The sequence below is a fragment of the Pseudoalteromonas carrageenovora IAM 12662 genome, assembly GCF_900239935.1.
Taxonomy (GTDB): Bacteria; Pseudomonadota; Gammaproteobacteria; order Enterobacterales; family Alteromonadaceae; genus Pseudoalteromonas; species Pseudoalteromonas carrageenovora.
In genome coordinates, this window is record NZ_LT965928.1 from 585,301 (window position 1) to 700,643 (window position 115,343).

A 115,343-nucleotide genomic window follows, 5' to 3' on the forward strand; every position below is an offset into this window, starting at 1 on the left:
TTTATTAAAAAGCAAACACAGAAAAGCCGCTTTATATATTGAATGTGACAACATCCCCACTGATGAACAACTTCAGTTTGCCGAGATATTTCTAACCAATGTAAGTGTCGCACTTGATAATGTAAGGCTTTTTGTGAAGCTAAGAGATGCGGCTTATAAAGATGTACTTACTGGAATTTCTAATAGAACAAATTTTATAGAACGCGTAGCACACTTTCAAAACCCTCACGTAAATGACTATGTTTTTGTATTAATTGATGTTGTAAATTTTGCAGACATTAATAATGGGCTTGGCCAAGAAGTTGGTAATAAGCTTTTAATAGGTATTGTGCAGCGCTTGAAAGAAAACTACCCAAAAGCGAAAGAGTTATCGCGTATTGGTGCTGATGTTTTTGGCTTTCTTGTTAGGCGAGATGAATTTGATTTAAAAGCGTTAAATGAATACTTAAGTAAACCATTTAATGCCGAAGATAACGTATTACCTATCGACTTTAGAATAGCCTTATGTGAACAACAAGATTTTCAAAGTACTGGCATTGATACTTTAAAGGTGGCTTATATAGCCCTAAACCAAGCTAAAAAAATAAAGCATAAGGAGGGGGTATATTACACCATCGAAATGCAGGACAAAATGGCTTGGCGCTTAGGAATTATTAGACAATTACGCCATGATTTTTCACGTAATAAATTAGAGGTATGGTATCAGCCACAATTAGCACTAGATGACTTATCATTAATAGGCTGTGAAGCATTACTTAGATGGCCTGCTGAAAACGGAACCTACATATCACCAGCTGAATTTGTTCCTTTAGCTGAGGATGCAGGCTTAATTGTAGATATAGGCCAGTGGGTGCTTGAGCAAGCTTGCCAACAGCAAAAGCGCCTTGAAAAAATGGGTGAAGAAATAGGCATTGCTGTGAATGTATCTGTACCTCAGTTTAAAGTTAAAGGTTACGCTCAAAATGTAAAAGCGACTTTAGAAAAGTATGGTGTTAAACCTAAAAATATTGAATTAGAAGTAACTGAAAGCGTAGTAATGGATGAACTTGATACTGTTGTAAATACATTAAGAGAGCTAAAAGAGCTGGGGATAGAAGTCGCTATTGATGATTTTGGCACTGGCTTTTCATCATTAAGTTATATACAAAGCTTACCATTGGATAGACTTAAAATAGACAGGGCATTTATTAAAGACTTACCTGATAAAGACACTGGTGCTATAGCGTCGTTAGTTATTTCATTAGGTGCAAAGTTAGGTTTAAAAACAATTGCTGAAGGCGTCGAAACACAGCAACAAGCTCAATTTTTAAAGGATTTAGGTTGTGATGAGGTACAGGGTTTTATGTACGCTAAACCTATGCCAGAGCACGAGCTTGTTGAGTTTATTAATAAACGAAATAATAAAATTTAATTAAATTAATAATTTATAGTTAAAGGCGCTGATACTTGTAATGTTGTATAAATACACAATGCTATGAGGTATAATTCGCGCCTTTTGTTATTCTACGGCCACATTTATGAGCACACTCAAAGCTAAGCGCGCCTTATTCTCTTACCCAAAATACTGGGCAGAGTGTTACGGCACTGCACCATTTTTACCAACATCACGCGAAGAAATGGATGCACTTGGCTGGGACAGCTGTGACGTAATAATCATCAGTGGCGATGCGTATGTCGATCACCCTAGTTTTGGTATGGCTGTAATTGGCCGAGTACTTGAAGCACAAGGCTTTAGGGTCGGTATTATTGCTCAACCAGACTGGAATTCAAAAGATGCCTTTATGGGGCTAGGTAAACCCAATTTATTTTTTGGTGTAACTGCCGGTAATATGGACTCGATGATCAACCGTTATACGGCTGAAAAACGTATGCGCCATGATGATGCCTACACCCCAGGAAATGTTGGTGGCAAACGCCCAGACCGAGCTGTAATGATTTACTCTCAGCGCCTACGAGAAGCCTACAAAGGTGTGCCTATTGTTATTGGTGGTATTGAAGCAAGCTTACGCCGTATTGCTCATTACGATTATTGGCAAGAAAAAGTACGTCGTAGTATTTTATTTGATGCCAAAGCAGACATACTTATTTACGGAAATGCTGAACGCCCATTAGTTGAAGTTGCTCACAGGATTGCTGCAGGTGAAACAATGGATACAATTCAAGATATTCGCGGTACAGCCGTTATTCGTAAAGAGCCTTTACCTGGTTGGCGTGGTAGTGATTCAACCGCAATCGATAAAATAGGTAAAATAGACCCTATTCCTAATCCATATGGGGCTGATGATGTTGGCTGTAGTAAGTCAGAGTTTAAACAAGCCGGAATTGATTTAAAAGCAGAAGCTGCAAAGCCAATAACTATTCAACCTGCTCGTCCTAAACCGTGGGAAAAAACATACGTAAAACTCCCTGCATTTGAGCAAGTGAGTGTTAATAAACCCCTATACGCTCATGCATCACGTATTTTGCATCAAGAAACAAACCCAGGTTGTGCCCGTGCGCTTTTTCAGCGCCATGGAGATCGCTCTATTTGGGTAAATCCGCCTGCTTATCCGCTTGAAACGCATGAAATGGATGATGTATTTGGTTTGCCGTATCAACGTATTCCGCACCCAAGTTATGGTGATGCTAAAATACCTGCTTACGACATGATTAAAACATCGGTTAATATTATGCGTGGCTGTTTTGGTGGTTGTTCGTTCTGCTCAATTACAGAGCACGAAGGGCGAATTATTCAAAGTCGCTCACAAGAATCAATAATTGAAGAAATTGAACAAATTAGAGATAAAGTACCAGGCTTTACTGGGGTTATCTCTGATTTAGGTGGGCCTACGGCTAACATGTATAAACTTCGATGCACGAGTAAAAAAGCAGAGAGTACGTGTCGTCGTTTATCGTGTGTTTATCCCGATATTTGTAAACACATGGATACTGACCACACACCAACAATCGATTTGTATAAAAAAGCCCGTGAAGTAAAAGGCATTAAGAAAATTTTAATCGCTTCGGGCGTACGTTACGACTTAGCTGTACGCGATCCTCGATACGTTAAAGAATTAGTAACGCATCATGTTGGCGGTTATTTAAAAATTGCACCTGAGCACACTGAAGACGGCCCTTTATCTAAAATGATGAAGCCGGGCATGGGCGCGTACGATCAATTTAAAGAATTATTTGATAAGTACTCAAAAGAAGCTGGTAAAAAACAGTATTTAATTCCGTACTTTATATCTGCTCACCCAGGGACAAAAGACGAAGACATGGTAAATATGGCTTTATGGCTTAAAACGAATGACTTTAAGCTAGACCAAGTGCAAAACTTTTACCCTTCACCAATGGCAAATGCGACGACTATCTATCACACTGAAATGAACTCGCTTCGTAACATCAAAAATAACGCTGAGGTGGTGCCTGTTCCTAAAGGGGCTCGCCAACGTCGATTACATAAAGCGATTTTGCGCTATCATGATGCATCAGGCTGGCCTATGATCCGTGAAGCATTGCGTAAAATGGGTAAAGCTAATTTAATAGGTAAAGGTCCTAATTGCTTAGTGCCAGAAGAAGGCCGAGATGAAAAAGCAGGTAAAGGCGGAAAAGGTCGTCCAGCTTTAACGCGCCATACCGGTTTTAGCCAATTTAAAAAGGCGAATACAAAACCCAAAGTGGGCGGTAATCGTCAGCGAGCAAGGTAATAGCCACGCAAGCATAAAATTTATAAGCTCTTTATTGTCAAATTAGCATGGGCAATAAAGAGTTTTTACTAAAAAGCGTCAGATAACCATAAGCGTAATTTAAGCGACCATAAAGGCTGGATGCCTGTAAGCCCTTGCGTCATTTTGCTATCTTTTAAAATAATGTAGGAAGGCGTTACTTGTCCTTGCCAATCGGCAAATATCTCACCATTTTGATCGTTTATTGTTGTAAAGGTGTAGCTTTTTTCATTGAGATAGCTATGAAGATCTTGATCCGAACCCGACTTTATCGCAATGGTCACTACCGAGTAACTATTGTCAGTTGCAAGCTCGTTTATAGCTTCAGAGGTAATACTACAAATAGGGCACCAAGTACCCCAAAAATAAATAAGCGTTGGTTTGCTTTGGCTAATTTTACTTAGGTTTATGGACTTGTCTTGGTAGTCTATTAACTGCAATTGCGGATTAGCTGGCATCACAGGTTGTCGCCACCAATTGATAGCCGTATAAATTATGGAAAATATAAAACCATACACCAACACACTCTTTAGTGTTGAAAGCCCTTTATGTTTGAGTGATTTTTTAGGTTTGCTTTTATTACTAGCTGCCATGAGAATACTTATTTAAATCACTTTTATAAAACGGTTTAAATTTATACCAGCAACCAGGTAGCAGTACCTAAAAAGGCAAATATACCAACAATATCTGTTACGGTCGTGAGCACAACACTGCCTGCTAATGCAGGGTCAATATTCATTTTTTTCAATATAATAGGAATACTTGCACCAGCCACACCCGCGACGACTAAGTTCATAAACATAGCAAAAGCGAGTACGCCACCAAGCATAAAATCCCACTGCCAAAGTGCTATTACACCAGCAATTAAAAGAGACCACAAAATACCGTTTAACGCGCCAATGGCAAGCTCTTTCATCATTAAGAAGCGTTGGTTTGTTTGATTTATATGACCTACAGCAATACCTCGAATAACGAGTGTTAAAGATTGACTGCCAGCAACGCCCCCCATAGAAGGCACAATACCGTTTAGCACCGCCAAAATAGGCAATACATCTAAAGTACCTTCGAAAAAGCTTGCTACAAAGGCTGCTGCAAGAGCGGTTAATAAGTTTACACCTAACCAAACTGAGCGTTTTTTTGAGCTTTTTAAAACGGGTGCAAAGGTATCTTCTTCGTCATCAAGGCCCGCTAAGCTCAAAAGGCTATGCTCAGCGTCTTCGCGTATTACATCAACAATGTCATCAATGGTTACACGGCCTAAAAGGTGTGCGTTATCATCAACTACCGGTGCAGATATCCAGTTATGACGCTCAAAAAGTTGTGCAACTTCACTTTCATCCATAGAGATTGGAATAGATTCACAATCTTCGTCCATTAAATCAAGAACGATTTTTTCTGGTGGGTTAGTGAGTAAGGTGCTGAGTGATAATGCACCTAAAAAACAGTTATGCTTATCAACTACATATAAGTCATCAGTGCCTTCAGGTAGCTCGCCTCTAAGTCTAATATAACGAAGCACTACATCAAGAGTAACATCAGGGCGAATGGTTACCGTATCGGTGTTCATTAACGCGCCAGCAGAGCGCTCTTGATATGATAGGGCTTGAGTTGCCCGCTCTCTGTCTTGAATATCCATTGCGCTAACAACGTCTTTATAGACGGTGTCAGGTAGGCTTCGTAGAACTTCACCTAAATCATCATGCCCCATGTCTTCAGTAGCGGCGGCAATGTGTTCAGGCTCCATTTGAGCAATAATGCCTAAACGTACATCTTCAGAGAGTTCTTCAAGAACGTCACCCTGTACGTCAGGGTCAACTAATTGCCAAAGTAAGCGACGGATTTTGTGAGGTGATGATTCTAGTAAAAGTGCGGTGTCACAAGGAGCTGTTTTTGCAAGCATGCGCCTAACTTGAACAAATTGACCACTATTGAGTGACTTGGTCACCTGTTTTAATTGTTGTAGTGGATAATCTTGTTCAAAAGCTTCAGGCATTGGCGTCCTTTATAAATTTTTATATTACTTTAGGGGAGGCGGTGAGTGTACAGACGCACTAACCTTATTTATAAGCTTAACCGGGTAAAATTTTTTATTACTAAAAGTTAAGCCTAATTATTCTTGTTCATTAAATCGTTGTGCTATTAGTTGTCCAACAGCATGTAAGGCTTGCTCAGAATCGGGGCCTTCACACACTACTTTAACTTCTTTACCTTGGCTGCTTTCTAGTAGCATTAATGCAAGTACGCTATCGCCAGCTGCTTCTTTATCATCTTGAAATAGTGTAATGGTGGCATCAAACTGCACGGCTAATTGCGCAAGTACAGTGGCAGCTCTGGCGTGTAAGCCAAGTTTGTTTTTTATTAAAAAAGCGTCTTCACAATGCATAAGTTACTCTATGTAAGCTGAACTGGTGATTATTCGGCTGTATTATTTTTCTTGTTCGCGGTGTCTAATTTTTACGTTAGGGTGTGTCATCGCAAAGCTCTCACCAATTGTTTGTGCTAAATACACCGAACGGTGTTGCCCGCCCGTACAGCCAATGGCAATCGTTAAGTAACTACGATTATTACGCTCTAGGTGTGGTAGCCATGTTTGTACAAATGTTTGAATTTGCCAAGTGAATTTTTGTACTATGCTGTGACTCGCTAAGTAATCTTTAACAGGTTGGTCTAAACCATTTAAAGGCTTAAGCTCTGGCTCCCAATGCGGATTTGGCAAAAATCGAGCATCAAATACGTAGTCAGCTTCTTTAGGAATACCGTGTTTAAAGCCAAACGATTCAAAGGTTACAATAAGTTGCTTATCTTTTTTACCGAGAATTTTTTCACGAATAGACTCAGCTAACTGATGAACACTTAAGTCGGTTGTATCGAGCATAAAATCTGCGCGGGTTACTAATACATCTAGCAGTTGTTTTTCTTTTTTTATCGCTAAATCAAGTGGTAACGAGTCAATAGAAAGCGGGTGTAATCGGCGTGTTTCAGAAAAGCGTTTGATCAGAGTTTGATCGTCACTATCTAAATAAAATAAAGTGGGATTTGCAAAGCCCGGGAGGTATTCAAGAATATCGTTAAACTCATCTTGCTCTTTAGGGATGTTACGCACATCTATGCTTACAGCAATTTTATCGTAGGTATCCGATACGCTTCGCACTAAAGAAGGCAGTAGGTTTACTGGAATGTTATCTACGCAATAATAACCTAAATCTTCTACAACGCGTAAAGCAACCGACTTCCCAGAACCAGAGCGGCCACTTATGATAATTAACTCCATTTATCACCCTTTTAAACTACGATTGATTAACAATAACTTGGTAAAGCTCAGCATCGGATTTTGCACAGCGTAACTGTTTACAAAATTCTTTGTCATTTAGTTTATCAGCTATGGTTGCGAGAGTCTTTAGGTGCTGTTGGTTATCACCATCTGGTACGATGAGTGCAACAAATATATCAACAGGGCGGTTATCAATCGCATCAAAATTTATGGCTGTCTCGCTTACAAGCACTATTGCTAATGGCTCTTCTGCGCCACTCATTCTTCCATGAGGAATTGCAATACCACGGCCTATGCCTGTGCTACCAAGCTTCTCTCTATTCATTAGAGCACACAAAATATCTTGCTGAGAAAGATAAGGAAGCTTTTCATGAGCGAGTTCGCTAATAAACTCTAAAATTCTTTTTTTGCTATTAAAAAGGACCGCAGCTTTGCTGCAGTCCTGGCATATAAGTGAGCTTAATTTCATCATATTAGTGTCGAGCAAGCTTCTCTTTGTGTTTAATAACTTGACGATCGAGCTTGTCAATCAACGAGTCTATGGCAGCATACATGTCTTGATGTTCGGTAGATGCAAATAACTCTGCACCACTTACATGGATTGTAGCTTCAGCTTTTTGGTTAAGTTTTTCTACATCGAGAATGACATGAACATTGTTTATATGATCAGAATGCCTTTCTAGCTTTGCAAATTTATTATTTACGTAGTCTCTTAATGAATCAGTAACATCTACATGACGACCAGTTAAGTTTAGTTGCATAAGCGTTTTCCTCTTTGTTTTGCGTCTTATATCAAACTCTTTCGTTGATTAGACGGTGGAATAGCCAGAGATTCGCGGTATTTTGCGATTGTGCGTCTAGCTACTTTAATTCCTTGCTCAGCCAATATATCCGCAATTTTACTATCACTCAATGGTTTTGCTGAGTTTTCTGCGGCAATCAGTTTTTTAATCAAAGCGCGTATTGCTGTAGATGAACACTCACCACCATTTTCGGTGCTTACGTGGCTTGAGAAAAAGTATTTAAGCTCAAATATACCACGTGGCGTGTGCATATACTTTTGAGTAGTTACACGCGAAATAGTCGACTCGTGCATCTCTACCATTTCAGCAACATCGTTTAAAACCATAGGTTTCATGGCTTCTGGACCGTGTTCAAAAAAGCCCTGTTGTTGCTTAACAATACAATTAGTTACTTTTAGTAGTGTGTCGTTTCTACTCTCTAGGCTCTTTATAAACCATTTAGCTTCTTGTAAATGAGAGCGAATAAATTGACTATCACCACTAGATTTAACTGTTCGTGACATAGCTGCATATTGGCTATTAACACGTATCTTAGGCATGCTATCTGGGTTTAGCTCAACTACCCAACGGCCTTTTATTTTTTTAACTGATACATCGGGGATCACATACTCTGATTCTTCCCTTACAATAGTATCTGCTGGCTTAGGGTTTAGAGTGTGAATTAACGTCATTACTTCTTTAAGCTCGTCTTCTTTGAGCTTAGTTTTCTTCATTAATGTACGATAGTCGCGAGCCGCTAATAGATCAATATGATCGGTTAAAATCATCTTTGTTTCATTGATAAAAGGCGTATCTTTATCAAACTGATTTAGCTGAATACACAAACACTCTTGTAAGCTACGAGCTGCTATACCCACCGGATCAAACAACTGAATACGTTTTAAAACGGCTTCTATTTCATCAAGTTCAACTTCGCCCTCGTCGTCGTTCTCTTGATTAAAGCTTTCTAAAATATCTTCACAGCTTAGCGTTAATATACCTGAGTCATCGACTGCTTCAACAATCGCTATTGCAATTGCTTCATCAGTAGGGCTAAACGGCGTGAGCTGTAATTGCCACATTAGGTATTCGTGAAGAGTTTCGGTTGAAGCACCTTGGTAAATAGACTCATCTTCTGGCATAGGGCCTGATGATGAAGCAGGAGCTGCGCTCATGTACTCATCCCAGCTTACATCCATAGCCATTTCGTCACTTACTGTGTCTTTAGTAAGTGCTTCACCACTGTCTTGCTCGTACTCGCTTGGTTTTTCGTCGGCATTAGCACTTACGGTTAATTCATCGTTATCTGCTTTTTGCTCGTTTTTGCCAGCTGATTCTTCCGTGTAATCTTGTTCATCTACTTCTAGAAGCGGATTGCTATCAAGCGCTTCTTGTATTTCTTGCTGGAGATCCAATGTACTGAGTTGCAACAAACGAATTGCTTGTTGCAGTTGTGGAGTCATTGTAAGTTGCTGGCCCATGCGCAGCTGTAATGATTGCCTCATGTATCTCTAACAATCCTTTTATGTTGTTATAATTAATACTAGCAGATGCTTAAAGACATGGCGTAAATGTTACAGCCTAAATTGCTCGCCTAAATAAACATCGCGTACCGTTTTATCATTTAATACGTGCTCTGGTGTACCAGAAGCGATTAACTCTCCATGAGAAACAATGTAGGCTTTTTCACAAACATCAAGGGTTTCTCTTACGTTATGATCGGTAATTAATACACCAATCCCACGATTTTTAAGATGTTCTATTATTTTCTTTATATCTAACACCGATATAGGGTCTACACCTGCAAAGGGTTCGTCGAGCAATATAAATTTAGGATTAGCAGCTAGTGCGCGTGCAATTTCTACGCGGCGTCGCTCACCACCCGATAAAGCCATACCTTGGCTGTCTCGAATATGTTGAATACTAAATTCATCTAACAAGTTGTTAAGCGTATCTTCTCTTGCTTTTTTGTTAAGCTCTTTCCGCGTTTCTAAAATAGCCATTAAATTTTGATAAACGGTAAGTTTTCTAAAAATTGATGACTCTTGTGGTAAGTAGCCTATGCCTAATCTAGCACGACTATGCATAGGTAAAAGAGTAATATCGTTCTCATCAATAGAAATTTTGCCTTTATCACTCGGTACAAGGCCCACTATCATATAAAATGTAGTGGTTTTACCTGCGCCGTTAGGCCCAAGCAATCCAACAATACTGCCAGCTTTGACTTCTAGACCAACATTTTTTACTACTTCACGGCCTTTATAGCTTTTTGCTAATAGCTCTGCTTTTAATGTACTCATGGCTGGCCTTTGTCACTTTTTTTTACTTTTTTAGGCTCAACAGGCACTAAAATAGTGTGAACGCGATCGGTAGAGTTTTCATCTTTTTCGGCGCTAATTAATTGCTGTTGCATGTCGTATGTAATACTTTTTGCATTGATTTTTTGCCCCGCTTGAGCGACCTCAGCATCGCCAACTAGCGTTAAAAATCGCTTAGCAACATCGTAGCGTACTTCGTTTGCACTGGCGCTCATTACTGTGCCGTCAGCTTGTTTTTCTTCAAAATAAGCTGGGCTACCTGTTGCTATTAGTAATTGCTTGTTATCACCTAAATCTTCGCGTTTGTGTACTTCTAATCGGTCAGCTGTAATACGACGATTACCGTGAATAATCTCTACGTTTTTTTCAAAAATCCCTACATTAGCTTTTAACTGGCCTTCTTGTTTGTCAGCGCTAATTGAAATTTGATTGGCAGCAGGAGAAGCTTCTTGTTCTGCTGCATAGCCATTAAAAGCAAGTAGAAGAGTTGGAATTATAAGTATTTTAGAAATTTTATTGGTCATAGTATATGGTTCGCGTATGGTTAATTAGTTTAATCACTTCAGTTTTTAAGTCGGCTTCAAGGCCTTTACCGGTGATTTTTAAATTGGGTCCAGTGATGACAACAGGTTGCTCCGAGCGCATTGTTAATAGTTCTATATCAACCTGAATATTATCAGCGTTGATTTTGTCTATCATGGCGTTATCGGTTAAGTTTTTGGCAACTACATTACCTTCTAATATCAACTGTTTGTCTTCGTATAATGTTGCTTCGTCAGCGTTTATTTGCCACGTTTGCTTTTCGTTATATAAAGTAAATATAGGCTTTTCAAAAAATGTAAAACCTAGCTGCTGGTATAGCTCCATTTTAGCCGCTGTTACTTTGTGGCTAATTTTACCCTGTTCATCATAAGCTGTTTGCTTAAGTTCTATGGCGATGTAATCAGGCTTAGCAATCACTTCAGGTTCTGCCTGAGGAGCTGTATTTGTTTGGGTAAAATAAGGGTACCAAAGCCAAACCATACAGCTAATGAATAAAATGCTAAGTATTATGCGCGCCGCATTCATGAACTAGTGCCTTGTGTGGTAAGTGCCTTACCATTTTCAAGCATGAGTAAATCGGTAAGCTCTCTTACTGCCCCAAAACCACCTGGCATTTGGGTAACGTAGTGCGATAAGCGTTTAATAAGTGGGTGAGCATCGCTTACAGCAACGGCAAAACCAACTTGCTCCATTACTGGCATATCGGGGCCATCATCGCCAATATAGGCAATTTGGTCATCGCTTAGGTTGAGCTTGTTTTTTAGCTCTTGGTAAGCAATTAGCTTGTCTTCTTGACCTTGATAAATATGTTGCACTGTTAAACTGCTCATACGGGTTTGCACTATTTGAGAGTGACGCCCAGTAATAACGGCTACTTCAAAGCCACTATTTATTAATGCTTTTATGCCAAAGCCATCTTTGGTGTTAAACGCTTTTAGCTCTTCGCCTTGGTTGCCAAGGTAAATTCGCCCATCAGAAAAAACACCATCAATATCGCATATAAGTAGCTTTACTTTTTTAGCGCGCGCTTTTGCATCAGCACTTAGCGGTTGATAGAGATCTTCAAATTGCATTTATAACACTCCTGCTTTTAATAGGTCTTGCATGTTTAGTGCGCCAATTGGTTGGTTTTTTTCATTAACCACAATTAACCCATTTATACGTTTGTTTTCCATTATATTGAGCGCTTCAGCTGCAAGTATATCTTGGGTAGCTGTTGTACATGACTTAGTCATTACCACACTGATTAAAGTGGTGTGAATATCAATACGTTGCTCTAAAATACGGCGTAAATCGCCATCGGTAAATAATCCCGCGAGCTCTTTGTTGTCATTAACTATCGCTGTCATGCCTAATCCTTTGGCTGACATTTCAATTAACGCATCTTTTATAGTTTGTGAAATATTAATACTAGGTGTGTTTTCACCGCTGTGCATTACGTCCTTTAGCGTTAGTAGTAAACGCTTACCTAGGCTGCCCCCTGGGTGCGATAGAGCAAAGTCATCTGCGGTAAAACCTCTAGCCTCTAAAAGTGCTACAGCCATAGCATCTCCCATAGCTAAAGTGGCTGTGGTACTTGCTGTTGGCGCAAGACCTAATGAGCAGGCTTCTTTTTCTACTTTTATGCACACATGTACATTAGCAAGTGTTGCCATGGTTGATTGCATATTACCCGTCATGGCTATCATTTTTGCACCAAGTCTTTTTAAGACTGGGATGATATTTAAAACTTCGCTGGTTTCACCAGAGTTTGAAATAAGCATAACCACATCATTTTTTGTGATCATGCCTAAGTCGCCATGGCTCGCTTCACCTGGGTGAACAAAAAAGGCTGGGCTACCCGTACTTGCAAGTGTGGCGGCTATTTTATTGCCTATATGGCCTGATTTTCCCATACCAATGACAATAATACGGCCCTGGCAGTCGTACATTAATTGACATGCATGATGAAAGTTTTCATCAACATATTGAGAAATATCACTCAATGCTTGGCGTTCTATATCAAGAACGCGAAGGCCTTGTTCAATAAAGTTTAACTGCGCCATGTTTACCCTATTTGACTGAAAATATAACCTTGGTAGCCTAAAAATGCTAATAGCAATAAGCCGCCTTCTACTCTATTGATACGCTGAGAACCTCTAAAGTTCAACGACATAATAATAAGAGCAAGTGTTGCACCTATCATTATTAATACATCTCGACTCACTAATGATGGATCAATTACTGAAGGGTTAATAATACCGGCTAGTGGTAATACGGCTAAAATATTAAATATGTTTGAGCCCACAATATTACCAAGAGCAAGGTCATCTTCATTTTTTAATACACCTGCAATAGAGGCTGCAAGCTCAGGTAAGCTCGTACCTATGGCAATAATAGTTAAACCGATGACTAAATCGCTCAAGCCAAAGTATTTTGCAATATCAACCGCCGAGCCCACTAAAAAATGTGAACTAACAGGAAGTAAAATCATGCCAATAACTAGCCAAAATACAGCTTTTTTTGTTGGAACGTCATTAGGTACTTCATCGCATGCTTCTGACACAAACGGATCATCTTCATTTTTTGCGCGCATAGAAACAATAATCAGCCCACCAATAAAAACGATAAAGCCAATTAAAAGTGCTATGCCTTCACCAAACGAAAAGTAGTTATCTGAAAACACATACCAAGTAGCCAATGATACGAGCATCACTAATGGCATTTCGCGTTTTAATGTACTTGAAGATACTGCAAGAGGGCGAAAAAGGGCGGTAATACCTAACACAAGTAAAATGTTTGTAATGTTTGAACCCACAGCATTACCAACAGCTGTATCGGTTTTATTAGCTAAAGCTGCTGAGGCCGAAACCATCATTTCAGGCGCTGATGAACCCATAGCTACAACGGTTAAACCAACAATAAGCGTGGGAACGCCAAAGTTTTTAGCAAGGGCTGCTGCCCCATAAACAAACCTGTCTGCACTCCAAACTAGAGCTGCAAAACCAAGAATCAAAATAACAAACGAGGTAACCATTGTGATAAGCCAGTTATTCAAAATAGAGATGGCGCGAATAGTAACAAAAGCCAACATGAAAGTATAAATAAAAGAGTCAGGTCTGCTCTAATGGGCCCAGTGCTTTTAGTTTATATTTAGAAACTTAAGCATGCGTTAAGGGAAAATCCCTCAGCCTTAGAGCACTTTTTATAGGTGTATTACAAAATCTTACGAATTGTTTTTTCCATCTTTGATAAAAAACCCTTAAAATAGGATCACTAGTGAACATTGTTATGGAGAGCGACTTGTCGCAATCAATAGTAGAAGTCAAGGATGTGAGCTTTTCGCGTGGCGATAGAACCATATATAAAAATATGAGTTTCAGCGTACCTAAAGGTAAAATCACTGCCATTATGGGGCCAAGCGGAATTGGCAAAACCACCATGCTGCGTTTAATCGGCGGTCAGCTTAAGCCTGACTCAGGCGATATTTTATTTGAAGGTGGCAGCATTCCAAATATGTCGCGTAAAGAGCTGTATGCGGCACGAACAAAAATGAGCATGCTTTTTCAAAGTGGTGCTTTATTTACCGACATGTCGGTATTTGACAATATTGCGTTTCCAATTAGGGAGCATACAGATTTAAGCGAAGATATTATTCGATTAATAGTCTTAATGAAGCTTCAAGCGGTTGGTTTGCGTGGTGCTAAAGACTTAATGCCCTCTGAGTTATCAGGTGGTATGGCAAGACGTGCCGCATTAGCGCGCTCTATTGCTCTGGACCCCGAACTCATTATGTATGATGAACCATTTGCAGGACAGGACCCTATTTCTATGGGGGTATTGGTTAAGCTAATAAAGTCTTTAAATGAAGTACTTGGTTTATCTTCATTAATTGTAACTCACGATGTTACAGAGGTTATGAGTATTGCCGATCACGTCATTATTATTGCTGATCAAGGCGTAATAGGCACAGGCACTCCCGATGAAATGCGCAATCATGAATCTCCATTAGTGCAGCAGTTTTTAAATGGTTTGTCGGATGGGCCTGTACCATTTCACTTTCCTGCGCAAACGTATGCCGAAGAGTTACTTGGAGAAAAAGCATAATGTTGGATTTATTTCAAAGGCTAGGGCGAAAAACGCTAGGGCGTTTTGCTGCGCTTGGCCGTTCAGCACACATGCTGTTTAGTGCGCTTGCACATGTTCCTAATTTTAAAAAAGGTACCCCTTTACTTGTACGCCAACTATACATGGTGGGCTCGCAATCATTGCTTATCATAATGGTATCTGGCTTATTTATAGGCATGGTTTTAGCGCTACAAGGGTATACAGTTTTAGTTGGCTATGGCGCGGAAGATAGCCTTGGTCCCTTAGTGGCATTGAGCTTATTACGAGAGCTAGGGCCTGTTGTTACTGCGCTATTATTTGCAGGGCGAGCAGGGAGTGCGCTCACTGCCGAAATCGGCTTAATGAAAGCCACAGAGCAACTGTCATCACTTGAAATGATGGCAATCGATCCGCTAAAACGCATAATAGCGCCGCGCTTTTGGGCTGGCTTTATTAGTATGCCTTTACTTGCATTAATATTTTCAGCTGTAGCAATCATCGGTGCTCATTTAGTGGGGGTTGATTGGTTAGGTGTTGATACAGGTAGTTTTTGGTCAATCATGCAGTCGCAAGTATCGTTTCAGCAAGACATACTAAATGGCTTAATTAAAAGCTTTGTGTTTGCAATTGTAGTAACTTGGATTGCCCTTTATAAAGGGTATGACTGTGTGCCAACCTCTGAAGGTATTAGTAAGGCAACCACCGAAACGGTTGTTCATTCTTCATTGGCAGTTTTAGGTTTTGACTTTATTTTGACAGCGGTAATGTTTACCAGCTAATAGGGTATAGATAATGAATTCACGGAAATTAGAAATTTTAGTTGGTTTTTTTGTAGCGTTAGGCATTTTAGCGTTTGCGATGCTGGCATTGAAAGTAGCCAACTCCGGCATTAGTGGCTCAGGCGAAACATATACGCTAAATGCTAAATTTGAAAACATAGGCTCACTTAAAGCGCGCGCCCCAGTAAAAGTGGGTGGTGTAGTGATTGGTCGTGTTGAGTCTATTTATGTTCACCCGCAAGAATTTTTACCTGTAGTGAATATGACAATAGATGCGCAGTACTTATGTCGTTTTTCAGATACGAGCTCTATCTCAATTTTAACATCGGGTATTTTAGGTGAGCAGTACTTAGGTATTCACCCTGTTATAGCTCCAAGTTCGGCAGAGCAGCGCTGTTTAGGCGAAACAGTCACAGAGAATAAACAAGACGAAGCCATAGATGATTTATTTGGCGTAGAAAGCAAAGCGTTAGGTGATGGTGACTCAATGACTGATACCAAGTCTGCCATAGTACTTGAAGAGTTAATTGGGCAGTTTTTATTCAACCAAGGTAGTGAGTAATTATTATGTTGAAAAAGTTTTTAGCGATTGTAGCCATAGGCGCAATAACATTAACGCAGAGCGTTAGTGCAGCAGAAGTTAAATTAAATGATCCTAATAAAATGGTACGCCAAGTATCTGAGTATACATTTGATCGTATCAAAAAAGATCAGCCGCTTATTAGTAAAGACAAAGAGCATCTTCGCGTTATTGTTGAAGAAGAGCTTATGCCTTACATTGATTACAAATACGCAGCGCTTCGTGTATTAGGTAGTGAAGTATCTAAAGTACGTGCAATTACAGACGAAGCAGAAAAAGCTAAAGCAATTAAAGAAATTCAACGCTTTATTAGCGTATTCAGAGAGTACTTAGTTGCCACTTACGCGGGTGTATTTACTCAATATACCGATCAGCATGTAGAATTTGGTGCAGAGCAGCCGTTTAAAGGCAAAGACGTGGTTGTTGTAAAAACCAAAATCACCGAAGATGGTAAACCGGATATTAAAATTGATTTTAAAGTACGCGAAGATCGCAGCGGTGAGTGGCGTGCATACGACATGATTGCTGAAGGTATAAGCTTACTAGATGCTAAACAAAGCGAATTACAAGGTATTTTACGCCAGCAAGGTATTGATAACGTAAGTAACCTTTTAGAGCAAAAGAGCCAACTGCCAGTTCAGTTTAGAGGCAACAATTCAAATGACTAAATTGGCAATAAGCCAAGTTGATGAACAGCACTTTCGGGTAAGTGGAGAACTTACTCGAAATTCAATTGGCAATGAACAGCTTCTGAACGATAAGTTATTAACTAAGCATAAAACCACCTATTTTGACCTTAGTGAGGTATCTAGGGTTGACACAGCGGGCTTAGCTTGGTTAATTCACTCTTTTGCAGAATTTAAGCAACAAGGTATCCGCCTTGAATTGCAAAATCCACCTGAGCAATTGCAAAATTTAATGCAATTGGGTCAAGTTACAACCCTATTTGAGTGAGAGTTATGGAAACTAGCCAAGTCGAAACATTATTACGCGACGAACTTCAATTATCTGAAGTACATGTAAAAGCCAATGGTAGCCATTATGAAGTGATTGCCGTAGGTGAATGCTTTGACGGTTTAAGCCGAGTTAAAAAGCAACAGCTAGTTTATGGCCCATTAATGAATACTATTTCTGATGGCACAATTCACGCTGTATCAATTCGTGCTTTTACTCCTACCGAGTGGAAACGTGAACAAAAATTTATTTTACCTCAATAGTTAAGGCCTCCTAATGGATCAATTTGTAATTCAAGGTGGCACTTCACTTGCGGGTGAAGTTACTATTTCTGGCGCTAAAAACGCTGCATTGCCTATTTTATTTGCTTCACTACTTGCTGACGGTGTAAGTACATTTACTAATGTGCCTCGCCTTCGTGACATAGTAACAACAGAAGCATTATTACAAACATTGGGTGCAGAGGTTAATTGGCAGGGCGATACGCTAATAATCGACGGTTCTAGCGTTAATAAAACCCTTGCTCCGTATGAGTTAGTAAAACAAATGCGTGCATCTGTTTTAACGCTCGGCCCTTTAGTCGCTCGTTTTGGTGAGGCACAAGTGTCTTTACCTGGCGGCTGTGCTATTGGTGCTCGCCCAGTAGATATACATATTCAGGGTTTAGAGCGCATGGGCGCTATAATCAACGTTGAAAATGGTTACATTAATGCCAAGGTTGATGGCCGCTTAAAAGGCGCCGAAATTTTTATGGAAATGGTGAGTGTAGGCGCTACCGAGAACCTATTAATGGCGGCCGCCTTAGCTGATGGTAAAACAATTTTAGACAATGCTGCTCGTGAGCCTGAAATTACTGACTTAGCAAATTGCTTAATCGCAATGGGAGCTAAAATTAGTGGTGCTGGTACTAGCCGCATTGAAGTTGAAGGTGTTGAGCGATTAGCTGGTTGTGAGCACAGTATTTTACCTGATCGTATTGAAACTGGAACGTTTTTAGTTGCTGCAGCAATGGCTGGCGGTGAAGTGCTTTGTAAAAATACAGACTTTCATTCACTTGAGCCAGTTATTGAAAAACTGCGTGCTGCTAATGCACTCGTTGAAGTAAAAGAAGGTAGCATATATTTAGATATGCGTAAGCGTGAGCTTAAAGCTGTAAATATTAAAACGATGCCGCATCCGGGTTTTCCTACTGATATGCAAGCACAGTTTACTGCTTTAAACGTAGTGGCTAATGGTAGTGCAACTATTACTGAAACCATTTTTGAAAACCGTTTTATGCATGTACCTGAGCTACAACGTATGGGCGCTAATATTCGTTTAGAAGGTCATACTGCTATTTGTGGTGATACCGAAAGTTTAACGGGTGCGCAAGTAATGGCGACTGATTTACGCGCCTCAGCGAGCCTAATTTTAACGGGTATAGTTGCTCAAGGTGAAACGGTTGTAGATCGTATTTACCACGTTGATAGAGGTTATCAACGTATTGAAGATAAGCTAAGTGCGCTAGGTGCAAATATTAAACGTAGAAGTAGTTAAGTAATACTAATTTGCTTAATTAACTATTAGGGTCAGTTGGCCGTCCAAGGTTAAATTTGCAGGTTGGTATTAACCAAATATAAAAAAGGCCGGATAAGCCATAAAGCTATCCGGCCTTTTTTTAAAGTTTAGTTTCAAGCTCGGCAACCGTTACCATAATCTTTTCTATTTTACCGTTACGATAAAGTTCAAATTCAATTTCTTTACCTGGCTCTGTATTACCTATTCTTTCGAGTACTTTTTGTGGATTAGCCACAGACAGCCCTGCAATTTTAATAACAATATCTTGCTCTTCAATGCCAGCTTGCCACGCCGGACCTAATGGGTCTAAGTTAGTAATACGCATTCCTGCAACCTCGGTAAGGCTGTCGTTTACTTCTTTGCCTGTACTATCAACTGCGGTGCCCTCAAAGCCTAAATAGCCACGTACAACGCGGCCATGGCGTATTAGTTTTCCCATCACTTCTTTTGCGAGCGAGTAGGGAACTGCAAAAAATATTCCTTGAATATTAAGGTTTTCACGGGTTTTAAACTGCGCCGAAGTGATACCCACTAAGTCACCATTTGAGTTCACCAACGCCCCACCTGAGTTACCAACATTTATAGCTGCATCCATTTGCAGTAAGTTGTTATAAGGGCTGTCGGTAATTTTTTGTTTACCCGTTGCACTAATAATACCTTGTGTGATGGTTTGCCCTAAATTAAGAGGGTTACCAATTGCAAGCACGACATCGCCAACACTTGATGAGTAGTCGTCGTTAACAGGGATTACAGGTAAGTGATCTGCATTTATTTTCAATAGCGCTAAATCAGTAATAGTATCAAAACCGATTAACTGCACGTCAAAAAATCGCCTACCGTCGGTAAGAATAACCATGATCTGGTCTGCATTATTAATAACGTGATAGTTAGTTAATATATAGCCGTCTTGCGCCATAATAACGCCAGATCCTAACTCTTGTACGGTATTTTGTCGTTTATAGCGTGGCTCTTTAGAAATGCTTTCTGAGAAAATAGTCACTACAGATGGCGCAGCTCGTTTTACTGCATCCGAAAAGCTTAAATGGCTTGAGCTCATCGCACTTGGGATTGGTACATTAGGTAATAGGGCTGCTCTCATATTTGGGCTAAAGAAAACCACTAGAAAAGCAATACCTAAGCCTGCAAACAACGGGGGAAGAACAAATTTTAGTAGTTTCAGCACGAGTTTCTTATTATTTGTGAGCAATCTCTTTATGATGGCATAAAAAAAATAACAGCGGCAAGTGCCACTGTTACTTTTATTACATTTATACTGCGATTAATTATTGAATGAGTATAAATATCGACTCTCGGCCGCGTTTTACGCCCAGGACAATATTGCCTTGCGTACTCTCGATGATTTTATTCATATCGCGAATCGTTTCTACGCGTTGACGGTTCACCTGCATGATCACATCTCCTTCTTCTAGGCCTACACGAGCCGAAGGTGAGCGCGGATCAACAGAGGTTACTTCAACACCCTTATTACTATTTTTTTGCACGTTTTCAAGCTCTGCACCTTGAAAAGCAGGATGAAGCTCTTCGCCTGTAGCGGTAACGCCTGATGCACCATCAAGTGTTACTTCTACTGTTTTAACTTTACCGTCGCGGTAAATGCCTAGTTTAACTTCACGGCCTTCACCTAAGGTTGCAATTTTACTACGTAGCTCATGAAAACCACTTATGTCGCTGCCATTAATACTAGTAATTACGTCACCAGCTTTAATGCCTGCTTTACTTGCTGCGGTATCATCCATTACTTGCATTACATAAGCACCTTGCTTCACATCAAGTTGCTGGGCTTTTGCTAGTCCTGCATCTAATGGGCGGCCAGAAATACCCAGTGAACCTCGGCGTACTTCGCCATGTTCAATAATTTGATCAACTAAGTTTTTCATCATGTTTGATGGTATAGCAAAGCCAATACCTACATTACCGCCTGATGCACCTAAAATTGCGGTATTAATACCAATCAACTCACCATTTAAATTAACTAATGCGCCACCAGAGTTACCCTGGTTAATAGCCGCATCCGTTTGGATAAAGTCTTCATAACCTTCTATATTTAAACCACTGCGGCCCAGTGCACTTACAATTCCTGATGTTACTGTATGGCTCAAACCAAATGGATTGCCAATTGCCACAGCAAAATCGCCAACGCGCAAGCTATCTGAATTAGCCAGCTTAACTTCAACTAGGTCGTCAGCCTCAATTTGTAGTAACGCAATGTCAGACTCAGTATCGCTACCAATTTTTGTAGCTTCGTATTCGCGCCCATCTTCGAGTGTAACAACCATTTTTTCAGCGTCTTGAATAACATGATTATTGGTTACTACATAACCTTCATCAGCATCAATAATAACACCTGAGCCTAAACCACTAAATTGGCGTTTTTGGCTACGAGGTTGAGGGTTGCCAAAAAAGTACTCAAGTGGATCGGCGCGGCGGCGTACTTCTTTCGAACCAGAAACTTGGATACTAACTACACCTGGGGTAATTTGCTCAAGCATTGGTGCGAGTGTTGGTAATTGTTGACCATTTACTGCTACCGGTAATTTTGCATATGAGGCGACCGGGCTTAATAACAGGCTAGTAGAAAGAATAGCTGCGCTGATAAGTGATAATTTCATTTTCATAGTCAGGGTTTACTCCACTTAGGAAAAGCAAAAATTAAAAAAGGCTGCACAAGCAGCCTTTTTTAGTTTGTCAGTAATAAAACAACAAAGCTGTTATATCTAAAGACTATGGGGTCAAAAAAAAGTTCATCAAGATGCTTTAGAATGTTCTGAAACTTTATTCTGTCCAGCAAATAAACCTGACTCTCCAGATACATAATCGGCTGGTTGTGCTTGTGCATTTGAGCGATCGCACTGGCGTTCTTTTAAAGAAGCCTGCAATTGTTCTGTTGTTTCTTTAGAGAAAAACGGTTCCGCAGGGGCTTTATTTCTATCTTCTAATAATAGTTGGTTGGTTTCTTCCACGTGACTAAGAAGCTGATCGTAGTTTTCTTTCATTTTATTGACGAGCTTGCCTGTGTTCGCTAAATGATCGGCTACATCTTGGCGATATTGCTCAAGCGCGTTCTCTGCTTGTTCAGCCTGCTCTTTTAATTCATCTTGCTTAAATTGCTTTTTAGTAACAAATGCACCAATAAAAAACGCTACTACAGCAGTAATAACAACTAAACCTACCCACATAACTGTGCCCATAATTCTACCCCTTTGGGAAAATAACTAATGAATGCCTGATTCAATTACAAATCATACTAAGTGCAATATACCCCGACTGATGATGCGTGTTAATATGCTTTACAAATTAAACTGCGTTTTAAATGTAAATAGATATGACTCCTTGGCAAACATACCAGCAAGACCTCAAGCGTGATGACTTTGTACATGACTCAGCACAAGAAAATGCAGTACGTCATTTACAGCGTTTATACGATGACCTAACCCAAGCAAAACCTAAAAAATCGGGCTTTTTTGCTAAGTTATTTAATAGTCACGAACCAGAGCCTATTAAAGGTTTGTATTTTTGGGGTGGTGTAGGGCGTGGTAAAACCTATTTAGTTGATACATTCTATGAGGCATTGCCTGGCACCCGTAAAATGCGAGTGCATTTTCATCGTTTTATGCATCGTGTTCACGATGAGCTTAAAAAATTAAATAACACAGCCAATCCGCTTGAAAAAGTTGCTGATATTTTTAAAGCCGAGACCGACATAATTTGTTTTGATGAGTTTTTTGTTCAAGATATTACCGACGCCATGTTACTTGGTGGCTTAATGCAGGCATTGTTTGCTCGCAACATTGTACTTGTGGCTACTTCAAACATTATCCCTGATGACTTATACCGAAATGGCTTACAGCGCGCACGTTTTGTACCGGCTATTGAGCTGGTAAAAGCAAACACAGAAATAGTCAATGTAGATTCTGGGATTGATTATAGATTACGTACCCTTGAGCAAGCTGAAATATTCCATAGCCCATTAGATGAACAAGCTGATAAAAACTTATTTGAATATTTCGACAAGTTATCGCCAGAAGCCGGAAAGCATGATGAGCCAATCGAAATTGAAGGGCGTTTAATTAACACTCGTAAAGTGGCTAAATGTGTAGCTATGTTTGAATTTAGCGAGTTATGCGAAACTGCACGTAGCCAAGTAGACTATATGGAAATTAGTCGCTTGTTTAACACTGTAATAATTTCTAATGTTAAACAGCTTGGTCAAACTAATGACGATGCAGCGAGACGTTTTATTGCGTTAGTTGATGAATTTTATGAGCGCCATGTCACATTAATTATATCTGCTGAAAAACCTATCACGGAGCTTTATACCCAAGGTAATTTAAATTTTGAATTTAAACGTTGTATAAGCCGCCTGCAAGAAATGCAATCTTTAGAGTATTTAGCAAAAGAGCATTTAGCCTAAGGTTTATACCTTTACATAAGTTTTCTAATTTTATTAAATTTCTTGCGGAAAAAACAAGCGCTCGGTAGCAATGTGATTTAAGTGCTGGTATACTCCCGCGTCTGCCACGTTGCGTTCTATGTCCTCATATAGTTTAGCCACTTGTGAGCGGCGCAAAAGTCTAAAACTCGAAGGGGTTATAGCATACTTAGAGCGGTAGTTAATATTAACTGCCTGTGGTTTTAATTGAAAAACATTGGATTTTTATAAATGAAAACGTTTGTTGCTAAACCAGAAACAGTAAAACGTGACTGGTACGTAGTTGACGCTGAAGGTAAAACTTTAGGTCGCATCGCTACTGAAATCGCTCATCGCCTACGCGGTAAGCACAAAGCTGAATACACTCCACACGTAGATACTGGTGATTACATCATCGTTATCAACGCTGAAAAAGTTACTGTAACTGGTAACAAATTCAAAGATAAAGTGTACTACGCTCACTCTGGTTTCCCAGGTGGTCTTAAGTCTACTACTTTTGATAAACTTCAAGCTGCAAAGCCTGAAATGATCATCGAGAAAGCTGTAAAAGGCATGTTGCCACGTGGTCCTTTAGGCCGCGCTATGTACCGTAAACTTAAAGTTTACGCAGGTACTGAGCACAATCATGCTGCACAACAGCCTCAGGTTCTAGACATTTAAGGAGCACTATCATGGCAAATCAATACTACGGTACAGGTCGTCGTAAAAGTTCAAGTGCTCGCGTATTCTTACGCCCAGGCACTGGTAACATCGTAATCAACAAGCGCTCTTTAGAAGAGTACTTTGGTCGCGAAACAGCACGCATGGTTGTTCGTCAAGCTCTTGAGCTTGTTGACATGACTGAAAAATTTGACCTTCACATCACCGTTGCCGGTGGTGGTACAACTGGTCAAGCTGGTGCTATCCGTCACGGTATCACTCGTGCACTTATGGAGTTTGACGAGTCATTACGTCCACAACTTCGTAAAGCAGGTTTTGTTACACGTGATGCACGTAAAGTTGAACGTAAGAAAGTGGGTCTTAAGAAAGCGCGTAAGCGTCCACAGTTCTCAAAACGTTAATCTATACGTTATCAAGAATTCAAAAACCCAGCTTATGCTGGGTTTTTTGTTATCAAAAATTAGTGATTATTACTTACAAATTAACAACTAAATTTTAAATACTTACCTCTCAAACCCCGCTTCTTCGCGACCTAAGCACTGATCATATTTATATAAACACGCGTATTAAATGTACGAAAGTTAAAAAATACCCAGATAGCTGCAAAAAAGTTAAATAATTATCGTAATTAGTTTAAATCCATCAGTTAATTGGTGGAATTTTTTGCTACAATTGGCTGGCAAGTAAAATGAGTGAGTTTAACCACACTATGTGCAGTTTTTACTGTTTCCTCTTAGTGGTGTTGATCTTGGTCAGTATATTGTTTTTACAGAAGCGCTATTATAGTCGTTCGGCTTTATTCTCGAGCTAACTTAATCAAATGTTTGATCAAGTCAGGTTTATTCGAGCATGGGGCTGTGAATAACCTTGTTTTAATCAAGGGTTTTAATTATGATCGCTTCTATTTTAAAAATTTCGAATAATTAACCTGCTGTAACTGATGTTCTCAATATAGCAAGTGTTGAGAATCATAGTGGAGATAAGTGGATGAGCAATGCGCCTGTAGACAATGGCCGACGTCGCTTTTTAACCATAGCTACCTCTGTTGTAGGTGGTGTTGGTGCGGCTGGGGCTGCTGTTCCTTTTATTGCGTCTTGGAATCCAAGTGAGCGAGCTAAATCTGCGGGTGCGCCTGTAGAAGTAGATATCAGCAAACTTGAGCCAGGACAATTAATACGTGTCGAGTGGCGTGGTAAACCTGTATGGGTTGTATCACGGACCCCTAAAATGCTTGAGCAGATGAAAGAACATGAAGGTCAACTTCGTGATCCGCAATCGCAAGAGCCACAACAATTAGAATCATCAACAAATGATTACCGTTCATTACGCCCAGAGATTTTTGTCGCTGTTGGTATTTGTACGCATTTAGGTTGTTCTCCAGGCTTTTTCAAAGGTAACTTTGGTGAAAAAGTTGAAGGGACTGATGATGGTTTTTACTGTCCATGTCACGGTTCTAAATTTGATATGGCTGGCCGAGTATTTCAATCGGTTCCTGCACCATTGAACTTAGAAATACCACCTTATACTTTTCTTGATGAGACCACTATTTTAGTGGGCGAAGAAAAAGGGGTAGCCTAATGTTTGGTAAAATTGTTAGTTGGATCGACGATCGTATCCCAATGACACGTGTTTGGAACATGCATATTGCACAGTATCCAGCACCTAAAAACTTTAACTTCTGGTACTTTTTTGGCTCTTTAGCCATGTTAGTACTAGTAAACCAAATCCTAACGGGTATTTGGTTAACGATGAACTTTGTTCCGTCTTCTGAAGGCGCATTTGCTTCAGTAGAGTACATCATGCGTGATGTAGAATACGGCTGGTTATTACGTTACTTGCACTCAACAGGTGCCTCAGCGTTCTTCATCGTTGTATATATGCATATGTTCCGTGGCATGATCTACGGTTCTTATCAAAAACCACGTGAGCTATTGTGGTTGTTTGGTATGTTTATTTTCTTAGCGCTAATGGCTGAAGCATTCATGGGTTACTTATTACCATGGGGTCAAATGTCATTTTGGGGTGCACAGGTAATCATTTCATTATTCGGGGCTATTCCGGTTATTGGTGATGACTTAACACTTTGGATCCGTGGTGACTACGTAATATCGGGTGCAACGCTTAACCGCTTCTTTGCATTACACGTTATTGCACTACCATTGGTTATTGTAATCTTAGTATTTTTACACATTGTTGCTCTGCACGAAGTGGGTTCAAACAACCCTGAAGGCATTGAAATTAAACGTAAGAAAGGCTCTGTTGCAGAAGAAGATAAGCCTAAATTTAAATTCCATGAGTATTACACTGACAAAAAAGACATTGTTGATGCGATACCGTTCCACCCGTACTACACAGTAAAAGATATTGTGGGTGTGGTTGGTTTCTTAATCTTGTTCTGTTGGGTTGTATTCTTTATGCCTGCGATGAATGGTTTCTTCCTAGAAGCGCCAAACTTCGAAGCGGCGAATCCACTTAAAACACCAGAGCATATTTTCCCGGTTTGGTACTTTACGCCATTCTATGCAATCTTACGTGCAATCCCTGATAAGCTTATCGGTGTTGCAGCAATGGGTGCATCAATTGTGGTATTAGCATTATTACCATGGATTGACCGTGGTCGTGTTAAATCGGTTCGTTACCGTTGTGGTTTCCACAAATGGAACATTGCAGGTTTTGTTGTAACTTTCGTTCTTTTAGGCTGGGTGGGTGCAACTCCACAAACTGATATGAAAACGATAATTTCTCAAATCTGTACTGTGACTTACTTTATGTTCTTCGTACTGTTATTTGTATACAGTAAGAATGAAAAAACTAAGCCATTGCCTGAGAGGTTAACGAAATGATGAAAAAGCTAATTATCGGTTTATTTGCTTTATCAGTTAACTTGTTGCCTAACATGGTTATGGCGGCAAGTGGGTCGGTTCCTTTAATGGAAGCGAATAACGATATATCTGATCAGCCTTCTTTGCAGCGCGGCGCAAAGTTGTTCATGAACTACTGTCTTGGTTGTCACCAAATGCAGTACCAACGTTATGAACGTACTTTCCGTGATATTGGTATTCCAACTGAAGTTGGTCAAGAGCAATTGATTTTTGATGGTTCTAAAGTAGGTAGCCATATCAAAAACGCGATTGGCAAAGAAGATGCTGCGAAATGGTTTGGTGCGGCTCCGCCGGATCTAACAAATGTTGCGCGTGTGCGTGGCAGTGATTGGATTTACACCTATTTAAAATCATTTTACAAAGATGAATCTCGCCCATTTGGCGTAAATAATACGTTATTTCCATCAGTAGGTATGCCACATGTTCTACAAGAACTTCAAGGTTTACCTACAGCTATCACTGAAGAAGTAACTGTAGATGGTGTAACAACTGTTCACATCACAGGTACTGAAACAGACGGTACGGGTGAAATGAGTGAAGGCGAATATGATGATGCAGTTCGTGATTTAACGAACTTCCTTGAGTATGTAGGTGAGCCTACACGCCTTGAATCAGAAGCGTTAGGTATTAAGGTAATTGGATTTTTAATTATCCTATTTATCTTGGCATTTATGCTTAAGAAAGAATACTGGAGAGATGTTCATTAATTTGAGCATTTTACAAGGTAATTTTGCAATAGGGGCTTAAGCCCCTATTGCTGTTTTAGTTATTTAATGGAGGTATAGGCATGGCCGTAGCTGCCAATAAGCGCCCTGTAATGACCCTTTTTTCTGGTGCTAACTGTATGTATAGCCACCAAGTACGTATTGTACTTGCGGAAAAGGGTGTAAGTGTAGATATTCATTTGGCTGAAAAGGATAACCTGCCAGAGGCACTTCACGAAATTAACCCTTACGGTACAGTGCCAACACTGATTGACCGTGAGCTTGGTTTATACCAGGCAAACATCATCATGGAATACCTTGATGAACGTTTTCCTCATCCTCCACTAATGCCTGTTTACCCGGTAATGCGTGGTCGTAGCCGTTTAATGATGCACCGTATTGATACTGATTGGTACAGCCTAGCTGACAAAATCAGCAATAATGCATCAGATGCTGCGCAAGCTCGTAAAGAGTTAACAGAAGCATTGCTTGCAATCGCACCTATTTTTAACGAAGCACCTTACTTTATGAGTGAAGAGTTTAGCTTAGTAGATTGTTACTTAGCACCACTATTATGGCGTTTACCTGAGTTTGGTATTGAACTTAATGGTGCAGGTTCTAAAGAGCTTAAAGAATATATGATCCGTTTATTTGAACGTGAGTCATTCCAAGCCTCTTTAACTGAAGCTGAGCGTGAGATCCGTTTATAATGACGCCTAATCGTCCTTATTTATTACGTGCTTTTTTTGATTGGATTGTCGATAACGACTGTACGCCACATTTAGTGGTAGACGCTGATTACCCTGCAGTACAAGTGCCAACGCAATTTGTACAAGATGGACAAATTGTTTTAAACATAAGTCCTTCTGCAGTTACTCAGTTTTCGTTAGACAAAAACCAACTTAGCTTCGATGCGCGCTTTGGTGGCCAACCAATGCAAGTTTACGTACCAATAGGTGCTGTACTTGCAATATATGCGCGTGAAAATGGCGAAGGAACAGTCTTTACTACAGATGAGTTTTTAGAGGACGAAGACGAATTTGTACCAGAGCTTGAAAGTGTTGATTCATCAGATGAAGTAATCGATGAAACTCCGCCAGAAAAGCCTCAGAAGAAAAAAGGCTCACATTTACGTGTTGTAAAATAATACGTAAATACAAAAAAACCGCTTTTAAGCGGTTTTTTTATATCTGTATTTTATGTTTACAAGTATTCAAACACTTTAATTACACGCTCTACACCTGATACATTACGGGCAATATTTACAGCCTGGGTAGATTCAGAGTCAGACACTAAACCCATTAAAAATACTTCAGCGTTTTCAGTCACTACTTTAATGTTATTGCTGCTGATGTCTTTTGCTGTTAGTAACTGGGCTTTTACTTTAGAAGTAAGCCAAGAGTCATGTGTTTGCGTAGTAATGCCAATATTTGAACCAATACGAATTTGATTGTGTATTTTACGAATGCCTGCAACGCTCTCTATGGTGCGCTGAGCTTCGTTTTTCATTTCTTCGTTTGCTACTTGGCCTACAAGTAAAACAATGCCATTGACGCTTACAGCGTCTACATTCGCAAATTTTTCGATTCTTTCTACTTCGCTAAGTGCAATGCTGGCTTTTATTTCAATATTATTGTCATCAATTTGAGAGCCTATAGTGCGGCGATCATTCGCTGCAGTTACTGCACTGGCTGTACCTGCAACAACAGCGGCTGCGCAACCTTGCAGTAATACCACAGTACCTAAGACAATAAGAGAGCGTTTAAACATAATTTTCATCCTGAGGGAAAAGCGTTAAATCAACCAGTTCGCTTAAACAGTGTAAGTTAACTAGGTGAGATTCAATAATGCGACTTGGGCGCTTAGAAGGTGTTCTAATTTCTACGTCGTTAGGGCCAAGTAAACCCACGAGTTCGCCGCCATCGTCGCCAACCATAACTATGACCTTCATATCTTTAGTTAGTGCGGCTTCAACAGCAGAAATAACATGTTTTTCGTTGCCGTTAATAGCCAACGCGAGTAGTAAATCACCTTGCTGAGCAAAAGCACGTACTTGACGTGCAAACGTATCATGGTCGTCTACTTGCGTACTTTGCCCTAAGTTAATGTTCTCTTGCGATAAGGCAATAGCGGGTAGGCAAGGACGCTCTGTTTCATAATGATTTACTAATACGCCGGCCATGTGTTGGGCAAGCATGTGGCAATTTGCAGTGCCACAACAAATGAGTTTATTACCGTTGATCAGGCTTTGTGCAATTGTGAATGCAGCTGATTCGAGTGCGCTAGGTAAAACTTCACCTGCGGCTATTTGTACTTGGATACTTTCTGTAAAAATTTCTTTAATTGTATCTTGCATAGAATACCAACAATTTATACCTAATCTTTATAATCAATCTAAGCTTGCTTAGAGCCAGCTTTAAAATACGTTTTTAAGCCAATTTATATTCGGGGATGACTCACCGGTTATGGCTACATAATCAATTCTTAGCGCTTGATTAGTTAAATTTTTAGCGGCTAAGTAATGATAGATACTGCGTTTTAATCGCGCTTGTTTTTGAGGGCTTAGAGCGTAATTAGCACCACCGCGAGCATTATTTTTCCTAAACTTAACTTCGACAAATACAAGCGTATCACCTTCTTTCATAATGACATCTAGTTCACCAAAGGGGCAGTAATAATTACGCTCAATAGGGGTTAACCCCTGAGTAACTAAATATTTTTGCGCTTGCAGCTCGTAATATTGGCCTTTTTCGCGACTATTTTGCCACAGCTCTTTAAACCACGACATGCCGCCCCCTTAATAACGTTAATTGATAGTTTGTATTCCACTGGCCGATTGCATAAATAATGGCACAGGACGCTGCGTTTTTAACTGCACAGTTTTGATACGTCGATTAATGTACTGCGCCCAGTCCAAAGTGCGTTCAATATGGCCGCTGGTATTTACCGATAACTTACCGCTTAAGCCGCTATATTGATTACCAGGCATAACACTTAGTTGCCTAATGTCGTGCAATATAGATACTGCATCGTAAGCCATTGCAAACAAGCGTTGGCTGATATCTACTTGCTCAGGCCAAAGAGCATCGTATTTCTCGCGAAGGTTATGCTGCTTAATTTGTGAGTCGAGCATCCACGGTAACTCCGTAAAGTATAGGCCATCTAAATCGCCTTTATCTGTACGGTCAATTTGCTTACTGTGGCTTTTTGAGCTGGCGTATAATGGAATACGCTCTGCAAAGGTGCTTACATTCACATCTAGGTAAGGCTTAATTAGGCGTGTTTCTATTGCATCGCCCAAAATGTAAATAACGTCAATGTCACTACGAGAACGCGTTTCGTTTTCTACTTCTTGCTTAAATAATGCTTTAACCGCTGTAATACGCTGTTTAGATTTATCTACTTCAAGCAAGCTGGTAATTGTATTTGGCATATCTTTTTTGTCGTTATAAAAGCCAATTTGCGGCTTTGTCTCGCTATAGCGTTGCCACTGCAAGTTAAAGTAGTCGACTAAACGCTGGCCATTTGCATTATTTGGCGCAAGTAGCATTGGTTTTTGATAGCCCTTAGTTAAAAAGTGCTCTAAAGCTTGCTGCACTTCATGCTCTGGATTTAAAGCAAAGTAATAATGTTGTAGCGAAATTCGCTCACCATCGAACGTATTTAAATGCAATGTTGGCGTATCAATCAGCGTTTTTGCATTGGCAAGCTTATCTATATTGGCTTTTAACAGCGGGCCAATTACAAAGTTTGGTTTTATTTGCTCAAGCTGTGCGGCAATTTCTTGTGTACTTAAGTTTTCATCAATAAAAATAGTTTCATTAATATTTTGTGTATCTAATGCCGCTAAGGCGCCTGCTTTTAATGCATCACCTAATCTTTCATTTGGGCCTGATTGCGGAAATAAAACCACTAAGCGTTCAATATTAATAGGCGCAAGTTGTGCAAGAGATTCATCTTGCTCTGGCAAAATGGTAAACGCCGGGTGTCCAACATAACGTCTGCGCCAATTATTAATTGCCTGATCAAGCTCTACAGTGCTGCTTGCATAAACCTGATGATATAAAGCTAAGTTAATCCAGCCTTGTTGAATAACAGAGCCACGATTAAAGCGCTCAAGCGCATAAGAAGAAAGCTTTGTTAAGTTATCCCATAGGTCTTGATTGAGCTGAGGGATTTCGATGTTATTTTTTGTTGCCGTTTCAGAGGCTCTAAAAAAGTAAGGTGCAGCTCGTTTTGGAAAGTTTTGTGAAGTATAAATACTGGCAGTTAAAAACTGATGCCACGCAAAATGCTCAGGCTGTGTAAGTTGCCCGTCTAACGATTGCAAAATAACGAGTGCTTTATCATTTTTGTTTTGTTGTTTTTGTGCAAAAGCAATATAAAGGCGATTTTGAATTTGATCAACGCTTGCAGTTAATTCAAGGTCACTACCAATTTGCTCTAATAAAGGCCAATTTTGTTCACTAATGGCCGCATCACGGGCACTGTAAAGTAATTGTATTTTATCGGCACCTTGGCGGTTTTGTGCTAATTGATAGATAGATTGCGCACTGGTTGCTTGATTTTGCAGTGCATTAGCGCGGTTACTTACGTTATCGCTGTTTTTAGTTGGTTTTTCGGTTGTGCTACACGCCGATAACCCTGACAATATAATTAATAGACTAACTAGTTTAAGTCGCACAAATGATTTCCCAATACGTTAACGCGATTTGCTTATATTACTGACTGACGCAGGAGACCTCAATGTTAAATGAGGAGAATTCACAGAAAATTGGCACTCTTTACATTGTTGCCACCCCAATTGGCAATTATGACGACTTAAGTCACCGTGCCATCGCGACATTATCGCAGGTTGACTTAATAGCTGCTGAAGACACTCGCCACACAGGCAAGCTACTTAGCCACTTTGGTATTAAGGCTAAAACGTTCGCATTACATGACCACAATGAGAAACAAAAAGCCCAGCAAATTATTGAGCAGCTTAATCAAGGTTTAAATATTGCGTTAGTATCAGACGCTGGTACACCGCTTATTAGCGATCCAGGTTATGCGGTTGTAAATTTATGTCGCGAACAAGGTGCACATGTAACACCTGTTCCCGGTGCGTGTGCAGCAATTACTGCGGTATGTTGCTCTGGATTACCCACAGATCGCTTTCAATTTATTGGTTTTACACCTGCTAAAAGTAAAGCAAGGCAAGACTTTTTTATCGAAGCAGTTAATTCGGGCATAACCAGCATAATGTACGAAAGTACGCACCGTATTATGGCAAGCCTAGATGATTTGGCGCAAGCACTTGGCGATGAGCAACAAGTGGTGTTTGCTAAAGAGCTTACCAAAACCTTTGAAACCTTTTTTAATGGTAGCGTAAGCGAGTTAAAGCAGTTTTTAACCGATGATCCTACTAAGCAACGCGGCGAAATTGTATTAATGTTGCCGGGCAAACCAAAGTTAGTAGACGATATACCGCCTGAAGCGCGCAAAATGCTGGCACTTCTTGAGAGCGAAATGCCAATGAAAAAAGCCTGTGGTGTAGTGGCTGAGTTCTTTGGGATGAAAAAAAATGCACTATACAAAACAATTATTGAAGAAAAAGAGTAAATATTACTGCGCTTGGCTTTAGCGTCATGTATACTGCGCGCCGAGTCAGCCAAGATGATCGCTGCCTGTGACGAAAATGATCAGGGGGAGGAAAGTCCGGGCTCCACAGGGCAGAGTGCCAGCTAACGGCTGGGGGGCGTGAGCCCACGACAAGTGCAGCAGAGAGAAGACCGCCAACCCCTCGGTTGGTAAGGGTGAAAGGGTGCGGTAAGAGCGCACCGGGCCGCTAGTAATAGTCGGTTGCAAGGTAAACTCCACTCGGAGCAAGACCAAATAGGGTTCCTTATGGCGTGGCCCACGTTGGAACCGGGTAGGTTGCTTGAGCCATAGAGCGATTTATGGCCTAGACGAATGATTATCACTTTCTTCGGAAAGGACAAAACCCGGCTTATAGGCTGACTCACTCATTCAATAAAAAGCCCGCAGTTAACGCTGCGGGCTTTTTTGTGTTTAAATTTTGCATTGAAGTTATACCAACCTGCATAAATCTTTGATCAATTTAACGAATTAAATTGCACTATAACGTCGTTAAAAATTTTTTATTTAGAATAACTAGATACAAAAATTTCTGCCTAGTTCTAGCGTAATTTTCTTAACGTTAAATAGACCTCATATATAAGCATATTGGTATTACTGCATGTTTTTCAAACGTTTACTTAATGCCGGTTGAGATATCCCTAGTAATTGCGCTGCTAACGACTGGTTTGAGTTTGCTCGCTTCATGGCTTCTTTAACTAGTAGATCTGCCGCTTTTTTTAGAGTGGGCAAGGTGCTCGAGGCTTCAAATAAAGGCTTTTCTGGTTGAGCATGTATGTTTACATCAGGCATTGAGTCGATAATGCCTTTAAATGCCTTCATTGAAAGCTCCCCTGATTGATGCGTGCTCATTGCATCAAACGCCATTGCGCGCAGTTCTCTAATATTTCCGGGAAAGCTGTAGTTTTCTAGCAAAACAAGTAAACCTGCAGGAATTGATGCTAGCTCTTTATCAAACTCATCAGCGGCGAGTGTTAAAAAGTGCTCAAGTAGCAGTGCGATGTCTTCTTTTCGTTCTCTAAGCGGTGGAATATTTACATGATGAATTTTTAAACGATAGTACAAGTCGTTTCTAAATTGGCCATCTTCTTTTTTGCTGTGTAAGTCTTGATGGGTTGCAGCAATAATACGGGCATTTATTCTTTTTGGGGTATCGCTGCCAACCGGATAGTACTCACCTTCTTGTAATAAGCGTAAAAGTTTTACTTGCGAGGCAAGGCTCAAATCGCCAATTTCATCTAACAATAATATACCGCCAGAGGCTTTCTCAATCATGCCTTTGCGGGCTTGATCGGCGCCAGTAAAAGCGCCTTTTTTATGTCCAAATAATGTATCTGAAAATAAGTTGTCATCAAGGCCTGCTACATTTACACACACGAGTTCGCCACTACAACTGCTCGTTTCATGTATGGCTCTGGCTATGAGTTCTTTGCCGACTCCGCTTTCGCCTGTAATTAAAATAGGCTGTTGGCTATTTGAAATAGATTCTATGTAATTAAATGCCGAATGCATCTGATGATTAATACTAATAATTTTAGCAAAAGCAGGGTGCAAGGCGCTTTGATTCTCAAGCATATAACCGCGCATAGCTTGGTTTTCTAAATTTAGCTCTTGGTAGCGAATAACCTGCATTATGCTGTTGCTAAGTCTTTCTGGCTCTTCGGTTTTCACGTGGTAGTCGTATGCGCCAAGCTTAATGCATTGCACCGCCGACTCAACCTGGTTAATACCGCTAATAATTACTACAGAAATATACGGGTATGGCTCTATTATTTTTGGAAGTAGTTCATCGCCGCTTATATGTGGCATGTTTAAATCAAGCAATACAACACGTATATTGCCCGATGCTAAATGGCTCATTACATCTGTGCTATCGCTACATTGAACAACATTATTAATGCCACAATAACGCTCAATAGCAAAAGAAATGCTGCGCAAAAAACTTGTGTCATCGTCACAAATTAAAACTTGAAACCCGGGATATAAGTTTGTGTTCATAACTCATTCTCTTTTTGTATTAGTGGTAGTGAGAGTTTTGATTTTGTGCCTTCGCCAAGGGTTGATTTAAAGGTTATTTGCCCCTGATGATCACGTACGATCCCAGCAGATACAGATAGCCCTAAGCCTGTTCCACCTGATTGGCGTTTAGTTGTATAAAATGGGTCGGTTAACTTTCTTAAGTCTTTGGCGTTGATCCCAATACCCTGATCTTCTACTGTAAGCACTACACTGTCGTATTTGGAATGAAAATAAGTGGTAATGGTGATTTTTTGGCTTTTATTTTCAAGTGCTTGGCAGGCATTTAAAATTAGATTAACTATCACTTGCTCTATTCTACTCCCCGAGCCATAAAATGTAGGTAGTTTATTAGCAAGATTAACTTCTACATTGCTGGTTGAGTTTTTAAGTTGATTATTAACAAGACGTAAAGATCGCTTTGTTAATTCGTTTAAATCAAGGCGTTCATTTTTTTGATGGGCAGTTTCGCCTTTTACAGCAAAACTCTTTAAATCCTCAACAATGCCTTTAACTTTATTGCTTGCAACGTGCATGTCGTCGAGTGTTTCTGGGAGCATATGTTTAAGGCGGTTATAGCTAACACCTGCGATTAAAAAGTCGCCGTGTTCTACTTGATGCTCATCGAGGATCTCTATAGCTTGTTCAAAGGCTTCTTTAACAAACGGAAAGTTAAGCGTTAATATACTGCACGGGTTATTTATTTCATGCGCAACGCCAGAAACAAGTACACCTAAAGATGCCATTTTATCTGCATGAAGCAGTTGTAGTTGTTGTGCTTGAAGCTCTTTGGTACGGCTTTCTACTTTTTTACGCAGTGCTTTATTCCAAATAAGTACAACTGTACTTATAAATAACAGCACGACTACAAATAAACCCGCCGCTATGCCAGCTTTTGACCAAATAGAGACCTCTAACGGGCCAAACCATTTATCATATATTTCTTGCTGTCGGCCGGTATTTTTTAAAATAGCTAAGCCTTGGGTAAATTGCGAGAGCAGGGCTTTATCGGCTGTTTTGGTTGCATAGCCATATAAGCGGTTTCGTTCTAGGCTAGAGATCGCTTTAATGTTAGAAAGCCCTAACTTTTGGCTTAAATATAAACCCGGTAAGTTAGATGCCACTGCAAAGTCGTATCTACCTGAAGCGAGCAAACGCAGTGCATCGGCATGGGTTTCAACCGGAATTAATACAATATTTAATTTAGCTTCGTTTAGCATATCAAACGCTGAGCCGTTGGCTTGTACAATAACGCGATAGCCTTCAAGCTCTGTGTAGTTAGTTATTTTAGGACTATCGTCTCGTGCAAATATAGAGTGATTTACATAGGTGTGAGGGCTAAAGTTATAAAGATCGGTGCGCTCTGGTGTGGCAGCCATTCCTTGTAAAATATCTATTTCACCTTGATCAAATAAAGCGCGGGTATTTTCCCACGTATCTAATTTTATTTTGATATTTAAGCCCATTACGGTAGCAATTTCACGGCTCAACTCAACATTGTAACCTGTATACTTCCCTTTGCTATCAATAAACTCATAGGGCGGGTAGTTGTAGTCGCCACCAATAACTATTTGCTTAGTTTGCGGCTCTGCAGCGGGTTGTAGGTAATCTTCAGCGTGGCATATCGATACACTACAACCTAAAAAAGTAATAAGTAGTATGGTAAATGCAAAGTAATGTGTTTTAAAAAGTGAAACCAATTAGTTAAACCCCTTCCCTAGTTTTAATAGACTAAATATTTATGCAGGTGGACTATAATCCCTATTTTCATTTTATAGAAATTAGGTACTTATAGATATTTTTTTGCTGTTATTAAATAAATTTATGAAGTGGATATTTATTAGTAGATAAAATAGCTAGCTGAGTGATTAACTGGACATGTTTATAGTGATTTTTTAATGGTTTTAAAAAATTAATAGATTAATTTTTATTGAAATAAAAGCGATTTAAATTAAAAAATCAAATCGCTTTGTTAAAAATATATTAAAATTTCATATTCAAATTTACTTGTAGCCTGTCGCGGCCTTCGTTGTTGGTCGCAATATCTTTATTAAGGTTATCTACGCTGTACCATCTTAAATCGGCATTTAAGTTATCAGCTATTTTATAATCGAGCTGAACACGCGTGCCTTTAATATTAGTATACGAACCCGGTGTATTAGTTTGTGTAAACGCACCATTCATAGGTAATGCATAAGCTTCTGTGTGTAATATATAAAAGCGCACACCAAACTCTTTATTGATTTGATAGCGGGCGTGTACAGTGTAAGCGGTATTGTCACTTTGTGCTTCACTTGTATAGTAGTCGGCAGCTAAGCGAAATGGCCCCATTCTTAAATCGGCATTGTAAGTCATCACATTACCAGCTTGGTCGTCATCAAGCCCTGACTCAGCACTTGCGTAAGCGGTGTCTGAGGCACTTACAAAAATACCACCAATACCCGCTTTAAATTTTATATCATTAAACTGCGCTGCATAAACACCTTGCAGTTGCTGCCAGCTAGCATCGCGTTTACCTTCGCCATTATCTACGTTTTCTTCAAGAATTATATGCCCTGCGTTTACGCTAAATGTATTGTTTGTCCAATTAGCTTGCACACCTTCAAGGGCAATATCATCACGAAATAGTAATTCAGATGAATGCATATAAACTGCGGCGGCTTTACCAATATATACACGAGTATTATTAATGCCCGTGTACTTCATAAAGGCTCTGTCTAAGCCAAAGTCGTCGTTGTCGGTTGTATTTGTTATGCCAAATGTTTGATGAGTTGAATCGTGCTGGCTAGAGGTGGTTCTAAATCGCATTTGCGCAGACCAGTTTTCTGTTGCCGCATATTTAATACCAAAACGTGCACGTAATCTGGCGCGGCTAGTTGTATCAATTGTATCGCCATCAGTGCGTTCAAAGCGCATACGCATATCACCAAATAATTTAACTGCTTCTAAGCCATTTAAACCTTCAATAGTTACATCTGCATGAGCTGGTTTAACTAGCGCCATTACGCTTAATGCAATTGGTAAATATATAAATTTAGTCGTCATTTTTATTCTCTATAAAATTGGTAATTAAACAGGGTCTATTGTTTAGCTGTTTGTGGAGCAGTGCTTTCTTTGTTGTAAACAGCGATATCAAGCTCACCTTCGCTTTTACCAATTAATAAAGTCACCATTAAATCACCCGTTACATTAATTGTGGTGCGTGCCATATCTAAAATACGGTCAATACCTGCAACAATTGCAATACCTTCAAGGGGTAAACCAACAGTGGTTAATACCAATGACAACATAATTAAGCCTGCGCCAGGTACACCGGCTGTACCTACAGAAGCAAGTGTGGCTGTAGCAATAATTGTGAGGTAATCGGTAGTAGAAAGGTCAACACCAAAGGCTTGAGCAATAAATAATGCTAATACACCTTGATATAGCGCGGTGCCATCCATGTTGATTGTTGCGCCTACGGGTAAAACAAAGCTTGAAACAGTGCGAGATACACCTAGGTTTTGGGTAGCGCATTTTATACTTGCAGGTAAGGTTCCTGAGCTACTTGTGGTTGTAAAAGCAATAACTTGCGCTTCAATAATCCCTTTATAAAAACGCTGTGGGTTAAGTTTGCCTAGCAAGCCAACAAAGCCACCACCCAAGACTAAAATGTGAATTATGCAGCCTAGGTAAACTAAACCAATCACTTTAATAAGTGGTAATAGTACGTCTAATCCATACTTACCTGATACCCATGCCATTAATGCAAATACACCATATGGCGCAAGTCGCATTACCAGCTCTGTTAGTTTGTACATAGCGTCTGCTAGGCTTTCAAATACTTTAGCTGCTGGTTCTCCTTTTTCACCAATGAGGTTCAAAGCAATACCTAAGCTCAGTGCAAATACAATAATTTGTAAAATATTACCTGATGCTAACGATCCCACTGGATTTTTTGGCACTAGACCTACAATAGTATTCATTAAGCTAGTACTTGGTTTAGCATCGGCAACTGTTGTGGCAACCATATTTAAGCCTGCACCTGGCTCAAAAAAGATACCGAGGCCTAGGCCAATTGAAATAGCAACAGCGGTTGTTGCTAAATAAAATACGATTGATTTAATACCAATACGGCCCATTTTTGTGGTGTCTTTCATTGAGGTAACGCCCACAATTAGTGAGCAAAATATAAGCGGTACAATTAACATTTTAATCGCACTAATAAATAGCTGGCCAATGGGTTTTATATATTCAGCATTACAGCCTAAAAGCATGCCAGCAAAAATACCCGCTATCATACCTATAAGTATTTTTAGCCAGAGCGACATTTTTTTAGGCTCACTATTTTTCATACTTGTTGTATTAGTCATTTTTATTTCCAATTATTAATGGGAGTTATTTAATTTTTGGGTTGTTTAAGTTTTTAATACTGTTGATTTTCAATCGATAATTTCGCTCAATAGCTCTTCTTTATGGGCTATTTTGAGCACGGTTCGAGGGCAGCAAATTGCATTTCGGGTTTATTGATAGCTTGCTGTATTTGCATCCCATCTAAAGCATCAGTAGGGGCGTCGGTATTACCGAGTAAATTTTTTTCTTGGCGAGTTTTATTATGTAAGTGCATGGTTAAGCTCTAATGTTGTTAGATTATTGTTATTGCATTAATAATGCCAAGCAATATAGTGTTAATAAGTTATTGATGTTGTTGGTTTTATTAGGGGTTTAGATGTTTTTTATTAATATAACTTTATGCATAATTCTATGGGTCATGTTTGTACTAAGCACGTTTTTAAAGTGTGTGGGAGAGTTTTATTAAATATTATCAAGGGGTTATATATTGTTATAACTTTTACTATGGATATAACAAAAGTTATTAGATGTTTGGCTATATTATTTAAATTTAAGGTGTAAATTAGAATAAATGCATTAAAAATCTAACTCGTGGTGTTTTTGTGCTTTTATTTACTATTTATATACAAATGACGTTCGTTATAAGAGGGAGCGTTTGGGGTTGAACATTCGCCGCTACCAGTACCGTTAGGCAGTAATGGCAGCGCCGCGATTAAATAGCCTTTAGGGTCGAGGTTTTTAAACCTTAAAAGTATACATATTCTGGCTTAAATAATGTTTTTACCTTGCTCTGGATCTCTGGAGTGTTCTGCTTGCTCACGTATTTCATCTGTATCGCTACTTACATCGTCAAGTGTTTCATTTTGTTCTGAGGTTTCACTGTTATTTTTATGCGCGGGTAGCGGCTGGGTAAGGTTTTTATCAACGTCGTTACTTTGTGAAGCGCCATTTAATAAAATTCTTTCTCGTGCATCATCAGGCATGCTGATATTTTGTTTTGTGAACTCATTTACTAGCTCACGCATTAGCTGAGAGGCCACTTTCAATGGGCTATGTTGCTCACTATTAACCCAAAAAAACAGGTTGAAATTAATAGTAGAAGCCCCTAAGTTTTTAATAAGTACCTGAGCTGGTGGGTCGCTAAGTACAGCACCTTGCTGAGTGATAATTTTAAGTGCGAGAGTTTGGGCGCTGCGAATATCGTTATCGTAACCAATACCTATTTCGACTTTACCGCGCATTTTTGGGTTAGCCGTCAGGTTTTTAATAATATTTTTGTAAACTGTCGCATTAGGGATTTGTATATGGTTTCCATCGTAATCAACAAGCGTTGTAGCTCTTGCCGTTACTTTTTTAACAACCCCTAAACGTCCATCAACTTCAATTACGTCGTCTATTTTAAAAGGGCGTTGTACACTTAATAATAAACTCGCTATAAAATTTTCAGCTATATCTCTAAAAGCAAAACCCAATATTAAACCAATAAGTCCGGTGCCACTCATTATGGCAACCGCAAACTCAGTTAGCCCTGCAAGTCGTAAAAATAAATACACGCCTAATAATAAAATTAAAATACTTATGCCGCGCCTAACAACTAAGTGAACTAATTTGCTATCGGTCATGTAATCAATGGGTTTTATGAGTATTTTAGAAAGTGGTGAGGCAATAAAATAACTTATTGCGAGTAATATGAATCCTAATAAAAGAGTGGGCAATATTTGCGCTGTAGTATGTAGTAATTGCACGCTTTGATCGTAAAAATACTGCCAACTAAATATATTTGATTTAGTGACTAATGTATTTGCAGCTTCGTTATTTAGGCTTGTTAGCAGGTTTAACTGACTGAGCATGCGTACCTTCCTTGAATATTGATTACTATTAACAGAGCAAGTTTAGTACCAAATTAATTATCAAACCATGTATCTGCTGATGTTTAAGTATTGGCAAACATATTGCTGTGTATAGGTTATAAAAATTAAGGATTTTAGTATGAATAAATCAACACGTGGGCAGCAAGCAGAGCAACCAGTTCATATTCCAATGCGAGGATGGTGGGATATAACGAAGCGTATTTTTAAGCAAATGAGTGAAGATAACTTATCAATAGTGGCCGCTGGTGTGGCGTTTTATGCCTTACTTGCTATTTTTCCGGCTATTGCGGCAACAGTGTCGGTGTATGCTTATTTTTCATCGCCCACAGATATTAGTGATCATTTAAGTAAAATTGTTACCTTACTTCCACAAAGTACTAGTGATCTTATTTTATCGCAGGTATCAAGCCTTGCCCAAACATCTAATGCAAGCCTCAGCTTAAGTGCAATAGGTACTTTAATTCTCACTATTTGGAGTAGCTCAAAGGGCAGTCAGGCGCTTATTACAGCGTGTAATATTAGTTATAGAGAATACGAGAAGCGATCATTTTTTCAGGCGCAAATAGTGCGTTTTTTATTTTCTGTTGGCGCTATTGTAGTCGCCATTTTTGCGCTACTTATTATTGGTATTTTACCTATAGTACTTAATTTAGTGGGATTAAAAGAAAGTATAGATTTACTTATTAAGCTTATATCGTGGCCACTACTTGCGTTTACTTTTAACTTTGCGTTAGTTCTTTTGTACCGTTATGCGCCGCACCGTAAACCCGCTAAATGGCGATGGATCACGCTAGGATCGTCTATTGCTACTATATTATGGATATTAGCCTCTATTGGTTTTTCGTTTTACGTATCACGTTTTTCTAGTTATAACGAAACGTATGGATCGCTCGGTGGTGTGGTTATCATGCTAATGTGGTTGTATATCAGTGCGTACATAATCACTTTAGGTGCTGTAATTAATGCTGCAACAGAGCAACAAACTGGTAAAGACAGTACAATAGGTCCGCCTAAAAAGCGTGGTAAAAGAGGTGCCTACGTAGCAGATCACCTCGATGTAGAAAACGAGTAACGGCTTAATAAAACTAGTTAATTAACCAAAGCTTAGGTTAATAGTTTAGGTGGTAAGTGCAATGATCTGTTCTTTAAACTCTTGCGCTGCTGGCCCGAGTCTATCTGTATCGTTGCACATTAAATATAGGTTTAAAGCGCGGGTCGTACCTTGCTCTAAGTTAAGTGCTATTAAGGTCTGGTTTTCGATTAAAGCGCTTATTTTAGATTTTGGCAGCCACGCATAGCCTAAATTTTGGCTTACCATATCAATAGAGTTTTGTAAGTGACTCACAGTCCATCGCATATCTGCACCTAGCCAGCCTTCGTTATGGCTGGTTTGTGTTGCAGAGTCGCGCACTACTATTTGCCGGTGGAGTTTTAAATCGCGAAAATTGAGCTGCTCTATTTGCTGATGCAATGGATGATCTTTATGGGCAACAGCAATAAACTCCACATCACACAGCATACTACAGCTAATGCCATATATAGGAATCGACGAAATAGCTAAATCAACAATACCGTTGCTTAAAAGCTCATTAGCCCCCGTTAATACACTTTGTACTAGCTCTATTTTTAAAAGAGGATAAAGCTCGCTGATTTTAACCAATGCTTGGTATAAAGTGGAATTAGGGAATACTTCGTCAACCGCTATTTTTAATGTGCTTTCTACGCCTTCGCTTAACGTGCTGGCAACCGACTCTATTTTACCGGCTTCTTCTATTAAAAATTCTGCACGGCGTAAAATAAGTTTACCGCTGTCGGTTAAAAATGCTTTTCGGCCTTTCACTTCAAGTAGCTTTATTTGCAGTGCAGCCTCTAGCTTTTGTACTGCATGATGCACCGTCGATTGGCTTTTATGCACGGCTGCACTTGCTCCTGCAAATCCACCGTGTTCAACAACGGCTTTAAACATTCTCCATTGTTCTAGTGTTGCTTTTGCCATATTCAAATCCTGTTACTACTTTTATCGATTGAATAACTTGACCGCACACCGCACATATTTATTGCGTAATAGCTCATTTATTATTAGAAATAACAACTTTATTGCTGCTCAGCAGTGTCATAAACTCTTTTTTAGGCATAGGTTTAGCAAATAAATAACCTTGTCCATAGTCACAACCCGCTTTTAATAAAAGCTCCATTTGTAGAGGTGTTTCAATTCCTTCTGCAATTACTTTAAGGCCAAGCTGATGCGCCATTACGATAATTGCTTCGCATAAAGCCAGCTCTTGGCTATCTGCTTTAATGTTATCTACAAAACGTTTATCTATTTTTAGGTAATCCGTATCCATTTCTTGAAGGTATGCAAGCGATGAATAGCCTGTGCCGAAGTCATCAAGAGCGAGTTCCATACCCGATTGAACCAACCTTTTTAAACGACTCTGTGTAAGCGCTTCAGGGTTGACCATTAAGCCTTCTGTAATTTCTGCAACAATAGACGATGCGGGTAGTTGTGCAGCAGCTAACATATCGCACCAATCATCTATTCCACTATCGGCAGTAGATAGTTGTACTGGAGATACGTTAACGCTAATTTGAAATTGCTGACCGCTTGCTGCTTTTATCTCTGTTAGTGTTTGTATAGCCTGAGCAAATACAAATTGGCCTAATACATTTATTTGCCTTGTTTCTTCAGCTAATGGAATAAAAGAATCAGGAGATACCAAACCATTTACAGGATGATGCCAGCGTATTAATCCTTCGGCTTTGTGTATATGTAAATCATTTAGGGCAACGATAGGCTGATAAAATAACTCAAACTGATGAAGGTCTATTGCGCTTCGTAAATCTTTTAATAATTGCATACGGGCTTGTGCACGAATACGCATATCGGCAGAGAAAAATTCAAACCCATTACGGCCATTGCTTTTAGCTTTATACATAGCTTGGTCAGCGGCTTTTAAAAGCTGTTCGGTGCTTTGCCCGTCACTAGGGGCACACGCTATTCCCATGCTTGCACTTATAAATATTTCTTCGTTTTCAAGCATAAGGCCTGATGAAAGGCTTTGTAATATATTGCTCGCTATTTGGTTTATATGGCGAGTGCTTTTTATATGATTAAAAACAATTACAAATTCATCACCACCAATGCGAGCTACAAACTCGGCATTTTTGGCTGAGTGCACAATACGTTGAGAAACCAATTTAAGCAGGTTATCACCATAGTGATGGCCTAGCGTGTCGTTAATATCTTTAAAGCGATCTATATCTAGCAGCATAACAACGAGGTTATTATCTTCATTTTGAATAGCGTTAAAGCGCTGGTTTAAACGCTCTTTTAGCTCTAATCGATTAGGCAGGTCGGTTAGATGATCAAAATGAGTTCGTCGCCAAATAGTTTCATCTGCTTGTTTCTTATCTGTTAGATCAGTAAAAATAGCAACGCGACGAGTGGGTATTTTTTTATCGTCGTAAACGGTATCTATTTTTAGCCACTCAGTATAAATATCGCCGTTCTTTTTACGGTTTATTATTTCGCCTTGCCAACGACCTGTACTTCTAAGCTCTGCCCACATTAGTTGATAAAACTCTTTTGGGTGCTTACCCGATGATAAAATATGGCTAGTTTTGCCTATTACTTCTTCTTTACTGTATTGAGTGGTTTTACAAAATGCAGGGTTAACATCATAAATAATGCCGTTAGGGTCGGTGATAGCCATGCCTTCGCTACTATTGCTATACACAAGAGAGGCTAAATGAAGTGCTTTTTCGTTAATTCTTTTTTGACTAATATCCCTTAAAACGACTATAAACTCATTATTATTTTCAAGAGCATTTATACGAGCTTCAAAAAAGTGCTCGGTGGTACTCACCCTTAATTTAAACTCAATTGCTTGTGAGCTATCTGCATTATCTAAGTGTGATAACAACAATTGCGCATTTTCTTTTGGTAATACATTAACCAAATTTAACGCCGTTTCAGAATTTACCGTAAGCAGTGAGCTAATGTGCCCTCCAATATAAAGAACATCTCCAAATGCATTTATACGCATATAGGTATCGGGTAGAGCGTTTAATAAACTCATTAATTCGTTGTGTTTATTTTCTAATTTAGCTTCTGCTGAGAGGCGAGTTTGGGCCATTACTTCAAAACGATTATAAAGAGCGCGCAGTTCAGGGCTATTTGGCTTTTTGATGTATTTTGGCATTGTGCCATTTGCTAGTTCATCGGTTGCATTTGATAAATTGTCAATGGGGTTAAATATACTGGCTTTAATAAGGCGCCTAGCAAGTAGTACAAGCAATGCAATCGCTGCTAAAAAAACAAATATGGTTTTTAAAAAGCTAGCATTAACTTCGTTTATAAAATCTTCTACAGATACCGCTATATATATATCTAAATTATTATTATGCGCGTCTTTATAAATAACAGAGCGATGAAAAACTTGGTTTTCTCCATCAGTATTTTTAAACACAGTAAAAGAGCTCTTATCATGGAGTAAGTCTGTGTCTGTTATTTTTTTACCTAATTTGTTAGGGCGGCTTGGATAATTAGCAAGGATTAACCCATTAGGGTCGGCAATAACGGCTTTAGCGTTATCAGGTAACTCAGCTTCATTTAATGCAATATTCCACCAGTTCAATGCAATTACAGTAACTAAAGTCCCTTTCAATTTATTATTAGTATCAATTATCGGATATGCAAAGTTAACACTTTGAGCTTGAATACTTCTATCGTATTGAAAATACCCAACAGAAAAGTCTCTATTACTAATCGTATTTTGAAAGTAAGCCCTATCACTAATATTAATGTTATTACTGCGGCCATTTGTTACACATTGCAGCTCACCATCGGCGTTAACAATGCCTATATTTGCAATATTGCTGTAAAGGGCTTTTATTTCGAAAAAGTAATCGGGGCAGGTTGTTGGTAACTTTTCGGTAGTTGCGGCTTTGTTTGCTAAAAATACAGTTAGACGTTTAACATCGTCTACCATATTTTTTTGATGCAGGGTTAATTGCTTAGCTATGCTAACTATTCTTTCTTCACTTTTTTCAATGGCAGCATCACGCTCAAACCAAAGCGTAAACACAGTGACAGCTGCCCCGGGGATGCTTAGTAAGATTAGTAACCTGTAAAGCTGGCTTTTAAGCGATGAAGTAAAAATAGGTTTTCCTTAAACTCAATTTCCTAAAAAATGATTGTAGACACAAAAGCTAAAAATAACCATACAAAATATAGGGTTGTATTAAATAATCGTTAAAATATAAGTGCTTAATAACTAAGTAGGTATTTTTAAAGCGGGTAATTATTTGTACCGAATATATATATCAGCAAGTTACTTGGTTTTAATTCTAAAAAATAGAATGTTTTACACTATTTAAAGACATAGTTGTTTTGTTTATTGAATGCTTTAATAAACCCATCCTAATAGTGTTTATCGTGGACTTAAAATGAAAATATCTAAAGTATTGACCGCTTACGCAACTCAAGATGGAGACGGTGTAAATATTCGTCGAATACCAGGATTTGATGGCAAATATTTAGATCCTTTTTTAATGATTGATGAACTTAAATCTGATGATAAAAGCGATTACATGGGCGGGTTTCCAGCGCACCCGCATAGAGGTATTGAAACATTCACCTATATTTTAAAAGGTGGGTTTGTACACCAAGATCAAATGGGAAATAAAGAAGCCATAAGAGCCGGTGATGTTCAATGGATGAGTACAGGTAAAGGTGTAATGCACAGTGAAATGCCTTTAGCCGATGAGATTGATGGTTTGCATGGATTTCAAATATGGATCAACATGCCAAGCGATGAAAAAATGCGTGAACCCCGCTATCAAGACACCACTAAAAACCCTGTGCCAAGCTTTACAAATGATCAAGGTGTTACGCTAAAAGCGCTTGCAGGAAATTGGCAATTTGCAGATCAATTATTAAAGGCTGGTTTACAAAGCTTAGCGGCCAGTGCTGCGTTAGCTGATGTACATATACCCACTGAAAAAAGTATTCAGTTAGCGCCATTAGCACAACAAAAAGTGATGATCTATGTGCACAGTGGTTCAATAAGCACGAGTGATGGGCAAAGTTTTACTACAGGAAAGCTGATTACTTTAGAGCCCAATAGCGATATAAGCCTAAAATCAAAAGAGGGCGCTGGTGTATTAATACTTGCTGGGCAGCCATTAAATCAGCCAATAGCGCATATGGGGCCGTTTGTAATGAGCACGCAAGATGAAATTAAACAAGCTGTTAGTGATTTTCAAAATGGCGAATTTGGCAAAATTTAAGGAGAAACCTATGGGTTTATTAGTAGATGGCCAGTGGCAAGATAAGTGGTACGACACCGATTCAAGTAACGGAAAGTTTAAACGTGAAGATGCACAACTTCGTAACTGGGTAACGAGCGATGGTAATGCAGGCGCAACAGGTGAAGGCGGCTTTAAAGCACAGTCAAATCGTTACCATTTATATGTATCACTCGCATGTCCATGGGCTCACAGAGCGCTAATTTTTAGAGTACTAAAACAGCTTGAAGATATTATTTCTGTATCGGTTGTTAGTCCCGATATGTTAAATAATGGTTGGAGTTTTGATAAAAACAATCACAGCACAGGTGATGATTTATTTGACAGTGAATACTTACATCAAATTTATACAAAAAATAATTCCAGCTATACAGGGCGGGTAACAGTTCCGGTTCTTTGGGATAAACAGCAAAATAAAATAGTGAGTAACGAGTCGGCTGATATTATCCGTATGTTCAATAGCGCCTTTAATGAGATTACAGGTAATTTTGATGATTATTATCCAAAAGAGCTACGTAATTCAATAGATGAAATAAATGCACTCGTATATCCAAATATAAATAATGGCGTGTATAAAACGGGGTTTGCAACAACTCAAGCAGCCTATGAAGAATCATTTGATGCGCTATTTATTGCGCTGGATAAAGTTGAGGAGATTTTAAGTACTAATCGTTATTTAACGGGTCGTAAATTGACCGAAGCAGATTGGCGTTTATTTACCACTTTAATACGTTTTGACAGTGTTTATGTAGGGCACTTTAAATGTAACTTGCGCACAATTGAAAGTTATCCCTTAATACGAGAGTACCTGCGAGAGCTTTATCAATTTGAAGGCATCGATAAAACAACTGATTTTTATCATATTAAACGCCACTACTATTTTAGCCACGCTATGATAAACCCAACGCAAGTAGTGCCCAAAGGGCCACAAATTAACTATAAAAGGGCCCATAACAGGGAAGGGTTCAAATAATTACTTTATGCTAATAGCTTTGCAAGCCAACCATATTTCCTTACGAAACTTGTATCGCTCTTGCCTGCTTGTACGGTAACTCCCGCCATAAAGGCTGATGTTAGTCCTACCTTAGTGGCGGCAAACCGTTTAATACGATACTTGAAGGCTGCGAGATGCTGACGTTTTAGTTCATCGCGCATATCCATCTGCTTTGAAAGAGCATCAACATTATCATTGGGTGCTTTAATTAAGTAGTTAACTAGCATTGTAATTTCCTTATAAGTTAAACAGTTGCTTTAAGCTTTTAATTGTTTTGCTAAAGCCAATTTTATTACTTAAATATACTGTGTTTTTCCAAAGCCAGACTAGGCAAATAACCTGCGCCAAGGCAGCTGTTGCAATACTTAACCACACTGAGCCAAACAAGTCGTACATACCATAGCCAAGTGCCCCTAACAAACCAGCCCATAACAAAATCAAACCGCTGGCAAAACAGCCTAGAAATATAGTGATCAAAGCCATTGATCTAAGCGATAATCTCCACTCAGCTTTTGCAAGTTGGTGGGTGATCTTTCCTTGAGTGTGATAATCCTCCTTGAGTTGCTTAGAGTATTCAATGATTTTTGCTATATGATCCTGCCAATCGTCCTTTTGGCTTTGCTCGTCAGTGGTTTGGTTTTGAGCAGCCTCATCCTTGCGGGCTGCTGCTGTTTGTGAGCTGATCATTGTCAATTACTTACGACGTAGTAATGAAGTAAGTAACATACCTGCTGCAAATGCGATCCCAGCAGTTGCTAATGGGTTTTCTGAAGCAAATGCACGTGTTTTAGTAGTACATTCAGAAAGCTTTTCTCGAGCAATAAGTTGCTTTTCACTTAGTGCTTCCGCTGAGCTTGAAGCGCCTTTGCGTACGCTTGATTCAGCTACTGATGCTTTGCTAGAAAGTGCATCTACTGCATCATGTGCTACAGAGGTTGCTTTGTCTGTAAATGGTGCTTCGCTCTCAGTTTGCTTAATTTCAGGTTTAATATTTGTTTCAGTGTTTGCTTTAGTATTTGTTGCAGTAGCCATAATCAATCCTTAATAAATAAAATAAAAAAATTTAACTGGTAATTTTACTAATGCAACGATTAAACCAACCCTTCAATAAATCTTAACTATCTGATTATAATGATTTATTTTTATTTTTATCTATGGCTTAAATCAGCTTGATGATAAAATGAAGTAACAATTTCTCCCCCTTTAAGTAAATTTTACATACTCATAACTAAGGCTTAATTTTTTGTAATTATTCATTGGTTATTCAGTAATCAAAGCGTGTAAACAAAAAGTTATTAAATACCTAAAAAATAATTTTTACCTTTTAAGTCCGCTTTTTCCCACTTAATTCAACCGCTTTGCTTGAACCCTTATTTTTATTAGCTTTGAGAGTCGTTAAAGCTGGTCAGCTTACTTGACAAAATAGCTTGTCAAGCCCTAAACTGGAGCACTGTGGTAAAAAGTGGTTTTTAGTGGATCTAACTGGATCAAATTAATCGAAAGTCGATTAAAACAATTCAAAAGTAGGCTTTTCATGTTTCGTGGCGCGAGTTCACTGAGTTTGGACGATAAAGGACGTTTTGCGGTACCTACCAAGTACCGAGACACTCTGCTATCTGAAGATCAGGGAACGGTTATATGTACCGTCGCATTAAATGAGCCGTGCTTATGGTTGTATCCGCTTGCTGAGTGGCTTGAAATAGAAAGCCGTTTAGCCAAAATTTCTAATATGAATCCTCGCGCTCGTCGCATGCAACGTATGTTGCTCGGTAACGCCACAGAGTATCAACTTGATAAAAATGGTCGAATTTTGCTAGCGCCGTCACTACGGTCGCATGCATCACTTGGCAAAAAAATAATGCTAGTTGGTTTGATGAATAAATTTGAAATTTGGGATGAGGCGCGTTGGCACGAGCAAATGCAGCAAGACACTGAGCTTGAAAGGCTTGGTGATTTTGAACCTAACCAAGATTTAGATAATTTCACACTCTAACGGCACAAAAAAAGGCAAACAATAGCTAATGACAGCGCAATTTGAACACGTATCCGTACTTATGGACGAAACCATCGATGCCCTTGCAATTAAGCCAGACGGTATATACATGGATGGTACTTTTGGACGTGGCGGCCACTCTGGACAAATTTTAGCACGCCTTGGCGATGAAGGCCGCCTACAAGCAATAGATCAAGATCCACAAGCTATTAAATCAGCTGAAAAATTTGCAGACGACTCTCGCTTTGCAATTGCACACACCCGTTTTTCAAATCTATTCGACGTAGCAGAGCAAAACGATCTGTTAGGTAAAGTAGATGGCATTTTGCTTGATATTGGTGTGTCGTCGCCACAGCTTGATGATGCAGAACGCGGTTTTAGCTTTATGAAAGATGGTCCGCTGGATATGCGCATGGACCCAACAAGTGGTCGAAGTGCAGCGCAGTGGCTGGCTGAAGCTGAACTTGAAGACATTACTCACGTAATTAAAACCTACGGCGAAGAAAAGTTTGGTAAACGTATCGCCCACAAAGTACTTGAGGTTCGTGAACATACGCCAATTACTACAACTAAGCAGCTTGCTGATTTAGTTGATGAAGCCGTACCGGTAAAAGATAAATATAAGCACCCAGCTACACGGACCTTTCAAGCAATTAGAATTTATATAAACAGTGAACTTGAAGAGATTCAAACTGCATTACAGTCTGCCGTTAAAGTGCTTAAACCTGGCGGGCGTTTAGTGGTGATTTCGTTTCATTCTCTTGAGGACAGAATTGTTAAACAATTTATTAGAAAACAGAGTAAGGGAGAAGCGTTACCCAGAGGTCTGCCTTTAACCGATGCACAAATAAATAAAAACCTGACGTTAAAAGCAGTGGGTAAAGCTATTAAACCAAGTGCTGCAGAAATAGAGCGTAATCCTCGTTCACGTAGCTCAGTACTTAGGATTGCACAGAGGTTGGGATGAGTAAAAAAGCGAACTATCGCCAACCTAATTTATTTTTAGAAATATTAAAAGGCCTAGGAGCTAACAAGCTAACCTCGGCCTTGTTGGTTGTGATATTCGCATCAAGTTTAGCCGTTGTACAGGTAACTCACCTAGCACGTGGTCAGCTTATTGAGCAAGATACGCTATTGCAAGAACGTGATGAACTTGATTTAGAGTGGCGCTATTTACTTGTAGAAGAAGAGTTTTATTCGCAGCATGCGCGCATTGAAGAAGTGGCTACATCGCAATTAAAAATGAAACGACCTACCAGTCAAGATGAGCAGGTAATAATAGTACAATGAGAACAAGTAGAGGCAAAAAACCAGCAGCAAACTTAATCACATGGCGCTTTATGCTGGTGTGTGGTGTGGTGTTTATGGTGTTTGTTACACTGGTGTCTCGTGCTGCTTATTTGCAAGTAATTGAGCCAGATAAAGCGCGATCAGAAAGCGATAAACGTACTGTACGAGTAGAAAAACTGCATGTGCAACGTGGGATGATATTTGATCGGCACGGTAAAGAGCTTGCTGTAAGTGTACCTGTGGTGAGTGTGTATGCAGATCCAAAAGCGCTGCATAAATCACTTGTTGCTAAAGTAGTTAAACAAGCACGTAAAGACGGTGAAGATCACTTAGCACTCACTGAAAACGCAGCTGAACTAGATAAACGTACCAGCTTATATTATAAAAACGATTTACGCTGGCGCGAGCTTGCTGATGTACTGCGTATTGACCCTAAAAAGATCAATTCTCGGCTTTTAAACGATCCTAGCCGCCGCTTTGTGTATTTAAAGCGCCAAGTTACTCCTGCAGTTGCAAATTATATTGGCGACTTACGCTTGCCAGGCATTCATTTACTTGATGAATCTAAACGTTATTACCCTGCAGGTGAAGTGACAGCTCATATCATTGGCTTTACAAACATTGATGGTAAAGGCATTGAGGGCATAGAAAAGCTCTACGAAAATGCACTTACAGGCGAAGAAGGGCGACGTACTATTCGTAAAGATGCTCAAGGTCGTGAAGTTGAAGTACTTGATGAACGTGAACGCGTAGAGCCAGAAAGCATTCAACTAAGTATTGACCAACGTATTCAAGCCATAGCTTATAAAGCAGTAAAATCTGCAGTGCTCACCTATAAAGCAACATCGGGGTCGGCCATGGTGGTTGATGTTAAAACCGGTGAAGTTCTTGCCATGGTGAACAGCCCTTCATTTAATCCAAATAACTTAAATGATGCAGCCCCGCATAAGCGTCGTAACCGTGCTATTACCGATTTGTTTGAACCTGGCTCAACCGTTAAGCCACTAGCCATTTTGGCTGGGCTAGACTACGGCGCAATTAAGGCTGACGACACGATTGATACCTACCCAGGTTGGATGCGTTTAGGTGGTAGCTTAGTAAGAGATACCCGTAATCACGGTGAAATGACACTTCGCGAAATCCTAAAATATTCATCAAACATGGGCGTAGCCAAAGTAACGCAACAAGTGCCAAAAGATTACCTAGTAGGGTTATACCAAAAAGTAGGCTTTGGCAGCGACACAGGCACGGGCATGGTGGGCGAAAGCAGTGGATTATTTTACCCAAACCGCCGTTGGTCAGATTTTGAAATTGCAACGCTGTCGTTTGGCTATGCGATTTCGGTAAGTACCGCACAAATGGCGCGTTTTTATACCATGTTAGGGGCAGGTGGCGTAAATCGTCCTCTTACTATTTTAAAGCAAGATAATGTACCTGAAGGCGAGCGTATTTTTAAGCAAAAAGATGTGGAAGCCGTAGTACACATGATGGAAAGCGTGTTTGAAAAAGATGGCACCGCGCGAAACGTAAAAGTTGATGGATACCGTGCTGCTGGTAAAACAGGGACTTCTAAAAAGGCTGTTGCTGGTGGTTATGGTGATGAATACGTAGGTTATTTTGCAGGTGTTGCACCAGCAAGTAACCCACGCTTGGCTGTGGTAGTTATGATTAACGAGCCTGGTGGTGATGTGTACTATGGAGGTGCCACTGCTGGCCCTGCATTTGCAGAAATCATCTCTAACGCATTAAGAATATTAAACGTTGCACCAGATAAGGAAGAGGTTGCGTACGTGAAAGGTAAAGATAACGATGCGTGATTTAAAGGCTATTTTAAAATACATCGATATAGATGCACCTTCGCAGGTAGTTAAACATTTACGACTCGATAGCCGTGATGTTACACCCGGAGATGTGTTTGTTGCTATAAAAGGTCATCAATTAGATGGCGGGCAGTTTATTGATAAAGCAATTGAGAACGGCGCTACAGCTATTATTGCAGATAGATTATGTGAATTTGATGTAAGCTTTGAACCTCTTTATTTAGTAACAGAGCTAGATAAAAAATTGCCTGAGCTGGCAAGTCGTTTTTATGCCCAACCGAGTCATAATTTAGATTTGATTGGTGTAACGGGCACTAACGGCAAATCAACCACAACAGCAATGATTGCTCATTTAGCGCAATTTTGTAGTATAGATTCGGCCATTATTGGCACGCTAGGGTATGGTCACCCAGACACACTCACGCCACTTATTAATACCACGCCTTCGACTGTTGATTTACAACATATATTGAGTGATTTGCACCAACAGCATAAAAAACTAATTGCTATGGAAGTATCATCGCACGGTTTAGTGCAGCACCGTGTAGCACAGTGCCAATTTAAAGCGGCGGTATTTACTAATTTATCGCGTGATCACTTAGATTATCATGGTGATATGGTAAGTTATGGGGATGCAAAGCTAATGCTGTTTCGCGATTTTGAACCACAGCATGTAGTGCTCAATCAAGATGACGGACAAGCAGAGCAGTGGTTAGAAAAATACAGCTTTAATAACTTAGTTTGTTATGGGCGTAAAAATTTAGCCCCTGATAATGTGAAATTTGTGTATTTTTCTGACGTTGAATATTCTAACAATGGTATTTCGGCGCAATTAATCACAAGTTGGGGTGACGTTAAGATAAAATCGCCGCTGTTTGGCGAATTTAATTTGTATAATTTAACTGCTGCACTCGCTACATTACTTAGCTTAGGTTATCCGCTGGAGCAACTTATTGATGGTTGCGCACATTTACAACCTGTTGCAGGGCGTATGCAAGCATTTAGCGAAGCAGACAAGCCAACATGTGTTGTTGATTATGCACATACACCTGAGGCGTTAGCACTTGCATTACAAGCGCTGCAAAAACATGTGCCAGGCGGTGTAAGCTGTGTATTTGGCTGTGGTGGCGATAGAGATAAAGGCAAGCGTGCTCTAATGGCGCAAGCTGCTGAGCAAAATGCTAATAAGGTTATTATTACTAGCGATAACCCACGCTCAGAAAACCCAGACGCCATTATTGCAGATGTAGCAGCAGGTTTAACGCATCCTGAAAAGGCCCATTTAGAGGCCGACCGAGCAACCGCAATTAGTTATGCAATAAATAATGCCGCAGCCGGCGACGTTATTTTAATTGCTGGTAAAGGGCATGAAGATTATCAAATAATTGGCGATACGCGCATAGACTTTTGCGATCGCCGCTATGTACAAGAACAACTAAAAAAAGCAGTAAGAGGGATAACTCAATGATCCCAATGGATTTTGATTGGCTGGCTAATGTGCTAGCAACCGATTATCAAGGTGATAATCAAAAAGTGATTAATATAAACACTGATACCCGTAGCATTTGCGAGGGTGAAGTGTTTTTAGCACTTAAAGGTCCTAATTTTGATGGCCATAAATTTATAGAACAAGCAAAACAAAAAGGTGCTATTGGTGTCATTGTTCAACACAAAGTAGCTGTTGATATTGCACAATTTGTTGTTGGCGATACGCGTATTGCGTTAGGTGATATTGGTGCAGCGGTAATGGCGCAAGTTGCTCCTAAAACAATTGCTATTACCGGCAGCGTGGGTAAAACCACTGTAAAAGAAATGTGCGCTGCTATTTTATCTGTGCAGGGTGATGTACTTGCCACTAAAGGCAATTTTAATAACGACATTGGTGTACCACTTACTTTATTACGTTTAGAGCCACAGCATCGCTTTGCTGTAATAGAGCTTGGAGCAAATCATTTAGGTGAAATTGCTTACACAACAGCAATGGCAAAACCCGATGTAGCTGTTGTATGTAATGTGGCGGCTGCACATTTAGAAGGTTTTGGCAGCTTAATGGGTGTAGCTAAAGCAAAAGGTGAGATTTTTGATGGCCTAAAAGATGATGGCGTTGCCATTGTTAATTGCGATAGCGAATTTAGCCAATATTGGCTTGATAAGTTAACAGATAAAAACGTTAAGCGCTTATCAAGTACAGAAAAACTCGATATTTGGGCTGAAAATATTAGCCTAGACGAAAACGCCAGAGCAAGCTTTACCCTTTGTACCAACAACAAGCAAGTACCTGTAACTCTGGCGCTTCCGGGTAAACATAATATTAGTAACGCACTCATAGCCGCAGCACTTACCAGCGAATTTGACATATCTCTTGAAGAAATTGCTAATGCGCTTGCCACTATGGGCGATGTTAAAGGCCGCGTAAATCTAATTAATGTCAGTGACACATTAACGGTAATAGATGATACCTATAACGCAAACGTTAAGTCGGTAAAAGCCGCTATTGATTTGCTTGGTAATATTAAAGGTCACCGTATTTTAGCGCTTGGCGATATGGGAGAGCTTGGTGAAGATGCCCGTATGTATCACCAAGAAGTTGGCGAGTATGCATTAGAGCAAGGGATTGATGAGCTATTTACCCTCGGTGTGCTTAGCAAGTCAGCCAGTGATGTATTTGAAAAGCCTAATCGTCATTTTTCAAATCGTGATGAGATGCTCAAACAAATTCAATTAAGTCTTAGTAAAGTAGATAGTAAAATCACAATAGTAGTGAAAGGATCTCGCAGTTCTCGTATGGAATTATTAGTAACCGATTTAGTAAATGGCCAGCAACATGCCATCAATGGAGTATCATCATGTTAGTTTGGCTGGCAGAGTATTTAACTCAATATTTTAGTGGTTTTCATGTTTTTTCGTATTTAACGCTGCGTGCCATTTTAGGTATTTTGACTGCGTTAATGATGTCGTTATATTTCGGTCCAAAGCTGATTCGTGCATTACAGCGTATGCAAATAGGCCAAGTTGTTCGCCACGATGGCCCTGAATCGCACTTGTCTAAAAGAGGCACGCCTACTATGGGCGGTATATTAATTTTAGGCGCTATTTTTACAAGTACCTTGCTGTGGGCTGATTTATCAAACAAATATGTGTGGGCTACTTTATTTGTAATTGGCTCGCTAGGTGTGGTGGGCTTTATAGATGATTACCGTAAGGTTATTCGTAAAGATCCAAAAGGTCTAATTGCTAAATGGAAGTATTTTTGGCAATCGGTAATTGCTTTAGTGGTTGCCACAGCACTTTACGCAACCAGCACACAAGCGGCTGAAACCTCTCTCGTTGTGCCATTTTTTAAAGATGTATTACCGCAGTTAGGCTTGTTTTACATTGTAATTACCTACTTTGCATTAGTCGGTACCTCAAACGCCGTAAACTTAACCGATGGCCTAGATGGCTTAGCTATAGTACCTACTATTTTAGTCGCGGCAGCACTTGCCATAATTGCTTACTTAACGGGTAACATTAACTTTTCGGCTTACTTACATATTCCGCATTTACCACTTGCTAGTGAGCTTGTAGTGGTGTGTACCGCTATTGTAGGCGCAGGATTAGGCTTCTTATGGTTTAACACTTATCCGGCACAAGTATTTATGGGCGATGTAGGTTCGCTTGCACTCGGTGGTGCGCTGGGCATTATTGCTATTTTAGTTCGCCAGGAGTTGCTGCTTATTATTATGGGTGGCGTGTTTGTAATGGAAGCTTTGTCGGTAATATTACAAGTGGGCTCATACAAATTACGTGGACAACGAATTTTCAGAATGGCACCCATCCATCATCATTACGAATTAAAAGGTTGGCCTGAGCCACGCGTTATTGTGCGCTTTTGGATTATTTCTATTGTGCTTGTGCTTGCAGGCCTAGCGACATTAAAGATTCGATAAATGCAGTATTTAAACGAGATAAAAAACAAACAAATAACAGTGCTCGGACTCGGTGTTACCGGTCTGGGCATTGTGCGTTTTTTATTATCTCATGGCTTCTCGCCAAAGGTTGTTGATAGCCGCAAAAATCCTCCCGGGATTGATTGGCTAAAAGAACATGCGCCACAGCTAAGTACTCACTATGGTAACTTGGATGATGCTGCACTTTGTAAAAGTGACATGATTATTATAAGTCCTGGGCTTAGCTTAAAAATACCTGCTATCGCAAAGGCTATTGAGTCAGGCGTTGAAGTAATTGGTGACGTTGAGCTATTTGCTCGCATAAATACTAAACCGGTTGTAGCGGTAACGGGTTCAAATGGTAAATCAACCGTTGTAACCCTTGCCTATGAAGTACTAAAAGCGGCAGGTTATAAAGTCGCGCTTGGCGGTAATATTGGTACTGCGGTATTAGATTTACTAAGCGATGATTTTGACGTGTATGTGCTGGAGCTTTCAAGTTTTCAGCTTGATACCAGCTCGAGCTTAAAACCTATTAGCGCGACGGTATTAAATGTATCTGAAGATCATCTAGATCGTTACGACAGCTACCAAGCTTATATCGATTCTAAATTAAGCATTTATAACAATGCTGAGCTCATAGTAATAAACGAAGATGATATTCAAACTAAGCCTATTAGCCGCTCTTTAGCGCCGCAAATGAGTTTTGGCACCGACCAAGGTGATTATCACTTAGCTGAGCATAATAATGAGCTGCACTTTATAGCGAAGGGCGAGGCGTTTTTACCTGTTAGTACACTTGCGGTAGTAGGTAAACACAATTACTTAAATACCCTGTCCGTTATGGCGTTATTGAGCCCGTTTAATATTACTAAAGAGCAGTACACAACAGCACTTAGCCAATTTCATGGTTTAGCGCACCGCTGTCAATTTGTAAGCGATAAAAATGGCGTTAAGTACTTTAACGATTCTAAAGCCACTAATGTTGGCGCAACTATAGCGGCAATAGATAGCTTAGCCTCAGAGTACGAAAACCTGATTGTAATAGCTGGTGGCGATGCTAAAGGCGCTGATTTAAATGCGCTGAAACCATATATAAAAAATCATGTAAAAGCGCTCGTTTGCTTTGGTAAAGATGCAAACGCACTTGCGGCACTTACTAGTAAATCGCATTTAGTAAATAATATGCAAGAAGCCGTGGCACTTGCACAAGTACTTAGCAAACGTGGTGATATTGTTTTGCTTGCTCCTGCGTGTGCCAGCATTGATATGTATAACAATTATATGCAACGTGGCGATGACTTTGTGCAATGTGTAATGGAAGGGCAATTATGATTGCTTTTGCTGATTTAAAAGAAGCACTAACGCCTAAACCATCAGCACAGCTTTATGATGTGCCTTTGCTTTATTGCATGTTAATGCTTATTGGGGTGGGTTTTGTAATGGTGACCAGCGCCTCAATGCCTACTGCAGATAGGCTGTTTGGTGATATTTACCATTTTACAATTCGACACGGTATTTTTTTAGCGTTGTCGTTTTGTTTATTTTGGATAACCACGTTAGTGCCTATGAGTTGGTGGAAAAAAGCCAACCCTTATTTATTGCTAATAGGTTTAGTGCTGCTACTTGTAGTGCTAATTGTTGGCCGTGAGGTAAATGGTTCAACGCGTTGGATACCTGTAGGGCCTTTTAATATACAAGCATCTGAGCTAGCTAAGTTATTCTTTTTTAGTTATATAGCCGGTTATTTGGTACGTAAGCGAGAAGAAGTACAAGAAAATATTAAAGGTTTTGCAAAGCCAATAGCAGTGTTTGCTGTATACGCATTACTTATTTTATTACAGCCCGATTTAGGCACCGTGGTTGTTATGTTTGTTACAACGGTAGGCCTTTTATTTTTAGCTGGCGCAAAGCTTTGGCAGTTTTTTGCATTAATTTTAACAGGCGTTGCGCTGGTTGTTGGCTTAATTGTTTTAGAGCCATATCGAATGGCACGTGTTGTTGGTTTTTTAGAGCCTTGGGATGATCCATTTGGTAAAGGCTATCAGTTAGTGCAGTCATTGATGGCATACAGTCAAGGTGATTGGTTTGGCCAAGGACTTGGAAATAGCGTACAAAAGTTACAGTACTTACCGGAGGCTCATACCGACTTTATTTTTGCTGTTATCGCTGAAGAACTTGGTTTTGTAGGCGTACTAAGCATTTTAATGGTGTTAGGTACTTTGGTGTTTAGGGCTTTATTAATTGGCCAAACAGCACTTAAAAATGGTAAAGAATATGAGGGCTATTTAGCCTTAGCAATTGGCATTTGGTTTGCGTTTCAAACCATGGTTAATGTAGGTGCAAGTGCAGGAATATTACCCACAAAAGGGTTAACATTGCCGTTTATTTCGTATGGTGGCTCAAGCTTATTAATGATGACGATTGCCACTGGTATTTTATTGCGTGTTGATTTTGAAACTAAAATGGCAACCAAGCAAGCCACCTCACGTGGAGGTAAGCGATGAGTAAAAAATTAGTAGTAGTAGCAGGCGGAACTGGCGGGCATATATTTCCGGGTATTGCTGTAGCTGATTATTTAAAAAACCAAGGTTGGGAAGTCAGCTGGATAGGCACACCCGATAGAATGGAAGCCGAGGTTGTGCCAAAGCACAATATTGAGATTGATTTTATTAATGTAAAGGGCGTACGCGGTAATGGCTTAAAGCGTCTTATTAAAGCCCCATTCATGGTACTTAATGCAATATTGCAGGCGCGTAAGGTATTGAAATCTCAACAACCTGATGTAGTACTTGCAATGGGTGGCTATGTAACCGGGCCAACCGGTATTGCGGCTAAAAGTTTGGGTATTCCACTGGTTATTCATGAGCAAAATGCGGTTGCTGGAATGAGTAATCGATGGTTGGCTAAATTTGCTAATAAAGTACTCGCCGCTTTTCCGAGTGCTTTTGATAAAGGCCAAGCTGAGCTTGTAGGTAATCCTGTTCGCCAAAGTGTGGCTGATGTGCCTAAGCGTGAAGTTTCAAACCCTATAAATGTACTCGTTGTAGGTGGTTCGTTAGGTGCTCAAGTACTTAACCAGACCTTACCTGAAGCATTTAAAGTTATGGCAAACACATGTGATTTAAATGTGTGGCATCAAACGGGTAAAGGGCACTTAGAGAGCGTTAAAGCTGCTTATAAACTACATCAATTTACTGAGCAGCAAGTAAAGGTAGCACAATTTATTGATGATATGGATGCAGCCTATAGCTGGGCCGACATTGTTATTTGCCGAGCGGGTGCACTAACGGTAAGCGAAATTGCCGCAGCGGGTAAAATGGCAGTATTTGTACCATTTCCGCATGCCGTTGACGATCATCAAACTGCTAACGCACAGTATTTAGTAATGGCTAATGGCGCTTTATTGATGCCACAAGGGCAATTTAATAAACAGTCTATTGTTGCGCTGTTGAGTCCTTATTTAGCACAACCAAAATTAATTGATGAAATGGCTAATAATGCTAAAAAGCAAGCCATTTTAGATGCCACAGCAAGCGTAGCTGCGCACTGTGAGCAAGTAACAAATAAGAGAAAATAAGTGAAAGAAACGTCATTACAAGAAAAATATTCACGACCAGCGATGCGTCGAATAGACACCATACATTTTATAGGTATTGGTGGCGCTGGTATGGGCGGTATTGCAGAAGTACTTGCTTTTGAAGGTTATCGTATTACAGGGTCTGATATTGCGCACAGTGCAATGACAGAGCGCTTGATAAAAGCCGGTGCAGAAGTCTTTATTGGCCATCACGAAAATAACGTAAAAGATGCAAACGTAGTGGTTGTTTCAAGCGCAATAGATGAAACAAACCCGGAAATTATAGCTGCAAAAGCGGCGCGTATACCAGTAGTTCGCCGTGCAGAAATGCTTGCCGAGTTAATGCGTTTTCGCCATGGTATTGCTATTGCGGGTACTCACGGCAAAACAACTACAACGAGTTTAATTGCCAGTATTTATGCCCAAGCAGGGCTTGATCCTACCTTTATTATTGGTGGTTTATTAAATAGTGCAGGTAGTAATGCAAAGGTTGGTAAAAGCGACTTTTTAATTGCAGAAGCAGATGAAAGTGATGCGTCGTTTTTACATTTACAGCCTATGGTGTCGGTGATCACTAATATTGAAGAAGATCACATGGATACCTACGGCGGTAGTCTTGAGAAAATGAAAGACACCTATGTAGATTTTATCCATAACCTACCGTTTTATGGCTTAGCTGTCGTGTGCATTGACTCAGAAGTTGCCAGCGAGCTAATCCCACGTTTTGCTCGCCCTGTAATTACCTATGGCGAAGCACGCGATGCCGATTATCGCATGAGCGACTTTAGTCAATCTGCCAATACGTGTACGTTTACCGTAACAAGTAAAAATGGCGATAGCTTAACTGCTACGCTTAATATGCCTGGTAAGCACAATGCATTAAATGCAACTGCTGCAATTGCTGTAGCTAAAGATCAAAACATTGCTAATTATGCGATTTTAGAAGCACTGCAAAAGTTTGAAGGAATTGGCCGTCGTTTTCAGCATTACGGTGAGTTTGAGAACGAGCGCGGTAATGTAATGCTTGTTGATGATTATGGTCATCATCCGTCGGAAGTAGCGGCTACTATAGCGGCTGTTCGTGAAGGGTGGCCAGATAAGCGCTTGGTAATGGTTTATCAACCACATAGATTTAGCCGTACTCGTGACTTATACGAAGACTTTGTAAAAGTATTAGCCGATGTTGATCAATTACTTTTACTTGATGTGTATAGCGCCGGAGAAGACCCTATCGTAGGAGCAGATAGTAAAAGTCTGTGTCGTAGTTTACGTCAACGCGGCAAAGAGCCTCTGCACGTAGCTACCAATGCTGAACTTGCAGGTGTGCTAGCAGCAAACTTACAAAATAATGATTTAGTATTAACCCAAGGCGCTGGTAACATAGGTCAACTAGTTAAAACATTAGCTGCAACGGGTATGTCGATAGAAAAACTTAAACAGGGTGAAGTATGACTCAGGTAAATACACAATTTGGTAAAGTAGCGGTACTGCTAGGTGGAAACTCAGCAGAGCGTGAAGTGTCTTTACGATCGGGTCAGGCTGTTTTAAACGCGCTACAAAATAGTGGCGTAGATGCAATCGCATTCGACCCTCAAAATCGCTCGTTGTGGGAATTAAAAGAATTAAGTGTAGATCGTGTTTTTATCGCTCTTCATGGCCGTGGTGGTGAAGATGGCACTGTGCAAGGTGCACTTGAGTTTATGAATCTACCTTACACAGGTAGTAATGTGCTTGGATCTGCACTGGCTATGGATAAAGTTCGTTGTAAGCACCTATTTAAATCTGCTGGTTTAAGTACAGCACCTTATGCAGTAGTGGATGCTAAAAAAGGTTTTGATGCTAAAGCCATTATGGATGAGTTTAAAAAAGTAATGGTTAAGCCATCACATGAAGGCTCAAGCATTGGCATGGCACAAGCAAGTAGCGCACAAGAGCTAGAAGAAGCATTGGCCAATGCATTTAAGTTTGATAATCAGGTATTAGTCGAGCAGTGGATAACAGGACGAGAATTTACCGTTACAGTGCTTGGAGATGAAGTACAACCCGTTATTGAGATGACCACACCTAACGGTTTTTACGATTACCAAGCTAAGTATCAATCAAATACAACGCAGTACCATTGCCCAGCGGATTTATCTGCGCAAGACACTCAATATTTGCAAACAATATCGCTTGATGCATTTGATTTAGTCGGTGCAAGTGGCTGGGGCCGAGTAGATGCTATGCAAGATGAGCAAGGTAATTTTTACTTACTAGAAGTAAATACAGTACCCGGGATGACTGAAAAATCGCTCGTGCCAATGGCAGCAAAAGCAAATGGGGCAACTTTTGAGCAATTAGTTGTTCGCATTTTAGAGCAAACGCTTTAATATGCATCCCCTTTTAGAAAAAGCTCAACAAATCAAGCTGAAACTAAATTGGTCGCTGATTTTTGGGGTGAGTTTTTTTCTGGTAGTAGTCATTGGCCTGGTGCAAATTACTACGGGTGTATCAGATTGGCTAGTAGAGAACAAAGATGCGCAAATAAAGCACTTAATTGTGCAAGGGCATCCAAAGTACACTGATGAAACAGCAATTATAAAAGCAATAAAAAAAGCAGACTTAAGTAGCTTTTTTGAATTAGATGTAAAGCATGTGCAGCAGCTTGTTCAAGATTTACCTTGGGTTGCTACTGTTTCAGTACGAAAACAATGGCCAGACACCATACAAGTATATGTTGTTGAACATGAAGCCGTAGCCCATTGGAATAGTGACTTATTGCTAAACCAAAGTGGCCAAGCGTTTCAAGCAAGTAGTGATAAGTTACACGACTTACCACAATTATATGGCCCTGAAGGCAGCGAAGAAGAGGCATGGGTTGCGTTTAAGCAATTTGATGAAATGCTAAAGGTAAATAACCTGACGCTTTCAAGTCTTGCCCTCTCTGAGCGGTTTTCGTGGCAGTTATGGTTAGATAACGGAATACGCTTAGATTTAGGGCGTAAAGATAAAGCCAAACGCGTACAACGTTTTATAGATGTTTACCCGCGAATGGAACAACGTGCAGATGCACAAGTAGATACAATCGATTTACGGTATGATACCGGCCTTGCTGTGAGCTTTAAGCCACTGCAAGAAGAACAATTACAAAATAAGAGTAAGGCATGACTAAGTCAGCAGAAAGAAACCTCGTGATTGGATTAGACGTTGGTACCTCGAAAGTGGTTGCCACGGTAGGTGAAATCACCGCAGATAACAAGCTCAGCATTGTTGGTGTGGGCAGCCAAGTATCTCATGGTATGGATAAAGGCGGCGTTAACGATTTAAACTTAGTGTCTGAGTCGATTCGCCGAGCTATTGATGAAGCCGAATTAATGGCTGATTGTCGAATTAGCTCAGTGTACTTGGGGATTTCTGGCAAACATATTCAGTGCCAAAACGAAAGCGGTGTAGTTGCAATCAATAACACCGAAGTGACAGATGAAGACATTGAAAACGTCATTCATATTGCGCGTTCAGTGCCTATTTCTGCAGAGCGAAAAATGCTACATGCATTACCGCAAGAGTACAGCATCGACATGCAAGAAGGGATTAAAAACCCACTAGGCATGAGCGGCGTGCGTATGGAAGCACGAGCACACATCATTACGTGTTCGAACGATATGGCTAAAAACATTGAAAAATGTGTTCAGCGCTGCGGATTAGAAGTAGATCAACTTATATTTACGGCACTGGCGTCGTGTTACTCAGTTTTAACTGATGACGAAAAAGAGCTAGGTGTAGCCGTACTTGATATTGGTGGTGGTACAATGGATATCACCATTTATATTAATGGTGCTCAGCGTCATTCAGCTGTTATTCCAGTGGCTGGTAACCAAGTGACGGGGGATATTGCAAAAATATTTCGTACACCTATATCACATGCAGAGTCACTCAAAGTACAATACGCATGTGCAAATAGCCAAATGGCCAGTAGTGAAGACACTATTGAAGTACCAAGCGTAGGTGGGCGACCTGCAAGATTAATGTCGCGTCATACGTTATCTGAGGTTGTTGAGCCTCGTTTTAGAGAATTATTTGAATTAGCGATGGAAGAAATTCGTCGTTCAGGCTTAGAAGACCAAATTGCCGCAGGCCTCGTTATCACGGGCGGGACTGCTAAAATGACTGGCGCTATGGAAGTGGCAGAAGACATCTTTCAAATGCCAGTAAGAATAGGCAAACCAATCGGGATGGTTGGTTTGACAGACTATGTAGATGATCCTTCGTACGCAACCGCTGTTGGTTTGTTACAATACGGGCGCACTATGCAATCGATGAATGCACAAAAGTCGAAAGCAGAGGATAACAATAATTGGTGGAACCGCATTACTAAATGGTTCCAAGGCGAGTTTTAATACTCAAGTCGGAGAGTAAACATGTTTGATATGATGGAACAGCACGGCGAAGAAGCCGTAATAAAGGTAATTGGCGTGGGCGGTGGCGGCGGTAACGCTGTTGAGCACATGGTAAAACAACAAATTGAAGGCGTACGTTTTATTGCCGCTAATACGGATGCACAAGCATTACGTAATTCAGCAGCAGATATAACGGTACAGCTTGGCACGCAAATAACCTCTGGGTTAGGTGCGGGCGCAAACCCAGAAGTAGGCCGTCAATCGGCTGAAGAAGATGCAGAAACTATTCGTGCGAGCCTTGAAGGTGCCGATATGGTATTTATTGCAGCGGGTATGGGCGGTGGTACGGGTACTGGTGCAGCACCAGTGGTTGCTAAAATCGCTAAAGAATTAGGTATTTTAACGGTTGCAGTAGTAACACGTCCTTTTGATTTTGAAGGTAAAAAACGTGCCGCTGCGGCTGAACAAGGTATTAATGAATTGTCAGAAATTGTAGACTCACTTATTACAATTCCGAACAATAAATTGCTTAAAGTTTTAGGAAAAGGGACTACACTTCTAGATGCCTTCGCTAAAGCTAATGACGTATTATTTGGCGCAGTACAAGGTATTGCCGAGCTGATTACACGTTCTGGTTTAATTAATGTGGATTTCGCCGACGTACGTACAGTAATGTCAGCGATGGGTACTGCTATGATGGGTACTGCTTCTGCGTCTGGACCTGATCGTGCACAAGAAGCTGCTGAAGCCGCAATCTCAAGCCCATTACTAGAAGACGTTGATTTAACTGGTGCTAAAGGTATCTTAGTTAATATTACCGCAGGTATGGACATTGCGATTGAAGAGTTTGAAATTGTTGGTAACCACGTTAAGGCGCTAGCGTCTGAAAATGCAACAGTTGTTGTTGGTGCGGTTATTGACCCAGAAATGAGCGACGAGTTACGTGTAACGGTTGTTGCAACTGGTTTAGGCGGCGATCGTCGTCCACAATTTGGTATTGTTGATAACGGTATTAAAAAGGCATCAGGTTCTGATGTTACTGGTTCATCAAACCAAACAAGTAGTATGTACGTACCAAGCTTTGCAAGCCAAGGTACAAGCTCTGAAGAAAGCACTGCTAGCACGCAAGTAGAAACTAAAGAACAAACAGAATCTACTAGCTCAAGCAGTTCAACTAGCTCTTCAGCGCAAAATAGTAAAAAAGCGGATAAATCAGAAGGTGGTGATTATTTTGATATTCCTGCTTTTTTACGTAAACAGGCTGATTAACATTTAATAATACTTTTGTTTGAAATATGTACAAATATTGAAAGGCAAAAGGATTTATGTTACACTCCGCCGTCTAACTGTAACTGATTTTAAAGTGAGCGAACCTATGATTAAACAGCGTACGATTGCACAAGTAGTCAAAGCCATAGGAATTGGACTTCATAAAGGTGAGAAGGTCACAATAACTCTCCGACCTGCGAGCGCAAATACTGGGATTGTATTTCGTCGTGTCGACCTTGATCCGGTTGTTGAATTTGAAACAACACCTGAAGCCGTTGGTGATACACAGCTATGTACCTGTTTAATTAACAAAGATGGCGTTCGCTTATCTACTACTGAGCACTTAATTGCAGCTGTTGCCGCAATGGGTATTGATAATCTAATTGTAGAATTAGATAGCTCAGAAGTGCCAATTATGGATGGTAGTGCATTACCATTTATATACTTGTTACAAAAAGGCGGTATAGAAGAGCAAAATGTCGCGAAACGCTTTATTCGTATTAAAGAAAAAGTACGTATTGAAGAAGGTGATAAATGGGCTGAAGTAGAACCATATGATGGTTTTCATATCGACTTTGAAATTGCTTTTGATCACCCGGCAATTAATGAAAGCCGCCAACGTGTTGGTTTAGACATTACGGCACAAAGCTTTACTGAAGAAATTAGCCGCGCACGTACTTTTGGCTTTATGAAAGATATAGAATACATGCATGCTAACAACCTAGCACTAGGTGGTAGTATGGATAGCGCAGTAGTACTTGATGAGTTTAAAGTTTTAAACCCTAATGGTTTACGCTACAGCGATGAGTTTGTTAAGCATAAAATACTAGACTGTGTTGGTGACATGTTTATGACAGGTCACAACCTTTTAGGTAAAGTAACGGCATTTAAATCGGGTCACGATTTAAACAACAAGTTACTTCGCAAAGTTATGGCTACAGAGTCAGCATGGGAGTGGGCAACATTTGAAACGCCTGTTACGATGCCTGCACCCGGCCTTGAGTTAGCGACTGCCTAACTTAGTATTTTAAAAATACACGCTCACAAACAGTTATAAAAAATGACGCTTTATAGCGTCATTTTTTTTGCTTTTAATTTAACTAAATTTTAAGAATGGACTGCAATTGATCTAAGGTAGTTATTGTGTAAGTGGGAGTTATCCCTTCAGGTAACTGCTCACCAGGGTGTTGCAACCAACAGGTATCAATACCAACATTATTACCGCCAAGTACGTCGCTTGAGGCAGTATCACCCACCATTAAGATCTGGCTTTTATCAGGGTTACCCATAAGCTCAAATGTGTGCTCAAAAATAGCTTTATTAGGTTTTGCTATACCTACTAGCTCTGATATTACCAACCACTCAAACATATTTTTTAAACCAGTGTGTTCTAAGCGCACGGTTTGTAGACGGGCAAATCCGTTAGTTATGATACCTAATTTAGCATGTGGCTTTAGTTTATTTAAAAGCTCTACGGCGCCAGGCAAAGGCTCGCAAATTTTCGCCATAGAATCTAAAAAAGCATCATTTAATTCTTTTGCTGGCACATTTAGTTTTTCAGACCACTCGTTAAAGCGGGTTACTTGTAAATAATCGGCACTAATAGTGCCATTTTGGTAATCAACCCATAGTTGCTTATTAGTTTTTTGATAGTGTACGTAGTCGTCTTTAGTAAATTGTATATCATATGCTTTAAACATACGGGTCATACCCGCGAGAATATCAAATCTAAATAATGTTTCGTCGGCATCAAACAGTACATAACTGTATTTCATTAAACTTCCTAAATTAATTCATTTGTTATACAAAGCAGGGTGTAAAAAAGGCGCCATTGCTAAAGTAAGTGCTTGAGTATAAGTACTTTCACGGGTTGCATGGTTATTAGTAAGAAGCCCAATAGCGCCGCCTTTTTGCTTAATATTTTGAGTATTAAAGGCTTTATCCATCACATCGCCAAGTTCTTCACCGTTTAATAGCGCGTTATACAAAACTTGAGGTAAAGGTAAATTGCTACTGCGTCCTACAGATTGCTCTGAGCCGTTATTAATTACCACATAGGCAAAGGTTGCTGCACCGTAACTAAATTGCTCTGCACCGCCTTCCATTGCGCAGTAGTAGTGTGCTTTGTAGGTGTCTTTGCAAAAGGCTACCCTGTTTTGTGCACCAATGCGTGTTTGCTCTTCACCAATAGGCTGATCTGGCACATTAGATGGGGCATCAACACCTTGGCAATCAATTTCATGATCCGGGAAATATATTGCAAAAATATGTTTAGCCGCGTTAATTTTTACCGGGTTTTTAGAACCCACTACAATTTTTAATGAGTACAACACAATGTCCCTTATTGTTACTAAAAATCAGCAGTGTACGTGAGAGAGCTCAATCTTAGAAGAGGCGTTAAATAGGTATATCAAGAGGTGCTAAGTTTTCTAAGGCACGCTTTTTAATAATAATATCTTTAATAAGAGGAGTAAGAACCAGCTCCATTGCTAAACCCATTTTACCACCGGGCACCACAAGTGTATTAATTCGCGACATGAAGCTGCCTTCAATCATTTGTAAATAATACGGAAAATCAACATCATCAATTCCCCTAAAACGAATAACGACAAAGCTTTCATCGAGTGAAGGAATATCTTTTGCACTAAAAGGGTTTGATGTATCAACAGTTGGTACGCGCTGAAAGTTAATATGGGTACGTGAAAATTGCGGCGTAATATGGTTAATGTAGTCGTCCATACTGCGAACAATTGAATCCATTACTTTTTCACGAGAGTGGCCACGGTCTTGAGTATCGCGGATCAGCTTTTGGATCCATTCAAGGTTAATTATAGGTACCATGCCTATAAGTAAATCAACGTGCTTAGCTACATCATGATCTTGATCAACTACACCACCATGCAGACCTTCGTAAAACATTAAATCTGTACTCGATTCAAGATCTTGCCACGGTGTAAACGTACCCGGTAATTGGTTATAAGGTACTGCTTCGTCAAAAGTATGTAAGTAACGACGTAGCTTACCTTGGCCTGTTTCGCCGTATTGGTTAAATAATGTTTCTAGCGCGCCAAAGTCGTTAGCTTCTCGGCCAAAGTAGCTAATATGCTTACTTTCTTGTTGGGCTTCGCGTATTTTTTTATCCATTTCAGGGCGAGTGTAACGGTGAAAGCTATCCCCTTCGACAAAAGCTGCATCTATATTTAGGCTACGAAAAATGTGTTTAATTGCATTGGTTGTAGTAGTAGTACCCGCACCAGAAGAACCTGTAATAGCAATGATAGGATGTTTAGCTGACATGTTTTTTTCTCTTTTTTAGGACCACGTTAGTTATAAAGAGTTTACTGGCTCTGCTCAAGTGACGCCACCAGCAAATAACGTTATCATGAGGTGCTTAAAATTAAAACGAGAGAAAGCATGAAACTTATTAAACCATTGCTTGGACTATTTTCAATAACGGCGCTTAGCCTAAGTATGGCGCAGGCTAGCATGCCTAAGAGCCAAATATTACTAGCAGATTTAAATACACCTTATGGGGTACAGGTTAAGGTAATAAGCGATAAAAAGAGCTATAACAACCAACCTTATTTAACTAATTCGGGTATTTACTTTACCCATGAAGTTATCTCTAATCAGCATAGCCAAACAGATATTGCGTATTACGACTTAGCTACAAAACAAGTTAGCAATCTTACAAACTCACCTGTAAGTGAATATTCCCCAACAGTTATGCCAAACGAAAAGAGTTTATCTGCCATTGTGGTTGAGTCTGACTCTAAGCAAAAACTATGGCAATACCCGTTAGATACACAGCAAAGCCCAAGTCGTATTTTTGATTGGATAGAGCCTGTAGGCTACCACGCTTGGGGTATTCAAAATGATTTAGTCATGTTTATATTAGGTGAACCGCATACACTGCAATACACCTCTGTAGAGGCTGCAAAAGGGCATATTGCGGCAAGTAATATTGGGCGGACGTTAATTTATAATCATTCAATGGCTAAATTTTTATTTAGTTACACTAAAAATGAACAGCATATTTTAGCGAGTTTTAATGTACAAACTAAGCAAGTTGAAGACTTACTAAGGTTACCAGCTAATGTACAAGATTTTATTTTAAAAGATGATGCAACGATTGCTTACGCAATTAAAAACCGCGTGTATCAACGTCAACTTACAGGTAAGAATGAGGTTTCTCAGTGGTTAGATTTAAGTACTTACTGCGATACTACAATCACTCGTATGAGCTATAACAGTGATAAGCTCGCTTTTGTGTGTGATGTAAAATAAATTCGGACTTTGCAGTGCGTATACGTTACTGTATTGCGCAACTTACTATTATAGGATTTACAACGTGGCCTACAGCGCAGAAGAGCTTACAGAGCAACTCATTAAATTACAGTGCAGAAGTAATTTTAAAATTAAGAACATTGCAGAGTACATGTTAGTAAACTCTAAAGAAGCGTTTTACACTCACAGCGAAAGCGGTAAAGGTAAAATTGTAATTCGACCAGCATTCGAAGTGTTTAGTGATGACTTTAGTGATATAGACGGAGTTGTTCGCGCTCCCGGTTATTTTCACAGTAGTGAAATGACCCGTTTCCCAACGCGTATATTTAAAAGTGCTCAGCCAATTCATTGCGGCGTGGCGTTTAAAATAAACTCAGAGCAAGCTGCAAAAGACTTTATAGCTAAATTAACTATGATCATTGGTGGTTAATAAAAGGCTTAGTTAAGCAAAAACTTGGTTAAGATACTTATTAAAAAGCCGCTGAATTTATATTCAGCGGCTTTTGTATTTTTATAATTTAATGAATCTAAGAATTACTTACTTTTTAAGAAGCTATTAACCGATTCAAGTTCACGTGTTTTAAGGGCGATACAATCATTTGTGCTTTCTTCAAGCTTACTTAATGTACGCGCATAACCAGCTACATCAGCTACTTTTTCGTTAAAAAATACTTTTGTTTTAGCTAGACTTTCTGCATTACAGCTTGCAGTTGTAAAGTACGGTAAGTTAGGAATAAAGAACGGTGGCAAGCTTGCAGTTACTTTATCGTAATTGCTGTATACCCAATCTATAAATAGCGCTTGGCGTTCGTCTGTATAGCTTTGACCAGATAAAATAGTGCGCATATCAGAAGCCGTTACTTCATCCGTTAGACTATAAGCCAATACTGCTTTTTGAAGCTTTGGTTCGCCAAAAAAGCTCATTGCAGCGAGCATATTAGTACGTACTTGCGGATCTTTAGTCGTTTTAAACGTCGTCATGAATTGATCAAGTAATGCTTCATCACCATGAAAAGCGGCAAGTGTTAAGTAGGTGCCTGCTAAATAAGGGTCTACTTTTTGCGGATCTTTTAAGTAAGCTTGTGTTTGCTCTTTTGCTTTATTTATTACATTTTGATCTTCGCCATCAAAACCTAAACGAGACACAACCGCTGCTCTTAACTGTGAAATAGCACCGTCTTCACCGGCTTTCGCTTCTAGGCCATATTTTTTAGCCGCAGGCGTTACAGCACCACGAATAAATTCAGGCCATAGATCTTTATTGCTTTGATCTTTAAAGGTGCGCTGCTGTGATACTAAATAACCCAGTGCAGTATTAGCTACGCGAGGATGGCTATCACTTACAAATACTTCAAGCGTTTGCATTAATTTTGCAGCAGATATAACACCCGCATCAAGTAATGCATCAGTAGCTGAAAGCAGTGCTAGGCGCTCGCGATCACTTAGTACGCTAGGGGCTTTTTTAATGAGTGCGCTAAATTGTGCATCATCCATTACCCAACGGTAGTAGCCTAAAGCACCTTGGTCAGGATAAATCCACTCAGGTTCAAAATCTAGATCAAGAGTTTGGCTTTGTTTATTGAGTAAAATATTAGCCGTTTTTACTTTATCGCCCGCGCCATATTTTATAGCTACAGGTACATTCCATAGCTGTGCAGGGGCATCAACCCCAGCGTTTGCAAAACGGCTTTGCGAAATAGTAAGCTTCTTACCTTGCTGTTTAACATTTACTAGCGGAAAAGAGGATTGCTCAATAAACGATTTTAAAACACTTGCTACATCTTTATTTGACGCTTTACCTAACGCTTCCCATAAATCTGCAGCTTCAGCGTTTTTGTATGAAAATTCTTTTAAATAGCTCTGAATACCTTTTTGAAATGCATCTTCGCCAATCCAGTTTTCAACCATTGCAAGTACTGAGCTACCTTTAGAGTATGCTAAGCCTAAGCCATCCATAATATCGGCTTCGGTTTTAATTGGCTTACGTATAGGTTTAGTACTTAGGCGAGCATCAAGTGCCATTACGTTGTTTTGTGGTAAATCAAGGTGTGATTCAAACTCAGGGTTAAGCTGCTTAGTAATTTTAGCCGCCATCCAGCTTGCAAATGCTTCGTTAAGCCATAAGTCGTTCCACCACTTCATGGTTACCAAGTTACCGTACCACTGGTGAGCAAGTTCGTGAGCAATAATAGACACGTTGCGCTGCTTTTTACTACGTGTTGCTGCTGCTAAATCAACAAGTAAAATATCTTCACGGTAAGTTACCAGGCCTGAGTTTTCCATTGCGCCAAACGGGAACTCAGGAACAGCAACAGAGTCTAGCTTTTTGTAAACATAAGGAATACCAAAGTAGGCTTCGAGTGCGCCCAGTACTTTTGGCATATTTTCTTTAGCGTATTTGGCTAAGTGAATTTTACCTTGTGGCGTAATAACACGACCAGGAATAGGCATGCCTTCAATGTTTAACTCTTCAAACGGGCCAACAGCCATCGCTACTAAATACGATGGAATTGGCGGTGTTTTATCAAAATAGTGGGTGGTCATATTGCCGTTAACCGTTGTTTTAAGCTCTGGCGTATTGGCATATACTTTTTGAGACGTAGGTGCGGTAATTGTTAGTTGAAATGGAATTTTATAATTTGGCTCATCAAAAACAGGAAATGCACGGCGTGCATCACTCATTTCAAATTGAGTGAATAAATAAGGTGTGCCTTGGTCTAAAGTTTTATATAAGCCTACACTTTGGCGGTTATAAGGCGCAGAAAAGTCAACTTTAAGCGTGTATTTACCCGGCTGAATTTGCTCATTACAGCTAAATTTAACTTTACCGGTTTTAAGCATTTCATTGCTTAAATCACAGTTTTCTTCGCCAAGTAGTTGCGCCATTTTTACAGCGTAAGCTACGCCATTTAGCTCAATGTATTTTGTTGGTTTTAGTACTTCTAGGGCTATTTCAGTCATCCCTGTGAATGTATCTTGGCTTGGGTCGAGTGTTAACGACACCTGCTGTGAGCTTGGTTTTGCGAGTTTTTCAATAACGAATTCGTTAGCGTTTGCAGCATTCATTGCTAAAGCAACGCTCACCGTTAAGAAGCTTTTAAAAAACATAATAATCCCTAGATTGTTGTTGTTAGAAACTACTCTAAATAGGCTTTTTTATGCGTTAATTATTTAGAGTGTGGATATCCTAACAGCTTTTTAGAATGGAGTAATTGATTATAGCTTGGATAGAATAGTCAAAAAGAGGCTAAAGAGTAACAAAGTTTGTCAGTGGCTTTCACGAAGGGTAAAACGTGTCCAATGCACGTGAGGGTTAATAATACGAATTTGCTGAATCACATTATTTAATAGTGAAATGTCGTCAAATTTATCGTGCTGATATTCGTTAAAGCCCATTAAGTAATTAAAGGCATCTTTTGAGCTAGCTTGCAGCGCATAGATACGAATTTGTTGTTCAAAGTTAAGACGAAGACTACTAACAGCTGTTTTCATTCCTAATTGATCTACATTAGGAATAGCGCATTTTTGCAAATACCCAGCGCGCTCTCCTTCACCTGAAAACCATATACGTACTTTTTCGCTATAGCGGCCTGTTTTGGCAGGTAAGTCGAACATTAAGCGAGTATGGTGATGGGCTTTTATAAATTCAATATAGTCATTAAAGCCTGCATCAACTAAGGCATGATGCACAGGTACTAAGCGTGGTTTTATTTTTCCGTGGGTATGAAAACTAAAGCATAAAATACCTTGCTCAAAAACAAGATCATCAAGTGTTAAACAGCCTATTTCGTCACTATACGCACCGCTATAATAAGCGATTAAAGGCAGCCAAAAGTGCCAGTGTTTAGCTTGCTCACGTGCAACTTTAACATCACCATATATATATCCATTATAAAGTGTATGCAGTTCCATAGCTGAAAAAGGGCGACGACCAAGATGGGTTTTCAACGTAATACCTTGAAAGTAATGACGTGTTCTATTTTATACTTAAACTATACAAAGATGCGAGTATCGATTCTAGAATTTATGTATTTAGCTGCAAACAAAAACACCCTGCATAAAAATAGGCAGGGTGTTTTTATTCGCTATCAGTTTTATAGCGTAATTTATTCGCTTAAAGCGCGTGCTAAACCTACGGGTTCTATTTCTACGCATACTTGGTCGTCATTCCAATTTAGACCAACTAAAGCGCTATCTTCGTTTAAATCTTCAACCCAATCATCTAAAAACTCATCAAGATTGATTTCGGCCGGGCTATATTCTGCCCATTCGTCTTTACACTGGGCTTTAGCTGCTTCTTCGCTTTCCCACAAAAGTAATACGTCAGTTTCTGCAAACTGATTTGACTCACATACAACAAAGCCGCCATCATCGCTGCTTAGTGCCCATACTTGCTCGCTTACACGTACTTTTTCTACAAAGCTAACTAGTTGTGATTCTATTTCGATATCGCTCATGTGTTTACCTTTTTAAATTAGAGACTAGGACTGGTATTTATTGCTGCTTGGCGCTTGCTATATTGCTCATAAAAAGCAACAAGCTCACTGTGCTGACTAAAGTCAGTCAGTTCGCGAAAGCAAATCCAATCAAGCAGGCAGTATAAACTGATGTTGAGGTATTCACAGCTTTTAAATTCATCATCAGCTAAATGCGTATTTAAATAGCTTAATGTTTCAGCAATGCGTTCGTTTTGCAGATTAAAAAATAATTTATCGCTTTGAGTATCAAATCCCGAGCGTTTACAAATTGCCATTTCAACGAGTGAGTCGTTACAGGCATTAATGATTGTAAGTAATTGCTCTTGCGGCCATGAAAGATCGGGTTGGGCTGTTTTTTTAAGAAGGTAGCGTAAAATTGTATTTGAATCGCCTAACGTAAGATCGCCATCAACCAAAATAGGTACTTTGCGTGCAGGGTTATTACTAGCAAGCGTAGGTCGGCCTTCTTCAGAAAATATATTTAAAGTAACAAATTCTAAATTACAGTTGTTTTCAAGTGCCCATATTCTTATGCGGCGAGCATAAGGTGAGGCATCAGTACCAATAAGCTTCATAATTACTCCTAAAAAAAGCCGCATAAGCGGCTTTTTGTTTATTGCAATAACACAACGTTATTCTGAACGGCTTGTAACTTCAAGTAAATGATAGCCAAACTGTGTTTGTACAGGGCCTTGCACTTGATTGATAGGTGCAGAGAATACTACTTTATCAAACTCAGGTACCATCATGCCTGGGCCAAACTCACCAAGAGCACCACCATCTTGACCCGAAGGACAGTTAGAATGTGCTTTTGCTAATTCAGCAAAATCTTCGCCTTGCTCAATTTGTGTTTTTAGATCTAAGCATTGTGCTTCGCTGTCTACAAGTATGTGTCGTGCGCTTGCTACTGTCATTAAAATCTCCTGGATTTAAAGTGATGTTTTTTTAATCGAATGAAAACTAGTCTAGTCAGATTACACTAATTGTACCAGTTTAGTTATTAGATAGTGCTTTTTCAATTGCGTTAACTAAGCGTGCTGACGATGGTTCAGCTTTAGAGTTAAAGCGAGTAATTGTTTTACGATCAGCAGACACCAAATATTTATAAAAATTCCAATTAGGTGAGCTTGTTTGCTTATTTAAATGTTTAAATATTGCATTAGCATTACTACCACGTACTTCGCTGGTGGCAAACATAGGAAACGTTACGCCATAATTTATAAAGCATACTTTTGCTGTTAATTTTTCGTCATTTTCTTCTTGAAAAAAATCATCAGACGGAAAACCAAGCACTACCAATCCCTTATCTTTATATTCTTTGTAAAGTGCCTCAAGCCCTCTAAATTGCGAGGTAAACCCACAATTACTGGCTGTGTTTACAATAAGCAAAGGCTTATTTTTAAACTGGCATAAGTTAATCGTTTCCTCAGAGCGCAGCTTTCGTATATTTACATTGGTAAAGTCTTGGCATGTTTGCTCGTTTTCAGCAGACGATGCGTATGCGTGCAATGGTATATTTATACATAACGCAGCTAACCCTAAAATAATTTTTTTTAGCATAACTTGCACCTACATTTACGATTGTTTGATAGGGGGAACATACGCTAATATGAACAAAATTGATCAACCCTTCAAGTAACTATGACAACTCGCCTTGCAAATATTAATGATTTAAGTGAAATAGTCGCTATTTATAACGAGACAATTGCGTCTCGAATGGTCACCGCAGATACCGAAGAAGTAAGCGTTGAACAAAAACGTGAGTGGTTTAATAGCCATACTGCAAATCGACCTATATATGTTTACTGCGAAGATGAAAAAGTACTTGCTTGGCTAAGTTATAAGTCGTTTTATGGGCGTCCCGCATACGACGGTACAGTAGAAGTAAGTATTTACATTACCAGCAAAGCACAAGGTAAAGGTTTAGGTAAAAAGTTAATGCAGTTTGCTCAAATTACAGCTAAGCAGTTGGATATTAAAGTATTACTTGGGTTTATATTTAGCCATAATGTGCCAAGCATAAAGTTATTTAAGCATTTTGAGTTTGATGTATGGGGCGAATTACCCAATGTTGCCATTATGGATGGCACACCATATAGCCTTACTATTTTTGGAAAACACATTTAATTAAAGGTGTTTCATATTCGGGTAATATTTTTTTACAAAATAAGTACAAGGACTTATGCCAATTAAATAAAAATAGACTACGCTATTAACATATTAAGTTTATTAATTTTTAAGTGTAGCTTGATGATTCGAAAAATATTAATTGTTGATAGTAGCAGCGTCATCGCCATGAGGGTGAAGGTGCTTTTAGAATTAATAGGATGTGAAGTCGAATTAATTCATTTTAGCATGCTAGAAATGTACACCCGCATAGCTGACTATGACCTTGTTATAGTGGCCCATGGTGTACCTGTAGATGCTATTAAGCCGCTTGCAAGCGAAGTTGCGCAAGAGCGCTTTATGCTGCTTGCACCAAAAGCAGAAAACGGTGAGTAGTTATCTGCCTTTAGTCAATTAAACCATGTTGCTCCCAATGCAACGGTGGTTTACCCGTTTTTTTCTAACAAAGAAATCACCTCGCTACTAGAGAGTCTATTAGAGCTGGGCTCAAACCATATATTAAAATTACCAACCATTTTATTAGTCGATCACATTCCTGAGCGCCTCGAGAAAATGAAAAACAGTTTGGTGGGTGCACATATAGAAACACATACCGCCATTAACAGCGCCCAAGCACTTGGAATATGTAAAGATAAGCATATAGATATATTAATTAGCGACTTTATTTTAGGTGATGGTACTGGGTTAGATATTTTTTCGAAATTAAAAGTAACTCAGCCGCACTGCCGTTGTTTATTATTTACCTCTCGCCCCGATCAAGTCTCGATGATAGAAGCTATTCGCCAAGGCGTAGAAGATGTACTAATAAAGCCTTTAAACGACAGCGTTTTATTACAGTCGGTCCATAAATTATGGCAAACAGAGTTACTAAAACGCCATAATGCAGAGCTTGTCGAAAGGCTGCAAGATACCGTAGATGCACTAATCGAAAAAGACAGCTTACTCCAAGTTATTTATAAACATACGCCAGACGCCATCATGTTATTTGAACGCAGTGGTAAAGTAATAGAAGCTAACGATGCGTGTTTAAAACTCTTTAATTTACCGTTTAATGAACTAGAGGGTAAATCTGTATTTACCTTTTTAGATGACGACTCTATTTGTGGTATAAAAGATAAAATTACAACACTAAATAGTAATCGCCAATTTAGCTGTGATTTACGGTTATCTAAAACGACCGGTGATTATATTCCGCTAGTAGGTTCTTTTAACGAAATAGATCACCACGGTGAAATTGCACTGGCTGTAATTTTTAAAAATGTAACTCATCTAAAACAAAAAGAAGACTTATTGCTAGAGGCCAAAGACGTACTTGAAGAGCAAGTAAGAGCGCGTACCTCACAGCTGGAACATGCTAAAAACGTAGCTGAAGCTGCCAATCTCAGTAAGTCAGAGTTTTTAGCGAATATGTCGCATGAGCTGCGCACACCAATGCATTCAATATTAAGCTTTTCGCGCTTTGGTTTGAGCAAGCTAGCTGCAGGCGATTTTGCCAAAGAAAAACTCGTTAAGTACTTATCTCGCATTGAAAGTAGTGGCGAGCGTCTACTTTCGTTGCTAAATAACTTACTCGATTTATCTAAACTCGATGTGGGTAAATTTCCTTTTAATCCTCGGCCATATAATTTGGCAAATATCATTAAAACAAGCATTGATGATGTATCGGGTACTGCTATGGAAAAAGAAATTGAAATAGCTTTTACTGCACAACCACTCCCTGTTATTGCACAGTGCGATGAAGAGCAAATAAATCAATTACTACGAAATGTGTTAGGCAATGCTTTAAAGTTCAGTGAGCCAAAAAGTAAAATACAAGTAACCCTTGAGTCAGATCATAAGCTTGCCACAATAGAAGTAATCGATAACGGCATTGGTATACCTGAAGATGAGCTTGAACATATTTTTACCAAGTTTGCGCAAAGTAGCAAAACAAACAGTGGCGCAGGTGGTACCGGTTTAGGCCTTGCCTTGTGTAGAGAGTTTGTGTCTTTACACCAAGGTGAAATAACTGCGCAAAATAACGAAAACGGTGGTGCAACTGTATGCATACAAGTACCGCTGGAAATAAACCTAGATGAACATTTGGCCGAAGAACAATTAGAGCAGCAAAATCATTGATTGTTTTTTTGGCACGCCAAGTAACTTTTTGAAGAATTTGAATGGATGATAAATTATGGCCTTAACTAAAATTCTTGCCGTCGATGACGAGCCGTTTAACCTTGAAATAATTGAAGAGATTTTAGAAGAACTTGATTTTGAGTTACAAGTAGCAACCAGTGGCCCTGAGTGTTTAGAGATGGTTGAAGGCTATATGCCGCAAGTAATTTTACTTGATGTAAGTATGCCGCAAATGAACGGCTACGAAGTATGTAAAGCACTTAAAGCGAACCCAAATACAGCGCACATTATTGTCATGTTTGTATCGGCACGTGGCACGGTTGAAGAGCGAATGGAAGGCTACTCTGTTGGTGCTGAAGATTATATTGTAAAGCCGTTTGGTCACGATGAGCTCAAATCTAAACTTAAAAATTTAAACCAAGTACTTATTGAAAAACAAAGCCTTGAAAAGCAAGTTGAAGACGCGACCTCTACTGCATTTAATGCGATGGCCAACAGTAGTGAAATGGGCGAAATAGTTAATTATGTTGAAAACATCGGGTTTATTAACGAACCAGAAGAGCTTGGTAAAGCACTTATTGATTGCCTCAAGTCATTTGATTTACAAAGCAATGTTGAATTTAGACAAGGCGATGAAATCAACCACTTTGCGCTAAGTGGCGTATGCTCGCCTATTGTTGTTGAGCTATTTGAAATGCTTAAAAATAAAGGGCGCTTACATGAATTTTCGCATCGAATTTTAGTTAATTATGAACTGATCAGCCTGCTTATTTTAAACATGCCAGATCATGATCCAGACAAGCACGGACGTATACGCGATCATGTTTGTTTTATTGTAAGTGTTACCGAGCAGCAATTACGTGCAATTATGACCAAAAAAATGCTCGAGTCGCAGCAGGCAAAGCTCAATGCTGTTGCAAGTACAGTCCACAGTAAATTTCATGGGTTAATTAGCTTATTAAATGAGAACCGCCAAAGTAACGAAAAAGTGTTTAAACAATTACAAGAAGAGCTTGAAGAGCGTATCCCCACAATGGGGCTAGATGAAGATCAGGAGGTGTTTATTTATAAAAAAGTAGATGAAACAATCCAAAATTCAATTGCTAGAGAGGAGTCTGTAAAACAAGTAAAAGCAGCCTTTGCTGAAATTGAGCAACATTTATCGTTGCTGTTAAAAAGCTAGTACGTTTAAATCTAGAGGTTTACTCCCGAGTATTTAAGCATCTCGGGGTAAACCTTTTTCTACAATTCTAATCAGCCTAAGGGTTTTACGAAGTTGCACACGCTGTTTGTCGTTTTGCTGTGTAAGTGCCCAATTAATATGCTCTAAAACAAGCTCGCTACATTTTAGTGCTTTATCTTCAAGGGCAAAAACTATCTTAGGGCTAAAATCGGCATTTCCTAAACCCACCGCTAAATTACGTAACCAACGCTCATGGCCAATACGGCGAATAGGGCTGCCTTCGGTGTTTTTTAAAAACGTTGCTTCATCCCAAGCAAATAACTCAAGTAAGTCTTTATCTTTTAATTGTGTACGAGGATGAAAATCTTGCTCATCGGTTATTTTTCCATAGCGATTCCATGGGCATACAAGTTGGCAGTCATCGCAGCCATAAATACGATTACCTAATAAAGCTCTGTACTGCTGTGGTATAGCACCTTGGTGCTCAATAGTTAAATAAGATATGCATTTACGTGCATCAACCACATAAGGCTCTACAATCGCACCTGTAGGGCAAAGCGTAATGCAGGCTACACATTTTCCACAGCCTTCAAAGGTGTTTTCATCATCAATTGGTAGAGGTAAATCAACAAATAACTCACCTAAAAAAAACCACGAACCGGCTTCTTGGTTTATTAATAAAGAGTGTTTACCACGCCAGCCTAACCCTGCTTTTTCAGCAAGCTGGCGCTCTAGCACCGGCGCTGAGTCTACAAATGGCCTAAAGCCATAAGCGCCTATTTCTTGTTCTATTTTTTGGCCTAGCTTTTTTAACCTATTACGCATTAATTTATGGTAATCGCGGCCCAAAGCATAGCGGCTAATGTAGGCTTTTTCGGTATTTTTAAGTGTTTTAGCAAAGCTTGCATCAGGGGGAAGGTAATTCATTTTTACCGAAATAACGCGCTGAGTTCCGGGTACTAGTTCAGCAGGGCGAGCGCGCTTCATGCCATGTGCCGCCATATAATCCATTGACCCGTGATAACCCGCATCAAGCCAGCGCTGTAATTGTGCTTCGTGTTTAGATAAATCAATGTCGGTTATGCCAACCTCGCTAAAGCCAAGCTCTTGCCCCCATACTTTGATTTGATGGGCTAGTTGTTCATAATTTGGAGTAGGGTTGCTCACACACATTTCACGCTTAAATTAGTAGCCGCGTAATTTAACATATTTGCTGGTGGGCGAAAACGCCTGTTAAAGTACAAAACGCTTTAACTGTTGCTGGGTTTGTAAGCTTAATTGCTGCGATTTTTGGCAATCGTTAAGGGCTGTGTCTATTTGCTGTTTAGCTTGCTCACCAAGCGCTACAATCTGCTCTACTGATTGATGAGTTTGTGTTTGAGTGTTCTCCAACATATGCACTGCATTTACTATTTGCTGGAGTTGCTGCTGGTTTTGTTCAAACTCATTAAGCATTTTAGTAAAGCCATCAGATGTATTACTTATTGCGCTTTGCGCGCTATTAGAGTGGGCAATTAATTGCTCTGACTCTTTGTTTGTTTCACTTACTAGCTCGTTCATTTGATTTATAAAGTCGCTAATCTGCCTAGTTGCACCACTTACTTTTATTGAAAGCGTACGTACTTCATCAGCAACAACTGCAAAGCCTCTACCAGCTTCACCGGCTCTAGCCGCTTCAATTGCAGCGTTTAGTGCCAATAAATTAGTTTGATCAGAAAACTCTTCAACCATTTTTAATATGCTGCGAATGTTTTCGCTGTTTTCTTTAAGCCCTGCCACCGTATTTGAAAAGTTACCTAGCATATTGGTAATAAGTTTAACTTGTTCAACTAAAGCTAAAAGCTCTGATGCTGAGAGCTTTACAAAATTTAGGTGCTCATTATTTACCTCATGCACGCTGTCTGTGTTGCTTACTATGTTTTGTAAGCTTTGAGTTATTCGCATACTGGCATTAATAATACTGTGGCTTAAATTAATTTGCTGCTCACTTGATTGCTCAGTACTTTGCATAGACTCAGTCACTTGGGTATTACTGTGAGCACTAGCTTGAGCGCTATTGTGCGTAGTACTTAATAGCTCACTTAAATGAGTAGTAAATAGGTTGTACTGCGTACTTAAATCTTTAAATTCATCGTAAGAAAAATGAGGGAGTTTGGCTGCTAAATTGGCATCTTGCTGGTTTATTTGTATTAAGGTATCTCGCATTGCAGTTACAGGGCGTACAATTAAAAAGCGCATATAAAAAAGAGTAAAAACAAAGCCAAATATAATCACTAAAGTTAGCAACCAAAATAGCCCCGTACTTTGCTGTTGTTCGCTCAAGCTTTGGTATAACCAAAATAATGTAATTGCTTGAAACAAAAATACAAAGCTCAAGTTGCCAACTATTTTACGGGTTAGCGTAAAAAAGAATGTTTGTTCTACATATTTATAAATTTTCATAAAACTACTCATTAAACTCAAGCCCTGTAATTTTTATTAGCAATAGGTAAGCTACCTTTGCTATTTCGACGCTAAATAAGCTTTAGTTTGCGCAGGGTAATTAGTAAAAATTCCATCTACGCCATACTCAAGCATTAGTGTTATATCTTGCTCTTTATCGACCGTATAAGCATAAATCTTTAGGCCCCGTTTTTTAGCATCATCTGCAAATGCTTTATTTACAAAGCTTTTATCTACATGAACACTAAATGCATTTAGCTCTTGAGCAAATTTTGCATAATGTAGAGGAATCGACGATGTAAGTGCGCCTATTTTAAGCCATGGTAGTGCTTTTTTTAGGAACTGTAATTGATGATGATCAAACGACGACACTAAAACGTTATCTTTTGATATGTTGCCAGCTGCAATATTGTTCTCAAGTACAGCTGCAAACTTTTCAAGCTCAAAGGTGTGTTTAAGCTCTAAATTTAATAATGTTTTATTGTTATTCCAATCTAGTAATTGCTGAAGCGTAGGTATTTTTTCGCCGTTGCCCGCATCTAATTTAAATAAAGCTTGGGCATTAAAGGCCCTTACTTTACCTGTTCCGTTGGTGGTTCTATCGAGCCATGAATCATGAATAATCATGTAATCATCAAGCGCACTTTGAACGTCAACCTCAATGCCATCAATATCCGCTTTTAGTGCTTCTAAAATTGCGCTTTTAGTGTTTTCGGGGTAATCGCCGCTGGCACCTCGGTGTGCAAATACTTTCATTGTCGAGCCTTTTTAGTGATAGACCAGGTTTCAAAACATGCAGCACTAACAATAAGCGCACCGCCAAGGAGGGTCATTAAAGTAGGGCGTTCATGAATAATTACTATAGCCAGTATTGTGCCATAAAGTGGTTGTAAGCAAGAAATTAACCCCGCAGTTGCTGCAGATAAATGTTTTAAACTGGCTGCAAATAACGAGTGCGGTGTAGCCGTAAAAATAATACCCGCCACAGCAATTAAAATTAGGTCGTGGTCGCTAACTTCATACACGGGAACTTCAATAAATGCGCATAACATTAAACTTGCCACTAAGGTTTGGTAAAACATAGTTTGTGGGCCGCCGTACTGGCTAAAGTAGCGCTTGTGGGTAATATTTCTAATTGAGAAAAACAAAGCCGATACAATCCCGGTAATTACACCAATGGTTACATCGTCACCTAAATCGGCACTTGGTACGAGTAAATATATGCCCATTACTACAACAGCTGCACTTATTATATCTTTTGCTTGGGGCTTACTTTTATTAAATAGTGGTTCTAAAAAAACAGTCATCACGGGGTAGCTAAAAAAAGCCAGCATACCAATAGTAACACCTGCCATTTGCATGCCTGCAAAGTAAGTTACCCAATGTAAGCCTACTGCTACACCTAAGAATAGCGCTATTAAATAGTCTTTTGGCTTGTTGAGCTTTATTTGTTTTTTTTGAAAGTACAGCATGGCGAAAATAGCCATACCAGCAATGGCGGTTCTATAAACAGTAATATCAAGCGCATTTAAACCAATTAGTTTTGCAAAAAGGGCAGTGCCCCCAAAAAGTAATACGGCAATATGTAAGTAAATTAAACTTTGCTGTTGTGGCTGCATTTAAACATCATCTCCTTTTTTTTAATATGTTATCACTGGACGAACGCCTACAGGATGAAATTTATAAAACATGACAATTGTCAGCAAAGTTAATGACATTTCACACTCTTATTAATTTTGGGCTTTGGCATAGTTACCTTACTTACTTGGAGGTTGCTATGAATACATTAGTTTTAATAAGCCTAGCTATTAGCGAGTTTTTAGAATCACTTAGCTTTAGTGTTTCAATAAATGATTACTTTATACTCATTAGTATTTTTGTGTTATTTATATTTATTAATAAAAATAATGCTATAAGTAAAAATAATATGCATGAGGTACCAGCATGAGCTCGCTAAGCAGTTTTTCTCAACAAAGCGATAAAGGTTTTTGGAAATATGGACATTTAATTTTTACTGGCTTTTATTTACTCCCACTCATAATTAATTTTGCGAGCTTTACAGCTAATCAAATTATTATGTCTTTAGCCTTCTATATTGCCTTTATTCTTTTGTATGTAAAGGCAATAAACTGTAAAAGTGTACGGGTGACCAAGTTGTTTGTAGCCATGCTATTAATTTGTTTTTGCGCTACTTTTTACACCACAGGTACGCCTACTTTATTTGGCTTTGTAGCCTACGTAGCAGGCTACTCTTACAGCTCCCATCAAAGAATTTATGCTGCACTCGCAATTACATTCACGGTTTTATTAAGTGCATATATTGGTGATATAGGTAAGGTTCAATACTTTTTAGCTGTTGCTTTGATTCTATGCGCCACATTATTTAGTTACGGTATTGCAGCAAAAAGAGAAAGCTTATACAAAAAGCGTGAGCAAGAAAGTGCTAACCAACTAGAGCAGTTAGCGGCCATTGCTGAGCGTGAACGAATAGCGCGCGACCTGCACGACATTTTAGGCCATTCCCTTTCATCAATTGCATTAAAGGCAGAGCTTGCCAATAAATTAAACCAAGGTGAGCGCTATGAGCAGGCAAATAACGAAATAGCCCAAGTAGCCGATTTAGCTAGGCAGTTACTTAGCGATGTAAGAAATGCAGTAAGCGATTTAAAACAACTTAACTTAGTAAGCCAAATAGCGCAGCTTAAACAAAGGCTTATAGAGCAAGAGTTTAACGTTACATTTAACGTGGTTTTAAATACTTTGCCCGCTAAAGTAGAAGGCTTAGCAGGCCTTATAATTAAAGAAGCCGTTACTAATTTACTGCGCCATAGCAGTACAAAAAACAGCGAAATAAATATAGAGCAAACAGCGCAGCAATTACTTATAACGGTTATCGATCATGCACCTTGCAGCACGTTAAACGCAGGCAATGGCTTAAACGGTATAAAAGAGCGCGCAGAGCAACTTAATGGTAGTGCTAGTTTTACATGTGGCGAGCGCTTTACTTTAAATGTAATACTGCCAATTACAGCTAAGGATTTACAATGATCAAAGTATATTTAGTGGAAGATCAAGCGCTGGTTCGCGACGCAGTTGCTGCTTTGCTAAGCCTTGATTTTAATATTGAGGTAATAGGCCAAGCAAGTAACGGCCAAGATGCGCTAACAGCAATTACTAACCTTACAGACGATAGCATGCCAGATATTATTTTAACGGATATCGAAATGCCTAACATGAATGGTATAGAGCTGAGTGAGCAAATAGCGGTAAAGTTTCCTGCTATAAAAATGGTAATAATGACCACGTTTTCACGAGCGGGATATATAAGGCGCTCATTAAGTGCGGGTGTTAAAGGGTTTATATTAAAAGAAGCCCCGAGCGATGAGCTTATCAACGCGCTCAAAAAAGTAATGCAAGGGCAAAAGGTAATAGACCCAGAGCTTGCTATTAACGCCCTAGACGACGCCGATCCACTGACCGACAAAGAACGCAAAGCACTCAAGCTTGCAAGCGATGGTCTTAAAACAAGTGAGATTGCTAAGCAGCTTTTTATAAGCGAAGGCACTACGCGTAACTATTTGTCTGATGCTATAGCCAAGCTAAACGCAACAAACCGTGTAGATGCCGCGCGTATTGCAAGGCAAAAAGGCTGGCTTTAGTATCCATTTATTAAAAACAAATTTGCTATCGCGTCAAATAACTCTCTAATTTAATGCGATAGCCATAAGCCACACAAATAACGCAGGAGGGGCTCTTAACTTGTTTTAGGTTTATAAATTATAAGTAAAGTATTACTATGTTACTTATAAAAGTAACGAACAGCGCTTAAAGTTACGCTAAAAAACAACAAGTGAGAGTTTAATGACAGCATTAATAGAGTTTAAAAACGAAAATAACACCGCTATATTAACCATGAACACCGCTGAAAACCGCCACAACCCCGCATTTTTAGCGCAGCTTAACCAACACCTAGATAACATTGAAAGTAACCAAGCCATTACATCGGTAGTATTAACATCATCGAGTGATAAAAACTGGTCACTTGGAATCGACTTACAATGGATGTCTAACTCAAGTAACACACCTACAGATATCGCTAACTTTATGCTTGAAATAACTCAGCTATTAAAGCGTATTGTTACCTTTCCGATGCCTATTATTGCAGCGTTAAACGGCCATACTTATGGTAATGGTGCTGTACTTGCGTGTGCGTGTGATTTTAGATTTATGAAATCAGACAAAGGCTTTTTCTGTTTTCCTGAGGTTGATGTACTCGTCCCGTTTGTGCCTTCTATGATCCCTATTATTCATAAAGCAATTCCTCACACCTATTTTAACCGCTTAGCTATGTCTGGGCAGCGTGTTGGTGCAAGCGATCTTTTAACAAACAATGTAATAGAAGAAGTGTTTACTAATAACGAAGAGCTACAAGCTGGTGTACTTGAATTTGCACAGCAATTTAATAAAAATCGCTGGATTTACGCTCAAAATAAAACACAAATAAACAAACATATTTTACAAACAATAAAACAAGAAGACCCAGCATTTATAGAAAATATTAGTAAACTGCTCTGGGAAAACCTACAGAAAAAGTAGACTAAAATCCTGCGTGTTTAACTTATTATTGAAACAAACACGCAGCATAATTAAGGACGTGTTAAGTCCTGTTATCTTATATTTTTAAACACAAAATTAAGTTAGTAAAAGTTTAATAGCTTTTACCTGTCTCATTTTACGTATATGGGTTAAAATACCTACATAACCAACTAACAAGATAGTGAATGTCAAACCAAGATCCAAATCTCAGTCGAGAACAAGAAAAGTACGAAAACCCAGTCCCTAGCCGTGAGTTTATACTTACTCACCTTCAAGAGCGTTCAAAACCAGCTAACTACGCACAATTATGCGAAGAGCTTGCGGTAAACGATGAAGAGCGCCAAATAGCATTTAAACGCCGCCTTCGTGCTATGGAGCGCGACGGGCAATTGTATTTCAATAAGTTTAAATGTTACGCCTTAATAGACGAAGCCGGTTTAACTAAAGGCAAAGTAATAGGCCACAGAGACGGTTTTGGCTTTTTAGAAGTTGAAGGCGAGAGCAAAGATTGGTTTATAGCTAAGCACCAAATGAACATGGTGTTACATGGCGACATTGTACTAGCTAAAGGCACAAAACGTGGCTCTGGCTCAAAATGTGATGCCCGCATTATTAAAGTGCTTACCAACGAGCGCGCACCTATAGTAGGGCGTTACTTTGTTGAACACGGCATGGCCGTTGTAGTCGCCGAAGATCCGCGCATTACCCAAGATATAATGATTTTACCAGGCAACGAAAACGGTGCCCGCCACAACCAAATGGTGCAGGTAAAAATCACTCAAAACCCTAGTCGTAATATGAACGCCGTGGGCAAAGTGGTTGACGTACTTGGCGAGCATTTAGCCCCAGGTATGGAAATTGAAGTAGCGCTTCGTAATCACGATATTCCTCATGTTTGGCCAGAAGAAGTAGAAGCACAAGTGGCTCACCTTGGCGAATTTGTTGAAGACGCTGATAAAAAAGGCCGTGTAGATTTACGTGATTTACCGCTTGTCACTATTGATGGCGAAGATGCACGCGACTTTGATGATGCAGTATATTGTGAACGTAAAAAATCAGGCGGTTGGCGCTTATGGGTTGCCATTGCCGACGTATCGCATTATGTAGGCATGAACACGCCGCTTAATAAAGAAGCCATAGCGCGTGGTAACTCAGTGTATTTTCCTGAGCAAGTAATTCCTATGCTGCCAAAAGTGCTGTCTAACGGTTTATGCTCACTTAATCCTAAAGTAGATCGTTTATGTATGGTTGCCGAAATGACCGTATCGGATGCGGGTAAGCTTTCGGGTTATAAGTTTTACGAAGCAGTGATGAATTCTCACGCACGTTTAACTTACACCAAAGTAAACGCTATTTTAAAAGGTGATGAAAAACTACGCGATGAATACTCAGCCGTAGTGCCGCATTTAACTGACCTACAGCAAATGTACATGGCGCTTAAAGGTGCTCGCCAAGAGCGCGGAGCTATTGAGTTTGAAACACTCGAAACACGCTTTGTATTTAACGCGCAACGTAAAATAGAATCAATAGTGCCTGTTATTCGTAACGACGCGCACAAACTCATTGAAGAATGTATGATTTTAGCCAACGTTTCGGCGGCTAAATTACTCGAAAAACACGAAGCGAGTGCGCTTTATCGTGTGCACGACGAACCAGATCAAGAAAAACTAGGTAACTTTACTAAGTTTTTAACTGAGCTTGGTATTCAAAGTACGTTAAGTGATGAGCCAACACCAAAAGAAATAACCCAAGTATTAGCGCGTTTAGGCGACCGCCCAGAAGCTGAGCTTATTCAAACTATGTTACTTCGTTCAATGAAGCAGGCTGTATATCAGCCAGATAACATAGGCCACTTTGGTTTAGCGCTTTCGGCTTATGCACACTTTACATCGCCAATTCGTCGTTACCCAGATTTAGTAGTGCATCGCGCAATTAAAGCGGTAATAAAAGCACAAGGTCAACAAACATCAGGCGCGTATGCTTATACCGACGATGAAGTAGATCAATTAGGCGAGCAATGTTCAACAACAGAGCGCCGTGCAGACGATGCAACGCGTGAAGTTGCCGACTGGCTTAAATGTGAGTTTATGCAAGATCACGTTGGCGATGAGTTTAACGGGGTTATTTCATCGGTAACTAATTTTGGTTTGTTTATTCGCCTAGACGATTTACAAATTGACGGGCTTATTCATGTTACTAATTTAGGTGATGAATACTTCCAGCACGACGCAGCAAAACACACCCTAATAGGTGAGCACACACACAAAGTTTATCGCCTTGGCGATAAAGTGACAGTGCAAGTTGCATCGGTAAGTTTAGACGAACGCCGCATAAATTTAACGCTTAAAGGCGATGTAGCACAAGATAGATATTCACGCCGCCGTGGTGCTAAAGGCGCGGGTAAATCTGGCCATGCACCTGCAAGTGTTCGTTCGCAATTAAAAGCAGGTAAAATCCCGGGTAAATCATCTACTGATGATGAAAAACCTAAGGGCAAAAAAAAGCCAGCGAGTAAAGGCAAGCCTGCTAATAAAAAAGCAGTAAAAGCCGCTGATGGTACAGCTAAGAAAAAACCAAAGAAAAAGGCAGCTAAAAAGCCTAAAAGACCAGGCAAAAATGCCCGTAAACGTAATAGCCCAGGAGCAGATAATACGTGAGTAATGAATTAATTTTTGGCTTTCATTCTGTTGAAGCAATTTTAGAAAGTGAGCCAGAGCGTTTTATAGAAATCTACGCCCTTAAAGGTCGTGACGATAAACGCTCAACCCCGATTATTGATGAAGCACGTAAGTTTGGTATTTCAGTGCAGTTTATGCAGCGTAAAGCGCTTGATAGCAAATCAAAAGGTGAGCAACATCAGGGCATTATTGCAAACGTTAAAGCTGCACCAACGTTTAACGAAAAAGATTTAGATGCGATCATCGCGCGTGAAGACACACCGTTTTTACTTGTGCTAGATGGTATAACCGATCCGCATAACTTAGGTGCATGCCTACGTAGTGCAGACGCCGCAGGCGTTCACGCTATAATTGTACCTAAAGATCGCTCAGCTAAGCTTAACGGCACTGCACGTAAAGTGGCCTGTGGCGCAGCCGAAACAGTACCGCTTATTCAAGTTACTAACCTTGCACGTACGCTGCGCGAAATTAAAGACGCAGGTGTTTGGGTTGTAGGTACTGCTGGCGAAACTGATAACCACGTATTTGATGCAAGTTTAACAGGCCCAATGGCTATTGTTATGGGCGCAGAAGGCGAGGGCATGCGCCGCTTAACGCGTGAGCATTGCGATATGCTCGTTAAAATTCCGATGGCGGGTACAGTTTCAAGCTTAAACGTATCGGTAGCTACAGGCATTTGTTTATTTGAAGTATTACGCCAACGTAACGCAAATAACTAATATAGTTTAATGTATTAAAAAAGCCGAGATTGAAATTCAATCTCGGCTTTTTTGTGTTTGTAATTTACGCTTTTAATTTTATATCAATTGATACTCTATTATAGCGATAGGAAAATAGCTTTATAACAAGGCAAAAATAACGAAATATAGTGTTCTTATATGAGTTATTTTTAACGCAGCTAGAGAGTTATTTAACTCGTTAGAATGAGTATGTGTAGCCTACCTGTACTGTACGTGGCTTACCTGGCTGAATACCGCCATTAGCGCGGTTAGCAATGTAGGTTTTATCAAGTAAGTTATCTACGCTTAAATATACTTTTTGGTTAGCATCAATTAAGTATTTAGCCGCTAAATCCCATACTACACGGCTATCAATAGCATCTAAGCCTGAGTCAGTTAAATCGGCATGTGCACTTGATACGTAACGCATTTGGCTATTTACCACAAACGATGCAAACTCAGCGCCTAACGATAAAGCAACTTGGTTTTCTGGTACGTATGGCATTGCATCGCCTTTTTCTACCGAGCCCCAAATTTCTGAATCAAAATCGTTTTGAAACTCAGAATCTGTGTAGGTGTAAGTTAACTTAACCGGAAAAGCAACCTGCTTGGTATTAAACGTACGTGCTGCACTAAATTCAAAGCCCGATACTTCTACTTCACCGTAGTTGTATTGGTCACCAATATTGTCATCACTACAGCCAACCGCAGCAGTACAGTTACCATGCATGTTGTCGTAGTCAGAGAAAAACGCAATCACTTCACCTGTAAATCCAGCGGCGTTAAAGCGCGAACCAAACTCAATGTTTACACTTTCTTCTTCGTCTTGGTCAGCGTTACCCGGCGCCGCAGGTGCGTAACCTTTTTGAATGCCCGCAAGTAGCGTTACGTTTTCGTTAAGCGTGTAAGTAGCACCCAATGACGGTACTAAAATTTCAGTATCGTTAGATATATTTTTAGTTAAACCATTGCTGCGCGTTGGATCTGACTTAGACCACTCTTCACGCGTAATCGTAATGTCTTCATAACGAAGGCCAGCACTTACTACTAAAGCGTCTATTGTCCACTCGTCTTGAACAAACAAAGTACGTGCATCGGCACTATCTACACGGTTGCTGTCAGACCCTGGGATACCTTGCGATGTTAGCGTCATACTTAAATCTTGATTTAGCGTGTACGTATCTTGCCACTGAAAACGATCCATTTCGTCTTCATGGTAACGTACGCCAACAGTCACGTAGTGATCGCCTGCAGGTATGTGTAACTCAGACTGAATACCTTTTGCTTGGTAATCACGGTTATTCGCTTTTACGCCAATACCCTCAATGCCTTCACTCGTTGGGTTTGCTTCAAATTCGCTGTACTGCTCAAGCGTGCTTGTACCTACACTGCTTGCTTTATACCAGTTGCGATGAAAATCATTTAAATAAGCGGTTGCTAATAACTCGTAACCTTCGCCAAATTGGTAAGCATAGTTAAGTTGGTAAGCATTATGGCGAGTGTTCATTTCATCGTTTTGCGATGCTGCATAACGACGATTAGGGTTTGATTTGTAATCTTCTTCAGTTAAACCCATGTAAGTTTCGTCTGATGTTTCATCAGAGTACTTAATTTTTAGCTCTAGGCTGTGGGCGTCGTTTTTACCAAATGTATGGCCAAACTTTAGTAATAAATCTGTTTTTTCAAAGCCTGTGTTATCGCTACCTACTGGCAACTCTTTAAATCCGTCGGCGCCATAAGTAAATACTTCAATTAAACCTGCGGTGTTGTTTTTTTCTTTACCGAAGTAAGCGTGGCCTTTGTAATAACCATCGCCACCAAGAGCTGCATCAACCATGCCTTTTGAGCTATTTGGCTCAGTTGGTAAGCTGCGAGAAAGTAAGTTTAAAACACCACCCGTAGTACGCGGACCATACTTAACAGAGGCAGCGCCTTTTAATACTTCAATAGATTCCATACGACCCATAGTAGGGAAGTAGTAAGCAGAAGGTGCTGAGTAAGGAGCGGGTGCAACTAATACACCGTCTTCCATTACTGATATTTTATCGTTACGGCCAGTGCCTGTACCGCGCATACCAATGTTAGGGCGAAGGCCGTAGCCGTCTTCTTCTTGAACGTATACACCCGGAACAGACGCTAAAACACGTGAAATATCGGTAAATTCAAATTTTTGTAGCTCTTCGTCAGAAATAAACGTCGCAGAACCTGGAATATCGTTAATAGCCTGCTGTGAGCCAATAACGGTAATTTGTTCAAAGCGTTGATCTTGGTTTGAACTGCCTTGTGCCATTGCAGTAGCACTAAAAGACAAAGCAACCGCAGTTGCAAGGGTAGATACTAAAAACTTAGTGGTCATTGTGTGTCCTGATCATGTCAATTATCTTAATTGGCGTAATTTGAACACGTTAACGAATACGAATCAATGTTATTAACTGTTTAATAGTTTAGTTTTTTAGAATTAAAAACACCTACTTATGCTACTTTGTTAACTAAATTGTTTCTTTTGTATGGTGCTTTCAATTTAGCATTCATTCTTAAGTATCGGTTTTGTGTATTTATTTAGCCAAGCCTTAGCGCTATAAATTCAGCAAGTTTATCTACAGCATGCTCCGACTCGCCGCCGCTTTTAATTAAGCTAATGCCGATACTGCCTAAGCTTGGTAAATGTTTTGTTTGAATTTGAAAGTTAAGATCGCTAGGCACAGTGCTTTTAGCAAGTACTGTAATACCCAATCCTTCTTTTAAAGCGGCAATAAGGCCGGTTAAATCGGCGTTGCTGTAAACAATGCGGTATTTTATGCCTGCATTTTTTAATGCATCAATGGCTCTACGACGATAAATACAGCCCTCGGGCGCTGTAACTAAGGTCACTACTGCATTTTTTGCAAGTGAAAGGTCGCCTACCCATACAAGCTCGTCTTGCATAAAAATAGGAAATTTATCAGAGTTGAGTCGCTCGTTAAGGGCAAGTACTAAATCAAACTGATCTTGCCTTGAAGCGGAAAGCAAATGCTTACTCAAGCGCGATTTAACCTCTAACGACACCTCAGGATAAAACGCTACAAAGTCGCCAATAATAGAGGGGAGTATGCGCGCCGCAAATTCGCTGGGTATACCTAAGCGCACTTTACCGGCAATGTTTTCTGAGGTGAACTGCTGCAAAATAGCATCGTTATGTTGCATCATTTGTTTTGCCATAGGCAGTAATAGCTCACCGTACTGGTTAAGCACTTGGCGTTGGCCTTGTTTTTTAAATAGTTTATAGCCAATCATATCTTCTAGGCGCTTTATTTGTAAGCTTACAGCGGGCTGCGAAAGGCCAAGCAAATCGCCGGCTTTAGCAAAACCACCTACCTCAACTACCATTACAAACGTACGTAAACCATCGGTTGATATATTTTTCATATTTAAAATTACAATTTATACGGCTATATATATAAGTATTATTTATCAATTGATAAATAATTACAATTTGTTGTTGATAGACGTGCGCAATATACTTTTAGAATCAAAAATACACAGGTGTTTGTTATGACTTTTAACCCAATAATGTTTGCCCGTCACAGCAATGCAAGTATTGCGGTTACTAATGCTTTGCAAACTAGCAATGCTCACGTTGTAATGGATTTTAGCGGCACCGAAACCAGTGTGTTTTTAAGCACTATTTTAGGCCTAGATTTAACTAAGCTAACCGCCAGCGGTTTAGGCTTAAAAGGCACCCTTGATGGCGACTACAACTCTCAGTACAGCTTTGCTGTTTACTACTTTAGCGAAACCGCTTTTAGATTTGTATTACCTCACAGCGCAAGCCTGCAATTACAAGCACTTATAAATGAGCAACAGCTTCGTTTTGATATTGACTACGTAATACGCACCGACCTTTCTACATTTACCCTAAGCGGAAATAACGCATTTGACGCATTAATCGACGCGTTTAAATTAACGCCGGGGCTGCGTTTATCAAATCCGCAATTATGTTACGGTGCTCAAAGCGGCGATGTATTTATTACCGCAATAGACAAAAATGACGAACAACATTTTGTATTAGTCGCTAAACAACAAGAACTACAAAAATGGCAAAGCTATATGCAAGCACAAGGTTTTGCACTTATGCATGGTGAAGCTGCCTAAACACAAATAACTAGCAGGTAAACACACATGTGCTTATCTGTTTTTAGACCTAATTTAAGCCACGCCCGCACAGGGTTAATTTAAAACGTGAAGGAATGTTATGACTTCTAAAACTGTACTACATGCTAAGCACCTTGAAGCAGGCGCAAAAATGGTTGATTTTCATGGCTGGGAAATGCCAATCAACTACGGCTCACAAATAGAAGAACACAATGCCGTGCGTACCGATGCTGGTATGTTTGACGTATCACACATGACTATTGTTGATATTGAAGGCGAGCAAGCTAAAGAATTTTTACAAAAGCTAGTAGCAAACGACGTAGCTAAATTAACAGTCCCTGGTAAAGCACTTTACACTGGCATGCTTAACGAGCAAGGCGGCGTAATCGACGATTTAATTATTTACTACTTTAGCGAAACCTTTTACCGCCTAGTTGTTAACTCAGCAACACGCGAAAAAGATTTAGCACATTTAGCAACTGTTTCAGCTGATTTTACAGTAACCGTAACTGAGCGCCCTGAGTTTGCAATGATTGCAGTGCAAGGCCCTAACGCTAAAGCAAAAACAGCCACACTTTTAAATGCTGAGCAACAAGCCGCTGTTGAAGGTATGAAGCCGTTTTTTGGTGTTCAAGTAGGTGATTTATTTATTGCCACAACGGGTTATACTGGCGAAGACGGTTACGAAATTGTAGTGCCGAACGATCAAGCTGCCGATTTATGGCAACAACTGCTAGATGCAGGTGTAGCGCCAGCTGGTTTAGGTGCACGCGACACGCTACGTTTAGAAGCAGGTATGAACCTTTACGGCCTAGATATGGACGAGAGCGTATCGCCACTTGCAGCTAACATGGCCTGGACCATTGCATGGGAACCTGAAGATCGTGACTTTATTGGTCGTGACGTACTTGTTAAGCAACGCGCTGAAAAAAGCACAGACAAACTTGTTGGCCTAGTGCTTGAAGAAAAAGGCGTATTGCGTAGCGGATCAAAAGTAATTGTTGATGGTGGTGAAGGGGTAATTACCTCAGGTACTTTCTCACCAACGCTTGGTTTTAGTGTAGCCCTTGCACGTGTACCGCGTTCAATAGGGGATACAGCCCAAGTAGAAATGCGCAAAAAATTAGTCAACGTTAAAGTAGTAAAGCCTAGCTTTGTACGTAACGGCAAATCAATAATTTAAAAATTTGGTTATACCAATCACAATAATTATTGTGATTGGTATCCTCCCAATATAAACCAAAGGACAAAACAATGAGCAATATCCCTAGCGATTTAAAATATGCCTCTTCACACGAGTGGGTTCGCAACGAAGGTGACGGTACATTTACTGTTGGTATTTCTGAGCATGCGCAAGAGCTTCTTGGCGACATGGTATTTGTTGAATTACCAGAAGTAGGCGATGAAGTAGACGCTGGCGAAGACTGTGCAGTAGCAGAGTCGGTTAAAGCAGCATCAGACATTTACGCACCAATTGGTGGCGAAATTGTTGCTATTAACGAAGAACTAGAAGACGCACCAGAGACGGTTAACAACGACGCTTACGGCGACGGTTGGTTATTCCGTATTAAAGCATCTGACGAATCAGAGCTTGAAAACCTACTTAGCGCAGAAGATTACGCTAACACAATCGACGAAGAGTAATACTCTTAGTCAAAAGCCCCGAGTATTTATATAAATATCGGGGCTTTTATGATTTAACAGCCTACTCCATACACAGTAAGTTATTAAATCATCACATATTTTAATCATACTAATTACCCATTAGTATTTAGGATCATAGGAATCTAGACTCATGTCAAACGCCAAATCTCTTGAACAACTAGAGCAAAAGCAAGATTTTATTCGCCGCCATATTGGGCCTAGCCCAGCACAAGTAAGCGATATGCTAAGTGCTTTAGAAGTATCAAGTGTGCAAGAGCTGATCGACCAAACTGTACCTGCAAGTATTCGCTTAGAGCAGCCATTAACAGTTGGCGAAAGTCGTACTGAAGTTGAAACATTAAGCTACTTAAAATCGGTAGCAAGCAAAAATAAAGTTTTCAAATCGTACATTGGCCAAGGCTACCACCCAACGCACGTACCGCACGTCATTTTACGTAACGTACTAGAAAACCCAGGTTGGTATACAGCGTACACACCGTACCAGCCAGAAATTGCGCAAGGGCGTTTAGAGTCGTTATTAAATTTTCAAACTATGACCCTAGATTTAACAGGCCTTGATTTAGCAAGCGCCTCGTTACTTGACGAATCAACCGCTGCTGCAGAGGCAATGGGCCTTGCAAAACGCGTATCTAAAGCTAAAAAAGCCAATGCCTTTTTTATTGCCGACGACGTACACACACAAACTATTGACGTAGTAAGCACCCGTGCCGAGCAGTTTGGCTTTGAAATAATTGTAGGTAAAGCAGCAGATGCCGTTAACCACGACATTTTTGGTGCGCTTTTCCAATATCCATCTACATCGGGTGAAGTAGTAGATATAACCGACCTAATTGCCGGCGTACAAAGTAAAAAGGCCATTGCCTGTGTTGCTGCCGACATTATGAGCTTATTACTATTAAAAGCACCGGGTAAATTGGGTGCCGACGTAGTACTTGGTTCGGCTCAGCGTTTTGGTGTACCTATGGGCTACGGCGGACCACACGCTGCATTTTTTGCAACGCGTGATGCTTACAAACGCTCATTACCAGGGCGTATTATTGGTGTATCTAAAGACCGTTTAGGTAACGACGCACTACGTATGGCAATGCAAACGCGCGAACAACACATTCGCCGCGACAAAGCCAACTCAAACATTTGTACAGCGCAGGTACTACTTGCAAACATGGCCGCGTTTTACGCGGTGTACCACGGTCCACAAGGCTTAAAAACTATCGCGCAGCGTATACATCGCTTTGCTGATATTTTAGCTGCTGGCCTAAAAGCTAAAGGTGTAGCACTTAAACACAGCACCTGGTTTGATACGCTAACAGTAGTAAGCGACAGCAAAGACGACGTAATAGCGCGTGCACTTGCCAAAGGCGTTAACTTTGCCACAAACCACGACGGCGAATACTCTATTTCGGTTTCAGAAACCACCACACGTGAAGACGTAGCGCAGTTATTTGATATTGTACTAGGTGAAGGCCATGGCCTAAACGTAGATAGTATTGCAGCCGATATTGAAGCAAACGGTAGCGACTCTATTCCTGCAAGCTTAGTACGTGATGACGAAGTACTAACGCATCCAAACTTTAACAGCTACCACAGCGAAACAGACATGCTTCGCTACATTAAGCGCCTTGAAAACAAAGATTTAGCGCTTAACCACTCAATGATCTCGTTAGGTTCATGTACTATGAAACTAAATGCGACCGCTGAGATGATCCCAATTACATGGCCTGAATTTGCAAACCTTCACCCATTCTGCCCGCTAGATCAAGCAGAGGGTTACCAAATAATGATTGGCGAGCTACACGATTGGCTAGTAAACATTACCGGTTACGATGCAGTATCACTTCAGCCAAATTCTGGCGCGCAAGGTGAATACGCAGGCCTAATCGCGATTCGTAAATACCACGAGTCACGCGGCGATGCACACCGCAATGTATGTTTAATCCCAAGCTCTGCGCACGGTACTAATCCTGCATCAGCGCAAATGGCGAGCATGAAAATTGTGGTAGTTAACTGCGACAAAAACGGTAACGTAGACATGGCCGATTTAAAAGCGAAAGCTGAAGAAGTGTCTGAAAACTTATCGTGTATTATGATCACATACCCATCTACACACGGTGTTTACGAAGAAACCATTCGCGAAATTTGTGACATTATTCATGAGCACGGCGGCCAAGTTTACATGGACGGCGCAAACATGAACGCACAAGTGGGCGTAACAAGCCCAGGCTTTATTGGCTCAGACGTATCGCACTTAAACTTGCATAAAACGTTTTGTATTCCACACGGTGGTGGCGGCCCAGGTGTAGGCCCAATTGGTGTTAAATCGCACCTTGCGCCATTTATGCCAAACCACAGCGTAATTAACGTACCGGGTACAAACGTTAATAACGGTGCAGTATCGGCAGCGCCTTACGGCTCAGCGGCTATTTTACCTATTTCATGGGCTTACATTACCATGATGGGCTCAGAGGGCTTAAAACAAGCCACCGAAATGGCAATCGTTAATGCTAACTACTTAACGCACGAGCTAAGCCAGCACTTCCCAATTTTATACCGTGGACGCAACAACCGCGTTGCTCACGAATGTATTGTTGACTTACGCCCGCTTAAAGAGCAATCAGGCATTACTGAAATGGACGTAGCTAAGCGCCTACAAGACTACGGCTTCCATTCACCTACTATGTCGTTCCCAGTTGCGGGCACATTGATGATTGAGCCAACTGAGTCTGAATCAAAAGGCGAGATAGACCGCTTTATCGAAGCTATGGTGTCAATCAAAGGCGAAATCGACAAAGTAATCTCTGGCGAATGGTCAATCGAAAACAACCCACTTGTGTTTGCACCGCATACACAAGCTGATGTGTTAGGTAACGAATGGGACCGCGCGTACGACCGTTTTTATGCTGCATTCCCAGTGCCAAGCGTTGCTAAAGACAAGTTTTGGCCAACCGTTACACGTATAGATGATGTATACGGCGACCGTAACTTAGTATGTTCATGCCCAGCGGTTGAGACTTACCGCGACTAAGAACCGCGACTAATTTTTGAACTTTAATGGCTAGTAAGTCCCATTATAGTTTGGGAATTTATCAAAATTATAAAAGCCGTTGCAGCAATGCAACGGCTTTTTTGTGTGTGGTGATAAACCATAAATAATATGGGCGTAGGTTGGGTAGAGTGAAACGAAACCCAACAAATCACAAATATACTTACTCGCTCAAAAGCTAAGAGTATGTATTATTTATTGTAGGCGTTAAGCTTGCTGGCGCGCGAGCGATAGCCCAAAAGTTATAAATAACATTGTGCGCTTGTAGCTTTTAGGCTACATTTATTCAGCAAGTTGAATAAATTGGAATAATTACTATGACGCTACAAACATCAAATTTTAACCCGTTTGACTATATGGAAACACAGCAAGAAATTAATACATTTTTAGAAGAGTGTTTAGCTGATGATGACCCAAATACCTTTATTGAAGCACTTGGCTTATTAGTTAAAAAACATGGCGTGAGTGATATTGCTAAAGCAACGGGGTTAAACCGTGAAAGCTTATATAAAGCAGTTAACGGTAAAACTAAGCCACGTTGGGAAACTATTTTTAAAGTGATGAAAGCACTTAACTTTCGCCTTACAACACAAGTTGCATAAGCTGGATTGAGTGAAACGAAACCCAACGAATCACAAATATACTTACTCGCTCAAAAGCCAAGAGTATGTGTTATTTATTGTAGGCGTTTAGCTTGCTGACGCGCGGGCGACAGCCCGAATAAGTATTTAAATAGGTGCTTGAGGTTACTATTACAGATAACGCGAATACGTTTGGTACTTTCTAATGATTAGAAACCTTATTCAAGGTTTTGTCGCGCTGGCGACGGCAGCCAAAGAGGGGCTATAGATTTTCAAATTTTACTCTGCTGCAAGTAATTCATCCTTGAAGCTGGGTTACTGTCGGCATCCATGCCTTCACTTCCTCATACTGCGAAGCTACGCTTCGGTTATTCGTCACCTCTCAGCGCACCCGAGCATCACGCTTAATCCTTCGATGCACAATTGATGTGAACGTAAACGCCATGAAAGCACATTCATGTGCAAGCATGGCTTTCATTTCATCCATGAAATGCATTACTCATCAATTGCTTATTTTCAGGGCGTGATGACGGGGAAGGGTGTTAAACTTGGGATTGGTGTTTGCTCTCGGCAAGAGATGGCTCCATGCATTTTTGCTTGCTACTATCAGATCAATTTTTTGATAAAATGTACTTGCTGTACATAAAGTTTTAAATATAGGATAAGAATATTTATTATCGAATAATTAAATATTTATAAAAGGGAATTTATGTCAAGGCTCAGAAGTTTCAATATCGAATATGCAAATTTTTTATGTCATTTTGGAGATCAAGTTCTTTTAGATAGATATAGTGATATTTTTTATCCAGCTATAACTTCAGGTGAGCAGCGTATTTACGGTGATACCTCTTTTATTTTTAATAATATAAAACATATAAGGATTGAAGCTGATGACAACAGTGAGGCTGAGTATTTTTTATATGGAAAAATAATTAAAGACTTTGTCTATAAAAGAGAGCAGCTGCTTGATCATGAGAATAATGAACTTAAACTTGAGCATGGAGAGCTGCGAGATTCACCATCTTCTACCTTTATCCTATCACTTAAGGATCACAGACTATACTTTATAAGAGAGTTTCAACTAGGACCGACCTTAGAACATTTTAAGAGTCTAGTTGAAACGCTAGTCAAAAAGCATGTGAATCACATTATTGATGGCATATACGAAAATAAAAAAGAAATGCGCAGATTAAATGGAGGTACAAGTCGAGCTGTTTTTAAAAGTGACCTTAAAATTAGCTACCCTGTACCCGATATAAAAATCATAAAACTATCTTCACCGGAAGGTATTGAAGAGTTCATTAAGTCTATGAAAACTGTAAATAGCTTTTCACTCACTATTAATAAAACGAATCACGAGAGTGATCTGTCAACATTGTTTAAAGTCCTTAGAGATCAAAATAAGGACATGGGTGCTGGTGCTAGCAATAAAGTCACTTATACTAAAGGAAAGCAGTCACTAAATCATGATAAGGTCACTGAGTTAGCTCAGGCTGCTAGTCATGATAGTAATGTTAACTTTGTTGTAAAAGGGATTGGTATTGACGGAAGTCCATTAAATGGAACTGAGAATGAGTTTACCGCTAAGATGCCTATTGCCGAAATAGAAAAAACTCCGGAATTAATGACACTTAAAGCTTATAAAAGTTTTTGGAAGTTAATAAGTGATGGCATAGTTAAACAGCCTACGATTACTAATATTAGTAGTGTTCGTGAAAAGATTAAAAAAATTATAGAGTTTTTAGAGCTATGAAATATGAGGAAATCACTAGTGAAAATAGCTTTTGGAAGTTATTTAAATTAACTTGGCAAATTCCTGCAGCTAAAGATACAAAATATGCATTCTTTTTATTCCTAACAGTACTTTTAAGCTACTATTGGTACAGCAAAGAGAGGTTAGTCAGCGTAGAAATTCTTATATTAAACGTAGCGGAGGGGATTGTTTCAGCAACAATTTCACTCATAGGATTTATTTTTGCTGCTTATATTGTTTTCGCTAATTTAGCGGATAGAAAATTAATGCATTTAATGGCAACAAATAAGCACCCGAAATACAACATGTCCTTTTTGAAATATGGTCATTGTAATTTTATAAAAATAATGTTCGATTTACTGATTATTGTATTTCTGACTTATATTGGACTTATATTTTTTCCTACATTACCAAAGTTTAACGATATTGATTCAAATAGTGTTAGATTGTTATATATCTTTATCCTTGCTATGTATCAGTCATTTTATATTCTGATTATTATGCTGTGTAAATCAGCTATCTTTAATGTTTATAATAGCATTATGGTTGGTGTTAGGTTTTATGCTGAAGAGCAAGAAAATAAGTGAATGTCGCTAAAAACAAACAAAGGTCTCCCTCATTAGTCATTGGTATCACCGATTAGAAAGTTCCGGTCAAGCAGGCAGCTGAACCAAAAGGACCAAAGAAAGGACCAAAGAAACCATAGGGGTCAAATCTTGACTTTAGACATCAAGAGTCTAAATTTATAGTTTACTGCTTATTGAGTGAGCTGCTATGTCTAGGCCGCTTCGAATAGAGTATGAGGATGCGTTTTATCATGTGATGAATCGTGGAAGAGGGCGTGAAAATACCTTTTTGAGTGATGACGACTTTAAGTATTTTTTATATTGTATTGAGCAAGCAAGCCTTCGGTTTAATATTGAAGTGCATTCGTATTGTTTGATGACCAATCATTATCATCTGCTAATAAAAACTCCCGATGCTAATTTAGGCAGAGCCATGAAGCATATTAATGGCCTTTACACTCAATACTTTAATCGAACACATAACACAGATGGTGCACTGTTCAGGGGCCGATACAAAGCCGTGTTGGTGGATGCTGATAACTACTTATTGCATGTTAGCCGATATATTCATCGCAACCCAATTGAAACGAGCACCCCGTTGGTAGATGACCTTGCTAAGTACAAATGGTCTAGCTATTCAGCTTTTATTAAAAGTGGTGCGACACCTAAGTGGTTGGTTCGAGATTTTATATTTTCGCTGCAAGGTAAAAAGCGTAAGTATGTTGCTTATCAACAGTTTGTTGAATTTGAAAATAATAAAGAAATAAGTGCTTTTTATAGTGCTAAAAAGTTATTGTCGGTTTTGGGTTGTGAAGACTTTATTGAAAACATAAAAGACTATATTGCCAAGTCAGATAGCGAAAGAAAGCTTGTTAATAAAAAACACTCAGTAGATGATGTTATAGCTTACTTAGCTCAATATTTTAATGTTGAAGTTAATGAGATTATAACGGTTAAAAAGGGGCGAAAAGAGAAAAATTTACCACGCTGGTTTGCTATTAAATTATGCCAAGATTTAACGGAATTAAATTTGCAGGCTCTAGCAGCTGTTTTTAATGTTGAGCATTATTCGGCGATATCGAAAGCTGTTGGTAGGTTGAATACATTGATGGTTGAAGATAAAAAGGTTAAATTACAATTGGAAAAACTTCGAGATTGTTTGATGTCTGAAGTCAAGATTTGACCCCATTCTCACCGACCCCATTCTCACCATTCTCATGACCGACCCCATTCTCACACATTCTCACATTCTCAAATTCTCACACGAAAGTTGGCACTTAATAACTTACCGCAGCGCCATATTGATGATATTTTAATTTCATTGGAAGCTTATGTGAATGGTGGGATTGGACCTCAAAAGTCCTATCAATCACATGCTATTTCTCGAAATCAATATAAATAGAAGGTAAATTCCTATGGATAAGTTTACTTTGTGGGTAATCGTTTTTTCTCTTTTTTTAGGGGGAGGAGTAACATGGTTGCTTCCCAAAAAGTGGTTTAAATTAACTAGTCGAATTATGATTGTAGTTGGCATATTAGGAGTTTTTTTTACAGACTTTGAAATATTAAGTGCTTTTTGTTTTTCCTGTATACCAATTGGCTTTGGGTTATTAACTTATAATAAAAAGTATTTAGAGTCTTAGGTAAATACTCATTATTTAATGTAAGTAACTTGAGCGAGGCTACCACATCCTTATCACTTTTATTTTAATTTCACTTGCATTAGCCCCCTTTTACTCTCTTTAATTTGTGAGCTAAAGGGGTGACTTATTTAGCTCAAAAATTAAAGGGTTCACCCATTAGAAAATTCCAGTCAAGCATACTGGTGTGTTTTCTTGATCTTTCAATTCAAAAATACAACTCCGTATTTTTGAACACAACTTAAGCATGACTAAAAACCTGAAAAAGTCGTGTATGTTGGAATTGTGCTTACAGGTGTTGAGGCAAGCGAAGCTGGAGGTTATTCTGGAGGGGTTGCAGGCGAGTTAATATATGAGGTTGTTGAAAAGTAATGGAGCCTATTAAGTTGTGGTTTTTAACTCTGTTTCTTACATCTGCGGGTCTTTTCTTTTTTATAATATTACCAATGTTAATAGCAATAAAAGATAAAAAAACACGGTTGATAGAGGATGTTTTAGAAGATGGAAATCGGTTTTACTCATTAAATATCATAACTGCTGGTAGCGGAGCATTGCACTACGGTTCTATATTTCTATTCGATTGGTATGCTAGACGTTATAAGGTAATAGAGGAGAGAGAAAAGGTACCCAAAAATTTACAGGTGTGGTTTAAGCTTTATTATATTTTGTTTATAACATTTAGCCTTATGTTTTTATTAGCATGCTTAATGGCCTACTTTGTTTAGATTAACTGCTTTTCTTTTTTGTTGATTAAATAATGGATTTGATATTTTTTGGTGTTGGCTTAAGTGTTATTTTTATCATTCTTTTACCTTTAGCTTTTTATTTAAAAGCAAAAAAGGTCAGAACGGTTGAAGATATTTTAGAGTATGGAAATCGCTATTACTCCCTAAATATTTTTATGGCGCTTCATGGTTTACTTCATTATGGCAGTGTATTTTTATTTGATTGGTATGCAAAACGGTATAATTTATTAAGTGATAGAAACAAGGTACCAGCTCACGTCTCGAGATTATTTAAAGTGTATTTTGTAATTTTTATGCTTTGCGCTCCCTTAATGTTTTCATCTGTATTATTTGAATAATGGCTTTAGGTGATGGTCAGTGAAATGAGAGCTACTAGCTTACAGAGTCATTCAATATTAAAACTAAAATACAGCTTAGTCTGTGCTTTAGCTATTGTATCAAGCGTTATTAGCTACTCATCATTAGCATTTACAATATTAATCATGCTATGGCCGTATGATACTGTAAATGAGCTAGGGCCTAGGGTTATCGGGTTTTTTATTGGCATATGTGTTTTTATCTTGCTTGGGGCGCTCATATCTACTGGTAGAAGCTGGGTTATTAAATTTTACCGCTTAGTTGCCGGGTGCTCTATAGCTGTGCCCCTCGTTTATATTTTTGGTTTAATATTTGAGCAAAAAAGTGAACGTTCATTTAATGGTTTAGAGCTTTCAGTTTTATTTATTATTTTTAATCTATTGATATTGCTATTTTTTAAGAGTAAATATTTAAAGGTAAGTGTTAATGTTATTAAAAGGCTAAAAAGACGGCAGAAAAAGCAAATGGAATACTTAAAAAGCCAGCTCTAAACCTTAGTCTGCAACGGAATCAGCAAATATTAGATTATTAGTCGCTGTGAATTTTTGAGAATATATAATCTACGTAATACATGGAGAAATGTAAAGTGGGACTGGTTAAACCCTCTTGTTTTTTGAGTGCTATATTTTTTTGTCAATTTGCGACAGGAAATGATTTATATTTTGATGTAGGTAAAGCTACACCCTATCTTAGTGTTTGCTCACTTAAAAATGACTTGTCTGAAAGTAATACCATTGTTGATTTTACCAATGATTTACTAGGTAAAATCTATCATTCATCTGGAGAGACAGAGAAAGATGTTATAGCTTTAGGTACTAATGAATACTTTGATCAGTTGAGTTATCAATCTGCGCTTGGTGTTACTGAGGAATATGAGTTGTATACTTTGCCAAGGTGCGAACGTTATGCAGTGAGCCTTTTAAAGAAACTATGCTCAGATAAAGCGAGTAAACTTCCATTACTTAAGCTTACATGTACCAAGGTAAAACAGTACCTTTAAATAAAAAGAAACCAAAGGGTCACCCATTAAAAACTCCGGTTAAACAGGTAGCTGTGTTTTCTTGATCTTTTTATTCAAAAACCAAGTGTTCTTATTATTTAGACTCAATTTAAATATGACTACGCACCTAGTAATGACGCCGATTGGTGTGAATATGTACCGTGGCTAGAATAAAGAGCACCATGAGAATTTAAGAGGTTTAATTAAGCCTTATTGATGATTAATTAAGGCCCTTGGCTTTCGCCTCAGTCATCTTTTAGTACCAACAAAAATCAGCAGGGTCAGGTTTTTCTTTTTGCCTTTTGTGATTAAGGAAAAATGCAAAACCAGCCCCTAGTAACCCCATTTAAAAAAGGGCAATGTTATTGCCCTTTTTTATGCGCTTAAACTGGTAATTATAAACTATAGCGCGACTAAGCTTTGCTCTAGCATTGCCTTCATTTGTTTTACTATTTTAGCTTCTGTTTCAGGTTCGAATTGTTGTATACGTGGGGTATGAATATGCCCTGTAGGTATACTTGAATTAAGCGCATCGCGCAGACGAATACTCCGGTACGATATTTCGTTAGATAGGTAACCACCGCCGCCGCCATTAACTGCAATACTATTTTTAAGCTCGCCGTACGAAGGCGCTTTATAGGTTTTTTCAAGCGTGGTGACTTCGTGATTGTCGATAACCTTATAAGGGCCTTTAGCTTGTTGCATGTAACTTACAGGCAAGCTAAATTTTACAAACTCGTTGCCAGGGAGTGGTCGGCCATTAAGCTTTGGTATTACTGGGCTTGTTTGCGTGCCGCCATACACAATATTGGCATTATCTGGGGCAGTTACGCTACGGCGTTTACCAGGGAAATGTTCTAAATCAAATTCTGTTCTGCCCATACTTACGGTTACTATCATGTCTACATTATTAAGTGCGTAGTAGGGGGCAAGTAGTGATTCTATTATGCCTTGATCAAAGTCTTCGTAGCGTACAGGCACCATAACGGTGTTAATTTCTGCGCTCACGCCGTTGTAATTAATAACTTGGCCGTCGAGTAATAACGCCGCAACACCTGAGGGGTTACTTTGGTTTATGTTTCTATCGAGTAAAAATGGGTCAAAGCCTGTAAGTAATATTTTTTTAGTACTGCCTGATGAAAAAGCAAGGTCGGTACGCCCTCTACTGCCTTCCTCAAGTAGTGTTAGTAAAGTATTTAGTTGAGCCTGCGTAATTGCAAATTTAGGTGATGTTGTGCGTATTACTTTGCTTGAAAGCAGGCGCGCCCAGTAAAGTTCTCGGTCGTCGTAATTATTGGTTTTTACTATGCGTTGCTTGGCGTTTTCCCACAGTTCAAAGCTAAAGCTTTGTACTAATATTTTTGCACTTTTAAAGTTGTTAAGCTCTTTAAATTGTTGCTCAAAACTTGATACTTCTGGGGTAAATGCTTTTAAAACACTTGGCATAGCTGTTTGGGCTTTGTTGATACGCTGTTCTTCAACAGTTAAAGGGTTACTTAAAACAGCGAATGAAGAGGCAATTAAGCTAGTCGCTAGTAATACTTTGATCATGATACTCCTAAGATAAAGCGATTGTTTTATGTGTAATTTACTATCCTACGATTGCTAACTTAGAGCAACCTATTAACGTTGAATCGACTAAAATTTGCTTTTGCCGAGCATTGGTATTGTTTAACTGGCCAATTAGATTGTCGGCTAATAAAAATCCTTGAGTCAAAATTGATCTTTATGGGTTCTACTTTAAGTGCTCATAAAAGTAAAAAGCCGTTGCAGTAATGCAGCGGCTTTCGGTTATGGTTTTATGCGCTTCGGTAATAGGAGGATAAGGCCCTATAGCCCTTAAAAAACCTCTTATTAATCGTCAGGCCCTTTTAAGGTAAACACTAAATGTTTACGCATATCTTTTAAAATTACGCCTTTTTTTAGCATTGCGCCGCTTAAACGCTTTTGCCATTTTAATATACCAGGCTCTGCGGCTGCTAAAGCTTGTTCGTTTTCGAACTGAAAACAAAGCAGTAGTGAACTTGGAAATAAGTGGTATTCCACATCAAACCAGCACTGCAACATACCAGGGATTTCTTCTCGCCCTTGTGCTTCTAGTTTATCGGCAACATTAAGCACAAGGGCTTGTTGTTTTACTTGCACTGCAGAGAGTTTTTTCATTATTAAAATCCAAATTAGCGGCTAAAACATACAGCCAGAATGCGGGCATTATACGCAAGCTTGTAGGCAGGCAACAACCGTAGGTTGGTTTGAGCGCGCGAAACCCAACGCATAGCCAATGTAATAACCACAGCTAAAGATAAATACAAATGCTATTACTTGTAGGCGCTTAGCCTGCTGGCGTGTCGGGCGTAAGCCCGAAATATTGGGTTTATGATGTAGAAATAGTTAGTGTTAGTTTTTTAACCAGAAAAAGCATATCTGAATTTTTGTGAATCATTATTTCGCCGCAAAACTAGCGACTCATGCACCGACACTTAAACTGACACTATTTTCCTAAAAGCTAAAATCTAAAATCTAAAATCTAAAATCTAAAATCTAATGTCTAAAATCTAATGTCTAAAATCTAATGTCGCTCACATAGTAAACACTTTCGCCCTATGCTTTAATATTAAAAACAAGGGAGGCGTTATGCGTAAAAATCGATTTTTATTTAATAAACACGTTGTGGCAATGGCTGCGCTAGGGGCTTTGGCTGCGCCGCTACCTGTATTGAGTAATGAGCCAGGAGTGTTAGTTGAGCAGCTTTGTGCCAGTTGCCATAGTTTAAACAACCTAGAGCGCAGTGCGGGTTATAGCCAAGAGGATTGGCAAACACTCATAGGCTATATGGTTGATACAGGTGAAGGCACTGCCCTTAGTAAAGATATAAGCACATATTTTGCAAAGCATTACCCTATTAACACTAAGCGCGAGTCAACGGTGGTAAAAGGCGATTTAAAACTTAGCTTTAAATACTGGCAAGTGCCTACGCTTGGGCAGCGCGCTCGTGACCCCGTGCAAGGTAAAAACGGACTTATTTGGTGGGTTGGCCAGTGGGGCAATATTTTAGGTAGGTTAAACCCTAAAACCGGTGAAATGAAAGAGTACACTTTGCCAAGTGGTACTTATGCACACAGTGTATCGCTTGATAAAAACCAAACCCCTTGGTTTTTAGGTAATAAAAATGGCACGGTTGGGTATTTAGATTTAAAAACCGAAAAATTTAAAGTGTATAAAATGCCTAATAAAAACGCCCGAGACCCACATACTGGCGTGTTTGATAACGCAGGCATTTTTTGGTTTACCCTGCAGCACAGCAACATGGTTGGCAAGCTAGATCCTAAAAGCGGTGATATTCAGCTGGCTACTTTACCCACTAAAGGCTCGCGGCCTTATGGTATTAAGCTTGATTCTAACGGGTCGCCGTGGGTGTCGTGTAATGGCAGTAACTGTTTGGTTAAAGTTGATAAAAACACCATGGAGCTTAGCGAAATAAAACTCCCAGGTGCTAAAACACATACTAGGCGCCTTGCTATTACGCCTGATGATATGGTGTTTTATGTAAACTCTGGCATGGGCAAACTTGGCCGCTATAACCCTAAAAACGGCAATATCACCGAGTGGGATAACCCAAGCGGTAAAAACAGCCACCCGTATGCCATTGAGTATGCCGACAGCGCTATTTGGTTTAACGAGTCGGCTAAACGCCCCGAAACACTAGTTAGGTTTGATCTTAATACCGAAACCATGCAGAGCTGGCAAATCCCGAGTAAAGAAGGGGTTTATTCTGGCTTAATTAGGCACATGCGTATGGGTAATAACGGCTTAATTATTCATCAAACAGCGACCAACCAATTAGCCGAAATCACCTGGAGTAAGTAATAATACCAATTTGCAATAATACTTAATCATTTTAGGGGCTAAACGTTTCGCTATCTGCGTTAAAAAATTCTCATTTACGACTGCATGGATGCAGAAGGTATAGCAATGCAGGAGCAATTGCCGAGAACAACTAAATAGCGAAATTTTTGCCTTACTATCAACACGCTTTTCCATCCTCAAAATAGTTCACTTAATTAAGCGGATTGGTATAACTTTATTTTTATGAATGCTGTGGGCTGTTTGCCATTAAGTTTAGTTTTTAGGTAGGAGTTTTTTACAAAGCTCAGCAATTTTTACCTTTTAAACAAGCGATTTAGTATCAGTTTTTTATTTAACCGTATGAATTTTAATGATTAAATATCTGGTTTAGGTTTTGCTTAGTAATACGTGTATTTTTTTAATTTAAAAAGGAGTTATTATGAGTACCGTTATTACTGGGTTATTTGATAATGCATCACAAGCAACACTGGCTATTTATAGATTAGAAGCACTAGGCGTTAGTGAAGCCGATATAAGTGTTGTAGCCAACGACTCATACGCAAAGGAAGATTTTGCTGTTGATGAAGGAACTAAAGCTGCTGAAGGTGGAATTTTAGGCGCGGCTTCGGGTGGTATTATTGCTGCAATCGTAGGTGGTTTTACTGCTGTAGGAACTGTTGCAACAGGTGGTACAGGTTTACTAGTCGCTGGCCCATTAGTAGCTGCATTTGCAGCTGGTGGTGCAGGCGCTGCTGTTGGTGGTACTTTAGGTGCGGCAATTGGTGCGTTTATTCCTGAGCACGAAATTAAATACTATGAAGATGCGATTGAAAAAGGCTCTATTTTAATTGGCGTTAAGTACAGTAGCGACAACAAAAATGCTATTGAAGAAATACTTAACAATGCAGGGGCAAGCAACGTATCTACTGCATAATTATTTATTGATTTAATAAAAAAGGTGAAACTTAGTTTCACCTTTTTTTGTGCTAATTTTTAAATAGAGTGATCAATATTATTGATTTGATTAAGCGTTTGGGCACGTGTTATTTATAAAGCTAGCAACAAATATCTCTTATAAAAATAAGTATTTATAAGAGATATTTTTTATAAGAGTGGCTGACTTTGGCTACTTAGATTTGCGCTTGTCTAGTACGTAACGTACGGCCATTCTTGCAGCGCCCGCTCCAATACCTGAGACTACCGCCCATGTAACGGCTTCTTTAAGATCGGTTTTTTCGCTTGGCTTGTCTTTTGGGGCTGGTTCGTTGGTAACCTTTTCCCACGACTTTTGTAAAGTTTTCCTTGTTAACATACCGGCAGAAGCAGCAGCGAGACCTATACCTATCGTCGTAATTAGTTGTTTATTACTCATATTGTCCTCGTTTTATTTAATAGCGGCAGAGTTATTAGTTGTTAACTCTTAAAGTAAGAATATTAATAACAGCAATTTACGTACCGATAGACGTTTGAGGATAATAAGCACAGCTATCAACTAAAAATCCATTTTACTTATGCTTAGCAATAATATTAAGTTTGCGTGTCAGTACCTAGTAAGGCGTTGATGTAGGCGAGTTCTTCACTAAAAATTCCGTTAAAAAATGCACCTTGCTCAACGATTACAGCGTCGTTTGGTTGGGCTTTGTATTCTTGCTGGCACCTTACAAGTTCGGTGGTTAACCATTGGCAGGTATTAGTCGCTGAGTTTATTGCAGTTTTTAAAAACGACGACCATTTTATTTTTTGTAAATTAAAGCGATAAAGCATAACTGCAATAGCCCCATAAGCTTGTTGCTCAAGCGAAGGCACATTTCCACTATTTACTGAAAGGCAGCTTAAAAGCTTGGTATTGATTAGTGCTTGTTGCAGTGCAGCGTGTTGTGATTGACTTAAAAAGTTGTTTTGGTAATCCATGTAAGGCCTATATCTGCAAATAGCAGGGCAATATAAAAAGAAAATTAGTAAAGTATTTACGATTTATGCGCACCCAAAAATGAGCAGTAGTGATAACAAAATAAGGCTGACCCTTTACTGAATTAATAAAACACAATTGTAATTGGTAAGGGTGTTTATAACGTTTGGTGCTTTTATTGCTTTACTTTGAGAGGCCGGCATCTGAATTTTAGATAAATTTAAGTTACCATCAAAATGTATTAACTTCCAAAACAGAGGACATGTGAATTATTTAGCTCACCTTTATCTAGCAAAGCCTACAGCCGATTCGCACTTTGGAAATTTACTGGGTGATTTTGGTGGTAAAAGACATGTAGAACAATTGCCAAACACAGTTAAAAACGCACTAAACAACCATTACTTAGTCGATAAATTTACCGACTCTCACCGGTTAGTAAAAGAAGCCAAACAGTACTTTTCATCTGAGCGTAAGCGCTTTGCAGGTGTGGCTATTGACGTGGTGTTTGATCACTTTTTAATTATGCATTGGCAGCGCTTTAATCAGCAGCCTTTAAGCGACTTTAAGTACAATAGCTTTGCGCTTTTAAATAAACGTATGCCTATTATGCCACCGCGCATGCAACAGGTTGTAACCAGTATGACCAAAAACGATTGGTTTAAAGAATACGAAACAATTAATGGAGTAGGGCTTGCGCTCGATAACATAGCCAAACGCATTCGTTTTACTAATAACTTTGCAGGTACTGCTGAGGATATAACGCGAAACTACCATGAATTAGAAGCGGTATTTTTAGCATTTTTTCCTGAGTTAATTAATCATGTAAATGAGCACGCGCTTGAAGCAATAAATGCTGAATAATTAAAATGACCCTTTAATTAGATAGTTATTACTGCAGCGTACGTATTATGCAAAGCCTCATAAACTCCTTTGTAAAATAGGGCGTGTTGATCTTTGTGGATTGAAATTTGTTCAATCTAGGGGGGATAAAATCGCGGCGCGAGGTTTGTAACCTAGTGGGCTAAGTAAAAACCGAGCAAAGCTTCCGCGTGTTGCTCACGCAACCGTAGTAGCTAATAATGGCTTGCTTAGTTAGTTTTTATTATACCCTGCGATAAATATATAATTACTACATGATGAAAAGTATAGGTTGGAACACTTACATTAAGTTTGTTGTTAAACACTATAAGAGCATATGAAGCAGGAATATTATGAGTAAGACCAACTATGTACCTCAGACTTATATGAAGCAAGAGGAAGGTTATAGAATAAAAGCTTTAAGGTTATACCCTTGGGTGTGTGGTCGTTGTGCTCGTGAATTTGAGTATTCAAACTTACGTGAGTTAACGGTGCATCATATAGATCATAACCACAGTAATAACCCTGAAGATGGCAGCAACTGGGAGCTATTGTGTATTTATTGCCACGATAATGAGCACAATAAATACCACGAGCATATTATGTATGGCGGGTCGACTACAGAGCGAAAAGTTGAAGCTGCAACGCATTCTCCGTTCGCTGATTTAAAAGCGATGCTTAATAAGCGCAACAGTTAAAATTTACTTTAAATGTTTACAAGGAAGTTATTTATATGCCCGATATAACGGCACTTTTTTATATAGCTATTGTGGCTTTTTATTTATTGCACAAAAACGAAGAAGCCAAAATATTAGTCCCCGTTATTGGCTTTGCTGCAATTCCTCTTTTTAGCAACGATTACTGGCTATGGTTTAAGGTAAGCGTAGGATTAGGAATTTATGTATTGATGGTGGAAAAAGCTAAAGCAGGGTATACCGGTGGTGGGGCTGTTTCAGCATTTGCTATGTTTTTTATGATGGCTTTTTTAGTTAGTATTTTTATAAAAACTATTTTTTCTGTTGCTATTAATTTTAGTTTTTGAACCTCATCTTTATTTAGTCAAAACTAAATTATCTCTACTTTCTCGCGCATACTTGTGGTTTATTTCTTTTAATAAACCACAAGTAGCTCTTTAATTTAAATCAATGAGTTAAAAACATTCCAACATTAGTGCCAAAAACTAGTGGCACTGTACCTTTACCTATGTTGCCAAATTTTATTGAGTTACCCATTACTTCTCCTGCTAATGGGTAGCCTTGCCATACAATGTCACCTGTCTTTGTACTGACTTCAGAGATAAGACTTGATTGTGAATAATAATTATTGTCACTTGAGTTTGTGGTTATTAATACATTATCAGAATCAGGTAATTGTACTAGGCTTGTTATTTCACCATTAATTCGAGCTTTTAGTAATAGTTCTAAGTCTAATGAAAAAGTAACTAAATTACCCTGATATGAGTATTCAGGAGAAAAACATAAAACTCTATCCGTTTGAGGTTGTGCATAAAGACTCTTACATTCCTCTGAATTTACTGAACTGGAGCGCATGCTCAGTTTATTATTCTCAAAGGTAAGAGTTGTTAAGCTATCTCGAGTACTTAGTATTACTAATTTTTCCCCTAAAGTACTTGTTGTGGCAGTCATTGAGGTGATAGCACTGCCAGCTGTCCATGTAGCTAGAACATTATTGTTACTAATGTCATGTACGGTAAGTGTGTCATATGTGGCTATTAATGCATCGTCATAGCCATCGTTATTAATATCAGTAACTTCTAAACCATTATAATTAGAAGAGTCATCTTCTGTCGTTACTTGCCATTTAGAAATATCAGACTCTAATTCAATCACGTTTAGGGAAGGAGAGTAATTGCGAGTTCCAAATATAAATAATTCATCATAATTGTCTGAATCTATATCACCTATTGCTGC

The 115,343-nt window shown here is 39.5% G+C and carries 115 protein-coding genes, 1 other RNA gene and 1 pseudogene (2 of these 117 only partly in view); 66 read left to right on the forward strand and 51 right to left on the reverse strand.

The window, feature by feature from the left end:
- Both ALFOR1_RS02725 and ALFOR1_RS02730 read left to right on the forward strand, forming a co-directional pair.
- Positions 1-1,411, forward strand: partial view of a bifunctional diguanylate cyclase/phosphodiesterase gene (locus tag ALFOR1_RS02725; RefSeq protein WP_104641987.1) — the 3' portion only. It extends 791 nt beyond the left edge of the window; only the last 1,411 of its 2,202 coding nucleotides appear in the window; its start codon lies beyond the left edge, outside the window; it ends in the stop codon at positions 1,409-1,411.
- Positions 1,412-1,517: 106 nt separating this feature from the next.
- Positions 1,518-3,689, forward strand: a complete 2,172-nt coding sequence (locus tag ALFOR1_RS02730; RefSeq protein WP_058546969.1) for a YgiQ family radical SAM protein — start codon at positions 1,518-1,520, stop codon at positions 3,687-3,689.
- Between the two features lie 68 nt (positions 3,690-3,757).
- Here the strand turns inward: ALFOR1_RS02730 and ALFOR1_RS02735 are convergent, their stop codons facing one another.
- The 13 genes from ALFOR1_RS02735 to ALFOR1_RS02795 all read right to left on the reverse strand — a co-directional run bounded on the left by ALFOR1_RS02735 (position 3,758) and on the right by ALFOR1_RS02795 (position 13,637).
- On the reverse strand, positions 3,758-4,300 hold the full coding sequence (locus ALFOR1_RS02735; protein ID WP_104641988.1) for a protein disulfide oxidoreductase: 543 nt from the start codon (positions 4,298-4,300) through the stop codon (positions 3,758-3,760).
- A 41-nt stretch (positions 4,301-4,341) separates the two neighbouring features.
- Positions 4,342-5,700, reverse strand: a complete 1,359-nt coding sequence (mgtE, locus tag ALFOR1_RS02740) for a magnesium transporter (RefSeq protein WP_058546971.1) — start codon at positions 5,698-5,700, stop codon at positions 4,342-4,344.
- 117 nt (positions 5,701-5,817) lie between these two features.
- Positions 5,818-6,090 (reverse strand): HPr family phosphocarrier protein, encoded by a 273-nt coding sequence (locus ALFOR1_RS02745; protein WP_104641989.1) that lies wholly within the window; start codon positions 6,088-6,090, stop codon positions 5,818-5,820.
- Positions 6,091-6,132: 42 nt separating this feature from the next.
- Entirely contained in the window at positions 6,133-6,978 is an 846-nt protein-coding gene (gene rapZ / locus ALFOR1_RS02750) for an RNase adapter RapZ (protein WP_058546973.1), read from the reverse strand.
- A gap of 16 nt (positions 6,979-6,994) precedes the next feature.
- Positions 6,995-7,447 (reverse strand): PTS sugar transporter subunit IIA, encoded by a 453-nt coding sequence (locus tag ALFOR1_RS02755; protein WP_104643613.1) that lies wholly within the window; start codon positions 7,445-7,447, stop codon positions 6,995-6,997.
- Between the two features lie 4 nt (positions 7,448-7,451).
- Complete coding sequence (gene hpf / locus ALFOR1_RS02760) at positions 7,452-7,739, reverse strand: ribosome hibernation promoting factor (RefSeq protein WP_058546974.1); 288 nt, start codon at positions 7,737-7,739, stop codon at positions 7,452-7,454.
- A gap of 26 nt (positions 7,740-7,765) precedes the next feature.
- Complete coding sequence (locus tag ALFOR1_RS02765) at positions 7,766-9,265, reverse strand: RNA polymerase factor sigma-54 (RefSeq protein WP_058546975.1); 1,500 nt, start codon at positions 9,263-9,265, stop codon at positions 7,766-7,768.
- A gap of 69 nt (positions 9,266-9,334) precedes the next feature.
- Positions 9,335-10,060 (reverse strand): LPS export ABC transporter ATP-binding protein, encoded by a 726-nt coding sequence (gene lptB, locus ALFOR1_RS02770; protein WP_058546976.1) that lies wholly within the window; start codon positions 10,058-10,060, stop codon positions 9,335-9,337.
- Positions 10,057-10,602, reverse strand: a complete 546-nt coding sequence (lptA, locus tag ALFOR1_RS02775; protein ID WP_104641990.1) for a lipopolysaccharide transport periplasmic protein LptA — start codon at positions 10,600-10,602, stop codon at positions 10,057-10,059. The genes lptB and lptA overlap by 4 nt, the downstream gene beginning before the upstream one ends.
- Positions 10,592-11,146, reverse strand: a complete 555-nt coding sequence (gene lptC / locus ALFOR1_RS02780; RefSeq protein WP_104641991.1) for an LPS export ABC transporter periplasmic protein LptC — start codon at positions 11,144-11,146, stop codon at positions 10,592-10,594. The genes lptA and lptC overlap by 11 nt, the downstream gene beginning before the upstream one ends.
- The gene (kdsC, locus tag ALFOR1_RS02785) at positions 11,143-11,694 is read right to left on the reverse strand and encodes a 3-deoxy-manno-octulosonate-8-phosphatase KdsC (RefSeq protein WP_058546979.1); all 552 of its coding nucleotides are present in this window, start codon (positions 11,692-11,694) and stop codon (positions 11,143-11,145) included. Before kdsC ends, lptC begins: the two co-directional genes overlap by 4 nt.
- Entirely contained in the window at positions 11,695-12,666 is a 972-nt protein-coding gene (locus tag ALFOR1_RS02790; protein ID WP_058546980.1) for a KpsF/GutQ family sugar-phosphate isomerase, read from the reverse strand. It abuts the gene before it with no gap.
- A 2-nt stretch (positions 12,667-12,668) separates the two neighbouring features.
- Positions 12,669-13,637, reverse strand: a complete 969-nt coding sequence (locus ALFOR1_RS02795; RefSeq protein ID WP_058547503.1) for a calcium/sodium antiporter — start codon at positions 13,635-13,637, stop codon at positions 12,669-12,671.
- Between the two features lie 254 nt (positions 13,638-13,891).
- Here ALFOR1_RS02795 and ALFOR1_RS02800 point away from each other — a divergent pair, with 254 nt between their 5' ends.
- The 7 genes from ALFOR1_RS02800 to murA are packed head-to-tail and all read left to right on the forward strand — an operon-like array spanning position 13,892 to position 18,556.
- On the forward strand, positions 13,892-14,707 hold the full coding sequence (locus ALFOR1_RS02800) for an ATP-binding cassette domain-containing protein (protein ID WP_058547504.1): 816 nt from the start codon (positions 13,892-13,894) through the stop codon (positions 14,705-14,707).
- Entirely contained in the window at positions 14,707-15,486 is a 780-nt protein-coding gene (mlaE, locus tag ALFOR1_RS02805) for a lipid asymmetry maintenance ABC transporter permease subunit MlaE (RefSeq protein WP_058546981.1), read from the forward strand. The genes ALFOR1_RS02800 and mlaE overlap by 1 nt, the downstream gene beginning before the upstream one ends.
- A 13-nt stretch (positions 15,487-15,499) precedes the next feature.
- Complete coding sequence (gene mlaD, locus ALFOR1_RS02810) at positions 15,500-16,048, forward strand: outer membrane lipid asymmetry maintenance protein MlaD (protein ID WP_058546982.1); 549 nt, start codon at positions 15,500-15,502, stop codon at positions 16,046-16,048.
- 5 nt (positions 16,049-16,053) lie between these two features.
- Complete coding sequence (locus ALFOR1_RS02815) at positions 16,054-16,734, forward strand: MlaC/ttg2D family ABC transporter substrate-binding protein (RefSeq protein WP_104641992.1); 681 nt, start codon at positions 16,054-16,056, stop codon at positions 16,732-16,734.
- Positions 16,727-17,020 carry an STAS domain-containing protein gene (locus ALFOR1_RS02820; RefSeq protein ID WP_058546984.1) on the forward strand — a complete coding sequence of 98 codons (294 nt, stop codon included), beginning with the start codon at positions 16,727-16,729 and terminating at the stop codon, positions 17,018-17,020. Before ALFOR1_RS02815 ends, ALFOR1_RS02820 begins: the two co-directional genes overlap by 8 nt.
- Positions 17,021-17,025: 5 nt before the next feature.
- Positions 17,026-17,283, forward strand: coding sequence for a BolA family protein (locus tag ALFOR1_RS02825; protein ID WP_058546985.1), 258 nt, complete (start codon positions 17,026-17,028; stop codon positions 17,281-17,283).
- A 13-nt stretch (positions 17,284-17,296) separates the two neighbouring features.
- The gene (gene murA / locus ALFOR1_RS02830) at positions 17,297-18,556 is read left to right on the forward strand and encodes a UDP-N-acetylglucosamine 1-carboxyvinyltransferase (RefSeq protein WP_058546986.1); all 1,260 of its coding nucleotides are present in this window, start codon (positions 17,297-17,299) and stop codon (positions 18,554-18,556) included.
- Positions 18,557-18,677: 121 nt separating this feature from the next.
- On the opposite strand, the gene ALFOR1_RS02835 is transcribed toward murA, so the two are convergent.
- The 3 genes from ALFOR1_RS02835 to ALFOR1_RS02845 form a co-directional block, all read right to left on the reverse strand.
- The gene (locus ALFOR1_RS02835) at positions 18,678-19,760 is read right to left on the reverse strand and encodes a trypsin-like peptidase domain-containing protein (protein WP_058546987.1); all 1,083 of its coding nucleotides are present in this window, start codon (positions 19,758-19,760) and stop codon (positions 18,678-18,680) included.
- A 100-nt stretch (positions 19,761-19,860) separates the two neighbouring features.
- The gene (locus ALFOR1_RS02840; RefSeq protein ID WP_058546988.1) at positions 19,861-21,213 is read right to left on the reverse strand and encodes a Do family serine endopeptidase; all 1,353 of its coding nucleotides are present in this window, start codon (positions 21,211-21,213) and stop codon (positions 19,861-19,863) included.
- A gap of 129 nt (positions 21,214-21,342) precedes the next feature.
- Positions 21,343-21,786 (reverse strand): YhcB family protein, encoded by a 444-nt coding sequence (locus ALFOR1_RS02845; RefSeq protein WP_058546989.1) that lies wholly within the window; start codon positions 21,784-21,786, stop codon positions 21,343-21,345.
- A 134-nt stretch (positions 21,787-21,920) separates the two neighbouring features.
- Here ALFOR1_RS02845 and zapE point away from each other — a divergent pair, with 134 nt between their 5' ends.
- The 8 genes from zapE to ALFOR1_RS02885 all read left to right on the forward strand — a co-directional run bounded on the left by zapE (position 21,921) and on the right by ALFOR1_RS02885 (position 28,420).
- Positions 21,921-23,009 (forward strand): cell division protein ZapE, encoded by a 1,089-nt coding sequence (gene zapE / locus ALFOR1_RS02850; protein WP_058546990.1) that lies wholly within the window; start codon positions 21,921-21,923, stop codon positions 23,007-23,009.
- Positions 23,010-23,258: 249 nt separating this feature from the next.
- Complete coding sequence (gene rplM, locus ALFOR1_RS02855) at positions 23,259-23,687, forward strand: 50S ribosomal protein L13 (protein WP_002957960.1); 429 nt, start codon at positions 23,259-23,261, stop codon at positions 23,685-23,687.
- Positions 23,688-23,695: 8 nt separating this feature from the next.
- Positions 23,696-24,088, forward strand: coding sequence for a 30S ribosomal protein S9 (rpsI, locus tag ALFOR1_RS02860; protein ID WP_024600778.1), 393 nt, complete (start codon positions 23,696-23,698; stop codon positions 24,086-24,088).
- Between the two features lie 586 nt (positions 24,089-24,674).
- Positions 24,675-25,265, forward strand: coding sequence for a ubiquinol-cytochrome c reductase iron-sulfur subunit (gene petA, locus ALFOR1_RS02865; RefSeq protein WP_058546991.1), 591 nt, complete (start codon positions 24,675-24,677; stop codon positions 25,263-25,265).
- A complete protein-coding gene (locus ALFOR1_RS02870; protein WP_058546992.1) occupies positions 25,265-26,530 on the forward strand; it encodes a cytochrome b in 1,266 nt (421 codons plus the stop codon). The genes petA and ALFOR1_RS02870 overlap by 1 nt, the downstream gene beginning before the upstream one ends.
- Positions 26,527-27,276, forward strand: a complete 750-nt coding sequence (locus tag ALFOR1_RS02875) for a cytochrome c1 (RefSeq protein WP_058546993.1) — start codon at positions 26,527-26,529, stop codon at positions 27,274-27,276. Before ALFOR1_RS02870 ends, ALFOR1_RS02875 begins: the two co-directional genes overlap by 4 nt.
- A gap of 80 nt (positions 27,277-27,356) precedes the next feature.
- A complete protein-coding gene (sspA, locus tag ALFOR1_RS02880; RefSeq protein WP_104641993.1) occupies positions 27,357-27,983 on the forward strand; it encodes a stringent starvation protein SspA in 627 nt (208 codons plus the stop codon).
- A complete protein-coding gene (locus tag ALFOR1_RS02885; protein WP_104641994.1) occupies positions 27,983-28,420 on the forward strand; it encodes a ClpXP protease specificity-enhancing factor in 438 nt (145 codons plus the stop codon). Before sspA ends, ALFOR1_RS02885 begins: the two co-directional genes overlap by 1 nt.
- Before the next feature lie 56 nt (positions 28,421-28,476).
- Here ALFOR1_RS02885 and dolP read toward each other — a convergent pair whose 3' ends face one another.
- From dolP to ALFOR1_RS02905, 4 genes are read right to left on the reverse strand one after another with little or no spacing between them, the layout of a single operon-like run.
- A complete protein-coding gene (gene dolP / locus ALFOR1_RS02890) occupies positions 28,477-29,043 on the reverse strand; it encodes a division/outer membrane stress-associated lipid-binding lipoprotein (protein ID WP_058547505.1) in 567 nt (188 codons plus the stop codon).
- A complete protein-coding gene (locus ALFOR1_RS02895) occupies positions 29,036-29,629 on the reverse strand; it encodes an SIS domain-containing protein (RefSeq protein ID WP_058546996.1) in 594 nt (197 codons plus the stop codon). The genes dolP and ALFOR1_RS02895 overlap by 8 nt, the downstream gene beginning before the upstream one ends.
- A gap of 60 nt (positions 29,630-29,689) precedes the next feature.
- Complete coding sequence (locus tag ALFOR1_RS02900) at positions 29,690-30,061, reverse strand: YraN family protein (RefSeq protein ID WP_104641995.1); 372 nt, start codon at positions 30,059-30,061, stop codon at positions 29,690-29,692.
- Positions 30,062-30,079: 18 nt separating this feature from the next.
- On the reverse strand, positions 30,080-31,957 hold the full coding sequence (locus tag ALFOR1_RS02905; protein ID WP_104641996.1) for a penicillin-binding protein activator: 1,878 nt from the start codon (positions 31,955-31,957) through the stop codon (positions 30,080-30,082).
- Between the two features lie 62 nt (positions 31,958-32,019).
- On the opposite strand from ALFOR1_RS02905, the gene rsmI reads away from it, so the two are divergent.
- Positions 32,020-32,877, forward strand: coding sequence for a 16S rRNA (cytidine(1402)-2'-O)-methyltransferase (gene rsmI / locus ALFOR1_RS02910; protein ID WP_104641997.1), 858 nt, complete (start codon positions 32,020-32,022; stop codon positions 32,875-32,877).
- 41 nt (positions 32,878-32,918) lie between these two features.
- Positions 32,919-33,284: RNase P RNA component class A (gene rnpB / locus ALFOR1_RS02915), an RNA gene on the forward strand.
- Positions 33,285-33,507: 223 nt separating this feature from the next.
- On the opposite strand, the gene ALFOR1_RS02920 is transcribed toward rnpB, so the two are convergent.
- From ALFOR1_RS02920 to ALFOR1_RS02945, 6 genes are all read right to left on the reverse strand, one after another.
- Positions 33,508-34,911 (reverse strand): sigma-54-dependent transcriptional regulator, encoded by a 1,404-nt coding sequence (locus ALFOR1_RS02920; protein WP_104641998.1) that lies wholly within the window; start codon positions 34,909-34,911, stop codon positions 33,508-33,510.
- Positions 34,908-36,629, reverse strand: coding sequence for a transporter substrate-binding domain-containing protein (locus ALFOR1_RS02925; protein ID WP_104641999.1), 1,722 nt, complete (start codon positions 36,627-36,629; stop codon positions 34,908-34,910). The genes ALFOR1_RS02920 and ALFOR1_RS02925 overlap by 4 nt, the downstream gene beginning before the upstream one ends.
- Positions 36,630-36,912: 283 nt before the next feature.
- Complete coding sequence (locus tag ALFOR1_RS02930; protein ID WP_104642000.1) at positions 36,913-37,974, reverse strand: putative porin; 1,062 nt, start codon at positions 37,972-37,974, stop codon at positions 36,913-36,915.
- A 35-nt stretch (positions 37,975-38,009) separates the two neighbouring features.
- The gene (locus ALFOR1_RS02935) at positions 38,010-39,281 is read right to left on the reverse strand and encodes a dicarboxylate/amino acid:cation symporter (protein WP_104642001.1); all 1,272 of its coding nucleotides are present in this window, start codon (positions 39,279-39,281) and stop codon (positions 38,010-38,012) included.
- A 107-nt stretch (positions 39,282-39,388) separates the two neighbouring features.
- Positions 39,389-39,535 carry a hypothetical protein gene (locus ALFOR1_RS02940; protein ID WP_158657433.1) on the reverse strand — a complete coding sequence of 49 codons (147 nt, stop codon included), beginning with the start codon at positions 39,533-39,535 and terminating at the stop codon, positions 39,389-39,391.
- A 493-nt stretch (positions 39,536-40,028) separates the two neighbouring features.
- A complete protein-coding gene (locus ALFOR1_RS02945) occupies positions 40,029-41,111 on the reverse strand; it encodes a mechanosensitive ion channel family protein (protein ID WP_104642002.1) in 1,083 nt (360 codons plus the stop codon).
- A 139-nt stretch (positions 41,112-41,250) separates the two neighbouring features.
- On the opposite strand from ALFOR1_RS02945, the gene ALFOR1_RS02950 reads away from it, so the two are divergent.
- Positions 41,251-42,204: a YihY/virulence factor BrkB family protein gene (locus ALFOR1_RS02950; protein ID WP_058547005.1), complete on the forward strand. Its 954-nt coding sequence runs from the start codon at positions 41,251-41,253 to the stop codon at positions 42,202-42,204.
- A gap of 45 nt (positions 42,205-42,249) precedes the next feature.
- Here the strand turns inward: ALFOR1_RS02950 and ALFOR1_RS02955 are convergent, their stop codons facing one another.
- Together ALFOR1_RS02955 and ALFOR1_RS02960 are read right to left on the reverse strand one after the other, a co-directional pair.
- Positions 42,250-43,128 carry a LysR family transcriptional regulator gene (locus ALFOR1_RS02955; protein WP_104642003.1) on the reverse strand — a complete coding sequence of 293 codons (879 nt, stop codon included), beginning with the start codon at positions 43,126-43,128 and terminating at the stop codon, positions 42,250-42,252.
- A 73-nt stretch (positions 43,129-43,201) separates the two neighbouring features.
- Positions 43,202-46,240, reverse strand: coding sequence for a bifunctional diguanylate cyclase/phosphodiesterase (locus ALFOR1_RS02960; RefSeq protein ID WP_104642004.1), 3,039 nt, complete (start codon positions 46,238-46,240; stop codon positions 43,202-43,204).
- A 340-nt stretch (positions 46,241-46,580) separates the two neighbouring features.
- On the opposite strand from ALFOR1_RS02960, the gene ALFOR1_RS02965 reads away from it, so the two are divergent.
- Together ALFOR1_RS02965 and ALFOR1_RS02970 are read left to right on the forward strand one after the other, a co-directional pair.
- The gene (locus ALFOR1_RS02965) at positions 46,581-47,423 is read left to right on the forward strand and encodes a pirin family protein (RefSeq protein ID WP_104642005.1); all 843 of its coding nucleotides are present in this window, start codon (positions 46,581-46,583) and stop codon (positions 47,421-47,423) included.
- 10 nt (positions 47,424-47,433) lie between these two features.
- The gene (locus ALFOR1_RS02970; RefSeq protein WP_104642006.1) at positions 47,434-48,414 is read left to right on the forward strand and encodes a glutathione S-transferase family protein; all 981 of its coding nucleotides are present in this window, start codon (positions 47,434-47,436) and stop codon (positions 48,412-48,414) included.
- Positions 48,415-48,419: 5 nt separating this feature from the next.
- On the opposite strand, the gene ALFOR1_RS02975 is transcribed toward ALFOR1_RS02970, so the two are convergent.
- From ALFOR1_RS02975 to ALFOR1_RS02985, 3 genes are read right to left on the reverse strand one after another with little or no spacing between them, the layout of a single operon-like run.
- Entirely contained in the window at positions 48,420-48,662 is a 243-nt protein-coding gene (locus ALFOR1_RS02975) for a hypothetical protein (RefSeq protein WP_104642007.1), read from the reverse strand.
- A gap of 10 nt (positions 48,663-48,672) precedes the next feature.
- The gene (locus ALFOR1_RS02980; RefSeq protein WP_104642008.1) at positions 48,673-49,122 is read right to left on the reverse strand and encodes a hypothetical protein; all 450 of its coding nucleotides are present in this window, start codon (positions 49,120-49,122) and stop codon (positions 48,673-48,675) included.
- A 6-nt stretch (positions 49,123-49,128) separates the two neighbouring features.
- Positions 49,129-49,467: a DUF883 C-terminal domain-containing protein gene (locus ALFOR1_RS02985; RefSeq protein ID WP_082660542.1), complete on the reverse strand. Its 339-nt coding sequence runs from the start codon at positions 49,465-49,467 to the stop codon at positions 49,129-49,131.
- Between the two features lie 502 nt (positions 49,468-49,969).
- On the opposite strand from ALFOR1_RS02985, the gene mraZ reads away from it, so the two are divergent.
- From mraZ to lpxC, 16 genes are all read left to right on the forward strand, one after another.
- Complete coding sequence (gene mraZ / locus ALFOR1_RS02990; RefSeq protein WP_058547012.1) at positions 49,970-50,428, forward strand: division/cell wall cluster transcriptional repressor MraZ; 459 nt, start codon at positions 49,970-49,972, stop codon at positions 50,426-50,428.
- A 28-nt stretch (positions 50,429-50,456) separates the two neighbouring features.
- Positions 50,457-51,395 carry a 16S rRNA (cytosine(1402)-N(4))-methyltransferase RsmH gene (gene rsmH, locus ALFOR1_RS02995; protein WP_104642009.1) on the forward strand — a complete coding sequence of 313 codons (939 nt, stop codon included), beginning with the start codon at positions 50,457-50,459 and terminating at the stop codon, positions 51,393-51,395.
- Positions 51,392-51,718: a cell division protein FtsL gene (gene ftsL / locus ALFOR1_RS03000; RefSeq protein WP_104642010.1), complete on the forward strand. Its 327-nt coding sequence runs from the start codon at positions 51,392-51,394 to the stop codon at positions 51,716-51,718. Before rsmH ends, ftsL begins: the two co-directional genes overlap by 4 nt.
- On the forward strand, positions 51,715-53,535 hold the full coding sequence (locus ALFOR1_RS03005; protein WP_058547015.1) for a penicillin-binding transpeptidase domain-containing protein: 1,821 nt from the start codon (positions 51,715-51,717) through the stop codon (positions 53,533-53,535). Before ftsL ends, ALFOR1_RS03005 begins: the two co-directional genes overlap by 4 nt.
- Complete coding sequence (gene murE / locus ALFOR1_RS03010) at positions 53,528-55,006, forward strand: UDP-N-acetylmuramoyl-L-alanyl-D-glutamate--2,6-diaminopimelate ligase (RefSeq protein ID WP_104642011.1); 1,479 nt, start codon at positions 53,528-53,530, stop codon at positions 55,004-55,006. The genes ALFOR1_RS03005 and murE overlap by 8 nt, the downstream gene beginning before the upstream one ends.
- Positions 55,003-56,391, forward strand: a complete 1,389-nt coding sequence (locus ALFOR1_RS03015) for a UDP-N-acetylmuramoyl-tripeptide--D-alanyl-D-alanine ligase (RefSeq protein ID WP_104642012.1) — start codon at positions 55,003-55,005, stop codon at positions 56,389-56,391. Before murE ends, ALFOR1_RS03015 begins: the two co-directional genes overlap by 4 nt.
- The gene (gene mraY, locus ALFOR1_RS03020; protein ID WP_058547018.1) at positions 56,385-57,467 is read left to right on the forward strand and encodes a phospho-N-acetylmuramoyl-pentapeptide-transferase; all 1,083 of its coding nucleotides are present in this window, start codon (positions 56,385-56,387) and stop codon (positions 57,465-57,467) included. The genes ALFOR1_RS03015 and mraY overlap by 7 nt, the downstream gene beginning before the upstream one ends.
- Positions 57,468-58,802: a UDP-N-acetylmuramoyl-L-alanine--D-glutamate ligase gene (gene murD / locus ALFOR1_RS03025; protein WP_104642013.1), complete on the forward strand. Its 1,335-nt coding sequence runs from the start codon at positions 57,468-57,470 to the stop codon at positions 58,800-58,802.
- A complete protein-coding gene (ftsW, locus tag ALFOR1_RS03030) occupies positions 58,799-59,974 on the forward strand; it encodes a cell division protein FtsW (RefSeq protein WP_058547020.1) in 1,176 nt (391 codons plus the stop codon). The genes murD and ftsW overlap by 4 nt, the downstream gene beginning before the upstream one ends.
- Positions 59,971-61,047, forward strand: coding sequence for an undecaprenyldiphospho-muramoylpentapeptide beta-N-acetylglucosaminyltransferase (murG, locus tag ALFOR1_RS03035; protein WP_058547021.1), 1,077 nt, complete (start codon positions 59,971-59,973; stop codon positions 61,045-61,047). The genes ftsW and murG overlap by 4 nt, the downstream gene beginning before the upstream one ends.
- Positions 61,048-62,499 carry a UDP-N-acetylmuramate--L-alanine ligase gene (murC, locus tag ALFOR1_RS03040; RefSeq protein ID WP_058547022.1) on the forward strand — a complete coding sequence of 484 codons (1,452 nt, stop codon included), beginning with the start codon at positions 61,048-61,050 and terminating at the stop codon, positions 62,497-62,499.
- Positions 62,496-63,416: a D-alanine--D-alanine ligase gene (locus ALFOR1_RS03045; RefSeq protein ID WP_104642014.1), complete on the forward strand. Its 921-nt coding sequence runs from the start codon at positions 62,496-62,498 to the stop codon at positions 63,414-63,416. The genes murC and ALFOR1_RS03045 overlap by 4 nt, the downstream gene beginning before the upstream one ends.
- Position 63,417: 1 nt before the next feature.
- Positions 63,418-64,194, forward strand: a complete 777-nt coding sequence (locus tag ALFOR1_RS03050) for a cell division protein FtsQ/DivIB (protein ID WP_058547024.1) — start codon at positions 63,418-63,420, stop codon at positions 64,192-64,194.
- Positions 64,191-65,423, forward strand: a complete 1,233-nt coding sequence (ftsA, locus tag ALFOR1_RS03055; protein ID WP_058547025.1) for a cell division protein FtsA — start codon at positions 64,191-64,193, stop codon at positions 65,421-65,423. Before ALFOR1_RS03050 ends, ftsA begins: the two co-directional genes overlap by 4 nt.
- Before the next feature lie 21 nt (positions 65,424-65,444).
- Positions 65,445-66,692, forward strand: coding sequence for a cell division protein FtsZ (ftsZ, locus tag ALFOR1_RS03060; protein WP_058547026.1), 1,248 nt, complete (start codon positions 65,445-65,447; stop codon positions 66,690-66,692).
- Between the two features lie 106 nt (positions 66,693-66,798).
- Positions 66,799-67,710 (forward strand): UDP-3-O-acyl-N-acetylglucosamine deacetylase, encoded by a 912-nt coding sequence (gene lpxC, locus ALFOR1_RS03065; RefSeq protein WP_058547027.1) that lies wholly within the window; start codon positions 66,799-66,801, stop codon positions 67,708-67,710.
- An 82-nt stretch (positions 67,711-67,792) separates the two neighbouring features.
- On the opposite strand, the gene yjjG is transcribed toward lpxC, so the two are convergent.
- The 3 genes from yjjG to ALFOR1_RS03080 all read right to left on the reverse strand — a co-directional run bounded on the left by yjjG (position 67,793) and on the right by ALFOR1_RS03080 (position 69,989).
- Entirely contained in the window at positions 67,793-68,467 is a 675-nt protein-coding gene (gene yjjG / locus ALFOR1_RS03070; RefSeq protein WP_104642015.1) for a pyrimidine 5'-nucleotidase, read from the reverse strand.
- Positions 68,468-68,485: 18 nt separating this feature from the next.
- Entirely contained in the window at positions 68,486-69,025 is a 540-nt protein-coding gene (gene yjjX, locus ALFOR1_RS03075; RefSeq protein ID WP_104642016.1) for an inosine/xanthosine triphosphatase, read from the reverse strand.
- A 64-nt stretch (positions 69,026-69,089) separates the two neighbouring features.
- The gene (locus ALFOR1_RS03080; RefSeq protein ID WP_058547029.1) at positions 69,090-69,989 is read right to left on the reverse strand and encodes a phosphoribulokinase; all 900 of its coding nucleotides are present in this window, start codon (positions 69,987-69,989) and stop codon (positions 69,090-69,092) included.
- A 117-nt stretch (positions 69,990-70,106) separates the two neighbouring features.
- Here ALFOR1_RS03080 and ALFOR1_RS03085 point away from each other — a divergent pair, with 117 nt between their 5' ends.
- Both ALFOR1_RS03085 and ALFOR1_RS03090 read left to right on the forward strand, forming a co-directional pair.
- Positions 70,107-70,979: a TolB family protein gene (locus tag ALFOR1_RS03085; RefSeq protein WP_104642017.1), complete on the forward strand. Its 873-nt coding sequence runs from the start codon at positions 70,107-70,109 to the stop codon at positions 70,977-70,979.
- Between the two features lie 64 nt (positions 70,980-71,043).
- The gene (locus tag ALFOR1_RS03090) at positions 71,044-71,409 is read left to right on the forward strand and encodes a hypothetical protein (RefSeq protein ID WP_104642018.1); all 366 of its coding nucleotides are present in this window, start codon (positions 71,044-71,046) and stop codon (positions 71,407-71,409) included.
- A gap of 104 nt (positions 71,410-71,513) precedes the next feature.
- On the opposite strand, the gene ALFOR1_RS03095 is transcribed toward ALFOR1_RS03090, so the two are convergent.
- The 6 genes from ALFOR1_RS03095 to ALFOR1_RS03120 all read right to left on the reverse strand — a co-directional run bounded on the left by ALFOR1_RS03095 (position 71,514) and on the right by ALFOR1_RS03120 (position 77,017).
- Positions 71,514-74,087, reverse strand: coding sequence for a M1 family metallopeptidase (locus tag ALFOR1_RS03095; RefSeq protein ID WP_104642019.1), 2,574 nt, complete (start codon positions 74,085-74,087; stop codon positions 71,514-71,516).
- A gap of 159 nt (positions 74,088-74,246) precedes the next feature.
- Positions 74,247-74,927, reverse strand: a complete 681-nt coding sequence (locus tag ALFOR1_RS03100) for a site-specific integrase (RefSeq protein WP_058547033.1) — start codon at positions 74,925-74,927, stop codon at positions 74,247-74,249.
- A 158-nt stretch (positions 74,928-75,085) separates the two neighbouring features.
- On the reverse strand, positions 75,086-75,436 hold the full coding sequence (locus ALFOR1_RS03105) for a DUF2750 domain-containing protein (protein WP_058547034.1): 351 nt from the start codon (positions 75,434-75,436) through the stop codon (positions 75,086-75,088).
- A 17-nt stretch (positions 75,437-75,453) separates the two neighbouring features.
- Entirely contained in the window at positions 75,454-76,032 is a 579-nt protein-coding gene (locus tag ALFOR1_RS03110) for a glutathione S-transferase family protein (RefSeq protein WP_058547035.1), read from the reverse strand.
- A 57-nt stretch (positions 76,033-76,089) separates the two neighbouring features.
- On the reverse strand, positions 76,090-76,371 hold the full coding sequence (locus tag ALFOR1_RS03115; protein ID WP_058547036.1) for a peptidylprolyl isomerase: 282 nt from the start codon (positions 76,369-76,371) through the stop codon (positions 76,090-76,092).
- Positions 76,372-76,450: 79 nt separating this feature from the next.
- Positions 76,451-77,017 (reverse strand): glutathione peroxidase, encoded by a 567-nt coding sequence (locus tag ALFOR1_RS03120; RefSeq protein ID WP_104642020.1) that lies wholly within the window; start codon positions 77,015-77,017, stop codon positions 76,451-76,453.
- Between the two features lie 81 nt (positions 77,018-77,098).
- Here ALFOR1_RS03120 and ALFOR1_RS03125 point away from each other — a divergent pair, with 81 nt between their 5' ends.
- The 3 genes and pseudogenes from ALFOR1_RS03125 to ALFOR1_RS03135 all read left to right on the forward strand — a co-directional run bounded on the left by ALFOR1_RS03125 (position 77,099) and on the right by ALFOR1_RS03135 (position 80,885).
- Positions 77,099-77,584, forward strand: coding sequence for a GNAT family N-acetyltransferase (locus ALFOR1_RS03125; protein ID WP_104642021.1), 486 nt, complete (start codon positions 77,099-77,101; stop codon positions 77,582-77,584).
- A 123-nt stretch (positions 77,585-77,707) separates the two neighbouring features.
- Positions 77,708-79,702 (forward strand): annotated as a pseudogene (locus tag ALFOR1_RS03130) (ATP-binding protein).
- Between the two features lie 55 nt (positions 79,703-79,757).
- Positions 79,758-80,885 carry a response regulator gene (locus ALFOR1_RS03135; protein ID WP_104642022.1) on the forward strand — a complete coding sequence of 376 codons (1,128 nt, stop codon included), beginning with the start codon at positions 79,758-79,760 and terminating at the stop codon, positions 80,883-80,885.
- Positions 80,886-80,918: 33 nt separating this feature from the next.
- Here the strand turns inward: ALFOR1_RS03135 and queG are convergent, their stop codons facing one another.
- The 4 genes from queG to ALFOR1_RS03155 all read right to left on the reverse strand — a co-directional run bounded on the left by queG (position 80,919) and on the right by ALFOR1_RS03155 (position 84,946).
- Entirely contained in the window at positions 80,919-82,052 is a 1,134-nt protein-coding gene (gene queG / locus ALFOR1_RS03140; RefSeq protein ID WP_104643614.1) for a tRNA epoxyqueuosine(34) reductase QueG, read from the reverse strand.
- Positions 82,053-82,118: 66 nt separating this feature from the next.
- The gene (locus ALFOR1_RS03145) at positions 82,119-83,339 is read right to left on the reverse strand and encodes a methyl-accepting chemotaxis protein (protein ID WP_104642023.1); all 1,221 of its coding nucleotides are present in this window, start codon (positions 83,337-83,339) and stop codon (positions 82,119-82,121) included.
- A gap of 48 nt (positions 83,340-83,387) precedes the next feature.
- Positions 83,388-84,083, reverse strand: a complete 696-nt coding sequence (locus ALFOR1_RS03150) for a glycerophosphodiester phosphodiesterase (protein ID WP_104642024.1) — start codon at positions 84,081-84,083, stop codon at positions 83,388-83,390.
- Positions 84,080-84,946, reverse strand: a complete 867-nt coding sequence (locus ALFOR1_RS03155; RefSeq protein ID WP_104642025.1) for a DMT family transporter — start codon at positions 84,944-84,946, stop codon at positions 84,080-84,082. The genes ALFOR1_RS03150 and ALFOR1_RS03155 overlap by 4 nt, the downstream gene beginning before the upstream one ends.
- Positions 84,947-85,104: 158 nt before the next feature.
- On the opposite strand from ALFOR1_RS03155, the gene ALFOR1_RS03160 reads away from it, so the two are divergent.
- From ALFOR1_RS03160 to rlmB, 6 genes are all read left to right on the forward strand, one after another.
- Positions 85,105-85,275 carry a hypothetical protein gene (locus tag ALFOR1_RS03160; RefSeq protein ID WP_165491308.1) on the forward strand — a complete coding sequence of 57 codons (171 nt, stop codon included), beginning with the start codon at positions 85,105-85,107 and terminating at the stop codon, positions 85,273-85,275.
- Positions 85,272-86,375, forward strand: coding sequence for a sensor histidine kinase (locus tag ALFOR1_RS03165; RefSeq protein ID WP_104642027.1), 1,104 nt, complete (start codon positions 85,272-85,274; stop codon positions 86,373-86,375). Before ALFOR1_RS03160 ends, ALFOR1_RS03165 begins: the two co-directional genes overlap by 4 nt.
- On the forward strand, positions 86,372-86,986 hold the full coding sequence (locus tag ALFOR1_RS03170; protein WP_058547046.1) for a response regulator transcription factor: 615 nt from the start codon (positions 86,372-86,374) through the stop codon (positions 86,984-86,986). The genes ALFOR1_RS03165 and ALFOR1_RS03170 overlap by 4 nt, the downstream gene beginning before the upstream one ends.
- Before the next feature lie 202 nt (positions 86,987-87,188).
- Positions 87,189-87,923, forward strand: a complete 735-nt coding sequence (locus tag ALFOR1_RS03175; protein ID WP_104642028.1) for an enoyl-CoA hydratase/isomerase family protein — start codon at positions 87,189-87,191, stop codon at positions 87,921-87,923.
- A 185-nt stretch (positions 87,924-88,108) separates the two neighbouring features.
- Positions 88,109-90,580 (forward strand): ribonuclease R, encoded by a 2,472-nt coding sequence (rnr, locus tag ALFOR1_RS03180; RefSeq protein ID WP_104642029.1) that lies wholly within the window; start codon positions 88,109-88,111, stop codon positions 90,578-90,580.
- Positions 90,577-91,320, forward strand: a complete 744-nt coding sequence (gene rlmB / locus ALFOR1_RS03185) for a 23S rRNA (guanosine(2251)-2'-O)-methyltransferase RlmB (RefSeq protein WP_058547049.1) — start codon at positions 90,577-90,579, stop codon at positions 91,318-91,320. Before rnr ends, rlmB begins: the two co-directional genes overlap by 4 nt.
- Positions 91,321-91,519: 199 nt before the next feature.
- On the opposite strand, the gene ALFOR1_RS03190 is transcribed toward rlmB, so the two are convergent.
- The gene (locus ALFOR1_RS03190) at positions 91,520-93,676 is read right to left on the reverse strand and encodes a TonB-dependent receptor family protein (protein WP_058547050.1); all 2,157 of its coding nucleotides are present in this window, start codon (positions 93,674-93,676) and stop codon (positions 91,520-91,522) included.
- Positions 93,677-93,879: 203 nt separating this feature from the next.
- Positions 93,880-94,725 carry a LysR family transcriptional regulator gene (locus ALFOR1_RS03195; protein WP_058547051.1) on the reverse strand — a complete coding sequence of 282 codons (846 nt, stop codon included), beginning with the start codon at positions 94,723-94,725 and terminating at the stop codon, positions 93,880-93,882.
- 126 nt (positions 94,726-94,851) lie between these two features.
- Between ALFOR1_RS03195 and ALFOR1_RS03200 the strand changes: the two genes are divergently transcribed.
- The 12 genes from ALFOR1_RS03200 to ALFOR1_RS03255 all read left to right on the forward strand — a co-directional run bounded on the left by ALFOR1_RS03200 (position 94,852) and on the right by ALFOR1_RS03255 (position 106,799).
- A complete protein-coding gene (locus ALFOR1_RS03200) occupies positions 94,852-95,451 on the forward strand; it encodes a hypothetical protein (protein WP_104642030.1) in 600 nt (199 codons plus the stop codon).
- A 100-nt stretch (positions 95,452-95,551) separates the two neighbouring features.
- Positions 95,552-96,634 carry a glycine cleavage system aminomethyltransferase GcvT gene (gene gcvT / locus ALFOR1_RS03205; protein WP_104642031.1) on the forward strand — a complete coding sequence of 361 codons (1,083 nt, stop codon included), beginning with the start codon at positions 95,552-95,554 and terminating at the stop codon, positions 96,632-96,634.
- 71 nt (positions 96,635-96,705) lie between these two features.
- Positions 96,706-97,095 carry a glycine cleavage system protein GcvH gene (gcvH, locus tag ALFOR1_RS03210; RefSeq protein WP_104642032.1) on the forward strand — a complete coding sequence of 130 codons (390 nt, stop codon included), beginning with the start codon at positions 96,706-96,708 and terminating at the stop codon, positions 97,093-97,095.
- Between the two features lie 151 nt (positions 97,096-97,246).
- Positions 97,247-100,138 (forward strand): aminomethyl-transferring glycine dehydrogenase, encoded by a 2,892-nt coding sequence (gene gcvP / locus ALFOR1_RS03215; RefSeq protein WP_104642033.1) that lies wholly within the window; start codon positions 97,247-97,249, stop codon positions 100,136-100,138.
- 335 nt (positions 100,139-100,473) lie between these two features.
- Complete coding sequence (locus tag ALFOR1_RS03220) at positions 100,474-100,758, forward strand: addiction module antidote protein (protein WP_104642034.1); 285 nt, start codon at positions 100,474-100,476, stop codon at positions 100,756-100,758.
- Between the two features lie 688 nt (positions 100,759-101,446).
- Positions 101,447-102,490, forward strand: a complete 1,044-nt coding sequence (locus ALFOR1_RS03225; RefSeq protein WP_104642036.1) for a hypothetical protein — start codon at positions 101,447-101,449, stop codon at positions 102,488-102,490.
- Positions 102,487-103,077, forward strand: a complete 591-nt coding sequence (locus ALFOR1_RS03230; protein ID WP_104642037.1) for a hypothetical protein — start codon at positions 102,487-102,489, stop codon at positions 103,075-103,077. Before ALFOR1_RS03225 ends, ALFOR1_RS03230 begins: the two co-directional genes overlap by 4 nt.
- A 187-nt stretch (positions 103,078-103,264) precedes the next feature.
- The gene (locus ALFOR1_RS03235; RefSeq protein WP_104642038.1) at positions 103,265-104,239 is read left to right on the forward strand and encodes a transposase; all 975 of its coding nucleotides are present in this window, start codon (positions 103,265-103,267) and stop codon (positions 104,237-104,239) included.
- 232 nt (positions 104,240-104,471) lie between these two features.
- Entirely contained in the window at positions 104,472-104,699 is a 228-nt protein-coding gene (locus ALFOR1_RS03240; protein ID WP_104642039.1) for a hypothetical protein, read from the forward strand.
- A 754-nt stretch (positions 104,700-105,453) separates the two neighbouring features.
- Entirely contained in the window at positions 105,454-105,780 is a 327-nt protein-coding gene (locus ALFOR1_RS03245) for a hypothetical protein (RefSeq protein ID WP_104642041.1), read from the forward strand.
- Positions 105,781-105,789: 9 nt separating this feature from the next.
- Positions 105,790-106,290 carry a hypothetical protein gene (locus ALFOR1_RS03250; RefSeq protein ID WP_131692360.1) on the forward strand — a complete coding sequence of 167 codons (501 nt, stop codon included), beginning with the start codon at positions 105,790-105,792 and terminating at the stop codon, positions 106,288-106,290.
- 95 nt (positions 106,291-106,385) lie between these two features.
- Positions 106,386-106,799 (forward strand): hypothetical protein, encoded by a 414-nt coding sequence (locus ALFOR1_RS03255; protein WP_131692361.1) that lies wholly within the window; start codon positions 106,386-106,388, stop codon positions 106,797-106,799.
- Between the two features lie 402 nt (positions 106,800-107,201).
- On the opposite strand, the gene ALFOR1_RS03260 is transcribed toward ALFOR1_RS03255, so the two are convergent.
- Both ALFOR1_RS03260 and ALFOR1_RS03265 read right to left on the reverse strand, forming a co-directional pair.
- On the reverse strand, positions 107,202-108,350 hold the full coding sequence (locus ALFOR1_RS03260) for a hypothetical protein (protein ID WP_104642044.1): 1,149 nt from the start codon (positions 108,348-108,350) through the stop codon (positions 107,202-107,204).
- Between the two features lie 303 nt (positions 108,351-108,653).
- On the reverse strand, positions 108,654-108,962 hold the full coding sequence (locus tag ALFOR1_RS03265; protein WP_104642045.1) for a hypothetical protein: 309 nt from the start codon (positions 108,960-108,962) through the stop codon (positions 108,654-108,656).
- A 471-nt stretch (positions 108,963-109,433) separates the two neighbouring features.
- Here ALFOR1_RS03265 and ALFOR1_RS03270 point away from each other — a divergent pair, with 471 nt between their 5' ends.
- A complete protein-coding gene (locus ALFOR1_RS03270; RefSeq protein ID WP_104642046.1) occupies positions 109,434-110,666 on the forward strand; it encodes a Vgb family protein in 1,233 nt (410 codons plus the stop codon).
- Positions 110,667-111,084: 418 nt separating this feature from the next.
- Positions 111,085-111,579: a hypothetical protein gene (locus tag ALFOR1_RS03275; protein ID WP_104642047.1), complete on the forward strand. Its 495-nt coding sequence runs from the start codon at positions 111,085-111,087 to the stop codon at positions 111,577-111,579.
- Between the two features lie 192 nt (positions 111,580-111,771).
- On the opposite strand, the gene ALFOR1_RS03280 is transcribed toward ALFOR1_RS03275, so the two are convergent.
- Together ALFOR1_RS03280 and ALFOR1_RS03285 are read right to left on the reverse strand one after the other, a co-directional pair.
- Positions 111,772-112,017 carry a DUF4235 domain-containing protein gene (locus tag ALFOR1_RS03280; protein ID WP_058547062.1) on the reverse strand — a complete coding sequence of 82 codons (246 nt, stop codon included), beginning with the start codon at positions 112,015-112,017 and terminating at the stop codon, positions 111,772-111,774.
- A gap of 155 nt (positions 112,018-112,172) precedes the next feature.
- Positions 112,173-112,556, reverse strand: coding sequence for a hypothetical protein (locus ALFOR1_RS03285; protein ID WP_104642048.1), 384 nt, complete (start codon positions 112,554-112,556; stop codon positions 112,173-112,175).
- A 262-nt stretch (positions 112,557-112,818) separates the two neighbouring features.
- Between ALFOR1_RS03285 and ALFOR1_RS03290 the strand changes: the two genes are divergently transcribed.
- The 3 genes from ALFOR1_RS03290 to ALFOR1_RS03300 all read left to right on the forward strand — a co-directional run bounded on the left by ALFOR1_RS03290 (position 112,819) and on the right by ALFOR1_RS03300 (position 114,454).
- Positions 112,819-113,415, forward strand: coding sequence for an acyl carrier protein phosphodiesterase (locus ALFOR1_RS03290; protein ID WP_104642049.1), 597 nt, complete (start codon positions 112,819-112,821; stop codon positions 113,413-113,415).
- 350 nt (positions 113,416-113,765) lie between these two features.
- The gene (locus ALFOR1_RS03295) at positions 113,766-114,110 is read left to right on the forward strand and encodes a YajD family HNH nuclease (RefSeq protein WP_104642050.1); all 345 of its coding nucleotides are present in this window, start codon (positions 113,766-113,768) and stop codon (positions 114,108-114,110) included.
- A gap of 35 nt (positions 114,111-114,145) precedes the next feature.
- Positions 114,146-114,454, forward strand: coding sequence for a hypothetical protein (locus tag ALFOR1_RS03300; protein WP_104642051.1), 309 nt, complete (start codon positions 114,146-114,148; stop codon positions 114,452-114,454).
- 100 nt (positions 114,455-114,554) lie between these two features.
- On the opposite strand, the gene ALFOR1_RS03305 is transcribed toward ALFOR1_RS03300, so the two are convergent.
- Positions 114,555-115,343: the final stretch of an FG-GAP repeat domain-containing protein gene (locus ALFOR1_RS03305; protein ID WP_104642052.1), read on the reverse strand. 1,920 nt of this gene lie beyond the right edge of the window; the window shows 789 of its 2,709 coding nt (coding positions 1,921-2,709); its start codon lies beyond the right edge, outside the window — the gene reads right to left on this strand; the stop codon is at positions 114,555-114,557.

Coding starts and splice junctions, on each gene's coding strand:
- ALFOR1_RS02730 (WP_058546969.1), top strand. CDS start 1,518: ATGAGCACACTCAAAGCTAAGCGCGCCTTATTCTCTTACCCAAAATAC.
- ALFOR1_RS02735 (WP_104641988.1), bottom strand. CDS start 4,300: ATGGCAGCTAGTAATAAAAGCAAACCTAAAAAATCACTCAAACATAAA.
- mgtE (WP_058546971.1), bottom strand. CDS start 5,700: ATGCCTGAAGCTTTTGAACAAGATTATCCACTACAACAATTAAAACAG.
- ALFOR1_RS02745 (WP_104641989.1), bottom strand. CDS start 6,090: ATGCATTGTGAAGACGCTTTTTTAATAAAAAACAAACTTGGCTTACAC.
- rapZ (WP_058546973.1), bottom strand. CDS start 6,978: ATGGAGTTAATTATCATAAGTGGCCGCTCTGGTTCTGGGAAGTCGGTT.
- ALFOR1_RS02755 (WP_104643613.1), bottom strand. CDS start 7,447: ATGAAATTAAGCTCACTTATATGCCAGGACTGCAGCAAAGCTGCGGTC.
- hpf (WP_058546974.1), bottom strand. CDS start 7,739: ATGCAACTAAACTTAACTGGTCGTCATGTAGATGTTACTGATTCATTA.
- ALFOR1_RS02765 (WP_058546975.1), bottom strand. CDS start 9,265: ATGAGGCAATCATTACAGCTGCGCATGGGCCAGCAACTTACAATGACT.
- lptB (WP_058546976.1), bottom strand. CDS start 10,060: ATGAGTACATTAAAAGCAGAGCTATTAGCAAAAAGCTATAAAGGCCGT.
- lptA (WP_104641990.1), bottom strand. CDS start 10,602: ATGACCAATAAAATTTCTAAAATACTTATAATTCCAACTCTTCTACTT.
- lptC (WP_104641991.1), bottom strand. CDS start 11,146: ATGAATGCGGCGCGCATAATACTTAGCATTTTATTCATTAGCTGTATG.
- kdsC (WP_058546979.1), bottom strand. CDS start 11,694: ATGCAATTTGAAGATCTCTATCAACCGCTAAGTGCTGATGCAAAAGCG.
- ALFOR1_RS02790 (WP_058546980.1), bottom strand. CDS start 12,666: ATGGCGCAGTTAAACTTTATTGAACAAGGCCTTCGCGTTCTTGATATA.
- ALFOR1_RS02795 (WP_058547503.1), bottom strand. CDS start 13,637: ATGGTTACCTCGTTTGTTATTTTGATTCTTGGTTTTGCAGCTCTAGTT.
- ALFOR1_RS02800 (WP_058547504.1), top strand. CDS start 13,892: ATGGAGAGCGACTTGTCGCAATCAATAGTAGAAGTCAAGGATGTGAGC.
- mlaE (WP_058546981.1), top strand. CDS start 14,707: ATGTTGGATTTATTTCAAAGGCTAGGGCGAAAAACGCTAGGGCGTTTT.
- mlaD (WP_058546982.1), top strand. CDS start 15,500: ATGAATTCACGGAAATTAGAAATTTTAGTTGGTTTTTTTGTAGCGTTA.
- ALFOR1_RS02815 (WP_104641992.1), top strand. CDS start 16,054: ATGTTGAAAAAGTTTTTAGCGATTGTAGCCATAGGCGCAATAACATTA.
- ALFOR1_RS02820 (WP_058546984.1), top strand. CDS start 16,727: ATGACTAAATTGGCAATAAGCCAAGTTGATGAACAGCACTTTCGGGTA.
- ALFOR1_RS02825 (WP_058546985.1), top strand. CDS start 17,026: ATGGAAACTAGCCAAGTCGAAACATTATTACGCGACGAACTTCAATTA.
- murA (WP_058546986.1), top strand. CDS start 17,297: ATGGATCAATTTGTAATTCAAGGTGGCACTTCACTTGCGGGTGAAGTT.
- ALFOR1_RS02840 (WP_058546988.1), bottom strand. CDS start 21,213: ATGAAAATGAAATTATCACTTATCAGCGCAGCTATTCTTTCTACTAGC.
- ALFOR1_RS02845 (WP_058546989.1), bottom strand. CDS start 21,786: ATGGGCACAGTTATGTGGGTAGGTTTAGTTGTTATTACTGCTGTAGTA.
- zapE (WP_058546990.1), top strand. CDS start 21,921: ATGACTCCTTGGCAAACATACCAGCAAGACCTCAAGCGTGATGACTTT.
- rplM (WP_002957960.1), top strand. CDS start 23,259: ATGAAAACGTTTGTTGCTAAACCAGAAACAGTAAAACGTGACTGGTAC.
- petA (WP_058546991.1), top strand. CDS start 24,675: ATGAGCAATGCGCCTGTAGACAATGGCCGACGTCGCTTTTTAACCATA.
- ALFOR1_RS02870 (WP_058546992.1), top strand. CDS start 25,265: ATGTTTGGTAAAATTGTTAGTTGGATCGACGATCGTATCCCAATGACA.
- ALFOR1_RS02875 (WP_058546993.1), top strand. CDS start 26,527: ATGATGAAAAAGCTAATTATCGGTTTATTTGCTTTATCAGTTAACTTG.
- sspA (WP_104641993.1), top strand. CDS start 27,357: ATGGCCGTAGCTGCCAATAAGCGCCCTGTAATGACCCTTTTTTCTGGT.
- ALFOR1_RS02885 (WP_104641994.1), top strand. CDS start 27,983: ATGACGCCTAATCGTCCTTATTTATTACGTGCTTTTTTTGATTGGATT.
- dolP (WP_058547505.1), bottom strand. CDS start 29,043: ATGTTTAAACGCTCTCTTATTGTCTTAGGTACTGTGGTATTACTGCAA.
- ALFOR1_RS02895 (WP_058546996.1), bottom strand. CDS start 29,629: ATGCAAGATACAATTAAAGAAATTTTTACAGAAAGTATCCAAGTACAA.
- ALFOR1_RS02900 (WP_104641995.1), bottom strand. CDS start 30,061: ATGTCGTGGTTTAAAGAGCTGTGGCAAAATAGTCGCGAAAAAGGCCAA.
- rsmI (WP_104641997.1), top strand. CDS start 32,020: ATGTTAAATGAGGAGAATTCACAGAAAATTGGCACTCTTTACATTGTT.
- ALFOR1_RS02920 (WP_104641998.1), bottom strand. CDS start 34,911: ATGAACACAAACTTATATCCCGGGTTTCAAGTTTTAATTTGTGACGAT.
- ALFOR1_RS02930 (WP_104642000.1), bottom strand. CDS start 37,974: ATGACGACTAAATTTATATATTTACCAATTGCATTAAGCGTAATGGCG.
- ALFOR1_RS02935 (WP_104642001.1), bottom strand. CDS start 39,281: ATGACTAATACAACAAGTATGAAAAATAGTGAGCCTAAAAAAATGTCG.
- ALFOR1_RS02940 (WP_158657433.1), bottom strand. CDS start 39,535: ATGCACTTACATAATAAAACTCGCCAAGAAAAAAATTTACTCGGTAAT.
- ALFOR1_RS02945 (WP_104642002.1), bottom strand. CDS start 41,111: ATGCTCAGTCAGTTAAACCTGCTAACAAGCCTAAATAACGAAGCTGCA.
- ALFOR1_RS02950 (WP_058547005.1), top strand. CDS start 41,251: ATGAATAAATCAACACGTGGGCAGCAAGCAGAGCAACCAGTTCATATT.
- ALFOR1_RS02955 (WP_104642003.1), bottom strand. CDS start 43,128: ATGGCAAAAGCAACACTAGAACAATGGAGAATGTTTAAAGCCGTTGTT.
- ALFOR1_RS02965 (WP_104642005.1), top strand. CDS start 46,581: ATGAAAATATCTAAAGTATTGACCGCTTACGCAACTCAAGATGGAGAC.
- ALFOR1_RS02970 (WP_104642006.1), top strand. CDS start 47,434: ATGGGTTTATTAGTAGATGGCCAGTGGCAAGATAAGTGGTACGACACC.
- ALFOR1_RS02975 (WP_104642007.1), bottom strand. CDS start 48,662: ATGCTAGTTAACTACTTAATTAAAGCACCCAATGATAATGTTGATGCT.
- ALFOR1_RS02980 (WP_104642008.1), bottom strand. CDS start 49,122: ATGATCAGCTCACAAACAGCAGCAGCCCGCAAGGATGAGGCTGCTCAA.
- ALFOR1_RS02985 (WP_082660542.1), bottom strand. CDS start 49,467: ATGGCTACTGCAACAAATACTAAAGCAAACACTGAAACAAATATTAAA.
- mraZ (WP_058547012.1), top strand. CDS start 49,970: ATGTTTCGTGGCGCGAGTTCACTGAGTTTGGACGATAAAGGACGTTTT.
- rsmH (WP_104642009.1), top strand. CDS start 50,457: ATGACAGCGCAATTTGAACACGTATCCGTACTTATGGACGAAACCATC.
- ftsL (WP_104642010.1), top strand. CDS start 51,392: ATGAGTAAAAAAGCGAACTATCGCCAACCTAATTTATTTTTAGAAATA.
- ALFOR1_RS03005 (WP_058547015.1), top strand. CDS start 51,715: ATGAGAACAAGTAGAGGCAAAAAACCAGCAGCAAACTTAATCACATGG.
- murE (WP_104642011.1), top strand. CDS start 53,528: ATGCGTGATTTAAAGGCTATTTTAAAATACATCGATATAGATGCACCT.
- ALFOR1_RS03015 (WP_104642012.1), top strand. CDS start 55,003: ATGATCCCAATGGATTTTGATTGGCTGGCTAATGTGCTAGCAACCGAT.
- mraY (WP_058547018.1), top strand. CDS start 56,385: ATGTTAGTTTGGCTGGCAGAGTATTTAACTCAATATTTTAGTGGTTTT.
- murD (WP_104642013.1), top strand. CDS start 57,468: ATGCAGTATTTAAACGAGATAAAAAACAAACAAATAACAGTGCTCGGA.
- ftsW (WP_058547020.1), top strand. CDS start 58,799: ATGATTGCTTTTGCTGATTTAAAAGAAGCACTAACGCCTAAACCATCA.
- murG (WP_058547021.1), top strand. CDS start 59,971: ATGAGTAAAAAATTAGTAGTAGTAGCAGGCGGAACTGGCGGGCATATA.
- ALFOR1_RS03045 (WP_104642014.1), top strand. CDS start 62,496: ATGACTCAGGTAAATACACAATTTGGTAAAGTAGCGGTACTGCTAGGT.
- ALFOR1_RS03050 (WP_058547024.1), top strand. CDS start 63,418: ATGCATCCCCTTTTAGAAAAAGCTCAACAAATCAAGCTGAAACTAAAT.
- ftsA (WP_058547025.1), top strand. CDS start 64,191: ATGACTAAGTCAGCAGAAAGAAACCTCGTGATTGGATTAGACGTTGGT.
- ftsZ (WP_058547026.1), top strand. CDS start 65,445: ATGTTTGATATGATGGAACAGCACGGCGAAGAAGCCGTAATAAAGGTA.
- lpxC (WP_058547027.1), top strand. CDS start 66,799: ATGATTAAACAGCGTACGATTGCACAAGTAGTCAAAGCCATAGGAATT.
- yjjG (WP_104642015.1), bottom strand. CDS start 68,467: ATGAAATACAGTTATGTACTGTTTGATGCCGACGAAACATTATTTAGA.
- ALFOR1_RS03080 (WP_058547029.1), bottom strand. CDS start 69,989: ATGTCAGCTAAACATCCTATCATTGCTATTACAGGTTCTTCTGGTGCG.
- ALFOR1_RS03085 (WP_104642017.1), top strand. CDS start 70,107: ATGAAACTTATTAAACCATTGCTTGGACTATTTTCAATAACGGCGCTT.
- ALFOR1_RS03095 (WP_104642019.1), bottom strand. CDS start 74,087: ATGTTTTTTAAAAGCTTCTTAACGGTGAGCGTTGCTTTAGCAATGAAT.
- ALFOR1_RS03105 (WP_058547034.1), bottom strand. CDS start 75,436: ATGAGCGATATCGAAATAGAATCACAACTAGTTAGCTTTGTAGAAAAA.
- ALFOR1_RS03110 (WP_058547035.1), bottom strand. CDS start 76,032: ATGAAGCTTATTGGTACTGATGCCTCACCTTATGCTCGCCGCATAAGA.
- ALFOR1_RS03115 (WP_058547036.1), bottom strand. CDS start 76,371: ATGACAGTAGCAAGCGCACGACACATACTTGTAGACAGCGAAGCACAA.
- ALFOR1_RS03120 (WP_104642020.1), bottom strand. CDS start 77,017: ATGCTAAAAAAAATTATTTTAGGGTTAGCTGCGTTATGTATAAATATA.
- ALFOR1_RS03125 (WP_104642021.1), top strand. CDS start 77,099: ATGACAACTCGCCTTGCAAATATTAATGATTTAAGTGAAATAGTCGCT.
- ALFOR1_RS03135 (WP_104642022.1), top strand. CDS start 79,758: ATGGCCTTAACTAAAATTCTTGCCGTCGATGACGAGCCGTTTAACCTT.
- ALFOR1_RS03145 (WP_104642023.1), bottom strand. CDS start 83,339: ATGAGTAGTTTTATGAAAATTTATAAATATGTAGAACAAACATTCTTT.
- ALFOR1_RS03150 (WP_104642024.1), bottom strand. CDS start 84,083: ATGAAAGTATTTGCACACCGAGGTGCCAGCGGCGATTACCCCGAAAAC.
- ALFOR1_RS03155 (WP_104642025.1), bottom strand. CDS start 84,946: ATGCAGCCACAACAGCAAAGTTTAATTTACTTACATATTGCCGTATTA.
- ALFOR1_RS03160 (WP_165491308.1), top strand. CDS start 85,105: ATGAATACATTAGTTTTAATAAGCCTAGCTATTAGCGAGTTTTTAGAA.
- ALFOR1_RS03165 (WP_104642027.1), top strand. CDS start 85,272: ATGAGCTCGCTAAGCAGTTTTTCTCAACAAAGCGATAAAGGTTTTTGG.
- ALFOR1_RS03170 (WP_058547046.1), top strand. CDS start 86,372: ATGATCAAAGTATATTTAGTGGAAGATCAAGCGCTGGTTCGCGACGCA.
- ALFOR1_RS03175 (WP_104642028.1), top strand. CDS start 87,189: ATGACAGCATTAATAGAGTTTAAAAACGAAAATAACACCGCTATATTA.
- rnr (WP_104642029.1), top strand. CDS start 88,109: ATGTCAAACCAAGATCCAAATCTCAGTCGAGAACAAGAAAAGTACGAA.
- ALFOR1_RS03190 (WP_058547050.1), bottom strand. CDS start 93,676: ATGACCACTAAGTTTTTAGTATCTACCCTTGCAACTGCGGTTGCTTTG.
- ALFOR1_RS03195 (WP_058547051.1), bottom strand. CDS start 94,725: ATGAAAAATATATCAACCGATGGTTTACGTACGTTTGTAATGGTAGTT.
- ALFOR1_RS03200 (WP_104642030.1), top strand. CDS start 94,852: ATGACTTTTAACCCAATAATGTTTGCCCGTCACAGCAATGCAAGTATT.
- gcvT (WP_104642031.1), top strand. CDS start 95,552: ATGACTTCTAAAACTGTACTACATGCTAAGCACCTTGAAGCAGGCGCA.
- gcvH (WP_104642032.1), top strand. CDS start 96,706: ATGAGCAATATCCCTAGCGATTTAAAATATGCCTCTTCACACGAGTGG.
- gcvP (WP_104642033.1), top strand. CDS start 97,247: ATGTCAAACGCCAAATCTCTTGAACAACTAGAGCAAAAGCAAGATTTT.
- ALFOR1_RS03220 (WP_104642034.1), top strand. CDS start 100,474: ATGACGCTACAAACATCAAATTTTAACCCGTTTGACTATATGGAAACA.
- ALFOR1_RS03225 (WP_104642036.1), top strand. CDS start 101,447: ATGTCAAGGCTCAGAAGTTTCAATATCGAATATGCAAATTTTTTATGT.
- ALFOR1_RS03230 (WP_104642037.1), top strand. CDS start 102,487: ATGAAATATGAGGAAATCACTAGTGAAAATAGCTTTTGGAAGTTATTT.
- ALFOR1_RS03235 (WP_104642038.1), top strand. CDS start 103,265: ATGTCTAGGCCGCTTCGAATAGAGTATGAGGATGCGTTTTATCATGTG.
- ALFOR1_RS03240 (WP_104642039.1), top strand. CDS start 104,472: ATGGATAAGTTTACTTTGTGGGTAATCGTTTTTTCTCTTTTTTTAGGG.
- ALFOR1_RS03245 (WP_104642041.1), top strand. CDS start 105,454: ATGGATTTGATATTTTTTGGTGTTGGCTTAAGTGTTATTTTTATCATT.
- ALFOR1_RS03260 (WP_104642044.1), bottom strand. CDS start 108,350: ATGATCAAAGTATTACTAGCGACTAGCTTAATTGCCTCTTCATTCGCT.
- ALFOR1_RS03265 (WP_104642045.1), bottom strand. CDS start 108,962: ATGAAAAAACTCTCTGCAGTGCAAGTAAAACAACAAGCCCTTGTGCTT.
- ALFOR1_RS03270 (WP_104642046.1), top strand. CDS start 109,434: ATGCGTAAAAATCGATTTTTATTTAATAAACACGTTGTGGCAATGGCT.
- ALFOR1_RS03275 (WP_104642047.1), top strand. CDS start 111,085: ATGAGTACCGTTATTACTGGGTTATTTGATAATGCATCACAAGCAACA.
- ALFOR1_RS03280 (WP_058547062.1), bottom strand. CDS start 112,017: ATGAGTAATAAACAACTAATTACGACGATAGGTATAGGTCTCGCTGCT.
- ALFOR1_RS03285 (WP_104642048.1), bottom strand. CDS start 112,556: ATGGATTACCAAAACAACTTTTTAAGTCAATCACAACACGCTGCACTG.
- ALFOR1_RS03295 (WP_104642050.1), top strand. CDS start 113,766: ATGAGTAAGACCAACTATGTACCTCAGACTTATATGAAGCAAGAGGAA.
- ALFOR1_RS03300 (WP_104642051.1), top strand. CDS start 114,146: ATGCCCGATATAACGGCACTTTTTTATATAGCTATTGTGGCTTTTTAT.